Source organism: Gordonibacter sp. 28C (assembly GCF_003339845.1).
Lineage (GTDB): Bacteria > Actinomycetota > Coriobacteriia > Coriobacteriales > Eggerthellaceae > Gordonibacter.
The window spans coordinates 344,611-446,845 of record NZ_PPTR01000002.1; the positions used below are offsets into that span (position 1 = coordinate 344,611).

92 protein-coding genes (1 of these 92 cut by a window edge) are annotated in these 102,235 nt (G+C 65.3%); 28 read left to right on the plus strand and 64 right to left on the minus strand.

What is annotated here, in order from left to right; genetic code table 11:
• Positions 1–1,104: the 3' portion of a hypothetical protein gene (locus C1878_RS03795; protein ID WP_114600366.1), read on the plus strand. 453 nt of this gene lie to the left of the window's left edge; the window shows 1,104 of its 1,557 coding nt (coding positions 454–1,557); the start codon falls outside the window, past its left edge; the stop codon is at positions 1,102–1,104.
• On the opposite strand, the gene C1878_RS03800 is transcribed toward C1878_RS03795, so the two are convergent.
• The 20 genes from C1878_RS03800 to C1878_RS03890 form a co-directional block, all read right to left on the minus strand.
• Positions 1,082–3,217, minus strand: a complete 2,136-nt coding sequence (locus C1878_RS03800; RefSeq protein WP_369833496.1) for an NB-ARC domain-containing protein — start codon at positions 3,215–3,217, stop codon at positions 1,082–1,084. The genes C1878_RS03795 and C1878_RS03800 overlap by 23 nt on opposite strands.
• A 126-nt stretch (positions 3,218–3,343) precedes the next feature.
• On the minus strand, positions 3,344–5,428 hold the full coding sequence (locus C1878_RS03805) for a hypothetical protein (RefSeq protein ID WP_114600368.1): 2,085 nt from the start codon (positions 5,426–5,428) through the stop codon (positions 3,344–3,346).
• 280 nt (positions 5,429–5,708) lie between these two features.
• Positions 5,709–5,873, minus strand: a complete 165-nt coding sequence (locus C1878_RS16710) for a hypothetical protein (protein WP_199519281.1) — start codon at positions 5,871–5,873, stop codon at positions 5,709–5,711.
• 153 nt (positions 5,874–6,026) lie between these two features.
• On the minus strand, positions 6,027–6,236 hold the full coding sequence (locus C1878_RS16425) for a hypothetical protein (protein WP_147272900.1): 210 nt from the start codon (positions 6,234–6,236) through the stop codon (positions 6,027–6,029).
• Between the two features lie 26 nt (positions 6,237–6,262).
• Positions 6,263–7,687: a lipopolysaccharide biosynthesis protein gene (locus C1878_RS03815; protein WP_114600369.1), complete on the minus strand. Its 1,425-nt coding sequence runs from the start codon at positions 7,685–7,687 to the stop codon at positions 6,263–6,265.
• Positions 7,677–8,990, minus strand: coding sequence for an O-antigen ligase (locus C1878_RS03820; protein ID WP_158539710.1), 1,314 nt, complete (start codon positions 8,988–8,990; stop codon positions 7,677–7,679). The genes C1878_RS03815 and C1878_RS03820 overlap by 11 nt, the downstream gene beginning before the upstream one ends.
• A complete protein-coding gene (locus C1878_RS03825; protein ID WP_114600371.1) occupies positions 8,983–9,885 on the minus strand; it encodes an NAD(P)-dependent oxidoreductase in 903 nt (300 codons plus the stop codon). The genes C1878_RS03820 and C1878_RS03825 overlap by 8 nt, the downstream gene beginning before the upstream one ends.
• 7 nt (positions 9,886–9,892) lie before the next feature.
• Positions 9,893–11,086, minus strand: a complete 1,194-nt coding sequence (locus tag C1878_RS03830; RefSeq protein WP_158539711.1) for an acetyl-CoA carboxylase biotin carboxylase subunit family protein — start codon at positions 11,084–11,086, stop codon at positions 9,893–9,895.
• Positions 11,087–11,207: 121 nt separating this feature from the next.
• Entirely contained in the window at positions 11,208–11,999 is a 792-nt protein-coding gene (locus C1878_RS03835; RefSeq protein ID WP_114600373.1) for a sugar transferase, read from the minus strand.
• Between the two features lie 9 nt (positions 12,000–12,008).
• A complete protein-coding gene (locus tag C1878_RS03840) occupies positions 12,009–13,328 on the minus strand; it encodes a phenylacetate--CoA ligase family protein (protein ID WP_114600374.1) in 1,320 nt (439 codons plus the stop codon).
• A 3-nt stretch (positions 13,329–13,331) separates the two neighbouring features.
• On the minus strand, positions 13,332–14,579 hold the full coding sequence (locus C1878_RS03845; protein WP_158539712.1) for an acetyl-CoA carboxylase biotin carboxylase subunit family protein: 1,248 nt from the start codon (positions 14,577–14,579) through the stop codon (positions 13,332–13,334).
• Entirely contained in the window at positions 14,567–15,655 is a 1,089-nt protein-coding gene (locus C1878_RS03850) for a DegT/DnrJ/EryC1/StrS aminotransferase family protein (RefSeq protein ID WP_114600376.1), read from the minus strand. The genes C1878_RS03845 and C1878_RS03850 overlap by 13 nt, the downstream gene beginning before the upstream one ends.
• A gap of 40 nt (positions 15,656–15,695) precedes the next feature.
• Positions 15,696–16,343 (minus strand): hypothetical protein, encoded by a 648-nt coding sequence (locus tag C1878_RS03855; RefSeq protein ID WP_241963598.1) that lies wholly within the window; start codon positions 16,341–16,343, stop codon positions 15,696–15,698.
• Positions 16,344–16,360: 17 nt separating this feature from the next.
• Positions 16,361–17,368, minus strand: coding sequence for a dTDP-glucose 4,6-dehydratase (rfbB, locus tag C1878_RS03860; protein ID WP_114600378.1), 1,008 nt, complete (start codon positions 17,366–17,368; stop codon positions 16,361–16,363).
• A 4-nt stretch (positions 17,369–17,372) separates the two neighbouring features.
• Positions 17,373–18,275 (minus strand): glucose-1-phosphate thymidylyltransferase RfbA, encoded by a 903-nt coding sequence (gene rfbA / locus C1878_RS03865; RefSeq protein WP_114600379.1) that lies wholly within the window; start codon positions 18,273–18,275, stop codon positions 17,373–17,375.
• Positions 18,272–18,874, minus strand: coding sequence for an acyltransferase (locus C1878_RS03870; protein WP_114600380.1), 603 nt, complete (start codon positions 18,872–18,874; stop codon positions 18,272–18,274). Before C1878_RS03870 ends, rfbA begins: the two co-directional genes overlap by 4 nt.
• A gap of 413 nt (positions 18,875–19,287) precedes the next feature.
• Complete coding sequence (loaP, locus tag C1878_RS03875) at positions 19,288–19,827, minus strand: antiterminator LoaP (RefSeq protein WP_114600381.1); 540 nt, start codon at positions 19,825–19,827, stop codon at positions 19,288–19,290.
• 201 nt (positions 19,828–20,028) lie between these two features.
• Positions 20,029–20,619, minus strand: a complete 591-nt coding sequence (locus C1878_RS03880) for a transcription termination/antitermination NusG family protein (protein ID WP_158539714.1) — start codon at positions 20,617–20,619, stop codon at positions 20,029–20,031.
• Between the two features lie 219 nt (positions 20,620–20,838).
• Positions 20,839–21,495 carry a recombinase family protein gene (locus C1878_RS03885; RefSeq protein WP_114600383.1) on the minus strand — a complete coding sequence of 219 codons (657 nt, stop codon included), beginning with the start codon at positions 21,493–21,495 and terminating at the stop codon, positions 20,839–20,841.
• Between the two features lie 278 nt (positions 21,496–21,773).
• Positions 21,774–23,621: a nucleoside-diphosphate sugar epimerase/dehydratase gene (locus tag C1878_RS03890; protein WP_114600384.1), complete on the minus strand. Its 1,848-nt coding sequence runs from the start codon at positions 23,619–23,621 to the stop codon at positions 21,774–21,776.
• 128 nt (positions 23,622–23,749) lie between these two features.
• On the opposite strand from C1878_RS03890, the gene C1878_RS03895 reads away from it, so the two are divergent.
• From C1878_RS03895 to C1878_RS03905, 3 genes are all read left to right on the plus strand, one after another.
• Positions 23,750–25,063: a glutamate-cysteine ligase family protein gene (locus tag C1878_RS03895; RefSeq protein ID WP_114600385.1), complete on the plus strand. Its 1,314-nt coding sequence runs from the start codon at positions 23,750–23,752 to the stop codon at positions 25,061–25,063.
• A gap of 63 nt (positions 25,064–25,126) precedes the next feature.
• Entirely contained in the window at positions 25,127–25,561 is a 435-nt protein-coding gene (locus tag C1878_RS03900) for a peptidylprolyl isomerase (protein WP_114600386.1), read from the plus strand.
• A gap of 137 nt (positions 25,562–25,698) precedes the next feature.
• Entirely contained in the window at positions 25,699–26,127 is a 429-nt protein-coding gene (locus tag C1878_RS03905) for a peptidylprolyl isomerase (protein ID WP_114600387.1), read from the plus strand.
• A 112-nt stretch (positions 26,128–26,239) separates the two neighbouring features.
• Here the strand turns inward: C1878_RS03905 and C1878_RS03910 are convergent, their stop codons facing one another.
• The 11 genes from C1878_RS03910 to C1878_RS03960 form a co-directional block, all read right to left on the minus strand.
• On the minus strand, positions 26,240–26,419 hold the full coding sequence (locus C1878_RS03910; RefSeq protein ID WP_114600388.1) for a hypothetical protein: 180 nt from the start codon (positions 26,417–26,419) through the stop codon (positions 26,240–26,242).
• A gap of 118 nt (positions 26,420–26,537) precedes the next feature.
• Entirely contained in the window at positions 26,538–27,689 is a 1,152-nt protein-coding gene (locus tag C1878_RS03915) for a PucR family transcriptional regulator (protein WP_114600389.1), read from the minus strand.
• 75 nt (positions 27,690–27,764) lie between these two features.
• Positions 27,765–28,532, minus strand: a complete 768-nt coding sequence (locus tag C1878_RS03920; protein WP_114600390.1) for a glutamate synthase — start codon at positions 28,530–28,532, stop codon at positions 27,765–27,767.
• A complete protein-coding gene (locus C1878_RS03925; protein WP_114600391.1) occupies positions 28,529–29,887 on the minus strand; it encodes an NAD(P)/FAD-dependent oxidoreductase in 1,359 nt (452 codons plus the stop codon). The genes C1878_RS03920 and C1878_RS03925 overlap by 4 nt, the downstream gene beginning before the upstream one ends.
• A gap of 1 nt (position 29,888) precedes the next feature.
• Positions 29,889–30,353, minus strand: a complete 465-nt coding sequence (locus C1878_RS03930; RefSeq protein ID WP_114600460.1) for a 4Fe-4S dicluster domain-containing protein — start codon at positions 30,351–30,353, stop codon at positions 29,889–29,891.
• 5 nt (positions 30,354–30,358) lie between these two features.
• The gene (locus tag C1878_RS03935; protein WP_114600392.1) at positions 30,359–31,864 is read right to left on the minus strand and encodes a glutamate synthase-related protein; all 1,506 of its coding nucleotides are present in this window, start codon (positions 31,862–31,864) and stop codon (positions 30,359–30,361) included.
• Between the two features lie 3 nt (positions 31,865–31,867).
• The gene (locus tag C1878_RS03940; protein ID WP_114600393.1) at positions 31,868–33,064 is read right to left on the minus strand and encodes a glutamine amidotransferase family protein; all 1,197 of its coding nucleotides are present in this window, start codon (positions 33,062–33,064) and stop codon (positions 31,868–31,870) included.
• A gap of 346 nt (positions 33,065–33,410) precedes the next feature.
• Positions 33,411–33,638, minus strand: a complete 228-nt coding sequence (locus C1878_RS03945) for a hypothetical protein (protein WP_114600394.1) — start codon at positions 33,636–33,638, stop codon at positions 33,411–33,413.
• Positions 33,639–33,642: 4 nt separating this feature from the next.
• The gene (locus C1878_RS03950) at positions 33,643–34,506 is read right to left on the minus strand and encodes a hypothetical protein (protein ID WP_114600395.1); all 864 of its coding nucleotides are present in this window, start codon (positions 34,504–34,506) and stop codon (positions 33,643–33,645) included.
• A 423-nt stretch (positions 34,507–34,929) separates the two neighbouring features.
• Positions 34,930–35,673, minus strand: coding sequence for a TVP38/TMEM64 family protein (locus C1878_RS03955; RefSeq protein WP_114600396.1), 744 nt, complete (start codon positions 35,671–35,673; stop codon positions 34,930–34,932).
• Positions 35,674–35,970: 297 nt separating this feature from the next.
• Complete coding sequence (locus tag C1878_RS03960; protein ID WP_114600397.1) at positions 35,971–47,247, minus strand: fibronectin type III domain-containing protein; 11,277 nt, start codon at positions 47,245–47,247, stop codon at positions 35,971–35,973.
• A 532-nt stretch (positions 47,248–47,779) separates the two neighbouring features.
• Here C1878_RS03960 and C1878_RS03965 point away from each other — a divergent pair.
• Positions 47,780–48,499, plus strand: coding sequence for a LytTR family DNA-binding domain-containing protein (locus C1878_RS03965; protein ID WP_114600398.1), 720 nt, complete (start codon positions 47,780–47,782; stop codon positions 48,497–48,499).
• Between the two features lie 10 nt (positions 48,500–48,509).
• Complete coding sequence (locus tag C1878_RS03970; RefSeq protein WP_114600399.1) at positions 48,510–49,928, plus strand: sensor histidine kinase; 1,419 nt, start codon at positions 48,510–48,512, stop codon at positions 49,926–49,928.
• 109 nt (positions 49,929–50,037) lie between these two features.
• Here C1878_RS03970 and C1878_RS03975 read toward each other — a convergent pair whose 3' ends face one another.
• Entirely contained in the window at positions 50,038–50,922 is an 885-nt protein-coding gene (locus tag C1878_RS03975) for a methionyl aminopeptidase (protein WP_114600400.1), read from the minus strand.
• Positions 50,923–51,159: 237 nt separating this feature from the next.
• Between C1878_RS03975 and C1878_RS03980 the strand changes: the two genes are divergently transcribed.
• A complete protein-coding gene (locus C1878_RS03980) occupies positions 51,160–51,984 on the plus strand; it encodes a hypothetical protein (RefSeq protein ID WP_114600401.1) in 825 nt (274 codons plus the stop codon).
• Between the two features lie 35 nt (positions 51,985–52,019).
• Here C1878_RS03980 and C1878_RS03985 read toward each other — a convergent pair whose 3' ends face one another.
• From C1878_RS03985 to pheS, 3 genes are all read right to left on the minus strand, one after another.
• Positions 52,020–52,883, minus strand: a complete 864-nt coding sequence (locus C1878_RS03985; RefSeq protein WP_114600402.1) for a DegV family protein — start codon at positions 52,881–52,883, stop codon at positions 52,020–52,022.
• 114 nt (positions 52,884–52,997) lie between these two features.
• Positions 52,998–55,475: a phenylalanine--tRNA ligase subunit beta gene (pheT, locus tag C1878_RS03990; RefSeq protein WP_114600403.1), complete on the minus strand. Its 2,478-nt coding sequence runs from the start codon at positions 55,473–55,475 to the stop codon at positions 52,998–53,000.
• Between the two features lie 290 nt (positions 55,476–55,765).
• Positions 55,766–56,818, minus strand: a complete 1,053-nt coding sequence (pheS, locus tag C1878_RS04000) for a phenylalanine--tRNA ligase subunit alpha (protein ID WP_369833498.1) — start codon at positions 56,816–56,818, stop codon at positions 55,766–55,768.
• Between the two features lie 531 nt (positions 56,819–57,349).
• Between pheS and C1878_RS16430 the strand changes: the two genes are divergently transcribed.
• Positions 57,350–57,562 (plus strand): hypothetical protein, encoded by a 213-nt coding sequence (locus tag C1878_RS16430; RefSeq protein ID WP_147272901.1) that lies wholly within the window; start codon positions 57,350–57,352, stop codon positions 57,560–57,562.
• 50 nt (positions 57,563–57,612) lie between these two features.
• On the opposite strand, the gene C1878_RS04005 is transcribed toward C1878_RS16430, so the two are convergent.
• The 4 genes from C1878_RS04005 to C1878_RS16815 all read right to left on the minus strand — a co-directional run bounded on the left by C1878_RS04005 (position 57,613) and on the right by C1878_RS16815 (position 60,992).
• The gene (locus C1878_RS04005) at positions 57,613–58,809 is read right to left on the minus strand and encodes a hypothetical protein (RefSeq protein WP_114600405.1); all 1,197 of its coding nucleotides are present in this window, start codon (positions 58,807–58,809) and stop codon (positions 57,613–57,615) included.
• A gap of 10 nt (positions 58,810–58,819) precedes the next feature.
• The gene (locus C1878_RS04010) at positions 58,820–59,941 is read right to left on the minus strand and encodes a serine hydrolase (protein ID WP_241963589.1); all 1,122 of its coding nucleotides are present in this window, start codon (positions 59,939–59,941) and stop codon (positions 58,820–58,822) included.
• 194 nt (positions 59,942–60,135) lie between these two features.
• Entirely contained in the window at positions 60,136–60,690 is a 555-nt protein-coding gene (locus C1878_RS04015) for a hypothetical protein (protein ID WP_114600406.1), read from the minus strand.
• Between the two features lie 5 nt (positions 60,691–60,695).
• Positions 60,696–60,992: a helix-turn-helix transcriptional regulator gene (locus C1878_RS16815; protein WP_241963590.1), complete on the minus strand. Its 297-nt coding sequence runs from the start codon at positions 60,990–60,992 to the stop codon at positions 60,696–60,698.
• 511 nt (positions 60,993–61,503) lie between these two features.
• On the opposite strand from C1878_RS16815, the gene C1878_RS04025 reads away from it, so the two are divergent.
• The gene (locus C1878_RS04025; RefSeq protein ID WP_114600407.1) at positions 61,504–62,190 is read left to right on the plus strand and encodes a GNAT family N-acetyltransferase; all 687 of its coding nucleotides are present in this window, start codon (positions 61,504–61,506) and stop codon (positions 62,188–62,190) included.
• Position 62,191: 1 nt separating this feature from the next.
• Complete coding sequence (locus C1878_RS04030) at positions 62,192–63,118, plus strand: YafY family protein (protein WP_114600408.1); 927 nt, start codon at positions 62,192–62,194, stop codon at positions 63,116–63,118.
• Positions 63,119–63,183: 65 nt separating this feature from the next.
• On the opposite strand, the gene C1878_RS04035 is transcribed toward C1878_RS04030, so the two are convergent.
• From C1878_RS04035 to nrfD (C1878_RS04075), 9 genes are all read right to left on the minus strand, one after another.
• Positions 63,184–63,864 carry a molecular chaperone gene (locus C1878_RS04035; RefSeq protein ID WP_114600409.1) on the minus strand — a complete coding sequence of 227 codons (681 nt, stop codon included), beginning with the start codon at positions 63,862–63,864 and terminating at the stop codon, positions 63,184–63,186.
• Positions 63,857–64,303 (minus strand): DUF4405 domain-containing protein, encoded by a 447-nt coding sequence (locus C1878_RS04040; protein ID WP_114600463.1) that lies wholly within the window; start codon positions 64,301–64,303, stop codon positions 63,857–63,859. Before C1878_RS04040 ends, C1878_RS04035 begins: the two co-directional genes overlap by 8 nt.
• Positions 64,304–64,312: 9 nt before the next feature.
• Positions 64,313–64,666 carry a hypothetical protein gene (locus C1878_RS04045; protein WP_114600410.1) on the minus strand — a complete coding sequence of 118 codons (354 nt, stop codon included), beginning with the start codon at positions 64,664–64,666 and terminating at the stop codon, positions 64,313–64,315.
• 60 nt (positions 64,667–64,726) lie between these two features.
• Positions 64,727–65,953: an NrfD/PsrC family molybdoenzyme membrane anchor subunit gene (gene nrfD / locus C1878_RS04050; RefSeq protein ID WP_114600411.1), complete on the minus strand. Its 1,227-nt coding sequence runs from the start codon at positions 65,951–65,953 to the stop codon at positions 64,727–64,729.
• Positions 65,954–65,971: 18 nt separating this feature from the next.
• Positions 65,972–66,592 (minus strand): sulfate reduction electron transfer complex DsrMKJOP subunit DsrO, encoded by a 621-nt coding sequence (dsrO, locus tag C1878_RS04055; protein WP_114600412.1) that lies wholly within the window; start codon positions 66,590–66,592, stop codon positions 65,972–65,974.
• Between the two features lie 9 nt (positions 66,593–66,601).
• Positions 66,602–69,046: a molybdopterin-dependent oxidoreductase gene (locus tag C1878_RS04060; protein ID WP_114600413.1), complete on the minus strand. Its 2,445-nt coding sequence runs from the start codon at positions 69,044–69,046 to the stop codon at positions 66,602–66,604.
• 236 nt (positions 69,047–69,282) lie between these two features.
• Positions 69,283–70,230 (minus strand): slipin family protein, encoded by a 948-nt coding sequence (locus tag C1878_RS04065; RefSeq protein WP_114600414.1) that lies wholly within the window; start codon positions 70,228–70,230, stop codon positions 69,283–69,285.
• Between the two features lie 16 nt (positions 70,231–70,246).
• A complete protein-coding gene (locus C1878_RS04070) occupies positions 70,247–70,645 on the minus strand; it encodes a GntR family transcriptional regulator (protein WP_114600415.1) in 399 nt (132 codons plus the stop codon).
• 43 nt (positions 70,646–70,688) lie between these two features.
• On the minus strand, positions 70,689–71,612 hold the full coding sequence (nrfD, locus tag C1878_RS04075) for an NrfD/PsrC family molybdoenzyme membrane anchor subunit (protein ID WP_158539717.1): 924 nt from the start codon (positions 71,610–71,612) through the stop codon (positions 70,689–70,691).
• Between the two features lie 260 nt (positions 71,613–71,872).
• Between nrfD (C1878_RS04075) and C1878_RS04080 the strand changes: the two genes are divergently transcribed.
• The 4 genes from C1878_RS04080 to C1878_RS04095 all read left to right on the plus strand — a co-directional run bounded on the left by C1878_RS04080 (position 71,873) and on the right by C1878_RS04095 (position 74,754).
• Positions 71,873–72,340 (plus strand): GyrI-like domain-containing protein, encoded by a 468-nt coding sequence (locus tag C1878_RS04080; RefSeq protein ID WP_114600417.1) that lies wholly within the window; start codon positions 71,873–71,875, stop codon positions 72,338–72,340.
• Positions 72,341–72,508: 168 nt separating this feature from the next.
• Positions 72,509–72,982, plus strand: a complete 474-nt coding sequence (locus C1878_RS04085; RefSeq protein WP_114600418.1) for a zinc ribbon domain-containing protein — start codon at positions 72,509–72,511, stop codon at positions 72,980–72,982.
• Positions 72,983–73,138: 156 nt separating this feature from the next.
• Positions 73,139–73,843, plus strand: coding sequence for a GyrI-like domain-containing protein (locus tag C1878_RS04090; RefSeq protein ID WP_114600419.1), 705 nt, complete (start codon positions 73,139–73,141; stop codon positions 73,841–73,843).
• Positions 73,840–74,754 (plus strand): radical SAM protein, encoded by a 915-nt coding sequence (locus C1878_RS04095; RefSeq protein ID WP_241963591.1) that lies wholly within the window; start codon positions 73,840–73,842, stop codon positions 74,752–74,754. The genes C1878_RS04090 and C1878_RS04095 overlap by 4 nt, the downstream gene beginning before the upstream one ends.
• Before the next feature lie 46 nt (positions 74,755–74,800).
• On the opposite strand, the gene C1878_RS04100 is transcribed toward C1878_RS04095, so the two are convergent.
• From C1878_RS04100 to C1878_RS04110, 3 genes are all read right to left on the minus strand, one after another.
• Positions 74,801–75,112 (minus strand): HigA family addiction module antitoxin, encoded by a 312-nt coding sequence (locus C1878_RS04100; RefSeq protein WP_114600421.1) that lies wholly within the window; start codon positions 75,110–75,112, stop codon positions 74,801–74,803.
• Between the two features lie 14 nt (positions 75,113–75,126).
• Positions 75,127–75,405, minus strand: a complete 279-nt coding sequence (locus C1878_RS04105) for a type II toxin-antitoxin system RelE/ParE family toxin (protein WP_114600422.1) — start codon at positions 75,403–75,405, stop codon at positions 75,127–75,129.
• Positions 75,406–75,527: 122 nt separating this feature from the next.
• Complete coding sequence (locus C1878_RS04110) at positions 75,528–76,565, minus strand: proline racemase family protein (protein WP_114600423.1); 1,038 nt, start codon at positions 76,563–76,565, stop codon at positions 75,528–75,530.
• A 191-nt stretch (positions 76,566–76,756) separates the two neighbouring features.
• Between C1878_RS04110 and C1878_RS04115 the strand changes: the two genes are divergently transcribed.
• The 3 genes from C1878_RS04115 (at position 76,757) to C1878_RS04125 (ending at position 78,368) form a co-directional block, all read left to right on the plus strand.
• Positions 76,757–77,194, plus strand: coding sequence for a LytTR family DNA-binding domain-containing protein (locus C1878_RS04115; RefSeq protein ID WP_114600424.1), 438 nt, complete (start codon positions 76,757–76,759; stop codon positions 77,192–77,194).
• A gap of 77 nt (positions 77,195–77,271) precedes the next feature.
• On the plus strand, positions 77,272–77,703 hold the full coding sequence (locus C1878_RS04120) for a hypothetical protein (protein WP_114600425.1): 432 nt from the start codon (positions 77,272–77,274) through the stop codon (positions 77,701–77,703).
• A 155-nt stretch (positions 77,704–77,858) separates the two neighbouring features.
• Entirely contained in the window at positions 77,859–78,368 is a 510-nt protein-coding gene (locus tag C1878_RS04125; protein WP_114600426.1) for a hypothetical protein, read from the plus strand.
• Here the strand turns inward: C1878_RS04125 and C1878_RS04130 are convergent.
• Positions 78,299–78,748, minus strand: a complete 450-nt coding sequence (locus C1878_RS04130; protein ID WP_114600427.1) for a pyridoxamine 5'-phosphate oxidase family protein — start codon at positions 78,746–78,748, stop codon at positions 78,299–78,301. The two genes, C1878_RS04125 and C1878_RS04130, sit on opposite strands and share 70 nt — an antisense overlap.
• Before the next feature lie 451 nt (positions 78,749–79,199).
• Between C1878_RS04130 and rsxC the strand changes: the two genes are divergently transcribed.
• The 9 genes from rsxC (at position 79,200) to C1878_RS04175 (ending at position 86,437) form a co-directional block, all read left to right on the plus strand.
• Positions 79,200–80,522, plus strand: coding sequence for an electron transport complex subunit RsxC (rsxC, locus tag C1878_RS04135; protein WP_114600428.1), 1,323 nt, complete (start codon positions 79,200–79,202; stop codon positions 80,520–80,522).
• Positions 80,523–81,527, plus strand: a complete 1,005-nt coding sequence (locus C1878_RS04140) for an RnfABCDGE type electron transport complex subunit D (RefSeq protein ID WP_114600429.1) — start codon at positions 80,523–80,525, stop codon at positions 81,525–81,527. It begins immediately after the preceding gene.
• Positions 81,524–82,138, plus strand: a complete 615-nt coding sequence (locus C1878_RS04145) for an FMN-binding protein (protein ID WP_114600430.1) — start codon at positions 81,524–81,526, stop codon at positions 82,136–82,138. Before C1878_RS04140 ends, C1878_RS04145 begins: the two co-directional genes overlap by 4 nt.
• The gene (rsxE, locus tag C1878_RS04150; RefSeq protein WP_241963592.1) at positions 82,135–82,845 is read left to right on the plus strand and encodes an electron transport complex subunit RsxE; all 711 of its coding nucleotides are present in this window, start codon (positions 82,135–82,137) and stop codon (positions 82,843–82,845) included. The genes C1878_RS04145 and rsxE overlap by 4 nt, the downstream gene beginning before the upstream one ends.
• Positions 82,845–83,438 carry an electron transport complex protein RnfA gene (locus C1878_RS04155; RefSeq protein WP_114600431.1) on the plus strand — a complete coding sequence of 198 codons (594 nt, stop codon included), beginning with the start codon at positions 82,845–82,847 and terminating at the stop codon, positions 83,436–83,438. Before rsxE ends, C1878_RS04155 begins: the two co-directional genes overlap by 1 nt.
• An 18-nt stretch (positions 83,439–83,456) precedes the next feature.
• Positions 83,457–84,260: an RnfABCDGE type electron transport complex subunit B gene (locus C1878_RS04160; protein ID WP_114600432.1), complete on the plus strand. Its 804-nt coding sequence runs from the start codon at positions 83,457–83,459 to the stop codon at positions 84,258–84,260.
• A 110-nt stretch (positions 84,261–84,370) separates the two neighbouring features.
• Positions 84,371–85,435 (plus strand): FAD:protein FMN transferase, encoded by a 1,065-nt coding sequence (locus C1878_RS04165; RefSeq protein WP_241963593.1) that lies wholly within the window; start codon positions 84,371–84,373, stop codon positions 85,433–85,435.
• A complete protein-coding gene (locus tag C1878_RS04170) occupies positions 85,432–85,860 on the plus strand; it encodes a NusG domain II-containing protein (RefSeq protein WP_114600434.1) in 429 nt (142 codons plus the stop codon). The genes C1878_RS04165 and C1878_RS04170 overlap by 4 nt, the downstream gene beginning before the upstream one ends.
• Positions 85,835–86,437, plus strand: a complete 603-nt coding sequence (locus C1878_RS04175) for a Gx transporter family protein (RefSeq protein ID WP_114600435.1) — start codon at positions 85,835–85,837, stop codon at positions 86,435–86,437. Before C1878_RS04170 ends, C1878_RS04175 begins: the two co-directional genes overlap by 26 nt.
• On the opposite strand, the gene C1878_RS04180 is transcribed toward C1878_RS04175, so the two are convergent.
• From C1878_RS04180 to C1878_RS04200, 5 genes are all read right to left on the minus strand, one after another.
• Positions 86,415–87,833, minus strand: a complete 1,419-nt coding sequence (locus tag C1878_RS04180) for a HAMP domain-containing sensor histidine kinase (RefSeq protein ID WP_114600436.1) — start codon at positions 87,831–87,833, stop codon at positions 86,415–86,417. The genes C1878_RS04175 and C1878_RS04180 overlap by 23 nt on opposite strands.
• Positions 87,821–88,483, minus strand: coding sequence for a response regulator transcription factor (locus C1878_RS04185; RefSeq protein ID WP_114600437.1), 663 nt, complete (start codon positions 88,481–88,483; stop codon positions 87,821–87,823). Before C1878_RS04185 ends, C1878_RS04180 begins: the two co-directional genes overlap by 13 nt.
• An 81-nt stretch (positions 88,484–88,564) precedes the next feature.
• Positions 88,565–89,386: an ABC transporter permease gene (locus C1878_RS04190; protein WP_114600438.1), complete on the minus strand. Its 822-nt coding sequence runs from the start codon at positions 89,384–89,386 to the stop codon at positions 88,565–88,567.
• On the minus strand, positions 89,386–90,198 hold the full coding sequence (locus C1878_RS04195) for a hypothetical protein (RefSeq protein ID WP_241963594.1): 813 nt from the start codon (positions 90,196–90,198) through the stop codon (positions 89,386–89,388). The genes C1878_RS04190 and C1878_RS04195 overlap by 1 nt, the downstream gene beginning before the upstream one ends.
• Complete coding sequence (locus C1878_RS04200) at positions 90,195–90,938, minus strand: lantibiotic protection ABC transporter ATP-binding protein (RefSeq protein ID WP_114600439.1); 744 nt, start codon at positions 90,936–90,938, stop codon at positions 90,195–90,197. Before C1878_RS04200 ends, C1878_RS04195 begins: the two co-directional genes overlap by 4 nt.
• 257 nt (positions 90,939–91,195) lie before the next feature.
• On the opposite strand from C1878_RS04200, the gene C1878_RS04205 reads away from it, so the two are divergent.
• Both C1878_RS04205 and C1878_RS04210 read left to right on the plus strand, forming a co-directional pair.
• Positions 91,196–91,975, plus strand: a complete 780-nt coding sequence (locus C1878_RS04205; RefSeq protein WP_114600440.1) for an SDR family oxidoreductase — start codon at positions 91,196–91,198, stop codon at positions 91,973–91,975.
• 10 nt (positions 91,976–91,985) lie between these two features.
• Positions 91,986–92,333: a hypothetical protein gene (locus C1878_RS04210; protein WP_114600441.1), complete on the plus strand. Its 348-nt coding sequence runs from the start codon at positions 91,986–91,988 to the stop codon at positions 92,331–92,333.
• A 138-nt stretch (positions 92,334–92,471) separates the two neighbouring features.
• On the opposite strand, the gene C1878_RS04215 is transcribed toward C1878_RS04210, so the two are convergent.
• The 7 genes from C1878_RS04215 to C1878_RS04245 form a co-directional block, all read right to left on the minus strand.
• Positions 92,472–93,920: a winged helix-turn-helix domain-containing protein gene (locus tag C1878_RS04215; RefSeq protein WP_114600442.1), complete on the minus strand. Its 1,449-nt coding sequence runs from the start codon at positions 93,918–93,920 to the stop codon at positions 92,472–92,474.
• Positions 93,921–94,342: 422 nt separating this feature from the next.
• Positions 94,343–94,642 (minus strand): CDP-alcohol phosphatidyltransferase, encoded by a 300-nt coding sequence (locus tag C1878_RS04220; protein ID WP_114600443.1) that lies wholly within the window; start codon positions 94,640–94,642, stop codon positions 94,343–94,345.
• Between the two features lie 96 nt (positions 94,643–94,738).
• Entirely contained in the window at positions 94,739–97,426 is a 2,688-nt protein-coding gene (locus C1878_RS04225; protein ID WP_241963595.1) for a homocysteine S-methyltransferase family protein, read from the minus strand.
• A complete protein-coding gene (locus tag C1878_RS04230; protein WP_114600444.1) occupies positions 97,419–98,117 on the minus strand; it encodes a vitamin B12 dependent methionine synthase in 699 nt (232 codons plus the stop codon). The genes C1878_RS04225 and C1878_RS04230 overlap by 8 nt, the downstream gene beginning before the upstream one ends.
• Positions 98,117–99,070 carry a methylenetetrahydrofolate reductase gene (locus tag C1878_RS04235; RefSeq protein WP_114600467.1) on the minus strand — a complete coding sequence of 318 codons (954 nt, stop codon included), beginning with the start codon at positions 99,068–99,070 and terminating at the stop codon, positions 98,117–98,119. The genes C1878_RS04230 and C1878_RS04235 overlap by 1 nt, the downstream gene beginning before the upstream one ends.
• Positions 99,071–99,558: 488 nt before the next feature.
• Positions 99,559–100,395, minus strand: a complete 837-nt coding sequence (locus tag C1878_RS04240) for a tryptophan-rich sensory protein (RefSeq protein WP_114600445.1) — start codon at positions 100,393–100,395, stop codon at positions 99,559–99,561.
• Between the two features lie 365 nt (positions 100,396–100,760).
• On the minus strand, positions 100,761–102,008 hold the full coding sequence (locus tag C1878_RS04245; protein WP_114600446.1) for a U32 family peptidase: 1,248 nt from the start codon (positions 102,006–102,008) through the stop codon (positions 100,761–100,763).
• Positions 102,009–102,235: the final 227 nt, after the last annotated feature.

Genomic DNA, 102,235 nt, shown 5'->3' on the forward strand with positions numbered 1-102,235 from the left:
CCGGTGTTCGACTCAATGCTCCAAGCGCGGCATCGGCGAGACGATTTCCGAAAACCCTTCGGCGCCGAAGGACGGAAGCTGGTCGTGTTCTCTTCCACATGGGGTAAGAACTCGTCCTTTGCGAAACACCCCAATGTGCTCTCCGAGCTCCTGTCGTCGCTCCCCGCGGACGAATACGCCGTTGCGGCGATCCTCCATCCGAACATATGGATGGGCCATGGTCCTTGGCAAGTGAAAACGTGGCTGAGAGACGCTCTCTCCGGCGGACTGAAACTGATCCCGTTCGACGGCGGATGGCAGGCCACCTTGCTCGCCGCCGACTGCCTTGTGGGCGACCATGGATCCGTGTCGACGTATGCAAGCATGCTGGGAATTCCCACCTGCTTGTTGAGCTATCCGAAACAAGAGATGCACGGCGAGTTGAGCATCGTGCAGGCAATGGGAGCAAACGAGATCGTTCAGTCCGTCAGCGAGATCGCCGACTTCGTAAAGGCACTGGACCCGCAGCCATGCGTCAACCCGCACGAGCAGTCGGGCAACGCTTTCTCCCACGTCGACGACGCCCTAGGGAAAGTCGCCGAATTGGCATACGGCTTGATGGGTATCGAGCCTTCGAGCTCGGCCGTACTTCCCTTGCGCCTGGAGCCGCCGCTGCCCTCCGCAGAAAAGCCGAGCTCGTTCTGGGTCGGCTTCGTCCGCGAGCACGACGGCACCTTCAGCGTGAAGAGGACGCCGGCGTCGATAGGCCCCTCGAACATCCGCTCAGATGCAACCCTGCTCGCGGCTTCATCGGGAGAGGCGAACTACCGGCTGCTCCAATCGGCATCCTGCGTGATGCTTGAAAAGCCCGAGGCCGACGGATGGTGGCGCGATGCCAGCCCGTTCGCCCGTTGCGCCTACTGTCAGCAAGACACAACGGGTTGGCTGACGGACAGATGCGGCGCACGGACGTTGTTCGAGGTGCCGGAGCACGCCGATCACGCCACGATTGGGGCGCTGCTCGCGCATTGCCTGGCGCGAGGCGACCTCAACGGAATCTACCGAGTGGCCGAAACCCTTTTCACCGTAAGCGATTCGAAGGTCACCTGCAAAGAGAGTCGATGAAGCGGGCGACGCGCTCGCGTTCCTCATCAAGCCCGATGCTGCCGTAGTAGTCGCGAACGCCCTCGGCCACCGACGCGGCGTCCTCGTCCTTCCCCAGCGCGTGGAGCGATTCGGCGACCGCGAAGAGCGTGCGGTAGGCTCTGCGGTATTCGCCCAACTGCGCGAACAGCTCTGCGGACTCCTTCCCGAACGAGATCGCCTCCTCGTGCTTTCCGGCTAGGGCTAGCGCGAAGCAGAGCTCCTGCGCGCTTTTCGCATACGTATGCTTGTCGCGGTCGCGGTCGACCTCCGCGATCGACCGGCGGGCGGCTTCTTCTGCCTTCCCCGCCTCCGCAAGCTTCCGGTATGTCCGAGAGAGCAGCAGGTCCTGAAGGCAGCACCCACGGCTGTTGCCTCGCGATTCGTTCCCCGCGCGGGCCTCCGAGAACTCGGCGACCGCCTCGCGGCAGCGCCCGAGCTCGTGCAGGCATATTCCGCGGAACTCGTGGAACATGGACAGCACGTCCAGTCTTGACGACCCTTCGTGCTCGGCAAGAGCGGCATCGATGGGCCCGAGCCCTTCGGCAGCTCTTCCGAGCTTTGCCAGCATACCCGATGCCATGACGGCCAGGCGCGAAGCCGCCAACGCGCTTCCTGCCCGGCGCGCCAACCGCGAGCACGCTGAGAACAACTCGTATCCCGCTTGATAGCGGGAGGTGCCGTTGTAGAACGACCAGAGCGCGTCGCCGATGGCCCAGACGTCCCCGTTTGACGCCGGGAGGAAATCCATGATCCGGGGAATGGAATCCAGAAGGGCGCACTCCGATTCGAACACCTCGAACTCCGTCCTGCCCACAAGAAGCTCCCTTACCAGATTGTTCGAGGGAATCCTGTCGTACAGGCGGAGGCGTGCGGGTTTCAGCGAGTGGTCAAGCTCCTGGACGAGCACCCGATAATGGGAGAGAAGCGCGGTGATGGAGCTTGCCTGGGTTCCGTCGAGCGACCCTTCCTCCGCCATCTGGGCTCGCAAGTACGCTCGGATGGCTCGCGGGAGCGAAACCTCGCTCGCAAGGGAAAGCCCTCTGTCGTCCGGAGGCGAATCGAGCGAGACGAACCCGAACCCCAGAAGCTCCCCGACGATGGACCTCGCATCGACAGGGCCGACGCCCCACACGGCCGCAAGCGTGCCGAGAGTGGCCTCGGACGACGACAGCGCGGCGAACGCGCGAATGGCGCTCAAGCACCGCTGATCAAGGGCTCTGCAGCACTCCCTCCACACATCGGCCAACTCGGGGCGGCGGAACACCTCGCTCTCAGTGCACACGAGCCTTCGATGGAGCTCGACCGCCGAGCGGGCTCCCCCTTGCCGCAGGATGTTGGCGCTGGCGCGTATGGCCAGGGGCAGCCCGCAGCAATGCTCCAGCACGGACGCCACGCCCTCAGCCTCGTCGGGCGGAAGAGCCCGCAAGGCCTTTTCTCCAGACATGCCAAACGCCACTCGAGTGAAAAGGTCGAACGCATCGTCCTGATCGAGCTCGCCTAGAGGGATGGTGGTTATATCTGCGTCGAGGGAGCCGATGTCGGTCCTCGAGCTGGTTGCGAGCACGAGCGACGAGGGCGAGTTGGGGATGAACGGCTCGATGTCCGCGTAGCTGGACACGTTCTCCAAGACTACGAGGATGTCTTTGTCGCACGTGAAGCTGCGATATTGGGCCGCCAGATCGGCGGGTCGCGTATGGGACACGGCATCGGGGCCCGCCATCTGCGAGAGCTTGGACCGAAGCGCGTCGGCGACGGGCGACGCTCCGCCCTCTCTCGTGGGACATAAATCGAGGTAGAGTTGCCCGTCCAAGAAGCGGCTCTTCCGCTGCTTGTTTCCCCATGCGCTGACCAGGGCGGATTTTCCGACGCCCGGCATTCCACTGATCACGACCACGTTGGGCGAAGGGAGACGGGACTCGCACGCGTTGTCCAGCAAGCTGCGCTCAAAGTTCCTATCGACGAAGTGCGAGCACGGAGGGGGCAGCTCTTTGGGGACGGTTCCGCTGGCGGGAGCGCGGGCTATGCTCACCTGAAAGACGGGCGAGTTCACGAACAAGCCGACTGCTTCGTTAGATGCGGAGACAACCGCCACTGCCCACCTCGCCTCACGTAAGAGATCTGTTCGAGTGCCGAGCTCAGGCCATGCGGAAACCCGGCGTTGTCGTTTTTTACAGTGTATCGCTTTGGGAGGTGGAAGTGGGAGGTTTGCCGGGGGAAATCATGGGTGATTGGGTGAGGCTAGAGGCTCCTCGACCGCCGGCTCAGCCTCATTGGAATCCGGCTCCTCGCGCTTCCCGCCGTTTCTTGATTTGGCAAGTAAATCCGCCTGCGGCTTCCCCACGAACCATACGAGAAACGCCTCGCACGCCCCTTTCGCCTTGTCTGCGAATTCCTTCACAGCCTTCGCCATCATCGCGTAACTCATGCTCCTAAACGCCGCGAACACGAGCACGTAAGCGGAGAAGATCAGCATCTCGAACGACGCTAGCCCCGCCTCCGTGCCAAAGCCCGAGAAAGCCATCGCCACCAACGAGAGCACTGTTAGGGCCCCTCCAAACACGCTGCCCGCCTTGGTTCTTCCGGGAAAGGCGATCACGAAGGCAAGCAAAACCAAGCCGACAACGCAGAGTGCGCTCACGAACCATCGATCGGGGGCCACCGTCCAAGCGGCGGCGATAAGCAGCAGCCCAGAGCCCAGCATGGCCGCATTCCACGGATGTGCCAGGGAATCGCGCTTCGTCAAGGGGAAGCGCAGGGTGGGATCGATCGGCTCCCCCTCCTCGTCCACCTCCGGCGCGTCCTCAAGACCGTGGGTCTTGCGCACCATGTCGGCCAGCCACCGCACATGCCGCTTGCCGTAGAGGTCGCTCGGCCCCTTGACCACGAAGTGAGCCCATCCCTCCAAGGCCCACGTTGTCCCCACGAAAACGATCCCGAACAGCATCGTCGCCAGGACCACGAGCGCCGCGCTAATTACGAGCGCAGGGAAGGCATGTTCGAGGAGCTGGGGGTAGGCGAAGAAGAATCCAGCGGACATCCTCAAGGGATATCCGAGAGAGACCACGAGCAAAATGACCGGCGAGGGGGCCTCCCTCTTCCGCAGCGCCTCGTAGAGCAAGGCGAGAACGAAGATGGCCGCGAGTGCGACGGCTAGGACGACCGCACGTATATCGGACACGCAGAGAATGATCGCGACAGCCAGCAGCAAACGGTAGACCAACACCCCCGCAGATGCCGCGATGGGGGCAGATCCCATCTCATCCCTGAAGACCGCCAGCCTTCCGCGGTCTTTGTGCTTCGGATTGCGCGAGTCTTCCACGTAACCTCGAATATCGTTCCATTGGTAGCGCGCCTGGTACCCGAGGAGGTCGACAACCGCCAGGAGGATCACCCAGTCGAGCGGCGTCATAGAACTGCTCGCGGACCCAGCCAAAGAGGAGATCTGCATCCCAACCAGAGCTCCCGCAACGACGAACAGGACCTTCATGAGATCCTGAGGACGTGGATAGAGCAGGTACAGCAGCAGACCGGGCAAGCGGGACGAAATCTTCTTGCGGGAAGAATCGTCCTGCTCGGCGGATTGATCGGCCTCTTGGTATTTCCTCAGCGCTTTTTTCTTGGACAGCTCGTACATCTCGGACGTTGTGCTCGTCCCTTTGTACGAGGAGTACACGAAGAACACGATTACTGGCGGAAGGGCAGCCACGGTCACTAGAAAAAGCCACGAAGAGGGCACGCCGTTGCTCATGAAGTAGAATGCGCTGACGAACATGAGGCATGTCGCACCGGCGGCAACCACGGCCAATACGATGCTCGCAAAGTGCATCGCGGTGTACTTGGTTTCGATATGCCCGATGTTGAGCGTGACGATGGGAGAGCTGACTTGGCTCCAGCCGAGATACTCCACGTCAGGACCGAGTTCTTCGGCTAGCCGTCGCTCGAGTTCCACCATGTAGTGATACCTCAAACTCGAGACCATCCCCTTGGAGAGAATGAGGAGGAACGCCGCCGAGAATAAAGCGAGGGTTAGCGCGAAGCACAACAGCATCATGCCTCTGTTTTCCGTCTGCTCGACCGCAACCGAAAACACAATGGCAACGGCGGCAACCACCACGACTATCGTCTGGATGATCTGTGCCATCGAGTCGCGGTCGTCGCTCCTGCAGGATTCCAGCTCCTGAAGGAGGACGTCCACGAGAGAGTTGGGTTTCGCGTCGGGCCTCTCGCTCACTGCTCCCCCTCCAGAGGTCGAGGCGAGCCGTCCGTCTGGCGCACCGGAACGCATCTGTGGCACTTCACCCATGTGTATCCTTCTTTCCCCGATGCGACGGGGCCGTATCTCAACGGCTCCTCAAGAAAAACTACCTCTGTCCGAGCGAACTAGCATCCCTCGAACAAAGTTCCCACAGATGAAAGCTACCGCCCCTGCGCGGCGTACCTCGCCTCGGCGGCGTCCTTGGCGGAGGCCCACCAGCCCTCGTTGGCGCGGTACCACTCCACCGTCTCGGCCAGGCCTGCGAGGAAGTCGGTGCGCTCGGGGCGCCAGCCGAGCTCGCGGCGGATCTTGGAGGGGGTCGATGGCGTTAGCGGCGGTCGTGGCCGGGGCGGTCGGGCACGTGGTCGAAGGCGGAGGGGTCCTCCCCCATGCACTCGAGGATGGCGCGCAGGACGTCCGCGTTGCTGCGCTCCCCGTCGGCGCCGACCAGGTAGGTCTCGCCGATGCGGCCCCTCTCGAGGATCGCCCACACGGCCGAGGAGTGGTCGTCGACGTGGATCCACGCATAGGTTCACCCAAACCCTCGCGACCTGTGCCATGATTAAAATGAGGTGCGAACCCGCCGTCCAATCCAGGTAGGCACGCGATTAGTTATCCCACATCGTAGCTCGCAGCATAGATGCCATTAGCTGGGTATTTCCGTCTTTTTCTGGTGGCGCGGAGATTTGCATCGAAGCGAATAGCCATCCACAAATACGAAGACAAATGCAAGAAAACGCTCGTTCACCTTGCGCATTGCTTCTTTCAGAAAAGGCATATCGTCTCCTTTCGCCTCCATTTCAAACCAATGTCTTTCATGAAGCGCTTTGCAGATCAGAAGTATTTTCTTAGCCAAATCCCCCTGTTGTTTCTAAAACCCATTTATCTTACCTTTCCGACGAGCAAGATTTTGCTCCTGACCTTGAACAGCCATATCGCCCCCAGGCATGCGATCGCCGCGATGAGCGCGTACCGCAGCCAATCAACCTCGCAAGCATATAGCACAAGGGAGACGGGCATGGACGTCAGCCCGACCAAGAGGGGCAGTCCGGAGGTTTTGAGGGAGAACACATCCGGAGAGTCGAACTTTCGCACGATGATCTTGTGGACAAGCACGAGAAGCGCATTGCTGACGATGTTGGCATATCCTACGTACTCGAAGCCGAGAGCCGTTACGAACAGCCAACACAGCGGAAGATTCAGCAAACCGAGCAGAAGCGTGGCTACTCCCCCGGCACGAACGTCTTTGTGGTAGGTCTCAAGGTACACGTATTGGTTCGTGAGCATGCCGAGCAGGCAGTTCGCCATGAAGCTGGGCACCAACCAGATCGTCGGGGCGTACTCTTCGCCTCCCAGGAGCAAGACGAGCTCGGGAGCGAAGAGCGACACGAGCACCGTCAGCACCGCGATACCCCAGATATAGACCTTGAATGTACCCGTCGCTTTGTCGGAGGCGCCCGCCTCAAGGCAGTCATAGAGCCATGGAGCCCACGCATTGTTCAATGCATTGATCAAAATGAGCGCGATCTGGGCAAGAGTCGTGGCGAGGCTGAGGAAGGCCACCTGATCGGCACCGCACGTATGCTGGGTGACGATGCGGCATCCTAGGAGAAGAATCTGTCCCCCCAACGCCGCGATAACCAGCGGAACGCAGAGGGGGATTGCGTACTTCAGGTGCTCAAGGCGAAACCTGCCGCCCGTCTTCCAATACCATAGATAGAATCCGATGCCAAGGACGGCAAAGGGGACGTACTGGCCGACGATCCGGCCCATGAGGGCATCGGGCAGGACGAGCACGAGCGCGACGCTCAATAGAGTCGCGAGCAAGGATGCGCCCAACGACAACCCTGCCGACAGCTTGTAGCGGTACTGGACCCTCTGCAACGTCTGGAACATGGTGAACGCGGGTTGGAACAGCAGGTACAGCACCATTATGTAGAGGTATTGCCTGTCGAGGTCCGTCAACGACTCAGGGACGCCCGGGGCGACGAGCAGGAGCATCGCCAGCAGGAAGGTGAGCCCCATCCCGCTTGTGAGTAGGGTGAATTGGTAATCCTGGAGCTGTTTGCCGTGGATGTCGAGGCGAGCCCTGTTCAGCGTCGCATAACCCTCGAGGCTGAACAGGGAGAGAAGGATCACCTGCCATGCTGCGAAGTTGTTGTAGAGGCCGAACTCCCCCGTAGTCATTATGCGGGTGAAGATCGGGATAGTGATGAATCCCAGGCCCTTCGTCAGGAAGGTTGCGGCCGTATACCAAACTGCCGACCTCCCGGCCGCCTTGGCCTTACCTTCGATGTCAGCAGCCATGGATCTTTCCTTCTGAGGAACGAGTTTTCCTGTTTTTGAGCGACACCAGGTAGACCACCGCAAGAAGAGCCCAGAAGGAATCAGTGTAAAGATAGGAGACCGACACGGCGAGCTTCAAGCTCAAGAGAGTGAACAACAAGATGAGATCCTTGTATTCGGGCGATTCCGCCACGACATAGCCGTGCACAACATAGATGATGAGCAGGCAGAAAACCATCGCGCCGGGTATTGCCCCAAACGTGATCTGCAGCTCGTAAACAATGTTGTGGGGATATCCCCAATAGAAAAGTTGCCCCAGATAATATCGGTCGCCATACAACCCATAACCGAAGAACGGTCCTTCTTCTATCAGCTTGGTGGCAAAGGCATAGATGCTTTCGCGTCCGTTATCATCGGAAAAGGACCCTTGAATGAGCGCATCTATCGATCGAGAACCGATCCCGAGCCTATTCAGCCATTCAGACAGGAAGGCAAGGATGTCTCGATACGCAAATACAAAGAAAATAATCATTAGAAAAGCCACGAGAAACGCGAGAACGTAGGATGTCTTGAATCTGCCCTCGATTCTGCCGTATCGAAAGCCAAATGCCAGAAATGCAACCGCGATAATTCCCAGGGGCGCACGGTTTCCCGCAACAAGAATCATTCCTACGGTGAGAATGGCCAGCGTGATATTCAAGGACTTGCGCACACCCTTGAAAGATAGCAGCATGAACACGATTGCGCAAAACAGCATATCGTACCCAAAGCCAAGGCTGTAGCTTCGATGAACCAATGCACCGGTCTGGATATAGGCCTCCCAATATCCACGCTCAAAAGCAACCGCGAAGCGAACAATCCCATAGGCGAAACATAGCAGAGCAGCCAACTGAAGCCCTTTGAAGATGGTCTCCGGTTTCCTTGTCGCCAAGACGACGGCGAAAGCGTACAGACCGGTCAGCGGATAGAGAACCGAGTCGACGAAGTTGTACTGCCAGCCCTCTTGAAACACCTTTGAAGAATACTCGGGGTGAACGGTTAAGGTGACGGCCAATATCCCCACTATGGTACAAAATAAGAAGGGAAAACCCAGATGCACGGACGCCTCGCCTCGCCTCGCCCTCTCAATCAATGCAAACAAGAGAGGCGCATAGACCACCAATACCGAGAAGATGTCCGCACCAGGCAGGTTCGCCAATCCGAAAACGAACTCCGCAGCTTTCCGGACCGGATCGTTGCAGAAGAACAGAGAGAACGTCCAAAGAAGCAACCCCTCCTCATGCGCCGGGATCGTCTCGTTTTCCGGCGCATGTCTGCTAAGCATCCTCGCGCACCCCTTCAGCCACCGACTTGACGATACGATCAACCGTTTCCGAAAGAGGATACTGCTGGACCCATCCTGTGTCTTGGCTAAAAGCATCGCTGCAACAAGGAGATCTCACGGAAGGGGCGTCCGACTCTCGAACCGTCATTCTGCAAGAAGTCCCGGTCGTGCGCGAAACCGAAGCAATCACGGCTTCGGCTATGCATGTCAACGTATAGCAATCGTCTGAACCGAGCACGTACTCGCGACGCCACATCGCGGAATCCGACCCCATCAGCGTCAGCAAAGCGTTTGCGGCATCTCTGACGTCGAGAAAGCCGAAGCGACTGCCGTTTTCGGCGACCGCTAGATCATCGCCCAGCAAGGCTTTACGCGCCATCTTGTTGACCACGCGCTCGTCGAATCCCGGACCAATCAGGCTCGCCATGCGAATGTTGGTGTGCGGGATATCGGAGCAGTGCGCCCCGAGCATCAGTTCCGAAGCGTATTTGGCCACAGCGTACTTGCTCTCCAGACACAGCGGCGTCTGCTCGTCAGCAGGCTCCACCCTATGCTGGCTGTAGACGCTTTGCGAGGACACGTTCACAACGGCCCTCACATCGGCCTGGGCAGCCCCTGAGAAAAGGCCGTCCAGAAACTTCATGCCAGAGGCCAGGCTTTCCCCATCTGCACCGCGCGGAAAAGCGCAGTTTAAAAGGACGTCCGCATCCCGCATGAGCGTCGGTTCACCAAGCAGGCGGTCGGGTGCCACGAGTGTGATGCCCTCCAGCTCCTCGCTTGCCGCAAGCGAGGGCTTGCTCGAAACGGCGATCACCGTCACGTCTTGCCTGTCCTTCAGCTGCCGCAGTACCTCGGTTCCCAAAAAACCACCGGCGCCAGTGAGGATCACCCTCATGCCATGCCTATTCAATTCCGTAGACCCTTCGAGGATCCATTTTCACGACCATGTCGTTTCCGTTGGAATCGAACGCGTTCACGTGGCCGTTCAGGTATTCGATATCACGAGCCATCTGATCCCGGCTGTCGCAAATCATGACGAACCGTATCATGAGTTGGTGGAGGGTGTCTCCATCCGGAACCGTGGACCCGACAGGATAGCGACTTTCGTATTCTATGACGCTCTTCGTTCTCGCAACCGCGTCCTCTAAGCCCTCTATAGCCCCCACTACTCCGCCCCTTGCGACAAACGAGACGACACCGCAGCACTTGCCGCCCAGATAGGGATCCTCAGCTCCGGGGTCGTAATCCACCTCGACACCGAGGGCGTGATCGACCAGAAGATGCAGATAGTTCACCCCGTTCACTTTATCCAAAAAGCGATACGGAGCCTCGCCCGCGCTCCTCAGCCCTGCTTCGAATATCGCGAACCTCTCGCCGTCGAACAGTCCCTGGATGAAGAGCACCCCTTCCGTCAAGCCTATGCCCTCGCAAAGCCGGGTCATGGCTTCGTCGACCTGCCGTATGTAGTCGTCCAGAAACAAACTCGGAAAGATCCTCCCAACCGGGATGGTCGTGACATCCCCCTGGTGAATTGCAACGGGATATCGATTGTCAACGCACGACAATGTAGCCTTCCCTTTGTGGATCGTGTAGTGAGCGGTGAACTCGTCTCCTTCGACGAATTCCTCCACGATGATGCTTCCCGTCGGGGAAAGGCCGATGTCTTCCGTCGCGCGTTTCTCGAGTTGCTCGGGGTCTTTGCATATGAACACGCCGCTCGAGGAGCTCCCGTCGACCGGCTTCGTCACCACGGGAAATCGAAGGTCCTCCCATGGTATATCCGCCACGGAGTCGCCGATGTAATACGTCCTCGGGCAGGGAACTCCAAATTTTATGCAGAGCTCTCGAAATCCCCCTTTCGTATTGACGGCACGCCATTGATCCTCGGTGAAGTAGAAAGGCATGTCGTACTTTTCGCAGAGCCGACGGGCCTGGTTGAGATTGAAGCCGCTAACCCCCGCGAAGATCCCCGACACGTCGCGTTCTTCCACGAGCCTGCATAGCTCTTCGAAATCCCCCGTAGAAATCGGAAGCGCCTCGTCTGCCTTTTGTTTTGCCTTGGAGCTGGCCACATCGTTCCAGTCGGCCACGATCACGTGTGCTCCACTTTGGCGTGCGTACTCAACCGAGTCATCGGCGGTAATGTTGGATCCAAGGACCAGCAGCGTTTTGCCTTGGAATCGGCGGCTGTTCTTCATAGGAGGAATGGCAACCTTTCTAACGGGATCCGGACAGGATCTTTTCCGCGTATTCAACGGGAACCCCATCCAGGTTGATGGCGGAGCCGTTCTCGTCGTACCCCATGAACGTTCCCCTTTTGGAAGTCGATCGGGCGTTCGCGCTTTTCGAGTCGAGCGCAAACCTGACCAGATTAGCGAACATCCTGCAATCGACCTTGAAACTCACGTTTTCGACGTACCAAACATCGTTGTCGAGCTGCTCCTGCCATGTCCATACATGATCGGGCAATTCCCTCGGAGGGCACTCGAGCCCAGGTCGCACCGCTAACCTCATCCTGTGACGTTTGTTATAGCGTCCGACATATTCGGGAACCAGAGGACGCGGTCCGATTATGCTCATATCCCCCTTGAAAACGCTCCAGAAGTTGAGCAGCTCGTCCAATGAAGTCTTTCGAACAAACTTCCCGAATTTCGTTACCCGATCCTTCGAGGGGAACAGCTCCCCATTTTCGTCGGTGGTGTTGCGCATGTTCCGAAACTTGATGATGGTAAAAAGCTCTGCATTTCGGCCCACGCGCCGTTGCTTGAAAAAGATCGGCCGACCCAGGTCGAAAAACGTAACGACGCCGATGACAAGGTTGACGGGCAAGGTGGCGATGAGCGCGATCCCAGATACGATGATATCCACGGCCCGCTTGCCATATCTAGCGTAGAACGTCGTGCTGGGATGCACGTCCTCGAGCTTGCTGTTAATGGAGGGGAGCCTGTCGGCGGCAAGAGCGTCTGCTATTTCCCAACGTTGGGCTTTTGTCAATTCGTCCCGCAGCATGGAGATACTTTACCGCCCCCTCTTCTCCCACTCCTGCACAACGGGCTTCTTCTTCCCGGAACGCAGGACTGGGATATCGTCCACCATCTCAAACTTTACGTTTGCGTCATCGCCCAATGTTGCAAGCATCTGCTTTCTTATGGCCTCCAAATCCTCACCGTCGCGCAAGCAGAGCCTGAGCGCATAGTCGGTTTCCCCGACCTGCGCGAACTGCCATTGCATAATTTTCGGATAGTTCTTGAGCACGCGAGAGAACACCATCGGCTGAACAGGATCACCTTTCGTGTCGTAGACGATATCCAGGCGGCGCCCAAACAGCTTGCTCATAACCGGCCATTCGCCTTCCCCGTCGGAAAGCACGCAGACATCGCCCGTATCGTAGCGGATCATGGGAAATGCATGGTTGAAGAGATCCGTCACGACGAGGCGGCCCATCTGTCCTCGCTCAACCGGACGATCCTCGTCGAAGTCGAGCACCTCGATGACGTAGCCGGCATGGTTCAAAACGAAATCGGTCGAATCGACTCTTTGGTATCCGAACGTGCCGTTCTCCTCGTTGCCGTAACTGTCGATGATGGGGCAATCCAGATACTCTTCGATAATGGCGCGCGTGCGCTCATCGAGGGTGTCGGATTCGGAGATGATCAGTTTAAGCGTGGAGAGCCTTCTCGGATCGCCTTTGCCGCTGGCAAAGTATTCGGCCAAGGTGCGGTGCCAGCTGGCATACCCCCGTAGAACTTCAATCCTTTCGCGCTCGATGAGCGATATCAGCTCCTCGATGGTGTCGTCGCCCATGTGCTCCACATTGAAGGCGTAGATGTTTTCTTTGAAAGTTTGCCATTTTGATTTGTTCTGCCACTGGGTCCAGACACGGCAGTGACAGAGTTTCTCATGGGACTTGAATCCGTTCAGCTCGTTGAACCACTTGATTTCGGAAATGCGGCGTTGGCGCTTGAGAAAGTCCTGGGGCACCGCGAAGGAAACGCCTGTGGAGCCGCCGGTTTTCTGAAGGTGGACCGGACGTCCATCTTGCCCAGGAATGTCACCCTCCACCACGCAGTGCGCGTCGTAGTGTTCGATAAAGTCGGTTTTGTTGAGAACCGGCCATTGGGAGAGGTCATCCTCCTTGCCGGCGTACTCGCGATAAAATCGGGTATGGGACGAAGCGTAGCTCAGCAGATCGTGCAGCCTTTGGCGCTGGATTCGCCTGCCGGTTTCGTAATTGCCCAGAACAGCCTCAATGTCGTCGAAGCCCTTGCGTACGATTCCTCCTCGTCGCCAGTCATTAAACCAATACGCATGACGCTTGACGAATGCGTTGAAGCCCATAATCTACTTCCTGCCGTCCGTGCTGGAATCAACCATTACCCTTACGTGATTGCTCGTGTTGGCAATGTAATCCTCGAACGATTCTTGTTTTTCAAATTCGAAGAACAGGATACCGAGAGCTTTGTTTGCCCCGTCGAAGTGATGCACGGGAGCACCTGCTTCCTGGTAGACGACCTCCCGGTAACATGCAACCTCCGCTGCAGCGGAGAGTTCATATCCTTCGTATGTCCCGTCTTTCAGCGTGTGAAGCACATGCGTGGCGAAATAAACGTCCTCGGGGTCCCACGAAATGCCACCCGGATCGTCCCCCATGGCGCACATGACGTTGGCGCGCACAAGGTCGATGCCGCTCGCATCGCCCAACTGGACGGGAATCATGTTGCCTCCCGCGCGGCTGCCCAGCTCCAGCACATAAGGCACATCGCCGTCCCCTATGATGACCTCAACGTTCAGCTCGCCGAAGCGAATACCCAGACTGGAGACCAGCAGCTGGAGGGTTTCCTTGACCTTCGAGAGCTGCCCTTCGGAAAGCCCGGACGGAATGGCTTTGCCGACCGGAACCAGACTCGCTTTCGAATCGCGAAGGCAGCGCATCAACCCCCAGAAGCGGATCATGCCGTCGACGACGAAGATATCGCCGCCCACGACATTGGGGAATGCCCGCTCGATGTACTCCTCGGCGATCAGGATTCCGTTGCGGCTATTGGCGCCGGCGTGCTCCAAAGCGGCAGGCATCTGCGTGGGTTCGGTCACCACGCTCACTCCCTTTGACCCCGAGGAGTCGGTGGGCTTCACGACGAGAGGCCACCGGAATCCCTCCACCAAGCACTCCACTTCGGCCGCGCTCGCGCCAGCTTCGAAACTCGCGGCTAAGGGGCAGGGCAATCCGACTTCGTGCAGGTGCCTCCTGAACAAGCTCTTCGTGCTCATGATCTCAACCGCCGCCAACGGGTTTGTGAGCATGCCCAACCGTTCGGCCACATAAGCCGCCGTAGGACTGGCGGGATCGGAGGAGTAGGCTATCACGCCTTCGACCTCCTCCCTCCTGGCCACCTCGAGCACCGCCTCGCGATCCACCGTGCTCACGAGATGGAACGAGTCCGCATAATGCCGCCCGGGATTGTCCTCCAAGTAGTCGCACAATACCGTACGATACCCGCATTTCCTGGCAACCTCGATGGCGACCACCTGCTGCCGGGAGCCCCCCAGCAGAAGCAGCGCCCTTCTTGCGTCCGGAATCAATTCGCGCACTTCCTCACTACGGCGCAGATTCGATCGACGTCGTCCAAGGCTAGATCCGCGTAGATGGGAAGGGCGAGAATACGGTCGCCCGCCCATTTGGCGACGGGCGTTTCGGAAGAGTCGTGCTCGCTTCTATAGCATTCGAAATCGCTGGCGATCGGGTAGAAGTACTTGCGGGCGCCGATGCCCTCTGCGGCCAAGGCTTCGAGCACGTCGTCGCGTGTCGCGCCGAACGCGGAGGGATCGAAGAGGACCGGCATGTAGGCGTAGTTATGCCGGACGTTGGGCTTGGGTTTGCAGAACTGTATGCCGGGGACGCCCTCCAGGTTCGCCCAGTAACGTTCCGCAACCGCCTTGCGCTTCGCTATCTCGACATCGATATGGCGGAGGTTGCAGATGCCCATTGCAGCAGCGAACTCGTTCATCTTCGAGTTTCCTCCAACGTACTCCACGCTTTCGGTGCCAGTGATGCCGAAGTTGCGCCACTGGGCAAGCTTGTCGCACAGCAGGCTGTCAGAATGGGCGATGGCGCCCCCTTCTATGGTGTGGAACACCTTTGTGGCGTGGAAGCTGAACATGGAGGCGTCGCCGAAGCTGCCGACACCGACACCGTCTTTGAGGACGCCGAACGCATGCGCGGCATCGTAGACCACCTTCAAATCGTGCTCACGGACGATGGATCCGATGGCATCGACATCGCAAACGTTGCCGTACACGTGCACGGGGAGGATTGCGCACGTCCTCGGGGTGACCAATGCCTCTATCTTGTCGGGATCGATAGTGAAGTCATCGGGTTTTATGTCGCAGAAAACGGGCTTTAAACCCTTGCGAACGATGGCATGAATGGTGCTGGCGAAGGTGAACGGAGTGGTGATGACCTCGTTCCGGCCGTCCCTTCCGAGCTCCATGGTCTCGAGTATGCACTCCAGGGCGCTGTGGCCGTTGACGAACAGCGTCATGTATTCGACGCCCAAGTACTCCTGGATCATGTCTTCGAGCTGCCTGTGCTTGACACCGCGATTCGTCAGCCAAAGCGTATCCCACAGATCGCGTATCTCGTCGCAGTATTCCTCAAAGGAGGGCATCGAAGGACGCGTGACAAGTATCCTATTCCGCTCGGCCACCTTAGAAACCCACCCTCTCCCATATATCCTCGTGTATGTCCTCTATGCGCCGCAGTTTCCCGTTGTCCAGACACTCCACCTGCTCCCAGCCGTAGCGCCCGCAGCAGTGCTCTGCGGCAGCTTGGCTTTTCCTCAAGTGCTCGACGTCACGCTCGTGGATGTCCATCAACAGACCGTCGCTCTGGCACCGCTGCGCGAGCAGACGCTGGCTCTCCTTCACGGGGAGGTGCAGGTAGAAGACCTTGTCCGGCTTCGGTAGACCAAGCTTCCCGAACTCGAAGTCGAAAAGCCACTCCAGGAAGCCGTCCCATTCCTCGCATGGAAGCTTGCTGCATTGGTGTATCGCGTTGCTCATCACATAGCGGTCCGCAAGGAAGACGTCGCATCTTTCGTAGAGTTTCTTCCACTCGCGCAGATAGCTCGCGAACCGGTCCATCGCGAAAAAGCTGCTGGCACCGTACGCATTGACGGATTTGGGACTTGCCCCGAACGATCCCCCTAAGTACTCCTCGACGAGCACGGCGCTTGTCTGTCCGTAGCGAGGAAAACTCAGGGACACGACGTCGAGGCCGAGCTCCCTCAGACGGCTTTCGAGCAAACGGGTCTGCGTTTCCTTGCCCGATCCATCCAAGCCTTCTATGGCCATCATCTTTGCCACTTGGTCACCTACCGCCCCTGTTCCGCATATTTGGCTTCGGTGGCCTTCTTGACTGGACGCCACCAGGCCTCGTTGTCGCGGTACCATTGAATGGTGGCAGCCAGACCCTCGGCGAAGTTGGTGTGCCGCGGCACCCAGCCAAGCTCGGTGCGGAGTTTCGTCGGATCGATTGCGTAACGGCGATCGTGCCCGGGACGGTCGCGGACCCAGTCGAAAACCTCCTCCGCCATCCCGAAAGCTTTGAGTATCTCGCGAAGCACGGAGATGTTGCTCCTCTCTCCATCCGCGCCGACGAGGTAGGTCTCACCGGGACGTCCTCCGGTGAGGATGGCCCATACTGCGCTGGAGTGGTCCTCTGTGTGGATCCAGTCGCGGACGTTCAGACCGTCACCGTAGAGCTTAGGCCTCGCCCCATCAATGAGGTTGGTGATCTGGCGGGGTATGAACTTCTCGACGTGCTGATAGGGGCCGTAGTTGTTGGAGCAGTTGGAGATTGTTGCGCAGACGCCATAGGTGCGCACCCAGGCGCGCACGAGCATGTCGGAGGCGGCTTTCGTGGAGCTGTACGGCGAGCTCGGGCGATAAGGGGTCTCCTCTGTGAAGCGGGTGGGATCGTCGAGCGCCAGATCGCCGTAGACCTCATCGGTGCTCACATGGTGCAAGCGCCTGCCGTGCCTGCGGCAGGTCTCGAGCAGCTGATAGGTTCCCCCGACGTTGGTTCGAAGGAAGGGCTGAGAGTCGGCAATCGAGTTGTCGTTGTGGCTCTCCGCCGCGAAGTGGACGACGGCATCCACTTCGGGAACGAGCTTTTCCAGCAAACCCTCGTCGCAGACGTCGCCTAAGGCGAACGTCACTCTTTCCTCGGGAAGCCCCGCGATATTTTCTAGATTCCCGGCGTAGGTGAGCTTGTCGAGCACGGTCACATGCGTGTCGGTGTTTTCGACGACCCAACGAACGAAATTGGACCCGATGAATCCAGCACCACCGGTGACGATGATCCTCCCAGGTTCGAACATGGGCTTATTCTCCCGCCTTCGAAACTGCACTGTTGATCACGCGCCGTGCTAGCACGTTGTGCAGATACCGCCCGTAGGAGGACTTTCCGTACTTGACCGCGGCCCTCTCGAGGGAGTCCTCGCCGATCCATCCATGGTTGAAGGCGATTTCCTCGAGGCAAGCGATCTGGATGCCCTGGTTCTCCTCGACGACGCGCACGTACTCCGTGGCGGCGAAGAGGCTTTGGGCGGTGCCCGTGTCGAACCAGGCGCTTTCGCGATGTAGAAGCTTCACGCCCAAGCTCCCATCATTCAAATACATTTGGTTGAGGCTGGTTATCTCCAGTTCACCGCGTGCGGAGGGCTTGACCAGCTTCGCCCACTCGACAGCGCGATTGTCGTAAAAGTAGAGGCCCGTCACGGCGTAGTTGCTCTTGGGCTTCTTGGGCTTCTCCTCGATTGACTCGGCCCTGCCGTCCTCGTCGAACGCGACGATGCCGTAGCGCTCGGGATCCTTGACGTAGTAGCCGAAGATTGTCGCGCCGCGATCTTTCGCCGCGGCATCTCTCAGCTGGGCGGTCAGTCCGCCGCCGTAGAAGATGTTGTCGCCCAGCGTAAGGGCGACCGATTCGCTACCGACGAATTCCTCACCGATGATGAGAGCCTGAGCGAGCCCGTCAGGACTTGATTGAACCCGGTACGAGAGACTCACGCCGAACTGGCTCCCGTCGCCGAGAAGGCGCTCGAAGTTGGGCAGGTCCGTAGGCGTCGAGATGACGAGAATATCCCTGACTCCCGCGAGCATGAGAATGCTCATAGGGTAGTAGATCATGGGTTTGTCGTACACGGGCAGCAGCTGCTTCGATGTGACCGTCGTGAGCGGGTACAGCCTGGTTCCCGTTCCTCCCGCGAGAATGATCCCCTTCATTTTCGACCGGTTCCTTTCCCATTCGCACTCGTTGCATTCGAGGAGTTGAAGAGCTCCCAGGCCTTGCCTACCTCAGCCTCGCTAATGTTTTGATTTCGGGAGACGGTCGGTACGAGCCCCCTCTTCTCTAACGAGAGCCGCTTTGCCGCGCTTTCGGAGAAAACGCCGATCTTCCGAGCAGGAACCCCTGCGTAAATCGAATTCGGTTCCGTGCTCCTCGTCACAACACTTCCAGCGGCGATGATGTTGTTCTCTGCGATTCTTACCCCATACATGACAATTGCCCCGTTGCCGACAAAGCTGTTGTCCATGATTTCGATGCAGCCGATCCTTTCGCCAAACCCCTCCTCGCAAAGAGGGGAGGGGTTAAAAACCCTGTGGATCACGTCGTGAGTCACTAGTTCTACTCCGCGACCGACGACAACGTTGTCATGGATGCTAATTAGCTTTGAGTAAAGCGGAAGCGTATGAGGCTGAAAGACCACGTTGGTGCCGTAGTATGCGAACAGCCCATGTCTGTCCGCATACGCTTTCTTCTTCCTCGACCCGCGTGCCAAGAAAAGGCGTATCGAATGCCACAATCGGCTCATTTTTCCCATTTCACCACTGCTCCCATCGCTTTCACCTCAGTGTTCTGAAATCTGAGGAGCCGCCGCAACCGCAGCCAGTGAGAGCATGATGCCAAACGCGCGCTTGGCGAAGCGGCACGCAGCCCGTCCTTCCAACACGCGACGGAGCCGGCACGGAACCCTCCGCTTCAGCTTCAAGCTCGGGCGCGAGGAACGCTGCATCTGAAGCATCGATCCCCTCGTCCCCGTCCACCGCCATCGCGTTCTCCTCGACGGTCATGCGGCCGCCTTCTCGCGGCGGGGCGTGTGGCTGACTCGATGCACGGCTACCTTGTCCGACTCGACGGACGACTCGACGAAAGGCAAAGCGCTGGAATCAACGCCCCCCCCCCGTCGGCAAGAAACACCGATGCCCGCCGAGAGCGGGCAACAAGGGGGTGTTGTTATTTTTCAGGCCTTCGGCCGACAATCGCCAGTCCTATCTCTACGTCGATGGTTCTTCCGAACATGCTCACTTCGGCGCGGGCGGTTCCTTTGCGGCGGTTGACCTCGGTGATCCAGCCTTCGCGGCCGATCATGGGGCCCTCGGTGACCACCACCTCGTCGCCTTCGATCACCGCCTTCGACAGGTGAATCGTGCGATGCTTCTCGGTGGTGAAGGCGTTGATGAACGCCCTTTCCGACCGATCGAGGGGAACGAACGACTTCTCGCTGCCGAGCATCCGCGTGAACGTGGGAATCCTTACCAAACGGTCGTTCAGCTCGTCCACACGGTTGGTGACGGCTATGACGTAGCCGGGGAACAGGTTGCGCGTGAGGGTGCGGTACTGCCCGTGGAACTTGCGCTCCACCTGGTAGCGCGGCACGAAGCACTCCTTGAGGACGGGCTTTCCATCCCGGGAGAGCTCGCCTGACGCATGCAGGCTGATGAGCTCGCACGCCTTGTCCTCCTGCCCTGACAGAACCTGGATCACGTACCACATGGGAGGCCTCCTCGTTCTCGGGCGGACACGGCTTCGCCATGCGGGCCCTTCGGCCCGCGGCATCGAGAGTATTCATTCCCCTGGTTCCGCTCGGCCCGCCGATGGCACCGCCCGCGCTTCTCAGGATATGTTCGTTGCGGTTTCCCGCCGGGAGCCCAACGCGCTTTCGCCTTGGGCTCCCGGCGGGAAACCGGAGTCGTGCTAGTTCTTCACCGGAACGTTCAGCGCCGCCTGCAGCACGCAGTCGCCGTCTCCCCCCTCGTCGAAACGGAGGTAGGCCATCCGCTTGTGGCGGTTGATCTTGCGCACGCGACTCTCGCAGCCTCGCAGCGGGCCCCGCTCCACGCGCAAGACGCCGCCTTCGATGCGCCCCTCGCTCGCGCGCAGCACGTGCGCGTCGTCGAGCGCCGACTCAAGCCACGTCTGCACCGCAGGCGAGAGCGGTGCGTACGAGCGGTCCCTCCCGCCCACGAGCGACACGGGAAACGACAGCTGTCCGAGAGCCTTCGACAGCGCACGCACGTCGCGCGTGGCCACGAACACGTACTCGCTGAACATGGGGTGGACGACGATGCGCCAAGCGCCTTCGTGCTTCATGTACCGTTCGTATTTGGGAACGAAGCAGTCTTCGACAATATCCGACGCCAAAAGTTGGCGGCACTTGCCGGCCACCGCGTCTTCGCGGCCTTCGGGCACGTGGATGGCGTACCAGCGAAGCGCGCCGTCGCGAGACGGCCCGTTCGAGAGGAACCCCATGGGCAATTCCCTGCGCTGTCCTGCCTCCGTTGCCACCGGCTTCCTCCCTCGCATGCTTCGTGCAAGTTCGGATGCTGCAACTGGCAGAGCGAATCGCCGCCATGCCTGAGCCGCTGTAGCAAACGTAGACTTTTTGACAAAGATGGCCGATAATCTCGATTGAAAGAAAAGAGCAGGTCGGATGCAAGGCCTTGGAAATATGGCAAGCTAGTTATACGTGCGACAAAAAGTCTACGTTTTGGCAACGAAAATTATTCAGACGGCCTTTTCGACTGGCCTTTCGCCGTGAGCTTCTTTTTCTATCCGCGCCCCGTCTTTTTTCATCCATCGATCGAACGTCCTGGTGCACACGCACAGGCGTTTGGCAGCTTCCGCACGTGTGAACTGGCCCGATAGGTACGCGGCTTTGACGGATTGGAACGTGCTGGGCAGCTCGATGGCCGGTCGGCCGAACCGCACGCCGCGCGCTCGGGCCGCCGCAATGCCCTCCGCTTGCCGTTGGCGAATGTTTTCACGCTCCAGTTGTGCAACATAACTGAGGAGCTGCAGAACGACATCGGCCAGGAACACACCCGTAATGCCGTTCTGGTCGTTGCGCGTGTCCAGGAGCGGCATGTCGAGCACCACGACGTGCACCCGCTTCACCTTCGTGAGAATCCGCCATTGCTCGAGTATCTCGTTGTAGTTTCTCCCCAGCCTGTCGATGCTCTTCACCACCATCACGTCGCCGGGTTCGAGCCGCTCGACCAGCCTGCGGTATTCGGGCCGCTCGAAATCCTTGCCGCTCGCCTTGTCTGCGAAGATGCGCTCCGCCGCAACGGGAAAATCAGTCAAGGCGTCTATCTGCCGACTGAGCTTCTGATCCTTCGCCGATACGCGCGCATATCCGTACACGTTGCCTTCTCGCTCCATCGCTCACCCCATCGCTTTCGCCAAAGCGAGCCCTTTTGGGCCGCTTTGCCATCGGCCGTCAAAAGAGGAGCCGACTGGCGCGCGGCCCGTCGGCTTAGGGTTCATTATCGCGAATCGACGCCGTTCGAGCCATGCGAGAGGGATTGGGGCGAGGAGGCGTGTTGGCGCGGGGTGGAAGACGCGGGTACGCTCGCCACACCGATTAGGGGGTGCGGCCGAGCGCGCCGGGCGGGCAGCAGCCCGCCTCTACGGAGGGGATCGCCAGCCGGAGAGCTTCCCTACGCGCAGTTCTTGGTGTGGCGGTAGGTGGGGACGGCTTCCTCGAGGATGCGCACGGCTTCCTCGTCGGTCTTGCCGATGGCCCCCTCCAGCTCGTCGAGCTTGGCGGCCACCTCGTCGTAGCTGATCTCCTGGCCGGTGGATATCATGATGGACTTGTTGTCGGTGGGAAGCGTGCTCTCCTCGTCCATGAGCAGCTCCTCGTACATCTTCTCGCCGTCGCGCAGGCCGGTGAACGTGATCTTCACGTCCACGTCGGGCACGAGGCCCTGCAGCTGGATGAGGCCCTTCGCCAAATCGACGATCTTCACCGGCTCGCCCATGTCGAGGATGAATATCTCGCCGCCGTGCGCCATGCCGCCCGCCTGGATGACCAAGCGCGACGCCTCCGGGATGGTCATGAAGAAGCGCTCGATCTCGGGATGCGTGACCGTGACGGGGCCGCCGGCCGCTATCTGGCGCTGGAACACGGGGATGACGCTGCCGTTCGAACCCAGCACGTTGCCGAACCGCACGGCCGAGAAGATGGTCTTCGACGTGCGGGCGTAGTACTGCATGATCATCTCGCCCATGCGCTTCGTGGCGCCCATGACGCTCGTGGGGTTCACGGCCTTGTCGGTGGAGATGAAGATGAAGCGCGCCGCGCCGTACGCGTCGGCGGCCTTCACCACGTTGAGCGTTCCGAACACGTTGTTGTGGAGCGCCTCGCGCGGGCACGCCTCCATGAGCGGCACGTGCTTGTGGGCCGCGGCGTGGAACACGGCGCCGGGGCGGTACTTCGCGAACACCTCGGCCACGCGGGCCTCGTCGCACACGCTGCCGATCTCGATTACCACGTCGATGTCGTCGTACTCGGACAGCAGCTCGTTGCGCAGCATGTAGGCGTCGTTCTCGTAGATGTCGAACACGACGATGCGCGCGGGCGCCACCTTGCACAGCTGGCGGGCGAGCTCGCTGCCGATGGAGCCGCCGCCGCCCGTGACGAGCACCGTCTCGCCGGCGATGTAGCCCGACACGGCGCGCGTGTTGAGGATGATCTCCTCGCGGCCCAGCAGGTCGGCCACGTCGACGTCGCGCAGCCGCACGTCGCCGATCTCGTCGAGCGACAGCTCGCGGATGTTGGGCAGCGTGCGCAGCTTGCACTCGGTCTTCGTGCATTCCCCGTAGATGCGCTTGCGCTCCTCGAGCGAGGCGGAGGGGATGGCCACGACGATCTGCTCGATGTCGTAGCGCTCCACCAGCTCGACGATGTCGTGGGTGGTTCCCGCCACCTTCACGCCGTGGATGCGGCTGCCGCGCTTGGACGCGTCGTCGTCGGTGGCGACGACGGCCACGCCGGGCATGAGCGGGTCCTTCGACGCCATGCGGCCGATGGCGAGCGAGCCCGTCTCCCCCGCGCCCACGATGAGCGTGCGCGGGCGGTCGCAGGCGCGCTGCGCGGAGACCAGGGCGCGCTTCTTCTGGCGCATGACGCGGAATATGAGGCGTATGCCGCCCATGAAGAATATGAGCAGGAAGCACGAGACGAAGAACACGCGGATGGGCAGGCGCACGTCGATGATCCACAGGAACACGGCGCCGATGAGCGTGGACAGCACCACGGCGAGCATGATCTGGATGGCCTCGTCGACGCTGGCGTACTCCCAGAGGTTGTTGTAGAGCCTGAACAGACCCAGCACGGCCACGTTGATGAGCGCGAGGATGCCCAGCATGAAGTAGATCTCGTTGTTGACGAACACCTCGTCCTCGACGGCGGTGAGCAACGACGCGAGCCAGTAGGCGGCGTACGTCGCTACGATGTCGAGCAGCAAAAGCAGCGCTGTTCTTTTTGTGATATGAGCATCCAAAGGTTGCCCCGTCCCCGAATGGAAAAACGAATGGTGACATTTTGCCGACAAAGCTCGGCAGCCAAAAGGGTATTGTATACAAAGTAACGTAACCTTGCACGGACCAATGCTTTCCAGGAGCTTGCTACATGAATAAAACAGCCGTCGAGGATGTGACCGACGCACCCAAAACCGAATCGGGTTCCCCTGCTGACCAGCCTGCACGGTCGAGCAACGTCGACGCCATCGTCTCGTACTTCGAAAGCGGCATCACGCCCGCCGACGAGCCGGGCGAGCTGGGGATCGAGCTGGAGCACACCCTCGTGCACGACGATATGAGCCCCGTGTCCTACAGCGAGCGCTACGGCGTGGAATGGCTGCTGGGCCGGTTGGAGGCCGACTTCCCCTCCACGACGCGCGACCCCGAGGGCGACCTTCTGGGCGTCGCCCGCCCCGGCGAGGCCGTGACCATCGAGCCAGCGGCTCAGGTGGAACTTTCGGCCGGACCGTACCGGTGCCTCGACGAGGCCCTCGAGACGTTCGAGGCGTTCGAGCGGAAGCTGACCTCGGTGCTGGAGCCGCAAGGCGAGCGCGCGCTCACGGTGGGCTACCACCCCAGCGCCAAGGCGCTGGACCTGGAGCTCATTCCCAAGCGGCGCTACAAGTTCATGAACCTGTACCTGGGCGAGAAGGGGCCGTTCGGGCCGCGCATGATGCGCGGCAGCGCCTCCACGCAGGTGTCGATAGACTACTGGTCGACGGCCGACTGCCTGCGCAAGCTGCGGCTGGCCTTCGCGCTCGTGCCGCTGTTCTCGCTCATGTGCGACAACGCGCCGGTGTTCGAAGGGGAGCCTCGCACCCACGAGCTCGTGCGCACCGAGATATGGCAGCACTGCGACCCCGACCGTTGCGGCCTGGTGCCCGGCGTGATGGATCCGGCGTTCGACCTGCACGGCTATGCGGAGTACATTCTGGACACGCCGGCCATCCTCATACCCTGCCGCAAGGAGCAGTGGTGCTACTCGGAGCGCACGTTCGGCGAGATATACGCCGAGCGAACCATGACGCGCGCCGAGGTGGAGCACGCCGTGTCCATGTTCTTCAACGACGTGCGCCTGAAAACGTACATCGAGATCAGGCCCGCCGACGCGATGCCCGTTCCCTACGTGGTGGCGTACGCCGGCCTGGTGAAGGGGCTGTTCTACAACGCCTCTAACCTCGATGCGCTCGACGAGCTGTTCGCGGGCGTGGACGCGGCCGCCGTGGACGCGGCCAAGGACGCGCTCATGGAGCGGGGCTACGAGGCCGAAGTGTACGGACGCCCCGTGGCCGAGCTGGTCGACGAGATCGTGCGGCTGGCGCGCCGGGGGCTCGCTGAAGACGAGCGGCGCTACCTGGAGCCGCTGGCGCGGCTCGCGGAGCGGCGCGTCACGCTGGCGGATCTGGCGGAACGCGAGGGCTAGGGCGAGGCGGACGGCTTCGGCTTCCGTCCATGACGGCGGCAGACGCGAGACAAGGAGGCTCACGTGGACAACGCGGGCAAGATGGTGAAGGTGGCGTACAAGGGCTTTTTCGACGACGGCGCCGTGTTCATCGACCAGACGGAGCAGCCCATCGAGTTCCCCTGCCTGGACGGGTGGATGCCGCCGGCGTTCATCGAAACCGTGCGCGACATGGAGGTGGGCGAGACGCGGCGGGTGCACGTGGGCGCGAACGAGGCCTACGAGGAGCGCACCGACGAACGCGTCATGGAAGTGGAGCGCGCGAAGATCCCCGCGTCGGTGAAGCTGGTGGTGGGCGAGATGGTGAACCTGGAGGATCCCACGGGGCAGACCTACCCGGCGCGCCTGGTGGAGTTGACCGACGCGAAAGCGGTGTTCGACATGAACCACGAAGCCATAGCCAAGGCGCTCAACTTCGAGATGACGCTGCTGGACGTGTGCGAGCTGCCGCATCGCTGAGAGCGGGCGATGACGCGCGCTTCGGCCTCTCGACGAACTTATGACGACTTGGAGAGGCTTTTCGCCCAAAGGCGAGGGGCCGCACGCCACTGGGGTAGACTGGATCCACTGTTTTTCACATCGAGAGGAGCTCGTTCATGAGCAACGAAGGCAAGAAGGTCAAAGTCCACTACACGGGCACGCTGGACGACGGCACGAAGTTCGACTCGTCGGTCGACCGCGGAGAGCCCATCGAGTTCACCTGCGACGCAGGCCAGATGATCCCCGGCTTCGACGCCGCAGTCAAGGACATGGCCCAGGGCGAGACGAAGAACGTGCACATCCCCGCCGCCGAGGCGTACGGCGAGCGCCGCGAGGACATGGTGCAGAAGGTGCCCGTGGACCAGATCCCCAACGGAGAGCAGCTTCCCGTGGGCCAGACCGTGTACATGCGCGGCCCGGGCGGCCAGTCGTTCCCCGTGTTCGTGGAGTCCATCGAGGACGGCATCGCCACGTTCGACATGAACCACGAGCTGGCCGGCAAGGACCTCAACTTCGAGATCACGCTGGTCGAGGTGGCCGACTAGCACCCAGCGAGGGCTCGCCTTCGTGCAAAACCGAGAGAAAGACGCCTGCGGGCGTCTTTCTTCGTTTGGAGCCCCGTTGCCGATACGGCCCCGTCGCGCCCGCAGCGGGCGCTCACTCGCGCGCGGCGTCCGCGAGGCCGGCGTCGATAAGGGAGCACAGGGCGCTGCTGGCACGCTCCCCTTCGATGCCGAGCGCCTCGAAGCGCTTCGCCAGCTTGAGGCAATAGCTCAGCTCGTGGAGCGGCAGCTCCGCCAAGGCCGCGACGGCCTGTTCGTTGAGCACGTTCTCCATGGGATTCTCCTTCCGTTCGCCTGCCTTGCGCCTCACAGTGTACGGCGCGGGGGCCGGCGGGCCTTTGGAGGGGTGTGAGAATCGGAGCCCCTCCCTTTGTCCGATCGGACAAAGGGAGCTACGCGCCCAGGGCGACGAACGCGAGGAAGCGGGCGAGCTCGCGGTCGGACGCCTCGGGCATGCCGAGCACGTCCCTGGCTTTGCGCAGGCGATAGCGCACGGTGTTCGGATGCTGGCCGAGGCGATCGGCCGCCGCGCGAACGTCCCCGCACGAGGCGGCGAACGCGCGGGCGGTGGCGGCGAGCTCGGCGTCGTTCGCCTCGTCGTAGGCGGCGAGCAGGTTGCAGTAGAGCGCGCACGTGCGGGCGAACAGGCGGTCCTCGCGCGCGGCGATGCGAAACGCCTTGTCGCGCATGTCGGCCCAGAGCACCGTTGCCGCGTTGCGGGACCGGGCCTCGTCGAGGGCCGCGAGAGCCTGGCGGATGGCCAGGTCGCCTTCCGAAAGCGGCGTCTCCTCCCCCATACCGCAGAACACCGGCGCGGCGGCGGACGCGCGGGCGAGCAGGTCGGCCTCCGATTGCGAGCGCGCGCAGGCCGGCGGCTGCGCGTACGACACGAACGCGAGCAGCGCGCCGTGATGGCGGCAGGCGCGCGCGTCCACGACGCTGCCCCAATCACGTCGGAATTCGGCAAGCACGCCGTCGAGCACGCCGAGTGCGGCGTACAGCGAGCATTCGTCGCTCGCTCGCGGGGCGACGGCCAGGCATTGCACGGTCGACCCGGTGAGGCCGGCTATCTCGTAGAGGGCCGCGCGCAGGGCGGAGCCGTCCCGCTCGGCGAGCAGCGCGTCCACCTTGCGCCCCTTGTCGGATTCCTCGCGATCGCGCCGTATGAGGTCGAGCGCCTGGTAGGCGACGACTTCGTGGTAATCGCCCTCGTAGAGGAACAGGGGCACCCCCTGCGCCGTGCTCGCGGCCAGAACGCGATCGCTGACGGGCGGCGCGTACACCGTCTTGACGGCCACGGCGGCCACGCCGCGCGCGAGCATGGCCAGAAGGGCCCGCTCGCAGCGCTCGGGGTCGTCGCGCGCGAAGCCCAGGTTCGAAACGATGAACTCCCCCGGAAGGTAATCGGCGTAGCCCGTCCCGTCGGGCATGCAGTCCATGATGCCGACGTTGGACACGCCCCGCCCGTACCCGCCCGGGCACATCGCGGCGAGGCGCACCTGCTTGAAGGCGGGAAGCGCCACGATGTCCGCCACGGTTATCACGCCTCCCCCTCTCCCGAACGCACGGCTTTCGGCCATGATACGGAGAAACGACGCGGAAGTCGAGGCGCGGAAGCTTTAGTTGGCGTACATGGACGCGTAGGGGCGGGAGGAGGCGGGCTTCAACCGGAAGAAACCCGCGCCCGTCGTGTCGACCGGCGCCTCGAGCTCTCCGGCGAACAGCTCGTTGTAGCGGCCGAGCAGCGTTCGCAGCGTGGCGCGGTCGTTCTCGTCGAGCGGCTCCTGCACGAGCCCGGAGGGAACGTCGTCGTCCGCCAGCTCGTGCTTCAGGTAAATGACGCCGCCGTGCATGCCGGTTGCAAGGTATGCGCCCGGCTTGCCCAGAAGCACGATGACGCCGCCGGCCATGTACTCCCCCAGGAAGCTTCCCGCGTCGCCGCCGACGACGATGGCCGGGCACTTCTGCTCGAACTGCTTCATGTGGATGCCCACGCGCCACCCGCACCCGTCGCGCACGAATATCTGCCCGCCCCGCATGCCGTACCCCGCGGCGTCGCCGCAACGGCCGTGCACCACGATGCATCCGTCGTTCATGGTGTTGCCTATCTGGTCCTGCGCGTTGCCGTACACCTCGATGGACCCGCCGTCCATGTAGCAGGCCATGTCGTTGCCGGGAATGCCGTGGATCTTGAGGGTCTTGCCCGCCGGCATGCCGCAGCCCAGGTAGCGCTGGGCGAACGCCTGCTCGACCTCCACCGTGTCGGCAAGCTCGAACGCCTCGCGCACCACCTCGTTGGCCTCGGTGAAGTGCTCGGTGCCGAGCGACACCGTCACCGCGTTGCCGCTAACCCGCTCGGGCGCGGAAGCCTTGGTCTCCGCCGTCATACCTGCTCCTTCCATCCGCGCGCGTCCCGATCGGCCGGGTAGCACTTGTGCAAACGAGCCCACCGGACGTCGGCGGGGAAATCGAGGTTGAGCGGCGCGTCGGCGAACAGGTCGCCCGTCAGCGAGGACAGCGGGACGCGCTGCTCGATGAGCGCCGTGTATATGCCCGCGTTCGCAGGGCGGTTCAGCAGGATGTAGCCCACGAGCCTGTCGTCCTTCGTCACGAACTTGGCGTACACGGAGCCCTCTGCCACCGTGCGCACGTCGTAGCCGCCCTCCTCGGGCGGGTTGATGACGCCTGCCGTGAGCAGCGATATGTCGAAGAAGTCGACGGCGTTCACCGCAAAGCTGCCCAGGTAGGGCTCCGCATCGTCGGCCCCGGCCATGTGGAGGCCCGCCGCCTTGCCCTGGCGCATGGCGTTGGGCCACAGCGCGAGCGGATGCCGGGAACCGTCCAGCAGGTCGGTCACCTGGGTCACGTCGCCGGCCGCGTACACGTCGGGCAGCGAGGTTTGCAGGTCGGTGCCGCATACGAGGCCGCGCCCCTGCTCGGCGCCCGCGTCGACCGCCAGCTGCGAGTTCGGCCGCACCCCGACCGCCGCTACAACCAGGTCGCAGGGCAGCTCCTCGCCGCTCGTTAGGAGCAGGGAGTCCGCCTTGTCGCCCGCACCCCGGAGCTCGTCGGCGGAGGTGCCGGTCAGGCAGGAGATGCCGCGTTTGTCCAGCAAGTCGAGCAGCACGGCGGCGCCTTGGTCGTCCAGCACGGCAGGCAGGATGCGCGGCGCCAGCTCGAGCACGACGACGTCGTCGACGTGGTGGCTGAGCGCCTCGGCCGCCTTGAGCCCGATGAGGCCGCCGCCGATGACGACGGCGCGGCTCTTGCGCTCTTCGGCATGGGCCCGCTCGGTCGCCGCGAGGGCGGCGTGCCAAACGCCCAAGCCATCGTCGAGGGAGAGGAAGGTGTGCACGTTCTCCTTTCCCTCGAGCCCCTTGATGGGCGGCGTGAACGGGACGCTGCCGGTGGCGACCAGGCACTTCCCGTACGAGACGACGTCGCCGTTCGCCAGCTCCGCCTCGTGCTCGGACGCTCGAAGCGCCACGACCTCGAAGCTCGGGCCGAGCAACGTGTCGATGGCGTTTCGCTCGTAGAAGTCGACGTCCTTGAAGCCCATGCCCTCCTCGGTCGTCTTCCCTTCCAGCAGGTACGAGATGAGCGGCCGTCCGTACACGGCATGGGGTTCGCGGCTGACGACGAGGATGGATCCCTCTTCGTCGCGGGCGCGCAGGTACTCGGCGGCGGTGACGCCCGCGGCCGAGTTTCCGATGATGAGGTAGTCGGTCGTGCGGTTCGCCATGCTAGCAGCCCTCGCTTTCAACGTAGATGAGCGCGCGGTTCGGGCAGGCCGCCACGCAGCTCGGCTCGCCCGGCTGCCCCAGCCCGTCGCCGCAGAGGTCGCACTTGTAGGCGACGCCCTTTTCCACGGCGTCTTCGATGCGCACGCAGCCGAACGGGCACATGCCCACGCACGTGCGGCAGCCCACGCACTTCTCGGGGTTCGACGTCACCACTCCGGTGACCGGGTTTTTCGTCATGGCGCCCGAGATGCAGCCCTCGACGCACTTCGGATCGGCGCAGTGCCGGCAGTTCACCGCCACCGACAACTGCAAGCCGCCTTCCACGCGCACGCGGTTCTGGGGCTCGGGATACTCGACCGTGAAGGCCTTGACCGTGTCCTTGCTTTGGGAATGGAACGTCTTGCAGGCCACCTCGCAGCGCTTGCAGTCGATGCACCATTGCTCGATCGCGTAGATTCGCTTCATGTCCCTCACTCCCCCGCGTGCTTCACGCCGAGTATCTCAAGTTCCTTCTCGTTGAGCCCCACGCCGCGCAGCATGAGGCGGTTGCCCCGCAGGCTGTCGATGGCGTTGATGCCCATGCCGCCCATCATCTCCTGGATCTCGTGGTTCCAGGCACGCACGAGGTTCACCACGCGCTCGGCGCCGATCTCGGGGTTGAGGCGCCGCGTGAGCTCGGGGCGCTGCGTGGCTATGCCCCAGTTGCACTTGCCGCTCGCGCAATCTTGGCATTGGTGGCAGCCAAGGGCGATGAGGGCGGCGCTCGCGCAGTACACGGCGTCGGCGCCCAAGGCCACGGCCCGCACGACGTCCGCCGAGCTGCGGATGGAGCCGGCCGCCACGAGGCTGACGCGGGACCGGATGCCCTCGTCGCGCAGGCGCTGGTCGACCGCCGCCAAGGCGAGCTCCAAGGGAATGCCCACGTTGTCGCGGATGCGCGTCGGGGCGGCGCCGGTGCCGCCCCGGAAGCCGTCGATCACGATGACGTCGGCCCCGGCGCGCGCCATGCCGCTGGCGATGGCGGCGGCGTTGTGGACGGCCGCGATCTTGACGGCGACGGGCTTGGCGTAGCGCGTTGCCTCCTTGAGCGAGAAGATGAGCTGGCGCAGGTCCTCGATGGAGTAGATGTCGTGGTGGGGCGCCGGCGAGATGGCGTCGGTTCCCTGCGGGATCATGCGGGTTTGCGACACCTCCTCGTTGATCTTCTCTCCCGGAAGGTGGCCGCCGATGCCGGGCTTGGCGCCCTGCCCTATCTTGATCTCGATCATGGCACCCGCGTTCAGGTAGCGGACGTCCACGCCGAAGCGGCCGCTGGCCACCTGGACGACGGCGTGCGCGCCGTAGCGCTCGAGGTCCTTGTGCAGACCGCCCTCTCCGGTGTTGAAGTAGGTGCCCAGCTCCTCGGCGGCCATGGCGAGCGACTTCTGAGCGTTGAGCGACACGGATCCGAAGCTCATGGCCGAGAACATAATGGGCACGTCCAACTTGATCTGCGGGGGAAGCGGGGCCACCGCCGTGCAGGCGCTCTCGTCGACCTTGAGCACCTCGGGGCGGCTGCCCAGAAACACGCGCGTTTCCATGGGCTCCCGCAGGGGGTCGATGGACGGGTTCGTGACCTGGCTCGCGTTGAGCAGCAAGTGGTCCCAGTAAATGGGGTAGTGCTGGGGATTGCCCATGGACGACAGCAGCACGGCTCCCGTTTGGGCCTGCTTGGCGATATCCTGCATGGCCTGGAGGGTCCAGTTGTTCGACCCGTTGCCCACTTGGGGCCAACGCGCGATGGCGAGCGCCTGCGTGGGGCACATGACCACGCATCGCTGGCAGTTCACGCACTTCTTGTGGTCCGCCGTGACGCGGCCGAGCTCCTCGTCGACCCGATGGACCTCGTTGGCGCACGAGCGCTCGCACACGCCGCACTGCACGCACTGGTCGCTGTCGCGCAGAACCTTGTAGCGGGGAAGCAGGTAGTCGAGCATGGCTTACACCTCCCTCTTCTCGTTGACGGCCGACACCATGCGCACGGCCGGGACGCAGGATCCGCCCTCGACGGACGGGCTTGCAGCCGCTTTGCGTGCGGCGACCTCGTCCAGCTGCACGACGAACGGCACCCCTCCGTCTATGGAGCGCACGTTCTCGACGTCGGGGCAGACGATCTCGATGGCCGCCTGCTCGGACGCCAGGTACACCATGCTGCCCTTCTCGCCCGCCATGAGCGCGCGCAGCTTCAGGCGGTCGTTCAGCGCGAGCAGCCCCTCGTCGGACCCCAGGATCACCGACATGGGGCCGTTCACGAGCGCGCTGGAGTACACGCATCGAAGCGCCGTCTCGAACGCGGCGCGCTCGGGCTCCATCTTGTCGATGAGGTCCCAAGCGGGCGCGCACATGATGTGCGCGGCCATCTCCTGAGAGAACCCGTGCCGACGCACGAGCAGGTCGAACAGGTACGTGATGACCTCGGTGTCGGTCATGAGGGCGCAGTCGTAGCCGTACTGCTCGACGTAGCGCCGGTTGGCGTCGTAGCTGGAGATTTCGCCGTTGTGCACGATGGACCAGTTCAGCAGCGTGAAGGGATGCGCGCCGCCCCACCAGCCGGGCGTGTTCGTGGGAAAGCGCCCGTGCGCGGTCCATAACCAGGCATGGTAGTCGCGGATACGGTAGAACTCGCCGATGTCCTCGGGGTAGCCCACGCCTTTGAACGCGCCCATGTTCTTGCCCGACGAGGCCACGAACGCGCCGTCGATGTCGGCGTTGATGCGGAACACGTGCTGCATGGTGTACTCGGCCTCGTCGAGGCCGCTCATGTTGAGCTTCACCGGATGGGGCGCGGCGAAGTAGCGCCAGATGTCCGGCGGGTCCTGGATGCCGCGCACGCTTTCGGTGGGTATGCGCTCCTGCTTCTCGCACATGAAGTGCGCGTCGAGGTACGCCTCCGTCTCGGTGCGCGCATCCTTGCTCTCGTACATGATGTGGAACGCGTACAGCTCGGCGTACTCGGGGTAGATGCCGTAGGCGGCGAAACCGCCGCCCAAGCCGTTGCTGCGGTCGTGCATGAGCGCGATCGACTTCAGTATGTCGTCGCCGCCGTGCCGCTGTCCGCTTCGGTCCATGATGCCGGCTATGGCGCATCCGGATGGGATGCGGATCGCACCTTCCCGGAGTTTATCCCGTGGTGGCATGGGTCACTCTCCTCGTCTGCAAGCGCCGCGCCGATCGCGCGGCGGCCCGTCGCCGTTCGCAGCGGAGGCGGTCGACGCGCGCTGCGAGCAGTTGATGCCGTTCATAAGAAATGTGGGGGCTTTGCACCCTCGTCGCAGACTGTCGGGGCGACGCGCGGAGGTCCGAGTCGACGCGCCGTCCGCAGCTGCTGCATTGCAACGAGGTGATCGCCTGCGAAACGCAAGCCCCCTCGAGGCGGCAGACGAGGGTGCAAGGCACCCACATTCTGTGGTGCAACAAGTTTACGGCGCTTATGTTTCGGCCACGTATGTGTCGTGTTTCGACTCTGTTACGAACCCCGTTCGCTCAACCCGCATCCGCGTCGAGCGCATGCAGGGGATCCATCGCCCCTCCCCTCGGCGACGGCAGGCGGCCCTCGCCGCCTCCGAGCAGGATCGCCTCGAAGGCGGCAGGCGACAGCACGACAGCCGCCTCTTCGGCCCCGTCCGCGATGACGACGGGACGGGGGTACCCGCGAACGAGCCGGACGAGCGAGCGAACGCTCCCCGCATGGGCCAGCTGCAAGACATCCATGTCGTCAACCCCTTTCCAGGCGGCGCGCGAGATCGAGCATGTTCCCGTAGAAGGCGTGGCGGGCGTTATGGTTCATCACCGCAACGCGCTGCGAAAGGCTCTTGAGCGCATCGTCGGAAAAGCGGTCGGGGACGCTGAGGCCGTAGTCGACCGACGCCGCGCCGGAGCGGCGGGCGCTCGCGAAGCGAAGGGGCCCTCCCCCTTTGCCGGGACTCGAGCCCACCAGACGCGCGGCCTTCTCGCGCGCCATGCGCGCTTGGACCATGTCGTACTCGAAGCCGAAAAACGTCATCTCCCAGAACGCGCTCGCAAGGGCCAGGTAGCGTTCGCGCGTGCGCCAATCGCCCCCAAGCCACACCTTGCAGCCAAGCGTGTGCTCCCAGGGCGACAGCGCGTAGCTCCGCTCTCCGAAAGCGTCTTCGTCCAACGAGCCCCTCCCGCCCGCCGCCAGAGAACGCAGGCGACGGTCGGCCGCTTTCACCTGCTTGTACGAAGCCGCTTGCCCGCCGGAGGCGTCGAGCAGACGCTTGGCGGCGGCCACGTCGTAGCGCGGGACGAGCGCGGCGCAAAGCCGCCACGCTATCGACGCCTCGCGCGCGTCGAGCACGTACGACTCGCGCGGAGCCAGCACCCATCCCTTGTTCGGCCCCCGCTCGACCCGAAGGGTGCTCATGGCGTCGAGCGACGCGTCGAGACGGCGGCGCATGCGCTTGAGGCGCTTCGCGTCGACGCAGGCGCCGCGGCAAGCGAATTCCTCGAGGATGACCCGCTCCAAAAGGTGCCGGTCGCATGCGTCGAGCGCTTCTTGGAGCGTGGGCAGGTCGCCGGGGCGCAGGCGCGCACGATCCCAAAGGCTCGCGGCGCTCATGACGCCCGCCTTCCAACGCCGCCCGCATCGAAGCACGTGCCGGGTTCCGCAAACGCGCGGGAGGAATGAAGACACCGGCCGTTCGCAGCAGAGAAACCGCACCGGCGGCCGCACACGGCCGACTTCCCACACCCTGCCGACATCGCAAACGCGACCATGGCAAGACACCTCGCTTCCCTTGGGTTCCTGGGCTGAGAGGATCCTGCAAGCGTGGTACGGGCGACGCGGAACACCGTCGCCATCTATGGGCTGCGCCGTCGCCTTCGGCGAAGGGAATGGCAGCGCTTGCACTGGCTCTTTCGTTCGTTGACATTGTAGCATATTATACGAACGTTTGCTTGTGAAATTTGCAAAAATGCAGCGCTCTTTTCACCTTTTCCGTTGTTCGCCCTATCTTCTTTCGCGCGAAACATAGTCTGGATCTCAGCCGTCGCCCCGTCCCGCACCCGAATGGCCGTCGGCATCCCTTCGCGTCTCCTCGCGCCTGCGCATGCGGTAGTACACCGCCGCGCCGGCGACGACGAACGCGGCGATGCCTCCGGCAACGAAGGCGGCCGCACGCCAGTCGCCACCCGCCGCGAGCGACGAGGCCAGCGCCGAGGCGGCTATGGAGGGAAGCCGCCCCGCCGTGGTGATGAGCAGGATGCGCAGCGGCTTGACGCCGGCGAGCGCCGCCGCGTACGTCATGACGTCCTTCGGCGCGACCGGGACGAGGAAGTAGACGAGCAACAGCAGCTCGAAGCGCGGCGAGTCGCCCAATCGCTCGAACCGCTCGAGCCTTCCGGGGGACACGAGCAGCCTGAGCACACGGTCGCCCACCAGGCGCACGACCACGATGATGGCGGCGGTGCCGAACACGCTCCCGGCAAGGTAGACGAGCGCGCCCTCCCAAAAGCCGAACGCGTAACCGGCCGCCAGCTCGAAGGGCTCGGCCGGAATGAACGCAGAGAGCTGCTGCACGACGACGAGGGCGGCGAAGGCGATAGGCGCCACCGGCCCCAAACGGGCTGCCTGCTCCTGCACGCGGCGCCCGTCGGCAAGATAGGCGAGCGCGTCCCGTCCGTAGAGAACCGCCAGCACGGCAACGGCTGCGGCAACGCACGCGACAACCAGGACGAACGCTTTCCGTCGCCCGCGCAGTGCCCCATTGTTTTCGCTTTTCGCCATGCCATGAATTGTCGTACGCCGAAGCGATGCGGGCGTCGGGACGGAGAAACAACTTGGCAACCTCCCGCAAAGGGGCTGTAGCGAAAGCCGCCGAAGCACGCTTAAAAGTTGGCTCCCGCTATAGCGCGAAAGCCTCTGCGAATGTCCCAATTGGGGACTGTCCCCAATTGGGACATCGGGGACGAGCCGGAGGGGGCGCGGGATGCAGATTGTCGCTGGATGGCAGGAGGGAAAGGAACGGCCCGGCACCAGGGAACGGTGCCGGGCCGTTTTGTCCTAATGGGGGACTGTCCCCCATTAGGACATTTTGCGACGGGCGACGAGGGCGACGCAGGCGGCAGCCAGCGCGGCCGCGACGACCGGCACCGGGGCGAGCGGGTCGCCGGTGGGGGCGAGCACCTTGCCGCCGTTGCCGTCGCCGTTGACCGGCGTCGGGGTCGGCGTGGGCGGATTCGGGTTGGGCGTGGGGCCAGGATCGACCGAGGCCACGGTGAACGACGTGGAGGCCGTGCCGTTGGCGAACGTCGCCACCAGCGCGTGCTTGCCCACCGCAAGCTTTGCCAGGTAGTCGGGCGACAGCGTCACCGTCATGCCGTCGTCCGCCAGCGTGTAGTCCGTGCCGAGCACGAGTTTGACGCCGTCAACCGTCACGGACTGGAACTCGTCGCGCGGGGCGTCGATGGTGAACGACAGGCCCGGCTGCCCCGGCTTCCAAGTGCCGTCGGCACCGGCGGTCACCCGATAGGTTTTCAACGCCTGCGTGGTGAAGGAATCGCCGTGCGCCCACTCCGACGCCAGCGGGTCGCCGCCCACGATTGCGACCGACTGCACGCGCCACTCGTAGCGCGTGCCCGGAACCAGCCCTTCCAGCGCATACGCGGGCGTCGACAAGTCGGCAACCTCGGTCCACTCGTCCGTTCCGGCCACCCGGTAGGCAACCGTATACGTGCCGTCGGGCGCGTCGCTGGCCGCCCACGAAAGCGCGGCGTCCCTGAACCCGACTTCGCTCACCGCAAGACCGCTCGGCGCATGGGGCTCCACGCGCACGCGCGCCTGATTGCTGTACACGACCGCCGGCTCCGTCGCCGCAAACGTCTCGATGACCTCAGGCACCTCGTTCGCCCCAAGCGTCTCGTTCGCCTCGGGCGCCGCGGACATCTCAGGCGTCTCAACGACCTCGGCCACCTCAGCCATCTCGGCCGCCGGGGCCGCCTGCCTGGCCACGCAGCGCACGTAGCCGGACGTATTGGCGTCAAGCTTCAAGATCCGACCCGTCGCGTTGGGGATGGTCTCCCACGCGTCCTCGAGGGAATCGAGCGCGCGGTACTGCCATTCATACGAAACGTCCTCGGCATCCCCGCGGTTCGTGAACACCGCGAAACTCGCCTGCTTGTCCGGTGCAACCACCACGTCGGGGGGCCATATGCGCGCGATCTTGAGCGACCCGCCCGACAGCGTGACGAACCCGCTCGACTCGGACCACCCGCTCGTCTGGCCGCCTTGCTCGGCTTGCACCTGCCACTCGTAGGACGTGCCCGACACAAGGCCGTCGACGGAGCAAGTCATGTTCGCAGCATCGATCTGCCCTGCGGGCACCTCGACCCAATCAGTATCTGAAGCACCTTCCTCGCGATACTGGACGTTGAACTCGACCGAATCGGCCGTACCCGGCCCCGCCCACGTCCATGCGAGCGTGGCTGTATCCCTCGTCACTTCTCGCGCGTCAAGGCCGCCTGGCACCATCGGCGAAAGCGCGAGGGACACCTCGTCGCTGTACACCGTCTTCGGCGTGCCGCCTGTCGGCGTCGCGGTGACGGCGCAGCGCAGGGCGTACTTCCCCGCCTCCCAGGTGGCAACCGACAGATGGGTTCTCTCGCCGTTCTCGCCGGGCAGGTCGACCCACGTGGCGCCCACCTTGCTCTGCCACTGGTAGGCCAGCGCCTCGCCCTCGCCGCCGACGATATCCTTCACGAAGAAGTCGGCAACCAGCGCGCTCTCCCCCGCCACGGCCTCCGCGCTCAGCGGTGCCGCGGCAGCGCTCTCAAGCGTGCTGTTCAACGCGGAAGTAGTGAACTTCTCCCCGCTCGCCCATTCGGACGCGAATCCGTCGACGGACACCGCGCACACGCGCCATTCGTACGTCGTGTTGGACGCAAGGCCGTTCAAGGTGTAGGGCGACTCCTTGATACCGCCCACCACCGTCCACTCACTCGTGTCCGCCACCCGGTACGACAGCGAGAAGGTGCCGCCCGTCGGCAGCGTGCCGAGGTACTGCCACGAGAGCGCGGCCTCGTCGCTGCCGTTCACGCTAGCCGACAAGTCGGTGGGAGCATCGAGCAGCGTGCGCACGACCACGCGCACCTCGTCGCTGATCTGCGTTTGCGCATCTCCCGAAACAGGCGTGTACGTCGCCGTGCAACGCACGTAGCCGCTCGTGCCGGCATCAAGCTGCACCTCGCGCGCGTCCTTGCCCTCGATAAGCTCCCACGCGTTATCGTCGCTCGGGTCGGAGTCGAGCGCGCGCCTCTCCCATGTATACGCAAGCGCGTCCTTCACCACCACGCCGTCAAGGTTCGTGGACGCGGTGAGCGTTGCCCGGTCGGTAGGATCGAGCGTCTGGTCGGCCGGCTTCACCGCCACCGCCTCAAGCGTCAGCGGGGGAATCTCCGAAGACGTGGCGAACACGCCCATCGACGACGGAAGCGACCTCACGTCTTTCTTCAATTCATCCCACTTGAACCCGTCTTTCTGCACGGCCTGCACGTACCACTCGTAGGCCGTCTGGGGCTCCAAGCCCTCAAGCGTGTAGGTTTTCGCGCCGTCGCCAACCTCCGCCGCGTACCATTTCTCGGTGCCGGATTCGCGATAGAAAACCTCGAACCGATCGGCCGCCAAAGCCCCGCTGGTCCAATCCCATGCAAGCGAAGCCGTGCTCGACTCGATATTCGATGTCGTCAGATTGGTGGGAGCAGCGGGCGCGAGCGTCAGCGAGACCTCGTTGCTTGTCGTATAGCGCAAATTGTCCACGTGAACCTCGCAGCGATACCTGCTCGTTCCAGCTGCGGTCGCGTCGTCGGCCACGACGTTCAGTGTGGGCGCGTTCGGCGCGTTCGGCACCGTTTTCCACCCCGTGCCGTCGTTGCGCTGCCACGTGTACTCTATTGCCTTCCCGTTGACCGCGGCATCATTGGGTGTGGCCGTGAACGTGATGGTGCGCCCGTTTCCGATGACCGCCGCCGCTGTCGTGGGCGTGACGTCGACCTTCGGCGTGGTGAACGTCGAGCCGTACACCCACTCCGTGTGCGGGCCACCCGCAGCCCAACCTCCCAAGTTATTGCTCAGCGCGGAACGCACGCGCCACTCGTAGGTCGCATCCGCCTCCAGAGAAGACGAAGGCAAGGTGCTCGAAGTCCAGTCGTAATAACTTTGCCACGGCACCTCCACCCACTCGCTTGTGCTAACCTTGCGATAGCTCACGTCAAAGCCGAACACCTTCTTATCATCTCTCGGGCCCCCAGCGCGCGAGTCATCGCAATCCCAACGAAGAATAACGGTGTAGTTGTTGTAAGCGCTACCTCCTATCGATGCGGTAAGACCGGTCGGCGGCAGCGGCTCGACGCGCACGCGCGCCGGGTTGCTGGCCACCGGGTCGCCGGGCACGCCGTCGATAGTCTGCGTCACCTGGCAGCGCACGTAGCGGTTCGCCTTGTTGTTGGTCGGTTTCTGCTCGTCCGGGGAAAGCGTGAGCGTGTCCGAATTTTCGTCGTCGATTGTCGACCAATCCTCGTCGGATATCTTGCGAGGATCATCGGCGAGCTCGCACCACTCCCATACATACGCGAGGGTGTCTTTACTCTCCTTGTCCGCGTTCGTGCGCGCCTCCAGCGTGACCGAATCGGTCGTGCTCAACAGCTTGTCGGACGGCGTCACCTCCACCCAATCGAGCTCCTCGGGCTCTTTCAGCGTGGTGTTGAACGTTTCAACCTCCGACCAAGGCGACGCCACGCCGTTCTGCACGGCCCGCGCGCGCCACTGATAGGTGAGACCCTCGTCTTCCATCGACCCTATCACGTACGCCATGCTCTTGTCGTACGGAAACGTTTCGATTTTCCAATCTGCCGGGGCACCATCTCCTGCGATCTTTTGATAGCTTATCTCGAACTGCACCTCATCCGGCTGGTCGAAGGCGCCGTCCCACGCAAAGTGGAACGTGCCCTCAACTTGCCTTCGATCGGGATTATCGGGGTGAACCCTGTGAAGATCAGTGACGGAAAGATCAGTCGGCGCGACGGGCGTCACCGTCACGACCGCCTCGCCGCTTTCGACCTTCTTCGGCTCGCCGGCATGGTCGCGCGTGGCCGTGACCACGCAGCGGTAGCCGTACTCACCGGCCGTCATATCCTTCGTGGAAACCTCCAGCGTGGCGGCCGTTGCGCCGTTCACGTCAGCCCAGTCGTAGGAACCCTTCTTGCTCTGCCACTGGTGCTCAAGCGTCTCTGCGGCGTCTGCATCGGTGGTCGCCGTGAGCGTGATCGTTCTGCCGGTGTCCACCATGACGCTGGTGGTTCTCGGCGCGACCTCCACCTTCGAGAGCACGATATCGGCCGGCTGCGTGGCGAACGGCGCGGCGTCTGCCCAGTCGGTGTACAGCTCGTCCGCGTCGGCATACGCCAAGGCGCGCACGTGCCATTCGTACACGGTGCCCGGCGTCAGGTCTTTCGCCTCAACCGACGTTTCCGCCGCGCCCGACGTCAGCGCGTTCCACGCCTCGGTGCCGACGGCGCGGTATTCCACCTCGTAGCCGCTCAGCCCCTGGCTCTGGCTCGCCGTCCATGCAAGCGCAGCCGTCGTCTGCGTCGTGTTGCTTGCCGCAAGGTCAGCAGGCAACGTGGGCATGAAGCGCACGCGCGCCTCGTCGCTGAACATCGGGAACCCGGCCAACGGCTCGTTGACAAGCCCGTTGGGGTTGTACGTCACCTTGCAGCGCACGAACCCGTCCACGTTGGTGCCAAGGGTTATGGTGTGGGTATCTTCGCCGGAGATAGTCTCCCATGCGTTCTCATCAGAGCCGATCGGCCGCTTCTGCCATTCATACGTCATTTCCCTTGGTTCGGCTGTGGCATCCACGTTCGTGTACGCCGTGAGCACAGCCTGCCCGTCGTGGTCGAGCGTCTGGTCCACCGGATCCACCACCACGCGCGTGAGCAGGGGGCGCAGCGACTGCGTGACGAACGTCGACGTTGCCGAACGCGCCGCCGAGGGCGCATTCCCGTTCATCACCTGCACGCACCACTCGTAGGTGGTGGCCGGCATGAGGCCGCTCAACGCGTATGCAGGTTCGCGCCCGCTGCTGTCGCTCTGCCAGTCCACGGTTCCCACCTGGCGCCAGAGCACTTCGTAGGACAGCCCGTCGCCTTCGTACAGGGAAGGCGTCCACGCAAGGCTCGCCGCGGTGGCCGTGATGCCGTCAGCCTTGAGGCCCGTGGGGGTCTTCGGCACCGTCATGAAGCTCACCGGTTCGCTGGCCAGGGTTTTCAGCGTCTCGCCGCCCTTGCTGGCCGTTACGACGCAGCGGTAGAAGCACCTGTGCGGCACCACGCTGGAGCCCGTCGCCGTGAAGGCGCGCTTGGCTTGACCATCCATGTTCTCCCACGCGTCGCCCGTGTCGCTTCGCTGCCACTGGTAGGACAGCGCCTCTTCGCTCTGGATGTTGTCCAAGTTCGTCGTCACCGCGTAATCGACGCCCGCAACGTCCTTCACCTCGGACACGCCCCACCGCGGCGTCACCGACACGGCAGTCAGCGCGCTCGTTTCAGCGAGCGTGGTGAACGACTGGCCCATCGCCCAGTCGGAACGCAGCTCGTCGCGCACCACGGCGCGCACGCGCCACGAATACACGGTGTTGGGGGCGAGGCCCTCCACGTCGCACGACGTGCCCTCGCCCACGTTCTCCACACTCACCCAGGCGTCGCTGCCGTCTTCGGGCGGCGTGGGGCCTTCCGCGTACTGCACTTCGTAGGCAGCGGGGCGCACGTCGTTGCCCTCCCAGGACAGGTGGGCCGAGGTCGTGTCCGTTTCGGCCGCAAGCCGCACGGGCGGCTCCACGGCCACGCGCGTGAGCAAAAGCGCTGCGGAGCTGGTCACGCTGGTTTCGTCGCCGCCGTCCTTGCTGGACGCGACGATGCAGCGGTAGCCTATGGCCGTGCCCGCATCGGGCGCCGTGACCGCGAGCTCGTTCGCGTTGGGCGCGCCGTCCACGTCGTACCAGCCCTCGCCGAACGAGTTGTACTGCCAACGGTAGGAAAGCGCCTCCCCCGGCTTGCCGTCCACGTTCGTCTCAACCTTGTACGTCACTTGCGTGCCGGGATCCACCACCTTGTCGTCGGGCGTGGCCGAAACCGTCGCCGTGGCAAGCTCGCTTGCGGGCTTCGTGGTGAACGATGCGTCCACCGCCTGCGACGAGAAGCCGGCTTGCGGCGCGGCCGTCACCTTGACCAGGTACTTCGTGTTCGGAGCCAGCCCCTCCAGCAGACAAGAGCCGTGCTCCGCGTCGCTGTCGAGGGTGACGACGCTCTGCTGCCAGCTGGCGTCGCCGCCCCCCTCGCGCTGGTAGTCCACCGTGAAGCGGCGCACCAAGCCGGCCGGTTCCCACGTGACCTCGGCCGTCGTGGAGCCCTGCGCCGTCGCCTGCACGCTCTGCGGATCTTGCACGTCCACGTACAGATAGGCCGCCCCGCTGATCGTTTCCGCCCGCTGGCCGTCGCGCACATGCGCTGCCACGCAGCGGAACGCCGCGCCCACATCGGCCGCTTCCACATTCTTCACCGCAAGCGTTATTCCGAGCCCATCGGAATAGTTGTAGGCCGAGACTTGATACTTATCCCCAAGCACGACGTCGGTGAATTCCTGCTCGCCCGGCTCCTTGCGCTGCCAACGGTACTCGAGCTCGCCCTGATCGGGTTCGACGGCCACCTTCGCATCGAACGTCGCATCGTTGAACGCATCGGGCTTCTTCGACTTCGGCACCTCCACGAAGACGGGCGGGCGGACCTCCACCGGTTTCGTTTTCCCGTTCGTGTACTGGTATTTGTAGTCGCTCCTCACGCTGCCCGCGAACACGGCGACGGCCACACGGTACTCCGTATCGGGCTTCAGGTTCTCCATCACGTAGTGCAGGTTCCCGTCCCCGTCCACATCGAGATCGCTCGCGTTCAGGCGATATGTGTGGATGCCCACTATGTAGTTGTCCCTTATCAGCTCGCGCTGAACCAAGTACCCGCTGTCGTCGCCCTCGACCCCTTCGACCGCATCCCACGTAACCGGGATGCTGGTGGTGGTGGATTCTCCAAGCGTAACCTTCGTAGGAGCGGACAGCGTGAGCGCCGTCGTCACCGCGTTCGAGCTGCCCGTGACGTGCTCGTCGGGCGTGCCGGCCTTCACGCCCAGCTTCCACTGCCGCCCGTAATCGTCCGACATCACCCGGTAGTCGAAGGTTGCGGTGTGAGTTTGGTCGGCACCGTTGAACGTCATCTCGCTGCCCTCGACGGGCTCCCACGCCTCGTCGCCCTCGCGCCAGGAGTACCACTGCACCTCGGCGCTCTCGAATGATCCGCTGTTCGCCTTGTAGGAGGCCGAAAGCGTGACGGTGTCGGTCAGATCGACCGTATCGGGGTTGGCCGCAGCCGTCCACGTGCCCGCCTCGGGGCTGGGCAGCGTGGTGACCGAGCTGTACGTGGAGGCGATCACGCCGGAGTAGTCCGTGCCCTTGCGGGGGTCGAACGTGGAAACCTTCACCTCCGACGAACTGTTGCTTGCAAGGCCGTCGACCGTCACCGCGTAGCTCGTCTGGCCTTCCTTCGCCTCGACGATCCGCTTTTGGCCGCCTACCTCCACCTGGTACTCGCGCACCAGGCCCTTATCGGGCGCGTCCCAGCATATCGTCGCGCTGTGCGATCCCACGTCCCGCGCGCTCACGTTCTGCGGAGCGGTGGTTTCGTGGACGATGGGGACGGGCGTCGCATACGCCCTTGTCCCCTCAACCTCGCGCGCCGGCTCTCCCTGGTCGTCAAGCTCCCACACTGCGGCGCTCACGCGCACCCATTGCGCTTCTTCGACGTCCCACGGCTGCTTGTCGCTCTTGAAAGAGGCCGGGAACTTCGCTTCGTTGGCCTCGGTGACAGCGAACGTGTCGAACGTGGCAGGGTCGCTCACGTCTTTGCTGAGCTGCCACTCGTAGCGGGCGGCATGCTTGCCGTCGTTGTACTTCGCCCAGCTGTGTTGTACGCTGAGGTAGTCGTTCTTGCCTTCGGCGAGGTAGTACGTGAGATAGTCGTACCGCCACGTAAGCTCCATCGGACCGGTTGTTTTGAAGGTCGTTTCCGACGACGGCCCTTGCAGGCCGTCCACGGAGGCCCACACCTTCACCGTGTAGTCGACCTGGGAATTGAGGGTCGCGTCATAGGTGTTCGCGTACACGTGGTCGGTGCGCGAATATCCGCCACCCGAGCCGTACTCGCTCTCCACCTTCACGTAGTAGCCGTCGTTCGCCAACGTGTTCCCTGCGCCGTCTTCCCACGCCCATGAAAGGCTCAGGTGCGTGTCGTTCGTCACCTTCGGCTCGCCCAGCACCGGCGTGGGAACGTTCACAACCAAGTCTTTCGCCGAGGCGCCGCTCGCCGCATCGGCGGTTGCCGGCGGCGTGGACAGCCTCACCCGGAAGCGCGCGCCGTTGAGCGCCGCCTTGGCGTTCAACGAGGCGTGCATGCGCGCTGCGGTTTTGTCGCCGTTCCACGTCATGCCGCTGCCGTCTTCGGCGTAGTACTCGTCGGGCACGTCGGTCCAGCTCCCGCCGCTGGGCTTGTACTGCCACTGGGCGGTCACCCCGCGCGTGACGGGCTGCGCCCATTGCGCGTCTGCCACCACGTTGAACGTCCCTTCGAGGGGCACCGAGTAGTCGGCGTTGAAGTCGACCGGATTGCCGTCCTTCACCACGGGATCTTTCGTCACTTGCGCCGACGTGATGTCGGTCACCACGCTGTCGGAGTACGGCACCGTGAACTCCACGCGGTACGGCTCGCTTTCGCCCTCGTAGACCAGAGCGTTGACCTTGTTGACCACGTGCGCCACGCACAGCGTGTAGGTCTGCCCTTCTCGCAGGGTTTGGTTCTCCATCGTGAAGGGGAAGTCCTCGTAGTATCCCTTATCCGTGACGATGTTGTCGGGGCCTCCCTCTATCCACGCCGTATGGGCATAGCGGTACTTGTACGCTCCCATGAGCTCGACGATATCGCTGAGCTCCACGTTGATATCGTAGCTGTGCGTGCCCAAAACCTTGTCGGCAGCGGTGTCGTCCAACGGATTGATGGAGGTTATCCGCGCCGTGGTCACCGGAATATCCAGCACGATGTTGGCCGAAGTGGTGGCGATGAAGCCTTCGTAATCCGAGTCTCGGTACTCGATCCTGAAGCGATACTCGAGAGCCGCCTGGTCGGGATAATCGACGTCGATGGTGCACGAGGTTTTGTTGCGCCCGGCGTACTTCACGTCCACCCAAGTGCCGGCCACCTTCTTCTGCAGCATCGCGTCGAAATAGTCGTAGTTCGACGTTTTGTAATTCGTGGCGAAACTGAACGTGGCCTCGCGAGCCTCGCGAGGGGCGTCGGCTGCGGCGGAAACGACGCAGTCTTCGGGCTGCGAGGTGATCACGAACGCAGACAGCCTTGGCGTGCCCCATTGCGCGTACAGCGTGAGCTTGCGGTCGGAAGGTGCATCGAGCACGGTGTTCTCGTCAACCCAGAAGGATTCGGTGTTGGTTGCATCATCGTAGGCAGTGACCCAGCCGAGGAAGGCGCGGCCGCCGTTCTCCACCGTCTGACCGTTTGTGCAAACGGGCAGCGCGCCGAGGGGCTCGCCTTCCATAACCGTCTTGGTGGCCGGCGCTGCCGGCTGCATCCTGCATTGTTTCTGGTCGCTGGGCGCGTTCAGGTCGAACTCGACGGTGTAGGAGTTGGGCACGCAGTAGGCGTAGAACACGTGATCGTCGCCGCCGTAGATGCGGTCGTAGATGTCGTTCTCGTCCGCCTTGTACTCTGCGGGCGGTGTATCCCAGGTGCCGGCCGTGGGAGCTTCGGTCGTCCAGTAGACGAACCGGTAGCCTTCGGGCGCTTCCATGGTGGGCATACTGTCTGGAACCGTGTTCCAATAGCACTCGCTCTGCGTCGATTCGCCGTTCAGGGGCATCACCCACGTCAAGGTGATCTTCTTGCCGGTGGCCACGCCCCTGAGCATCGGAAAATCGTACTCGGGATACTTCAAGCAGGTATGGTGGCTACCACCTGCGTATACGTCATAATCCATATCCGAAGCCACGTCGGTCATGAATTCGTACCGGTATCTGAAGGTTCCGTTGAGATCGCTGCTGGCGTGGCTTTCATCCTGCACACTGCCGGTCAAGGTGAAGCACTTGGAAAGGGGCGACGAGACGTTGAGGCCGCCGAAGATGCCGCCGCTGTTCGCAGCAGCCGCAGCCTCGATCTGACCCGTGCTGTAGCATGCCGTGGTGGCGGGGAGGGCGACGTTCGGTCCGTCAAGGAGGCCCACCACGCCGCCGGCATGGCTGGTGCTTCCGCTGACGGTGACGGCTCCTTGGTTGAAGCAGTAGCCGAGATCGTACCCTTGGCTCTCCTCGACGTACATATACCCTACCACGCCGCCGGCACTGCAGGCGCCCCGTGTGTTGAGCGCCGTGATGGCGCCGTTGTTGGAGCAGCGCTGCAAGGTGCAGGGGACCGAGGGGCTCGTCGTTTTGATGTAGCCCACGATGCCGCCGGCAAAGCCGCTGTTGTCGCCCGCGCCGCCGTCGGCAGAGATATCGCCGAAGTTCGCGCAGCCCTCGATGACGAGGCTGCCTTCTCCGTGGTCGTAGTACTTGCCGATGAAGCCGCCCGCGGCATCGTCGCCAGCCACGGATGCTTGGTTCGTGCAATCGCGGATTTCGAGCCAACGGTCGTGCCTGGCGCCTTTTTCGTCTTGGCCGACTGCCTCGAACAGCGTGGCGGCGCGGCTGGTGCCGCCGCCGTGCTGGTTCGCGTTCTGCACCTGGCCTATGATGTTGAGGTTCTTGATAACGGTGGGGCCGCCCGCGTCGCTCGGCTTGCCGCCCGTGACGAACAGGGCGCCGCCATTCTTGCCCGTGATCTGGAGCTCCATGAGATGGCCGTTGCCGTCGAACTCGGCCACTTTCAGGTTGTTGTGGCTCATTTTGCCGATGACGTCGTCGGTGACAACGCCGCCGTGGCCCTCGGTGAGGTCGGCCATGAGGCGGGCGTGCTGGTTGTACTCATCTTCATCGGGCAGGGGGTTCAGCATATCCCTGCACCACGCGATGAGGTCGTCGGTGTTGTAGATGAGCACGGGGTCGTCGGCGGTGCCCTTGCCTTGCAGCCCGGCCGCGTAGGCGGGCGCGGGAGCCGCAAGGCCGGCGAGCGCCAGCACCGCCGCCAACAGGCCCGTTGCCACCAGCGCTGCGAGCGCCGCTTGCTTGCTTCCGTGTTCACGCTTGCATATCTGACCCATACCGCACCTCGTTCTCGCAGGAAAGCACAACTCAAAGGAAAGTTTACCGAGGTGCGAGAGCGAAAACCGCTTTCTGGCACGAAACGAGACGATGTGGCACGAAAGCAGGGCGCCCACGCCGCCAGCGGCGAGGCAGCGAGAATGCGCCCCAGAGGGCAAACGGCGAGCAGCAAGGAGCGTGCAGGCAACCCTTCGAATTGCATGCTGCCCATGCGATGCGGATCGCATTTTCGCCTGAAAACGCGCTTCAGCGCACGAGGCGTGTTTTTCGGGCGAAAACGTCCCAATCGCAGACTGTCCCCATTGGGGGCAGTCGTTGCATTATACTGTCCGCCAGACGGTCACCCACATGAAGGCGTTTCCCCGCCTTCGCGCAGGCTGGCACGAAACACGGTATTCTGGCACGAAAACATCCGTCGACCTTCGACGATACCGCCAAAATGGAAAGGAGGCTCGAATGACGCCCCGCACAAGCGATGCGCGCCGTCCAGGCGAGCCCTTCCCTGCCGGCCTGTACCGTAGAAAGAGACCGATGAGAATCGCCATCGTCGACGATTGCGCCCGTGACGCCGAAACCCTCGAGCAGACGCTGCGTTCCCATTTGGAGAAGCGCGGGCGCACCTGCGAGATCGACCGCTTCAGCAGCGGCGAAGAGCTGTTCGAGACCCCCGACACGCTCGCCTTCGATCTCGTGTTCCTAGACGTGTACCTGGACGGGGCCAATGGCATCGAGGTGGCCGAGCAGCTGCGGCGAGAGAACTACCCCGGCCTCATCATCTTCACCACCATATCGAGCGAGCACGCCGTGGACGGCTTCCGCGTGCGCGCGTTCCACTACCTGACCAAGCCCTTCTCGCCTGGCGACATCGCCGCCGCCCTCGACGAGGCCATCGCGCGCCTGGCCGGCGACGAGACCGTGCTGCGCGTGCACGACGGCGCCACGGCGGTGAACGTGCCGCTGTCGCAGGTGCGGTCCATCACCGCCGACGGGCACTACCTGAACCTCAGCACCGTGAACGGGCCGCTGCGCTGGCGCCAATCATTCAGCCGGCTCGCGGACATGGTGACCCCCTATCCGCAGCTGTTCGTCTGCAACCGCGGCATCATGGTGAACCTCGCCCACGCCGACGACCTCACCGACGACGGCTGCTTCCTCATGGACGACGGCACGAAACTGCCCGTGCGCCAATCGTCGCGCACCGAAGCGCGCAGCCGCTACTTCGACTACCTGTTCTCGAACGCGCGAAGATAGGCAGGCGGGCATGTCGGGAAGCGTCGCGGAAGGCATCTTGTGGTACGTCGTGCGCAACACGCCCACGTTCCTGTCGATGTTCTTCCTCATGCTGCTTGCCGTGCGCGGACGGCTGCGCTTCTCGCTGAAAACCACCGTGGGCATCGCGCTGGGCATCGTGGTTGCCAGCAGCCTTGTCTCCGGTGTGGGCGTGGTGCTTTTCGCCGACGAGGCGGGCACGTGGGCCACCATCCCCCTGTTGGCCGTCTCTCTCGCCTCGCTTGCGGCGCTCACGCGACTGTCCTGGGGCAAGCGCCTGTTCGTGTTCTTCAGCGCCATAACGGCCGCATCCATCGCCATCCTCGTCTACGACGTGCTGCTGCGCACCGTGGCGCTCGAGTGGAGCTTCGGAGCGCGGCGCGTGCTCGACGCAGCCGTGTGTTCGCTGGGACCGCTGGCGCTGGCGCCGCTGTTTGCGCGCACGATACGCTGGGGTGTCGAGCAAATCGACGACCGCACGTTCTGGCGTCGCCTGGCCGCGCTTCCGGCGGCGTTCTTCATCACGGCGAACGCGCTGTACGCGCTGGCCTACGCGGTGGAGTTTGTCTCGACGTGGGCGAACGGTCTCTACGCGCTGACCGTGGCCGTGCTGGGCTTTCTGCTGGCGGCGTCGTACCTCGTGCTGTTCTCGGCGTTGCGCACCACCCGCGAGAACGCGCGGTTGCGCGAGGCGGCGCAGCTGGAAGGCATGCAGCACGTGCGCTACGAAAGCCTTCAGCGCACGCTGCGCGACACGGCGAAGGCGCGCCACGACTTCCGACACCAGCTGCTGGTCATCCGCTCGTTCGCCGAAGAGAACGACGCAGAGGGCCTACGCGCGTTCCTTGACGAGCAGGGAGCGATCGGCGCGGAAGGAGAGCGGCCCGCCTACGCGTCGAACTTCGCTGTGGACGCCGTGGCGGCTCACTTCGCCGAACGGGCGCGTGCGTGCGGTGCCGAGACGTCGTTCGCGCTCGCGTTGCCCGAGCGCCTGTCGCTGCCCGAAGCCGACTTCTGCATGGCGCTGGCCAACCTGCTGGAGAACGCCGTGGAAGCCTGCGAGCGCGTGGCGGGCGCGGGGAATGCGCCGCAACTGCTCCTGTGCGTGGAGGCCCGGGTGGTCGCTGGCGGATCCGTGCTGGTGTCGGTGCGCAACAGCTGCACGGACGCCGACGCCCGCTCGCTCGCAACCGCTGCGCCGGACGGCGTGCTGGCGAATGCGGCGCGCTCGACCAAGCACGCCGGAGAGGGCATCGGCCTGGCGTCGGTATCGGCGCTTGCGCACCGCTATCGCGGCGAAGTGCGCGCGCAGGCCGAGGACGGAGTCGCCGAGATCCAGCTGCTGCTGCGGCCGGAGCGGACGCAGTGCGCGGCTGCTACCGCGACCACCTGTTCTCGCGCGCAAAGGTAAGCGCCGGGCGCTCACGGCCCGTCAGAACACGCATTGTCTCCCCAAAGGCGCGGTTTTGCTGCGAAAAACGCGTCTTTGGGGAGACAATGCGAGCCCGTTGCGGCGGAGCCTACCAGGACAGCAGCTCGTAGCCGTCCTCGGTCACGACCAGCTGCACTTCCCATTGGGCGGTGTCGCTGCCGTCGGCGGTGCGCACGGTCCAGCCGTTCGGGTCGCTCATGTCGATCTCCTGCTTGCCGGCGTTCACCATGGGCTCGATGGTGAACACGAGGCCCGGCACCAGCACCATGCCCGTGCCAGGATCCGACACGTGGCTCACGAACGGGTCCTCGTGGAAGTCGAGGCCGATGCCGTGGCCGCCGAACTCGCGCACCACCGAGAAGCCGCACGCGTTCGCATGCGCTTTCACCGCCGCGCCCACGTCGCCGAGCAGCCCCCAGGGCTTCACGGCTGCGAGCCCGGCCTCCAGAGCTTTCTTCGTCTCGTCCACCAGGCGCTGGCGTTCCGGCGACACCGCGCCGATGCAGAACATGCGCGAAGAGTCGGAGTAATAGCCGTCCAGAATGGTGGAGCAGTCCACGTTCACGATGTCGCCCTCTTGCAGCACGTCGTCCTCGGAGGGGATGCCGTGGCACACCACCTCGTTCAGGGAGGTGCATACGCTCTTCGGGTAGCCTTCGTAGTTGAGGTCGGCCGGGATGCCGCCGTGCTCCACCGTGTAGTCGTGCACCCAGCGGTCCACCTCCTCGGTGGTCACGCCGGGCCCGATGCGCTCGGCCACGTGGTCGAGCACGCCGATGTTGATGGCCGCGCTGCGCTTGATGCCCTCGATGTCGGCCGCGCTCTTCAACAGCGCGCGTTCGGGCACTTCGAAGCCCTGCTCGTACAGGCCCTGCAGCCGTTCGTCGAAGTCCAGGTGGCATTTTTTGTACTTGCGCCCGCTGCCGCACCAACACGCGTCGTTGCGCCCGGGCTGTTCCTCACCGTCGTACATGCTGATTCCTTTCGCTCGCGGCCATTGTACCGCTTGTTAGACGGAGCGAACAGGCAGAAGGGCGCGATCCGCCGTTTCCGCAGCCGCTTGGAAGGATGAACGTACGAAAACCCGACAATTCAGCCGGCGAAATCGTGTTACTGATAATGGCCGGGCTGTCGCGCGGCTTCGCCTTGGCGGACGGTCGCACCGACCGCGCGAAGGCGCCGTGAAGCCCCCGTCGAAAGGAAGCGCCCCATGCCGCAGCAACCTCGTTTCGCCCCGATCGCCTGGTGCGTCGTGCTCGCTTTCGCCTGCGCAGCGATTGCGGGGTGCGGCGCCGCCCCTCGGGAAAGCGGCGGCGCGGACGGCTCCATCTCGCCCGAACCCTTCGGCGGGCAGGTGCGCGACCGCGAAGACGCGCACCGTGAAACCGAGGGAGACCGAGGCAAGGCCGTTGCGCAGCCCGCATACGGCGTCGACCCCGCTTCGATCGCCTCCGCCTACGACCTTGGCACCATCCTCTCGCTCGACCCTGCGGAGGTCCCCGCAACCCTGGAGCGCCTCGGGTTCGAATACGAGATGGGCGTTCCCACCGGGGCTTGGAAAAGCGTGTCCGCCGACACGCCGCTTTCGCCCGTCGGCTCGACCACGCGCCTGCACACGAGCGTCGGCGGAGGCGAGACCACACCCGACCTCATGCTCGAGGGAAGGCGCCCCCAGGCGATCAGCATGAGCGTGACGGCTCCGCTCGCAAGCGAGGACGAGGCGGAGGCCGTTTGCGCTTCGCTGTTGGAAGCGGCCGGCTGCGAGAACGAGTTGTCGCGCACGGTCGTGGACAACTACCGGTTCGACCGGCACGAGGTTACGCGCATCGGAACCTGCCCCGAAGGGGGCGCCGGCGTGCTGTGGCGGCTGGACGTTTGGAGCCAGCGGCTGGAAGGCGAGTCCTCCTCGTACAGCTCCACCACGTACTCGCTCGCCTTCTACACGCGCGACGGCGTGCTGAGCTCGGGGGATACGAGCCTGATGGAGGCCATCGGCATATACGAGCCGGCGACGGCCGCATCCGCGCAGGGCTGACGCGCAAGGTTGACGCGCGGGGCCGGCAGCCCGCCCTACGCGAACTGGCGCTTCGAGCAGCCGATGCCCAGGGCGCCGGGGCCCACGTGGCAGGCGATGCTCAGGGGCAGGCGGTCGACGTACACGTCGGGCGTGCCGAAATGGGCGCGCACCTCGTCGGCGAACGCCTGGGCGTCCTCGTCCCGGTTCGTGTGCGCCACGTAGAGGTGCACGTCGGCCGCCTCGCCGAAGCGCTTGCCGATGTCGGCCGCAAGGGCCTTGATCATGGTGCGCTTCGCCGCTTTGAACGTCTTGGCCACCGTGAACGCATCGAGCTTCTCGCCTTGTATCTGCAGCACCGGCTTGATCTTGAGCACCGAGCCGACAGTCGCCGCAGCCGGGGTGATGCGGCCGCTCTTGCGCAGATGGGACATCGTGTCCACCATCAGGTATATGCTGGCGTCCAGCTTCGTGCTCTCCAGAAGCGCGCAGGTTTGAACCGCCGACTTGCCCTCGTCTATCCAGCGCAGCGCGTCGAGCACCGCCTCGCGCTGCGTGACCGAGATGCGCTGGTTGTCCACCACGTGCACGCGCCCTCCGCAATGCTCGGCCACTTGGCGCGCCGTCTCGCACGATCCCGAAAGGCCGCTCGACATGGGGATGTAGACGATCTCGTCGTGCGTCTCGAGCAGCTCCTTCCAACGCCTGCCCAAATCGACGATGGACGGTTGAGACGTGACGATGTCGGCGCCCTCCGTCTGGCGCGCGTAAAAGCGCTCGGCGTCCAGGTTCACGCCCTCGAAGCACTCCTCGCCGTCCACGACGAAGGGCATGGGGACGACGAACACGCCCAACCGATCGGCCTCTTCCTGCATGATGCCGCTGTTGGTGTCCGTGACGACCGCGACGTTCTTCCCCACCTGAGCCACCCCTTCAAACAATGAGCGACGGGGCTCCCCGTCGCTCGATGCGGGCGAGCGGCCCCCCGGCCGCAACGCCCGTTTCTCGCATGTCGATCCATTATGGTGGATTACCTAGCCGCGCACCTCGGCGCCGGTGGCCCCGCACACCTTTTTCACCAAGCGCTCATGAGCCTTGTCCACCTCGTCGCTCGTGAGCGTGCGGTCGGCCGCGCGGTACGTGAGGGCGTAGGCCATCGACTTCTTGCCCGCGCCCACGCGCTTCTCGTCGCGGTAGACGTCGAACAGACGCGCGTCCTCCAGCAGCTTGCCGCCCGCCGAGCTCATGCACTGCACGAGCTTCTCGTGGGAAACGCCCTCGTCCACCACGAAGGCCACGTCCATGGACACGGCCGGGAACGCCGGGACGTCCACGTAGTCGCGCGCGGGGCGCGCCGCCTTCGCGAGCGCCTCCACGTCCAGCTCGAACGCCACTACGGGCGCTGCGGCCTCGAAGGCGTCCACGGCCAGCGGGTGCAGCTCGCCCACCCAGCCGAGCACGGTGCCGCCGGAGAGCACCTCGGCCGCGCGCCCAGGCTGCAGGTGCGGGGCCTCATCGGCGGCGAGCGCCTTGAAGCGCAGCTTCGGCAGCGCCAGCTCGCGCGCCAGGCTCTCGATCACGCCCTTGCCGTCGAAGAAGTCGAACGCGGCGGGACGGTCGTTCCAGCCCGCGTCGCGCATGGCGCCCGCGAGCACGCCCGCCAAGCGGCGGCGCTCCTTGGGCTGCTTGCGGCCCTCGTGCGCGAAGAACACCATGCCCATCTCGTAGAGCTGGACGTTCTTCACGCCGCGGCTCTGGTTGTAGGCCACGCTGCGCAGGAGGCCCGGCACGATGCTCTGGCGCATGACGGATTGGTCGGCGTTCAACGGGTTGATGAGCTCCACCGGCTCGCCCAGGCCCTCGGGCGCCATGCGCAGGCGGTCGAGGTCGCCCGGCTCGGCAAACGAGTAGGTCATGGTCTCGTTGAGGCCGCTCGCGCGCATGACGTCGTTGACCGTGTCCAGCACGTGCTCCAGGTGCGAGCGGGTGCCCACGCGGCCGGGACCGCCGGGCAGCGTGGACGGGATGCGGTCCATGCCCCACAGGCGCAGCACTTCCTCGTACAGGTCGATCTCGCGCTCGAGGTCGGGGCGGAACGTGGGGGCCGTCACGGCCAGCACGTCGGCGTCTCCCGCCGGATCTTCGCTCACCGCGCAGCCGAGGCGCGCCAGGATGTCGACGATGTCGGCGCGCGGGATGTCGGCGCCCATCATGGCGCAGAAACGCGGAATGCGGAAGCGCAGGTCGCAAGGTGTGGAGGATGCCGGCCACTCGTCCACGACGCCCTCGTCGTTGCCGGCGGCGGCGCACACCGTGCCGCCGGCCACCTCCACCATGAGCGCGGCGGCCGCAGCCGAGCGCTCCGCGATGCCGTGGTCGTCCACGCCGCGCTCGTAGCGCATGGAGCTCTCGCTGAACAGGCCCAGGTTGCGGCTCGTGCGGCTCGTGCGGCCGGCCTCGAACGTGGCGGCCTCCAAGAGGATGTCCACCGTCTCGTCCGTGACCTCGGTGTCCAGCCCGCCCATGACGCCCGCGAGCGCCACCGCGCCCAGCTCCGGCGTGGATATCACCGTCATGTCGGACGTGAGTTCGCGGTCCTCGCCGTCGAGCGTCGTCAGGCGCTCGCCGTCTTGCGCCGCGCGCACCACGATGTGCGCGAGGCCGTCGGCGTTCTTCAGTTTGGCCAGGTCGAACGCGTGCAGCGGCTGGCCGAACAGGAACAGGATGTAGTTCGTCACGTCCACGATGTTGTTGATGGAGCGCTGGCCGATGGCCGCCAGGCGCTCGACCATCCAATCGGGGCTCGGGCCCACCTTGCATCCGCGGATGACGCGCGCCGTGTAGCGCGGGCAGCGCACCGCGTCGTCGATGGTGATCTTCACCTGCTCGTCCACGGGCGCCGCGGCGGCGTCCAGCTCCAGCTTCGCCGCCATGTCCGCAAGCGGGCTTTCGTAGTCGGTGCGGTACATGGCGCCCACCTCGCGCGCCATGCCCACCATGGAGAGGCAATCGGGGCGGTTCGGCGTGATCTCCAGGTCGAGCACCGTGTCGGACAGCTTCAGGTAGTCGGCGATGGGCATGCCCACCGGCGCGTCCTCGGGCAGGACCATAATGCCGGAGTGGTCGCCGGAGAGCCCCAGCTCGCGGCCGGAGCAGCACATGCCGCTGCTGGCCACGCCGCGCAGCTTCGACTTCTTGATCTTGAAGTCGCCGGGCAGCACCGCGCCCACGCAGGCCACCGGCACCTTGATGCCGGCCGCGATGTTCGGCGCGCCGCACACGATCTGCACCGGCTCACCCGCGCCCACGTCCACACCTACCACGTGCATGTGGTCGCTGTCGGGATGCTGCTCGCACGTTTCCACGAATCCCACGACCACGCCGTCGAGCGCCGCGCCGGTCTTCTCCACCGCCTCCACGCCCGTGCCCGTCAGATCGAGCCGGTCGCAGAACGCCTTCGTGTCCGCCGGCACGTCCACATACTCAGAGAGCCATTTGAGTGATACTTTCATCGTTCGCTTCCTATCCGTTCACGTTTTCCGGCTCCGCCGGAACGGACGATCAGGAGATCGCCCCTACGAGGTCTTTCCTCTCAACAAGCGCTTGCCCGCCTGAACGCCCCAAGGCCGGCAGACCCGCTTGCCCCTCTAACGACAGCGCCTGCAGCAGCGCAGATCGTGCGAAGGGGCGCTCGGCGGTGCCCACCAAGCGAGTTCCGCACGAGCCGAAACGCCCAGCGGGCGTTTCGTGCGAGCAGGACTGCCCGAGCGACTGGGCATCGCCGAGCGCCCCGCCAGAAACCTCAGAATTGCCTGAGGAAGCGCATGTCGCCTTCTAGCAGCATGCGCAGATCGGGCACGTTGTACTTCAGGCAGGCGATGCGCTCCACCCCCATGCCGAACGCGAAGCCGGAGTACTTCTCCGGGTCGATGCCCGACATGGACAGCACGTTCGGATCCACCATGCCGCAGCCGAGGATCTCCAGCCAACCGGTGCCCTTGCACATGCGGCAGCCCTCGCCGTGGCAGATGCCGCAGCTCACGTCCACCTCGGCCGACGGCTCCGTGAACGGGAAGTAGTGCGCGCGGAAACGCGTTTTGCGTTCCTCGCCGAACACCTGCTTGCACAGGTAGTCGAGCGTGCCCTTTAGGTCGCCGAACGTGATGCCCTCGTCCACCACCAGACCCTCGATCTGGTGGAACTGCGGAAGGTGGCTGGGATCGGCCACGTCGCGGCGGTACACCTTGCCCGGCGCGATGACGTAGATGGGCAGCTCCCGGTCCTCCATCGCGTGCACCTGCACGCCCGAGGTCTGGGTGCGCAGCAGCACGTCGGACTCGCCGCGCACGCTGGACGCTTCGCCGGAGCGGTCGACCACGTAGAACGTGTCGGCCAAGCTGCGGCTGGGGTGGTCGGCCGGGGCGTTCAGGGCCTCGAAGTTGTAGTAGTCGGTCTCCACCTCGGGGCCGTGAGCCACCGTGTAGCCCAAGCCGAGGAATATCTCGGACACCTCGTCGGTGATGGCGTTGATGAGGTGGCGCGTGCCCATCTGCTGGGCGCGGCCCGGCAGCGTCACGTCCACGGCGGCCGCGTCGATGGCGGCGGCCAGCTCGGCGGCGTCGAGGGCCGCCTTGCGCGCGGCCAGCGCCTCTTCCACGGCGACGCGCACCTCGTTCACCGTCTTGCCCACCTGGGCGCGTTCCTCCTTGGCCACCTGGCCCATGCTGCGCAGATGCCCCGTCAGCGTGCCCGCCTTGCCCAGCACCCCGATGCGCACCTGCTCGAGCGCGGCCGTGTCGGCCGCCTGCGCTATCCGGGCGAGCGTCTGCTCGCGCAGCGCCGCCACCTCGTCCACGATACCCATGTCCTCGCGCTTCCTTTCCGTCTCTTCCCCGCGCCGCCCCCAGCGAGCGCACATGAAAAAGAGCCTTCTCTCGCCCTGGTTCGTAAAGGGATTGCTCCCCGATCCAAGGACGAGAGAAGGCTCTCGCGGTACCACCTCGGTTGACATGCCGTCGCTGCGCGCCCGCCCGCCTTGCAGCGGCTCGGAACGCGCGGCCTTTCGGCCGTCCGCTCTTGCGCTCTGTGACGGGAGCTCCCGTCGCGCCCTACTGCACGTCTTGCCGCCCCGCTGCCGCCGGGCCGCATCCGCGTTCAAACGCGCTGCTCGGAAGGGAATCGCCGCGCTGGTCGCCCGGGTGCTTTCAGCCGGTGGCACCCGTCTCTGGTGACGACCGCGCCGCACGGCGCTGTCTTCGTCATCGCATGTAACGATGCAGTATAGCGCATTCGCGGGCGCCGTGCGTGAAATTCCACAAGCAAGGGGGTTGCGAGAGCGGGAGGGAGAGGGCGAGCGAGAGTCGGCGCGGCGGCGGAAGCCCCTGATTTGGCACAAAAACCGAGTTCAGGGAATCCTCAACAGGGTGCGGAACGCTTCCGCGTCAAGCTCGGAAATTGCGACCTGCGGTTTTCTTTCGAATGCCCGACAAAGGGCACCGGAATGGGTCTCGAATATTCCCTAAACTCGGTTTTTGTGCCGTATTGCGGCATGTTCGACACCGAGCCGGGCGTAAACCAGTTCGAGGCGCGCGGCGCCTAACCGCAACCGAGCGCCACGCGCCCAATGAGGCAAGAGCGCGACGTGCCCGTCTACAGGAACCGGTAGCTCACCGTGCGCAGTCCCCAGTCGTTGCACGACGAGAAGCCGAAGGCCTTCCACACGCCGGGCTGCAGGTCGAGCGATCGGCTGCCGCCGCCCATGTAGCCGCAGTCGTTCACGGTGGCGAGCACGGTCATGCCGTTGTAGGATATCTCGACGGTTCGGCCGTAATACTGCCAATACCGCGGCCACGCCATGGGCACGGCAACGCCCATGGACCAATCGTCGCACACGGCGCCGGTGGCCGTGGTGCCGGGGTTGGGCGTGTAGGGGTCGGTGGAGCCGCCGTAGGCGGAGGCGACACCCGTCGACCAGCCTATCCCGGGGTCAGGCGTAGGCTCCGGGTCGGGCGACGGAGAAGGGGTCGGGTCGGGCTCGACCTGCTGCACCTGGTCGCCCGGACGCGTGGTGTTGGTGTTCGACTCCTCCACGGCCACCGGCCCGCTCACCCCGCCCTGGGCCTCCGCCTCCTCGGCCTTCCGCTGAAGCTCCTCGATGACGGAGGCGTATTCGTCTTGCGCGCCCTGCAGCTGGGACGACGCCGCCGTCACCGTCTGCTCGGCCTCCGCCTTCTTCTCCTCGAGCCCAGTGAGCCTCTTCTCCTGCTCGTCCTTCTGCGCGTTCAGGTCCGCCACGAGCGCGTCGAAGCGCTCGGAGCGCTCTTTCTGCGCCGCGATCTCGTCGGACTGGTACCGCGCCACGGCGGAGAGGTAGAACAGGTTGCGCACGAACTCGTCGAAGTCCTGGGATTCCAGCAGCACCGTCAAGAGCGACGGCACGGAGCCGCCGCGATATTCGTAGGCGGCCGCCTTGCCGAGGGCGCTGCGCCCTTCGATGAGCGCCTGCTGAGCCTCCATGGCCTGGGCGGCCGTCTCGTCGATGCGCTGCTGCAGGTCGGCGATCTCCTGCTCGAGCGTCGCGTGGTCGGCCGCTATGCCCTGCATCTGCGACTCGGCTCCGTCGAGCGCGCCCTGCGCCTCTTCCACGGCCCGTTGGGCCTCGGCCGCCGCGGCGTCGTCGGGGGCGTCTTCGGCCCAGGAAGCCTGCGGGCCCAACCCGCAGACGAGGGTCGCCGCGAGAAGGCAGCTCAGAATCGTGCGGGCCGCCGTTCGGCCGGGCTCTCGCACGCGAGCCGATGCTTCTGCGCGTTCGAGGTCTCGTGCGATCGTGTGCGTTTTCGGTTCCATGAAGGATTCCTTAGGCCGCGAGCAGCCGGTCGTGCGCCTCGTCGAGCGCTGCGATCAGGTTCGTGATGAGCGGTTCGTTGTCGGTGAAGTACTCGTCGTCGTAATCGGCGTCGGACATGACGGCCATGAGGTAGTCGCCGGATGCGACCTTCACGATGCCCGCATCGTTGAGCGCGCCCATATCGTACCACGGGGTGTCGATCTCGTAGCCCGCCTTCGCGAGCACCTGATGGTCGGCCCCGAGCGTCCGGCGGATGAACGAGGTGCCCGTTTGCGCGAACAGCTCCTCGCACAGGGGCGCCTGCCCGACGCCGTCCCTGAGGTACCCACCCACGCCCAGCCACAGCTTGGCCAGGTCGCGCGGCGTGAAATACGGATACCACTCGCCCTCCCACGCCCCTGCGTCAACGCCGGCGGCGGCGGCCCATTCGTCGAAACCGGAGCCGTAGTCGTCGCGCAGAAGCGCGTAGCCCGTGTTGTCGGAATACACGATGGTGTTGGCGAGCACGGTCTGCAGATCGTAGACGCTCACGTCGTCGTCGGCCATGATGCCCGTGCCGTCCATGACGATGTCCTCGAACACCTCGTCGGTCAAGGACGCCTGTCCCTCGTCGACAAGGCCCTGCGCCACGTAGGTGACGAACGGTGCCTTGATGGTGCTGGCCGAGAAGCATTCGAAGTCGGCGTTGCAGCCCAAGCCCCTCTGGGTGGCGAAATCGTAGACGACGAAGCCGGCCTCGTATCCGGCCTCGCGGAAGGCGTCGAGCGCCGCCGCGACGGCGGGCGCCTCGGACGCGTCCACCGTGCGCTGGGATCCCGTCGCGTCGAACAGGTTGATGTCGCCCGAGCCGGAAGCGGCGTCGAGCGCCGTGGGGGCCACGGCCGTCGCGGGGGCGTTGGGCGCCGGTGCGGCAGGGGCTTCGGCGCCCTCCGTCGCGGGCGCGTCGTCGACCGCCGCGTCCAGCGACGAGACGGGCTCCTCGGGGCGGTCGGCGGTGGAACCCAGCGCGCTGGCGATCCCGAAGAACGCGACGACGCCGCACAGGACGGGCACGGCGACCTTCGGCCAAACCGGCAGATGCCGCACCTGCCGGCGCAGACTCCGCATGCTCGCTTTCAAGTCGATCGCCACGCCGTTTCGTTCCCTTCCGTCGCATTCCCGTGTCGCAGCCCGAGCGCAACACGCCGCCCTGGCGGCGGCGCGTTCGAAGTTTTTCTGGTTCGAGTATTCCGTAACGACCGGGCAACGGCAAGACGGCGCGCGCGAACAACACAACAGCGCCACGGTCTGACCGCAACGCATCGTGCGCGACGAAGGAGGGGCCGTCAGTCGTCGTCGAGGTCTTTCTCCAGCTTCGCAAGACGACGTTTCGCCAGGTGGTGATAGGCAAGCAGCACGAGGAACACCAAGAAGCCGGCTTGCAGCCCCATGAAAACGCCGATGACCGCGTCGTCGAGCGGGCGCATGCGATCGAAACCGAGCAGCTGGCACTGGGCGACGAAGCGCACCGCGGCGGTGAGCACGCCGACCGCCAGCCCCGCCAAAGCCGCACCGTTGAGGCAAGCACCTGTCGAAGACTCGCTCGGCCCGTCGAAATCGTCGATCCCCGTAAGCCCCCGGCGGTACAGCAAGAACGCGATGACGAGGAAGGCCGCGAAAAACAGCACGCGCACGAAGGGGTCGACGTACTCGTGCGCGTGCGCGCTGTCGACCAGCCCGTACACCCATTCCACCTGGGACTTCCAGTAACCGTAGTATTGGTAGACCATGAGCCCGACGGCCAGGATCCAGAACCCCACCTTGTAAATGCGGTCCGTCTCGGCCCGCACGCGCTCGTCCACCGGGCCGCCGAATGCTCGCAGGCTCTTCGTAAAACGCATGGCCCTCACCCCTCTTCCCAGAACAGGTCGTCGAGCGTTTTCCCCAACGCATGGCATATGGACAGGCACAGCTTGAGCGTGGGGTTGTAGCCGCCCGCCTCGATAAGGCCGACGGTCTGCCGCGTCGCCCCCACGATGGCGGCCAGCTCGGCTTGGGACAGGCCCGCTTCGACGCGCGCCACCTTCATGCGCAGGTTCTTGCCCGTGGCGGCCGAGGTTGCCGCCACGGCCGCTCCCGCGTCCGCCGCAGCACCGGCCGTTCGCCCCATGCCGCCGGAAGCCCCCCACGATGCTGCCTCCACCTCAACCACCCTTTCCGCAAGTATGCAAGTTCTTTGGCAAAATATACGATTTATCTAACATTATGTCAAATATATATTGCATTTGGCACGCATAGGCAAGTTGAGACGGCAGCACCGTGCGATCCCCGCCGGATCTTCGTTCTTGGGCGGCACACGAGCGCGGGGTTGCGTTCGCAGACGATGTCGCAAGCGCGCCCCCGAAGTCACGATATTCACCGCTGTGAAGCGATTTCGACGCCTTGGAAAGCCTTCAGCGGTTCACCGGACGTCAACCCCGCGCGCCGCGCGGACATTTTCCCAGGTCGTGAAATGCGGGTGCGGCGATTATTGCGTCGCCGAGCTTCACAGCGGTGAATATTGTGACTTCGAGCGCCGTTCGCGTGCATGGTGCAAGCTCCTCGCCAAGGGTCGGCGAACGCACGCTCGTGGTAGTATGTGGCTGCGCGGATTGGCCGCAGCGCGCACAGCCCGCACGACCCGCCTTCCCGCCTCGAAACGAAAGGATCGACCGATGGACTTCCCTCCACGCGCAGCTTGCGCGAGCGTTCGCCTTGCGACGCGCGACGATGCGGAAGCCCTGCGCGCGGTGTACGCGCCGTACGTCGAGACGCCCGTCACTTTCGACACTGCGGCGCCCTCCCCTGCGGAGTTCGCCGCCCGCATGGACAACGCGATGCCCACCCACCCGTGCCTCGTCCTCGAACAGGACGGGCGCGTCGTCGGGTTCGCGTACGCGCACGCCCAGGCAAGCCGAGCGGCTTATCGATGGAACGCGGAGTTGTCGGTGTATCTCGAGCAAGGCGCAACGGGCCGCGGCTGGGGACGCGTGCTGTACGACGCGCTGCTGAAGCTGCTGCGCGCGCAGGGCGTGAAAAGCGCCTACGGCCTGGTAACCGTGCCGAACGCGGCAAGCGAACGCCTGCACGAGGGCTTCGGGTTCCAACGTTGCTGGGTGCAGCCGCACGCCGGCTGGAAGACGGGTTCGTGGCACGACGTGGCCTGGTACGTGAAGGAGCTCGCCCCCTTCGACGACGACCCGGCAGATCCCGTCCCGTTCGACGAACTCGCCCGCACGCGCGCCGACCTGGTGCAGCAGGTCCTCGCAGACGCGAACGCCGCGCTCGGGCACCGGGTTGACAACGAGGGCGATCGCAACGCAGCCGCAGCGAACCCGGCCTTCGCAGAGAGGCGCCCTTAACATGCAGCCCCAACGCCTTTTCGAGATCGTCTACCTGCTCATGGACCGCGGCACCGCCACCACGGGCGAGCTGGCACGCAAACTGGAGGTGTCCGAGCGCACGGTGCGCCGCGACGTGGACGCGCTGTCGGCCGCGGGCGTGCCGGTGTACATGACGCGCGGCAAGGGCGGCGGCGTGCACCTCATGGACGGCTATGTGCTGGACCGCTCGGTGCTGAGCGAGCGCGAGCAGGACGACATCATGGCCGCGCTCTCCGCGCTCAACCGCACCGGAGCCTCCGACGAGGCGAGCGACGAGACGGCCGCACGGCTGGGACGCCTGTTCCAGCGCGAGAACGCGGACTGGCTGGACATGGACTTCTCGTTCTGGGGCGCGCCGCCGAACTACCGCGCCGCGTTCGACACCATTCGCGACGCCGTCATCGGCCGGCATCCGCTGTCGTTCGCGTACTTCGACGCCGCCGGCAACCGCACCGAGCGCACGGTGGAGCCCGCCCAGCTCATGTTCAAGGAATCGTCGTGGTATTTGCGCGCGTGGTGCCGCGAGCGAGACGCATGGCGCCTGTTCAAGCTGTTCCGCATCGATTGGGAGACGTTGGAGACGCTGCCGGAAACGTTTCAGGCGCACGAGCTGCCCGCGCTCGACGAGGGCGGGCACATGAGGGGCGCCGACCGGCTGGTCATGCGATTCGCCGCGCAGGCGGAGTCCCGCGTCCGGGAGGAGTTCGCGCCCGAGACGATCGAGCGCGAGGCCGACGGCAGCTGGCTCGTGACCCTTGCGTGCCACATCACCGAGCGCACGCAATACTATCTGCTGTCGTTCGGGCCCCTGCTGGAAGTGATCGAGCCGCCCGACGTGCGTCGCTGGCTGCAAGAACAGGCCGAGGCCGTCGCGCGCATCTATTCCCAAGCAACCCGGCCGACATAAGGCGAGCGCGCCCGAACGAGCTGCCGCTTTCCAGTCTCGCCCCCTCCGGAATCAAACACGAACCGCTACCCGAGCACCGCTTCGAGCAATTCCGCGGCCGCACGGTAGAACGGCTCGCGGGACTCGGCGGCGACCCCCTGCGCGAAACGAGGCATCCATGTGCGCGCGTGATCTTCGAGGAAGCGGTCGTGCGCGCCGGCCCAACCGCCGTCAGGAGCTTCCACTCCTTCGGGGGCCTGCGCCATGCCGCCCGCGAGCATGCAGAGCCACTGCAGGAACTCCAGCTCGGTGGCCGCGTGGTCCAAAGGCTCGTTCGTGCCCTCGGGGCGCCCCAGGCCGCAGGAGCGCATGAAGCGCTCCACCTCCATGGAGTGCGGGTTCACGAACAGAAGTGCCTGCACCCCGTCGTCGGCCGCGCGCCACACGCCCTCGAAGGGCGGCACGAGGGGCTCGGGCGCGCCCACGAACAGGCGCGTGGCCTCGACGCGCAGCGCGTGCAAAAGCTCTTCGACTCCGCGTCCGTCAACATGCCCCAATTGGGCGCTGTCCCCCATGGGGACGCCCAACGCCTCTGCGACCTCGGTCGCCGCATCGGCCCACTCGCCGCCGGCCACGGCCTCGGCGAGGGTTCGATCGGGATAGCGGAACGAGAGCGCCAGCAGCTCGTAGGCGGCGGCGCGGACCTGCCACGCCGAGGCCTCGCTCGGCTTCGGCGCTTCGCCCGCCTTGCGCACCGTATCATTCATCGTGCGTGTCCCTCCCCTTCTTGATCAAGCCGATAATCCACTTCCCATGCACGACCACGTGCAAAAGCAACAGCGCCAAGAGCACCTTGGCCGCGATGGAGTGCAACGGGTCCCAGAAGAAGTACCCTTCGGCGTACAGCCCCATCGCCGGCAGCACCGCGCCCGAAACGCACAGGCCCGACACCGTGACCACGGCAAACGCCATGAGGATCAACGCGTCGAGCACGAGGTTGCCGCGCGCGCCCCAAGAGGCGCATCTGAACCCGGAAACCGCCGAGCCGACCCAGTCGACATGCGCGACGCAATGAACCAGGAACACCAGAAGGAGGCCGAGCCCCAGCCATTCGTGAGCGCCGATCCCCGTGAGGGCGGGATTGGCGACGACCAGGTACACGGCCAGCGCGACCGCGTCGATCGCAAGATTCTTCCTTACCTCCACGGCAACCACCTAGAGCTTTCTCACCAGGAGCACAAGGCCCACCACAAGGGCCACCGGCGCGAGTATCCACAGGTTCAGGCTCGCGTCGCTCGGCTGGTAATAGCGCGTGGCGAGCGTGTCCCACCCGTGGCAGTCGACGCTCGAGCACGTCGACTTCGGACAGGCCATCTCGTGCACGCCGTCGGGCTCGGGCACGTCGTCGAAGCCGTGGCACGCGCCCGAAGCGCAGCGGGTGGCCGGACACGCGGAGTCGGCCCGGATCGGCTGCGGGGCGCCCACCGAAGGGTCGGCGAGCAGGCCCGCACCGAACACGGCGGCTCCCGCCAGGGCGAACGCCAGCAACGTTATGACAGTCTTTCGCATGCTCGCAACCTTCTATCGGGCGGGAGGCGGCCGGCGGAACCGAACGCCTCCGCAGACCGTTTAATGCGAACGCTCAGTGGGCTTGAGGGGCAGGTACTTGAAGCCCAGCAGCAGAAGCAGCACCCCGAGGCCGAACACGCCCAGCACCACGCCGAACTCGATGGGAGTGGGCCAGTACACCATGCCTTGGTAGGCGCTTGCCAACGTACCGGAGGTGTCCGTCACCGTGTACGACGTCATGGCTCCCGGATAGTCGAGGTTCGGCAGCTGGAACCCGCCCACGAGCAGCTGCACGCGCTTGCAGAAGATGCCCGCGATGGCCAGGAGCGCGCCGACGACGATCAGCGGGTTGGTGCGCAGCCTGGGAACGAAGGCGATGACGGCCGTGATGGCGCACCCGACGACCTCGATCCAGAAGAACGGGGCGAGCGGCCCGGCTACGAGCATGTTCACCACCTCGGTTCCCGACCCGCCCGGGAAGGCGGAGGTGAGCAGGTCGCAGGCGAAGAAGTACAGGTCGACGCACACGAACGCGCCCAGCAGCTTCACCATCTTGACCACGTTCTCCTGGGCGAGCTCCATGTACCCGGCGCGGCGCAGGGCGATGATGACGACGAGCACCAGCGCCACGCCGCACACGAGCGCCGAGGACACGAACCACGGGGCCAGAAGCGCCGTGTGCCAGAACTCGTGGGCCTGCTGCAAGCCGAAGATCCAGGCCGTCACCGAGTGCACGAGCACGGCGGTGACGAGCGCGATGACCGAGATCACGCGCAGGGCCTTCTCGGATCCCTTGCCGTTTTCGAAGCGGACGGTCGCCCACAGGTAGACGATCGACAGGATGAGGTACGTGGACAACACGATGATGTCCCACATGAGGGGCGACCCCAGGTTGGAGTAGGCGAACAGCTCCCAGAGGCGCAGCGGCTGCCCCAGGTCGATGACCACGAACCCGATGGCGAGCACCGTGCAGCAGATGGAAGTCCACACGGCCACCTTGCTGATGCCGCCGAACCCCTTCATGCCGAAGGCGCGCGGCACCGACGAGATGATGAGGCCGCCGGCCGACAGGCCCACGAGGAACATGAAGCTGGTGATGTAGAGCCCCCACGAGTCGAGGTTGCGCATGCCGGTCTGCACGAGGCCGCCGGAGAGCTGCACGCCCCATAGCACGAGGCCGATCACGGTCACGACGGCAGCAACGATGATGCCGATGTTGATTCCCCTACCTCCGAATTTGGCAGCAGGAGCCTTGGCGGCTTGCGCCGCCTGAGCGTTCTCAGACATGTTGTTCTCCTTTTCTGCTTAGACGAGATAGTGAACGGAGGGGTTGGTGCCCATTTCGGGGAGGAGCTGCATGCTCTCGCGATCACGGACGAGCTTCGACACCTCCGAGTCGGGATCGTCGAAATCGCCGAAGAAACGGGCGCGGCCCGCGCAGGCCTCAACGCATTTCGGCTTCTGCCCCTTCGCGATGCGGCCGACGCAGAGCGTGCACTTCTCGACCGTGTGCTTCTGGTGCGCGGGGCTCTCCTCCTCGCCGATGCTGAAGCCTACGGCGAACTTCGGCTCCTCCCAGTTGAACGAGCGTACGCCCGTGTAGGGGCAGGCCGACATGCACATGCGGCAGCCGATGCACTTGTCGTAGTCCTGGCGCACGATGCCGGTGTCCTTGTCCTTGAACGTGGCCCCCACCGGGCACACCTTCACGCAAGCGGGGTTCGCACAATGCTGGCAGGCGACGGGGAGATGGTGGATCTCCGCGTTCGGATAGCTGCCGCGAGCCGTGTCAATCTGCTCGCCTCCGACGGTGAGGACGCGGTTCCACCACGTGCCGGCCGGCAGGTTGTTGGCAAGCTTGCAGGCCGTCGAGCACGTCTGGCAGCCCATGCACTTCTTCAGATCGATAACCATTCCATACTGCATGATTCACTCCTAACCGACTTTTTCGACTTCGCACAAGCAGTCGAACCATGCGGGTCCGGGGATAGCCTGATCGACGTAAGCAGCGCTGAGGTCGGAGTAGTGGCCTTCGATGAACTGATCGTCCTGCCATCCGTGGTCGATGACGACCATGCCGGGGCAGATGCCGGGGTTCAGGTACGCCTTGATGACGACGTAGCCGCGGTCGTTGTGCAGCTTGACGACGTCGCCGTCCTCGATCCCGCGCTCCTTCGCATCGGCGTCGTTGATCTTGATGTAGGGCTCGGACTCGAGCTCGAGCAGGGAATCGACGTAGGTGAACTGCGTGTGGACCTTGAACTTGGAGCGCTCGGACGTGAAGATGAGCGGGTACTTCCGAATCAAGTCGTTCTCGTACCACGCCTCGCGCGGCGGGAACCAGTACGGAAGGGCGCGGTACTCCTTGTCCCACTCGAAGCCCGCGTCGAACTTCGGCTTGGCGTCCTCGATATAGAACTCGGAGCGGCCGGTCGTCGTGTAGAACTTCTCGTCTCCGTAGACGTAGTCTTCCCGGAAGGCGTAGATGCGGCCCTCCTTCTGCAGGCGCTCCCACGTGATCCCGTAGCTGCGGGCCTTGTCGTTGTCGACGGACTGCGCCAGGAAGTCGTCGATCGAGAGCTCGAACTTGTCGCCGAGGCCCATGCCCTTCGCGAGCAGCGCCGCGATGTCGAAATCGCTCTTCGCCTCGAACTGGGGCTCGATCGCCTTCTCCATCAGGCGCAGGTAGGGGTTGGCGTTCGGACGGGCGATGTCGCGCGCCTCCCACATGTACGTGGCCGGCAAGACGATGTCGGAATAGCGGCACGTCTCGCTCATCCACACGTCGACCGTGACCACCAGGTCGAGCTTGTCGAATATCTCGAGCCACTTCTTGCGCTCGGGGTAGTTGCCGATGACGTTGTGCACGTACAGGAAAAGGCTCTTCACCTGGTTCTGGAACTCGCCGATGCCGCCGTCTTCCAGCACGTCGTAGAGGTACGCGCCCGCAAGCTGGGGGCTCTTCTTGCCGTCTTTGGGGGTTCCCCAGGCGGTCGTGTTCAAGCCTTGGGCGATGGGCATGGACATGTCGCATACGGAGAAGCCGGTGCCGAGCTTCGTCATCTGCCCAGAGATGTCCAGCAGCGTGAGCATGTTGATGTAGCCGGTGATACCGTTCGAGTAGTGGTCGATGCCGAAGCCCGTGAGGATGGACGAAGGGCCGTCCATGAGCTCGGCGGCAAGCCACTCGATGGTCTCCAGGGGGATGTCCGTCTTCTCGACGATGTCGTCCAGGTCGAATTCGTCCAAGCGCTCGAGCAAGAGGCTGTACGCCGTGGTGACGCGATGCCCTTCGACCTCGAACGTTCCCTCGATAACGGGATCGGACACCTGGTCGAGCTCGCCCGCGACGCCCTCGGAGCTGTAGACAAGGATCTTGTCCTCCTTCGACCCCGCCTCGGCCTTGCCGAGATCGCTCAGGCGCAGGTACTTGCCGTCGGACTCCTTCACGAGGAACGGCGCCACCGTCTTGTTGCGCAGGTTGTCCTCGTCCTGGAGCCCGTCGCGCAGGATGATCTTGGACATGCCGATGGCCAGCAAGCCGTCGGTGCCCGGACGAATGGGGATGAACTTGTCGGCCTTGCCCGCCGTCGTCGTGAAGTTCGGATCGATCACGTACAGCTTCGCGCCGTTGAGCTGCGCTTCCGAAATGAAGTGGTACGCGATGATCGCGGACTCGCTGGGGTTGCAGCCCCAACAGAATATCTTCTTGGCGAACTTGAGGTTCCTGAACTCGTTGCCCGTCGAGCAGAACGCGTCGTAGCCGATGTGGTCCCACGTCGAGTTGACGCCGTTGGCATCGTAGTTGTTCAGGAAGTTCGTCGCGCCCATGTAGGCCCGAAGGCGGTCGTACGACGCCATGGTGGCCGTGAAGGAGCCCGAGCCCTTGGCGAACACAACGCTCGCGTCGCCGTACTCCTTCTGGTAGCTCTTCCACTTCGTGCAGATCTCGTCGATGGCCTCGTCCCAGCTGATGCGCTCGAACTCGCCCGAGCCGCGCTCGCCGACGCGCCGCAGGGGGTACTGGATGCGCTCGGGAGAGTAGCAGCGCTCGATGTTCGTGTACCCACGCAGGCACACCGCATGGTAGTCCGGCTGATCCTCGCTGACGAAGTTCTGCAGATCGACCACTTTGCCGTCTTCCACGAAAACGTCCATGGGGCACGCGAAGCCGTGGCAGTTGCCCATGCAGGTGGTCGGCACCTTTTTCCTCGCAGAGCCGGAATTGCCGCCGTCCTCGGCTCCGAAAGCCCGATCGGGCGAAAGGGCCGCAAGGGACGAGCAGATGCCCGATGCGGCGACCGCGCCGGTCACTACCCCGGTCGTTTTGAGAAAGCTTCTACGAGTGAGCCCGCCTTGCGAACTATCCGTTCCCGACATTTCTCCTCCTCAGATTCTGTCGGAATATCCCCTCGATGACTTCCGGCCGCATACGCAGACGCCTTGCGGCCGAAAAGCCGATTCTTCAGGATACCCCTCCTACACCTTGAGAGAATTGGCCAAATCTCCACTGGCTGCACAATACCAAGTTATCCTAGGATAAGCAAGACTTGTCCTAGGATAACTTGATATTGTATTATTCTTTTTTAAAGATAGATCATCGATACGCCGGAAGGTCACTTCTCCAAAATCTTACCAACGTCATCAGGGAAAACATCGCCGAAGCCCTCGGCGAACGAGCTGGGGACCACCACGGTACCGCCGGTGTCGCGCACGCTTTCGTACAGCAGGTGCATGCGCCTGATCTTCAGGGCGTTGTCGTTGTCGTCGTAAGCCTCCCCCACTTCCTTCGCCATCTCGGAGATGGTCTGCTCGGCCTCCATGAGGATGATGCGGGCCTTCTTGCGCTGCTCGGCCTGAGCCTCGAGCGACATCGCCTCCTGAAGCGACTCGGGCACCACAATGTCCCTGATCTCCACCGACAGGACCGAGATGCCCCACTGCGATGTCTTCTCGTCCAGCACTTGGGTGAGCTCCTTGTCCAACTGGTTGCGGCGGATGGTGATCTCGGCCACGCTCGAGCGCCCGATGGCATCGCGCAGGGCGGTTTGCGCGGCCAGCTGCACGGCCAGGCTGTAGTTGCTGATCTCCATGCACGCCTTCTCGGCGTCCCACACCATCCAGTACAGCACGGCGTCGATGTCGAGGGGGATGAGATCGGCCGTCAACGTCTCCTTCGCGCCGAACGGCACCGACCGCATGCGCATGTCGACGCTCAGGGAGCAATGCTCCACGATGGGAAGCGTGAACACCAGGCCCGGTCCGGAGACGCGGTTGAGCTTGCCGAACCGCAGCACGACGAACTTCTCCCACTGCTGGGCGATGTGCATCGTGGAGATGGCGAGCCACCCGACAACCAGGGCCACGGCAACGCTCACCGCGTCGAGCGTTCCGCCGACAAGCCACCACAGGCCCAGCACCAACCCGAACGCGATCGCGAACAGCGCTATCGAGAAAATCAGCGCGCCCGCCTTCGAGGCCGTCCGGTCGGTTTCGAGCACTTGGGTCTCGGCAACGACGCCATGGCGGTTCTGCTTCTGCGCGTTCGCCTTGTCGTTTCTCATGCTTTCCCTCTTTCGCTCAGTCCTTGCCACCGCTTCGTTCCTTCTCCATCTCGCGCATCTTCTTCTTGATGCGCTTGTTCACGTCGTCGAACGACAGCCCCATGGCAAGGCAGGCGTCGACGCAGTCTTCGATGAGCGTGTCGACCGACTCGAACTTCTCGCTCTTCTCTTCCTCTATCTCGCGCACGATGGCGCCCCGCCCGGGCTTCGAGTCGATGTAGCCCTCGTCCACCAGGCTGATGTACGCCTTGTTGACCGTGTTGAAGTTGATGGATATCTCCGCCGCCAGGCCGCGCACGGTCGGCAGCTTCTCGCCGGGCTTGAAGTATCCGGTCGTGATCAGGTACACCATGCGGTTGCGCAGCTGCAGCCAGATGGGCAGATCGCTTTCTTTGTCTACTTCGAACCAAGCCACGTCGCTCTGCCGCGTCCCTCCGGTAACGTATCGATGAGTTGCCTCATTGTATCCCAAGCGCCGCCATGACGGACGCCGCGATATCCACGGCCATGCCCGCCTCCGAGACGCACCAGCGCAGGAAAAACCCTCCCACCAGCACGAACGCCCCCGCCGCCACGGCGGGGCGCACGGCCGCTTTGCGGTTGAGAACCTCGCAGGCCAGCGGGGCAACGAGCCCGAGCGCCACCACGAGCCCGAGGAACGGCGCGGCCAGGTCGCCCTGCACGAGCCTCTCGGCCGACGCCTGGGCGGTCCCGCCTCCCAGATAGGCCGTGCCCGCGAACAACGCGAGCACGACGATCTCGCATGCGATGGCTGCGGCGTCGACCTTTCGCAGGCGGTCCAGCGTCGCCGCGAACCCCTCGCCCGCACCGGTCAGGACGACCGCGCAGATGAGCAACGCGATGCCGGTGGAGAGCGCCGACGCGACGAACAGGACGGGCAGCCAGGGCGATGCCCACAGCGGCACCGACGGCATGCTCGAGAGGAACAGCCCCGTGTACACCATCACCACGAAGGCGGCCACCGCGAGCAGGGGCCGAACGGCCAGCATGAACGCCCTCGGCAGGGCTGCGCAGCCGAACGCCCAAACGAACAGGGGCACGGCAGCCAGCGCGATGAGGACGAGCAGCGCGAAGGCGCCGACCGTGATAAAGGAGAGCGTGGGTTGGAAGATAAGCGCGAGCGCCCGCTCGCCGCGCCCGAGATCGAGGAACAGGCAGACCATGCCGATGGCGACGGCGGCGATTCCCGCCACGTAGACGGGCCCGAAGAACCGGCGGTACGCCTCCTTCGGAGCGTAGCGCCCGCCGCAATCGGCGACGACCGCCTGGGGGGACAGGCATTCGAGAACGGCGGATACGAGCAGGAGCCCGGCGCCCGCGCCGCCCAGGAACAAGTACCAAACCGTCAGATCCCCCAGCATCTCCCACCCCCTCTTCGCCCGCTCGTCCGCACGCCCCCTGAGGCCGCGCGGCCCGCAACCCAGCACAGCCATTCTAGGCGATGCGGCAAGAATAGCAAAGCGCAACCGAAACCTTGCGGCTTTCGTCCGATGCCCGTCGACAACGCACGATAAGATTTGAGGGAAAAGTTGTAGAACTTTCCGCATAACCGGACACGCCCTGTCCGGTTACGTTCGGTATCGTGTCCTTCGTCAACGCAACCTAACGAGAGGACCCAACCATGAGCTACGAAATCGTCGAGCTCCCCGCCCGCACCGTCGTCGGACCCACCGTGCGCGCCTCCAACAACTCGCCGGAGGAAGGCGCCGTCATCGGCCAGCTCTGGCAGCGCTTCATGGGCGAGGGCATGGACCGTTCCATTCCCGGCACGCGCGTCGAGCCGTACGGATGCTTCGCGCTGTACTACGGCTACGACATGGGCGACATGAGCTACGAGCTGCTGGTGGGCTGCGAGACCGACGCCGCCGCGCCCGAGGGCATGCGGTCCCAGGACATCGCCGCAGGCCGTTACGCGAAGTTCGCCATTCGGGGCGGCGACTGCGTTGCCAGCGTCCAGAAAATCTGGGAGGACATCTGGGCCGACGAAGAGCTCACGGCGCAGCGCGCGTTCACGGTGGACTTCGAGGCCTACCTGCCGGGCGAGGACATGTCCTGCGCCGACATCGACGTGTTCGTGGCGCTGAAGTAACTTGCCTTCCCGCCGGCCGGCGACGCGCGCTCGACGGACCCGAAGCGCATGTCGCCGGCCGCTCTTCGGCGGAACCCCGAACGAGGCAACCGACGGTTGCTTGACGGAACCGGGAGCGCATGGTTCCATGGTGGGAGGTTTCGAACCATCCCCGAAAAAGGAGCCAGCATGGCGATCAAAGACACGCTCATCTCGATCAGGGAGCAGAACGGCCTCACGCAAAGCGAGATGGCCGAGCGCCTGTTCGTCACGCGGCAAGCGGTGTCGCGTTGGGAGTGCGGCGATACGCAGCCGGGCATCGACACGCTCAAGCTCATCGCCACCACGTTCCACGTGCCCATCGAGGCGCTGCTGGAGCTGCCGATGCAGAGCGTGTGCCAAAGCTGCGGCATGCCGCTGTCGGACCCCGGCCTGCTGGGCACCGAGGCCGACGGCTCTCCGAGCGAGCAGCACTGCAAGTGGTGCTATGCGGACGGCGGGTACCTAGGGGCCTGCACCATGGAGGACATGGTGAACATATGCGTGGAGAACATGACGAAGACCGAGGCGCCGTTCACCGAAGCCGAGGCACGCGCTTACATGGAGACGCTGCTGCCCCAGCTCGACCGCTGGAAAGGCGCGGCGCCGACCGAGGCGCGGTAGGCCGGAGCGCGCGGAGCTCTCTGAGGACCGTTCCGAGAGCGCGATCGAAACGCCTTTCGTAGGGACGGGGCCTATCCCGCTCTTGCGAGCGACCGCCAAGTGCACGAACCTCTGCGATTGCGCGTAGCCCAACCGCAGCGAGAACAGGAGCAAACCATGGCCGGAGCGTTCGACTTCAAGAAAGAATACCGGGACCTCTACCTGCCGAAGGAGAAACCGGCGCTCGTGGACGTGCCGTCCATGAGCTTCGTCGCCGTGGCCGGGGAGGGCAACCCGAACGAGGAGAACGGCGCCTACGCCGAGGCGCTCGCGCTGCAGTACGCCGTCTCGTACACCATCAAGATGGCGAAGATGGGCCCATGGCAGCCGGACGGCTACTTCGACTACGTCGTGCCGCCGCTGGAGGGCCTTTGGTGGACCGCCGAGGGCGGGTTCGACGGGCGGAGCATCCTCGACAAAGACAAGCTGAACTGGGTTTCCTTGATCCGCCTGCCGGAGTTCGTCACGCCCGACGTTCATCGATGGGCGCTCGAGCAGGTGGCGGCCAAGAAGCCCGAGCTCGACGCGGGGCGGGCGCGTTTCCTGACGTTCGCCGAAGGGCCGTGCGCGCAGATTCTGCACAAGGGCCCGTACGACGACGAACCCGCGACCGTCGAGGAGCTCGAGACGTTCATCGGCGCAAACAGGCTGGCCGGCGACATCGCCGACCCGGAAAGCGCCGAAGCCCTGCTGGGCGCGCTCGACGCCGGCGGCGGCGTGCCGTCGGTGCGGCTGCACCATGAGATCTACCTGGGCGACCCGCGCCGCACGAAGCCGGAGAACCTGAAAACCGTCATCCGCCATCCCGTGAGATCTGCGTGAGCGCAGGCGCAACCGCGCCCTGCCCCACCGTGCGGGCGCGCTCCATCCTGCAGAAGGTGCGCCATCACGGCGACGAGTGGTTCGGCATCGACTACAACATGAACCTGTACCGCGGCTGCTGCCACGGTTGCATCTACTGCGACAGCCGAAGCGAGTGCTACCGCGTGGACGACTTCGACCGCGTGCGCGTGAAGTTCGACGCGCTGGCCATCCTGCGCCGCGAGCTGCGCAGCCGCCGCGTGCGCGGCGTGGTGGGCGTGGGCGCCATGTCCGACACGTACAACCCCTTCGAGCGCGACCTGCAGGTGACGCGCGGCGCGTTGGAGCTGCTGGCGGAACACGGCTTCGGCGTGTCGGTGGACACGAAGAGCACGCTGGTCGCACGCGACGTCGACCTGCTGCGCGCCATCGGCGGCGCAGGCGGCGCCATAGCCAAGCTCACCGTCACCACCGCCGACGACGATCTGGCGCGCCTCGTCGAGCCGCATGCGCCCGCGCCTTCCGAGCGCTTCGCGGCGCTGGCCGAGCTCGCCGAGGCCGGCGTGTTCTGCGGCGTGCTGTTCACGCCCACGCTGCCGTGGGTGACCGACGACGACGCCACCGTGCGCGGCGTGGTGGAAGGCGCGGCCGCGGCGGGCGCGCGGTTCGTCTACCACATGACGGGCGTGACCATGCGCGACCGCCAACGCGACCACTTCCTCGAGCGCATCGCCGCGGTCGACCCCGCCTTGCCCGACCGCTATCGGCGCACGTTCGGCGACCGCTACTTCTGCAACAGCCCGCGCGCGGCCGAGAACCGCGCCCTGTTCCGCGCCCTCTGCAAGGAGCACGGCCTGCTCTGGCGCATGCCCGACATCATAGCCGCCTACAAGCCCGTCCAAACCCTGGGCTCGCAGGGCAGCCTGTTCTAGCGAAAGGGGCGAACGAGGCCCGCCCCGCGTGCGCGCCGTGCCCGTCTCACGCGGCCGTGCCGCTCCAAGGCTTTATCTTCTCCAACTCGTCCGACAACTCCCGGAGGGCTATCTCGGTATCGTATGCGACTTGCGCGCGCAACCAATACCCGTTCGAGAGGCCGAAGAACTTGCACAGCCGAAGATCGGTATCGGCCGTTATCGCGCGCTTTCCGGCCACGATCTGGCCGATGCGTCCCGCAGGAACACCAACCTCCTTAGCCAACCGATACTGGGTGATGTTCATCGGCTCCAGAAACTCTTCCTTCAACAGCTCCCCCGGCGAGATGGGGACAACCGCGTACTCTATTCTTCCCATTATCCAAAACCTCCTTAATGGTAATCGACTATCTCAACGTCTTGAGCGCCTGCCGTCGTCCAGCGAAAGCATAGCCTGAACTGGTCGTTTATACGAATACTGTAACAGCCGTCGCGATCCCCCTTCAACGCCTCAAGCCTATTGCCAGGAGGGACGCGCAAATCATCCAGCGTCAGCGCGATTTCTAACTGGCGTAGCTTGCGGCGCGCCACGCGCTCGAACGACACGAACCGTTTGACGCGAATTCCCTTCGCGAGCTTTTCAGCATCTTGGTCTTTAAAGGAAACGATCATGAAGAAATAGTAACGCTATACGTTAATAACGTCAAGCGTTACTATTTCTTCGGAACTAAAGCGTTGACTCGCCAGGTGCGCCGGACGCAGGCGAAAAGAGAACGGGAGATGCTGGAGAGCCGCTACCGCTCCAACAGGAAGCCGTGGCCGAGCGGGTCGGCGGCGTCCACGAGGCAGGTCCCCACCCCGGTGAGGAACGCCGATCCCGTGATGCGCGGGACCACGGCGGGGACGCCCCCCACCGTCGTTTCCCGTTCCACGGAGCCCGTGAAGCGCGTGCCCATGAAGCTCTCGCAGACCACCGGATCCCCGCACCGGATGTCGCCGCGGCGGTAGAGCGCGGCCAGCTTGGCGCTCAAGCCCGTGCCGCACGGCGAACGGTCGACCTGCCCGGCACCGAACACCACCACATGGCGCAACGCCGCCGCAACGGGGTCGGGGGCGGGTCCGTAGAACTCCACCAGGTCGACGGTGTCGATGTCGAGCGTCGGGTGCTCCACGCAAATCGTGCGGTTCACGGCCTCCCTCACGCGCGATCCGAGCTGCGCGTAGGCGGACGCCGTCGCAGGCCCGATCTCGCCGAGGCCCAAAGACGCCGCGTCCACGAGCGCGAAGAAGCTGCCGCCGAAGGCGACGGTCAGCGGAACGGCGCGGCCGTCCACGTCCACCGTCGCATCGTCGCAGTAGACGAACGAGGGCACGTTCTCGAACGAGACGGACTCGACCTTTCCGCCGCGCACCTGCGCCGTGGTGCGCACGAGCCCGGCGGGCGCCTCGAGCACGACCTCGTTCTCGCCCTCGCACGCCTCGACGATCCCGGTTTCGAGCACGGCCGCCGCCACGGCCATGGTGCCGTGGCCGCACATGTTCAGGTAGCCGCCCGTATCCATGAACACGACGCCGACCTGGGCCTCGGGGTCGACCGGCTCGCAGAGGAACGCCCCGAACATGTCGTGGTGGCCGCGCGGCTCCAGCATGAGGACGCGTCGAAGGCCGTCGCAGTGCTCCTCCATCCAACGGCGCTTCTCGATCATCGTGGCGCCTTGCGGCTCGGGAAAGCCTCCCACGGCGATACGGCAGGGCTCGCCCGCCGCATGCGCGTCCACCACCCGCACCGCCGCCTCGAAGCGATCGAAGTCCACCTTCGCCGTCAGATCCATGCCCGCACCTTCCGTCGTTTGCCCTGACGATCCGAGCATAGCACAACAACGGAAACGGAGCCCACGCGGAGCCTTTCTGCAACTTGCACGTCGCTGGATGCAGGTGGGCCCGAGCGGCCTTGTACGGGCAACGCGATTTCGGCATACTGACGGCGTTGGCCAACCGTACACCACCGACCAGAAGGCGCATCATGAACGTGACCATCACCGAGAACCCCGCGCTTGAAGACATCGAGGTTTCCGTCGCGTGCCCGCGCATCGACGACCGCGTGCAACGCATCGTGGCGTCGCTGGGCGCGCTCGACCGCAAGCTCGTCGGATCGCGCGAGGGGGCCGTTCACCGCATCGACCTCGACGCCGTGTGCTATGCGGAAACCGTGGACGGCAAGACGTTCCTTTACACGAGCGAAACCGTGTACGAAACGCCGATGCGCCTGTACGAGCTTGAAGACAGGTTGGCCGGAACGGAATTCGTGCGCGCGTCGAAGCAGATGATCGTGAACTTCGACCACGTGACCTCCATCCGGCCGGCCCTGAATGCGCGGCTGCAGCTCATGCTGGACAACGGCGAGGCCGTGATCGTGTCGCGCCAATACGCGTCCGCCATCAAACGCAAGCTGGGACTGTAGACGCGGCCGCAAGCCGCACCGCCCGCTCGCCACCCGCAATCGGCATTGCCCGATCGACGTTCGCCAAGGAGTTCGCCATGAAGAAGATAATCGCCCAAACCGCCGCCGCCGCCTGCATCATGTTCACCGTGATGATGGCATGGTTCTTGGGGATGGGATACCTGTTCGCCGGCCCCAGCTACGGCCTCAACCTCACCGCCAGCCTGTACGGCGCGGCGCTCGGCATGGCCGTGCTCCAAGCCTTCTGGTTCACGGAGGCGGTGTTCAAGAAGCTGGCCTATCCCGCGCGCATCGCCGGCTTCGGAGCGTGCCTGCTGCCGGTGCTCGCCCTGTGCGCCTGGCTGGGTCCGTGGATCCCCGCGGACATGCCCGAGGCGTGGGCTTCCTTCGTCGTGATCTATCTGGTCATCCTCGCGGGGATGACCATCGGCTACACCGTGTACTTCAAGAAGACGGCCGGCGGCTACGATCAGGCCCTCGCCCGCTACCGCGAGCAAAGCAAGCGCTGAGCGGAACCACACGGAACGAAGAGGCTGAGAACATGCCGCCCGCCCCTAGGGCAGACGACCTCGTCCATCCATCGTTGAAAATCACCTGAAGGGGCATTCGGCATGTGGGACGCGGGCGTCCCCCCCTGCCGAATGCGCGCAGAAAGGAAATCCCCATGAAAGAGAAACTCGCCTTCGGCGCGAAGGTCACGGCCGCGCACGTCCTCACGTACCTGGCGTGCGGCATGCTGGCCATGGTCCTGTTCGACTACCAAAGCTCGGTCGCCGCCATCGGCATGCGCGGCACCGACGACCTCGTGGTGAGAATGGCGCCGCTGTTCCAGATCGCGCGCGGCGCGCTGTTCGCCTTCGTGCTGTGGCTGCTGCGGCCCGCGTTCATGAACCGCAGGCACGGCTGGCTCGTCGTATGGGCGACCGTCGCCATCGTGGGCATCTTCAACACGCCGGCCACCTCGCCCGGCTCCATCGAGGCGCTCATCTACCTCGACCCCGCCGGCGAGCCGCTCAACACGAGCATCGGCGGCACGTTGGAGATCCTCCTGCAAACGCTGCTGTTCAGCGTTGCGTCTGCCTGGTGGGTCAAGCGCCCGGCGCGTCACGCCTCGGCAGCCGGCACGTCCGCAGCCTCCGGCACCGCGAAGTCCTCGGAGCCGAAGTTGCGATAGTAGCGGCCCGTCTCGGCCGTGAAGCGCAGTACGCAGTAGTCGGGGTCGGTCACGCCTTGCGGGTAGTACGTCGTGTCCCCCTCCTGCCAGATCAGCTCCTTGGCCCACGCGTCCTCCAGCACCTCCATCGTGCCCTTGAGCATGACGCCGCGGAAGAACCGCCGGTCCATGAAGTAAATGCACGCCTGCGGGTGGGCGCGGTAGTGGCGCACCCGCAGGGACGAGGTGTTCGTGGTGAAGTAGAACGTGCGCAGACCCTCGCGCCGCCGAGGCGGGAGCATGGCTTTGATCTCGGGGCAGCCGTCCTCGTCCACCGACCCGACGAACGACGTGTTCTGGTGGTCTATCAGATTGCCGATCGTTTGCTCGACGTCGCGCATGGCCTTTCCGCCTCTCGGTTGTGGAGTCGATGCGGTGAGTATACCATATGCGGTCTTTGTTGAAGAGTATTTTAAGAACTAATGTTCCCTCTTTTGAGAGGTGCCTGGAAAGCATCTGCGAGCAGGATCCTCGCGGCTCGGGAGCCGCTGCCGAACTTCGCTCGGGAACCGATGCCGAACGATGCGCGGAGCAGAACCGCTCGCGCACGGAATACGTCGCCGACGCCCTGCCGCCCACCGGCGGTTTTGGCACAAACGCTTCTGAAGTGCGCCTTTGGCGTCAGGCGTCGAGCCCACTTGCCGAACACCGCTGGCGCAGATGAACCCCCGTCTTTAGGATAAGGTCACTCCGCGAGCCTCGCGCTCCGTCCACCCGCGCGCTCCACCTGCTCGACGCGCCCAGACTGCGGAGAGACCTGTCAGCACGAGCACTTCGGGGGAGTGATACGCCATGACCATAGCCTCTCGGTTCCGTCGCGCCCGCGGCGCCGCCGTGCCCCATCGCAAGAACACGGCAGAGCTCGCGACCATCGACATGCCCGTTCCCCGCGAAATCGTGCTGCCCATGCAGCAGCACATCGGAGCGCTCTGCGAACCCGTGGTGAAGAAGGGCGACCACGTGGACGTGGGCAGCCTCGTGGGCCATGCGCCGCGCGGCCTGTCAGCCGACATCTTCTCCGGCGTGTCCGGCACGGTGAAGGCCATCGAGCCCGTGTACTACTCGTCGGGCAAGACCGACACCACGGTGGTCATCGAATCCGACGGCGCTCAAACCGTGGCCGACACGGTGGCACCGCCCGAAGTCGTCGACCGCGCATCGTTTCTCGCCGCGATCAAAAGGAGCGGCCTGGTGGGCTTGGGCGGCGCGGGCTTCCCCACCGACATCAAGCTCGCCCCGCCGAACCTCGAAGAGATCGACCTGTACGTGGTGAACGGCACGGAATGCGAACCGTACCTGTCCACCGACTACCGCGAGATGATGGAGAACGCCGACGACGTGCTGTTCGGCATCCGCGAGACGTGCCGGCACCTGGACATTCCGAACGGGATGATCTGCATCGAGAGCAACAAGCCCCGGGCCATCGAGCATTTGCGCACGCTCACGAAAGACGACCCCGCCATCGAGGTGAAGTCGCTGCCGAGCCGCTACCCGCAAGGCGCCGAGAACGTGCTCGTGTACAACGCCACGGGCCGCGTCGTGCCGCGCGGCAAGCGCCAGACCGACGTGGGCGTCATGCTGAACAACGTCACCACCATGGCCTCCATCGGCCGGTTCCTGAAAACGGGCATGCCGCTGGTGAAGCGCCGCTTCACCGTGTCGGGCGACGCCGTGGAGCGCCCGTGCAACGTGCAGATCGTCATCGGCACGCGCCTGCGCGACGTCATGGACTTCGTAGGGCTGGCGAAGGAGCCGCGCAAGGTGGTTTTGGGCGGCCCCATGATGGGCAACGCCCAGATCGACCTGGACTATCCGGTGATCCGCCAGAACAACGGCGTTCTCGTGCTCAGCGAGGAGGGCATGGAGCAGCCCAAGACCACGCCCTGCATCCGCTGCGGCCGCTGCACGAACTCGTGCCCCATGCGCCTGTCGCCCGTGGCCATCAGGAAGGCCTACGCCACGCAGGACGTCGAGCGGCTCGACGAGCTCATGGCCGATCTGTGCATGGGGTGCGGCACCTGCTCGTTCGTGTGCCCCGCCAAGCAGCCGCTCGCCCAGACGAGCAAGCTCGCGCGCGACTTCATGCGCGTCGAGATGGCGAAAAGGAGGAACTAGATGGAGCATGAGGACAACGTCTCCCGCGTCCGCCCGCTCGTCCTCTCGACGGCGCCGCACGTGTTCGACGGGATATCGACGCAGAAGATCATGCTGAACGTGCTCATAGCGCTCGTGCCCACGCTCGCAGCCTCGGCCGTCATCTTCGGCTGGCGCGCCCTGCTCGTGACGGCCGCGACCACCATCGCCTGCGTGCTGTTCGAATACCTGTGGTGCCGGCTGCGCAAGACCGCCCAGACCGTGGGCGATCTGTCGGCCGTGGTCACGGGCCTGCTGTTGGCGTTCAACTTGCCGTCCACCATACCGCTGTACATGGCGGTGATCGGCGCGTTCGTGGCCATCGTGGTGGTGAAGGAGCTGTTCGGCGGCATCGGACGCAACTTCGCGAACCCGGCCATCGTGGCCCGCATCGTGCTGTCCGTGTCGTTCACGGCCGCCATGACGAACTACGCCGCGCCGCAGATCGCCAGCTTCGCGCCCGGCGCGGCCGGCGTCGACGCCGTCACCTCGGCCACGCCGCTCGCGCCCTCGGCGCCCGCGCTGCCCTTCGTCGATTTGCTGCTGGGCGTGCACGGCGGCGTGCTGGGCGAGACGTGCGGCCTGGCCATCCTGCTGGGGCTCGCGTGGCTGTTGGCCACGCGCACCATCACGTTCACCATTCCGGGCGTCTACGTGGGCACCGTCGTGGTCATGAGCCTGCTCACCGGCCACGACGTGGCCACGCAGGTGTTCTCGGGCGGCCTGCTCTTGGGCGCCGTGTTCATGGCGACCGACTACGTGGGCTCGCCCACCACGTTCAAGGGCCAGGTGGTCTTCGGCATCGGGCTCGGCCTCATCACCTGCCTCATACGCTTCTGGGGCAACATGAACGAGGGCGTGGCCTACTCCATCCTGCTCATGAACCTGGTGGTGCCCTACATCGAGGCGCTCACCGGGGCAACGCCCCTGGGCGGCCAGAAGAGGAAGCTGTTCGGCAAGAAGAAGGCGGAAGGGGGCAACGAATGACGGAAGCGAACGCAAGCGCCCGCGCGCAAGAGCGCGGCGGAAGCCCCGGCCTGTGGCAGGGCGTCGTCAAGCCCGTCGTGGTCATCGTGGTCATCTGCGCCATCGTGGGCTTTCTGCTGGGGGCCGTGGACAACCTCACGCTGCCCACCATCGCGGCCAACCGCGAGGCGAAGGCCTGGGCCACGTACTCCGCCCTCATCCCCGAGGCGGACGACTTCACCGAGCTGCCCTGCGACACGCCCGGCGTCACGGCGTTCATGGAGGCCGACGGCAACCGGGGCTTCGCCGTGACCGCGCAGTCGAAGGGCTACTCGAGCCAGGTTCCCATGGCGCTCGCCTTCGACGGCGAGGGCACCATCGCGAACGTCATCGGCATGGAGAACGGCGAGACGCCCGGCTTGGGCACGAAGGTCGCGCTGCCCTCGTTCACCGACCAGTTCGTAGGGCGCGCGGCCGAGCCGATGACCCTCGACGACATCGACGCCATCACCGGCGCCACCATCTCGTCGAAGGCCGCGCTCGCCGCCGTCAACGAGGCCGTCGAGGCCTACCGGGCCACGACGGGCGGCACCGCGAGCGCCGCCGCCTCGACGGAGAAGGGAGCAGCATGATGGCAGCCACCCCCAACAAGCCCGCGGCGCTCTCCGTGTTCAGCAAGGGGCTGCTCGTCGAGAACCCCACGCTGCGCCAAATGCTGGGCCTGTGCCCCACGCTCGCCGTGACCACGGCGGTCACGAACGGCATCGGCATGGGCGTGGCCACCACGTTCGTGCTCGTGTGCTCCGGCATCGTCGTGTCGCTGCTGCGCAACGCCATACCGTCGAACATGCGCCTGCCCGCCTTCATCACCGTCATCGCCGGGTTCGTGACCATCGTCATGATGCTGGTGGAGGCCTACTTTCCCGACCTGAACGCGGCGCTGGGCATCTACCTGCCGCTCATCGTGGTGAACTGCATCGTGCTCGGGCGCGCCGAGGTGTTCGCCTCGAAGCACCCCGCGCGCGACGCCGCGTTGGACGGCTTGGGCATGGGCGTGGGTTTCACCATCACGCTCGTGCTCATGTCGGCTGTCCGCGAGGTGCTGGGCGCAGGCACGCTGCTGGGCTTTCAGGTGCTGCCCGACTTCATAACGCCCATGAACGTGTTCGTCATGCCCCCGGGCGGCTTCGCCGTGCTCGGCGTGCTCATCGCCGCATCCGTGGCGTTGGAGATGCGCCGCCGCAAGCGCGCGGGCGAGCCGGAGGACGACGCCGTGGCAACCCAGGAGGACATCTGCGCCGCGTGCCAGATCTGCGATGCGAAGGAGCGTGAGGCGTGATGGCCGAGTACGCGGCGATCCTGTTCAGCATGATCCTGGTGAACAACTACGTGCTGGTGAAGTTCCTGGGCATCTGCCCGTTTCTGGGCGTGTCGAAGAAGCTCGACTCCGCGGTCGGCATGGGCTGCGCCGTGACGGTGGTCATGCTGCTGGCCACGGCCGTGACCTGGCCCCTGCAGCAGCTCCTGAACGCGCTGGGGCTGGGCTATCTGCAGACCATCGCGTTCATCCTCGTCATCGCCGTGCTCGTGCAGATGCTCGAGATCGTGGTGAAGCGCTTCCTGCCGCCGCTGCACGAGGCGCTGGGCGTGTACCTGCCGCTCATCACCACGAACTGCGCCGTGCTGGGCGTGACCATCCTGTCCGTGGACGAGGGGTACGACTACCCCGAGGCGCTCGTGTGCGCGCTCGGCGCGGGCCTGGGCTTTTTGCTGGCCATGGTGCTGTTCAGCGGCGTGCGCCGCCGCGTGGAGGAGGCCGACCCGCCCAAGGCGTTCAAGGGCATGCCCATCACGCTCGTGTCGGCCGCGCTCGTGTCGCTCAGCTTCATGTGCTTCGCGGGCGTCGCCGACAACCTGTTCGGCGTTCTGTAGGAAAGGGGGCGCTGGATCATGGACACCATCGTCTGGACCGTCCTGCTCATGGCGGCCGTGGGCCTCGTGGGCTCGGTGCTGCTGTCGATCGTCTCGAAGAAGCTCGCCATCGGCGAGGACGAGCGGCTCGCGTACCTGGTGAGCATCCTGCCCGGCGTCAACTGCGGCTCGTGCGGGTTCGCCGGCTGCGAGCAGTACGCCAAGGCCCTGCTCGACGGCACGCCGCCCAACGCCTGCACGGCCGGAGGCGTGCGCGTGGCCGAGGAGCTGGCGGCGTTTCTGGGCGTCGAGCCCACGGGCGTCGTGCAGCGCGAGGCCTTCGTGGCATGCAAGGGCACCGACGACCACCTCGACCCGCACCTGGAGTTCCAGGGCGTGCCCAGCTGCCGCGTGTTCAACACGCTGTTCTTCACGAGCCTGTCGTGCCCGTTCGGCTGCCTGGGCTTCGGCGACTGCGCCGAGGCGTGCGCGTTCGACGCCATCCGCGTGGAGAACGGCGTGGCGCGCATCGACACGGCCGCCTGCACGGGCTGCGGCGCCTGCGCCGAGATATGCCCGCGCCACATCATCAAGCTGGTGAGCCAGAACGAGGCGCCGGCCACGGCCGTGGTCACGTGCCGGAACACCATGGCCGGCAGGCGCACGCGCGAGGTGTGCGGCGCCGGCTGCATCGGTTGCATGAAGTGCGTGAAGACCTGCGCGTTCGAAGCTGTTGCCGTGGAGAACGGGTGCGCGCGCGTGGACCCGGCGAAATGCACCGGCTGCGGCGCCTGCGCCGAGGCGTGCCCGACGGGAGCTATCAGTCAGCTGGTGTTCAGATGATCGCACGCGGGCGACAGAGGGGGGCCTTCCGTTTTCCTGAGCGGAGGTCGAAGGCCGGAGTCGAAGGATCTCCGACCGCGAAAAGCCGCCCACGGCGAGCGGCCGAGACCGTGCTCGCCTGCTCGTTGGCCCTGCTCGTTCTCGCGTGCGCCGGATGCGCGGACGGAGCCGGCGGCGAGGGCGCTTCGGCTTCCGCAACGGCGACCCGCTCGTTCACGTCCATGGCCACCGGCATGACCCTGACCGTCCACGCTTCCAGCCAGCAGGCGGCAGACGACGCGGCCAAGGCGTGCGAAGACCGTGTGGAAGAGCTCGACAGGCTGCTGTCGCCCACCGGCGACTCAAGCCAGATCGCCCTTTTGAACGACGCGAGCGGCACCGCGACCCTCGTGACGGACGACCTGCTGCCCCTTTTCGAAACGGCGCGCTTCGTGGCGCAGGAGACGGACGGCGCGTTCGATCCCACGATCTTCCCTCTGACGAGCGCCTGGGGCTTCACCGACGGCAACCACCGCGTGCCGTCCGACGACGAGCTGGCGGCGCTGCTGCCCCGCGTCGGCTTCGAGCGCCTGCACGTGGACGCGTCCGCGGGCACCGTCGTCCTCGAGAACGGCGCCCAGGTGGACGTGGGCGGCGTGGCCAAAGGCTTCGCAGCCGACGAGCTGCGGGCGCTCCTGGCCGAACGCGGCGTGACGTCGGCGTTGCTCGATCTGGGCGGCAACGTGACGGCATTGGGAGCGAAGCCGGACGGCTCGCCTTGGAGAGTGGGCGTGGCGGATCCCGCGGCCCCCGACCGGTTGACGGGCACGCTCGAGCTGGTCGACGCCACGGCATCGACCTCGGGCACCTACCAGCGCTTCTTCGTCGACGGCGACGGAGCGAGGCGCCACCACCTGATAGACCCTGCCACCGGCTATCCCGCCGAATCCGGCCTCGCCTCCGTGACGGTGGTGGACACGTGCGGCGCCCGCTGCGACGCGCTTTCGACGGCGCTCTTCGTGATGGGCCTCGACCGCGCGCTCGACGTTTGGCGCGCGGGCGCCGAGGACGAAGGCAACGCGTTCGAGGCGGTGTTCGTGGACGACGGCGGCAACGCGTTCGTGACGGAAGGGCTCGCCTCCGCGTTCTCGCCGAGCGCGGACTTCGCCGACCGGGTGACGGAGGTGCGGCGATGAGCCCGCAAGCGACGGGAGCCGCGGGCAAGGCGCGCGCACGGCGGGTCGAGATCCTGTTCGCGCTCGCCGTGGCCGCGACGGCCCTCGTGCTGTTCGCCTGCGCGCAGGCGGCGGGAGCCGCGCAGGACGACGCGCACGCCGTGGCGACCGTCGCCCGCAACGGCATCGTCCTGGAAACCATCGACCTCGCCGAGGTAAGCGAGCCGTACACGCTGCGGTTCGAGGACGAGAGCGGTGCGAACGTGGTGGCGGTCGAACCGGGGCGCATCCGCGTGGTCGAGGCCGACTGTCCCGACAAGGTGTGCGTGAACGCGGGCTGGATCGACGCCCCTGGCAAACCCATCGCCTGCGTGCCCCACGGGATCACCATCGTCGTCGAGCGCGAAGGGGGCGGTGCCGATGGCATCGACGCCCTCGCGCGGTAGCGGTGCGGGCGGCTCCACCGTGCGCGTGTGCCGCTGCGCGCTCTTGGCCGCGTTGGCGCTCGCGCTCGCGGCCCTCGAATCGCTGCTGCCGCTGCCCATGCCGGTGCCCGGCATGAAGCTGGGCATCGCCAACGTGGTGACGGTGGTTGCGGCGTACTGGCTGGGACCCGCCTGCGCCGCCGTGGTCTTCCTCGTGCGCGTCGTCTTGGCGGCGTTCCTCACCGGCCAGCTTTCCACGCTGCCGTTCAGCCTGGTGGGAGGCGGGCTCGCGCTGATCGTCACCGTCGCGTTCGTCCGCCTCGCCTCGCCCGACCGGGTGCGGCTCTGCTCCATGGCGGCCGCCGTCGCCCACAACGTCGGCCAGGTGGGCGTGGCCGTGGCCCTGACCGCCACGCCCCAGATAGCCCTGTACCTGCCGGTGCTGCTCGTGGCGGGCCTCGTCACCGGATTCCTCACGGGCACGGTGGCCGCCGCGCTGCTCGAGCGCGTTCCGGCGGCGTATCGCCTCGCCTCGCGCGGCCCGCGCGCCTCCCGAGCCTCTTGCGAGCAGCCGATCAGCCGCGAGGCACTTCGATAACGCAGCGCGCGCCGCCCGTCTCCCCGTTCGACAGCTCGAAGGTCCCGTCGTGCGCGGCGGCCACGTCGTCCACGATGGAGAGGCCCAGCCCGAAATGGCCGCTCGCCGCGTTGCGGTCGGGCGAGCCGGTGTAGAAGCGCTCCTTGCCGTGCTCGAGTGCGCCCGCCGAGAAGCCGGGCCCCTCGTCCTCCACCGCGATGCGCACCGCGCCGCCGGCCTCCGAGAAGCTCACGGCCACCCGCGACCCTGCGGGGGCGTGCTCGGCGGCGTTGTCCACGAGGTTCGCCGCCGCGCGCGCCAGCTGCGCGCGATCGACCCGCAGCGTCCCGCCGAGCGCGCACGAGAAGTCGAGCGTCAGCCCGTGCGCGTCGCACAGCTGGCGCGCCTGCCGCTCAACCTCCGCAGCCAGATCCGCAATGTCCACGTCGCCGAGCCGCACGCCCGCCGCGCCCGTCTGGGAAGCCTCCACCAAAAGCCGCACGTAGCCGTCCATGCGCCCAATGCTGTCGGACAGCTCCGCCGCGCACGTCGCCTGCTCCTCGTCAAGCGGGGTTTCGGCCAGCAAATCGGCGTTCCAGCGCGCAACGGCCAGGGGCGTTTTCAGATCGTGCGCGAGCGCCGTAACCTGCCGCCGCCGCGCCTCGTCGGCGGCCCAGCGAGCATGCAGCGACTCGTCCAGCGCCCCGCGCATGCGCTCCATGGCCGCCAGCACCTCGTTCATCTCGCGAACGTTCGTGGAACCCACTGCGAAGTCCAGGTCTTGCCGCTCGATATGGGCGGCGGCGTCCGCCAACGGCCGCATCTTGCGCGCGATCACGTGCGAGGCCCGCACGGCGATAAGCGCGATGGCGGCAACCAACAGCACGATCAGCAACGCGCCCATCAGCGTCTGAGGGTTGGGAAGCGCGTCGCGCGCGTCGCGCGACGCGAAGTCGGGCAGGTAGTCGTACTGCAGCGCGCACGTGCCGCCTCCGGGCAGCGCGACCGTATCCTGAACGACGGCGCCGCCCAACCCGTCGTAGCGCACGACCGACACCCCTTCGAGCGCCGCCGCGCGCGCCTTCTCCCGGCCCTGCTCGTCCATGTCCGACGACACGACCGCGCCCGCTTCGTCGAGCACGATCCAGCGATAGCTCGAGGGCAGATCCTGCGGCTGGATGTCCCCGGCGGCAAGCTCTGCCGTCACTTCCGGCAGATGCTCTTCGGCGTGGTTGGCCGCGTAGACGACGCCGGACTGCACCAGCACCATGAACCCCGCGAACACCGCCATGGACAGCAGCACGATGGCGGCCAGCACGTAAACGAAGTAGCGCGCGATAACAAGGGCCAGCAGCATGCCGCCCTTGCGCGGCGCGCCGCCCGAAAAGTCCGCGCGCACGTTGCTTAGAGTCTCCATTTGTACCCCACGCCCCACACGGTGTCGATGGGGTTGACCCCGTGCACCTTGAACTTCGAGCGGATGCTGCTCACGTGCGCGGTGATGGTTTCCGCGCTGGCCGTGGAATCCCAGCCCGACACCTCCTCCAGCAGCGCCTCCTTGGAGAACACCTGACCGCGACGGCGCGCCAGATGCTCGCAGAGGGCGTACTCGGTGGGCGTGAGACGCACGGGCGCGCCGTCCACCTCGACCTGCATGGCCGTCAAATCGATGCGCGCCCGCCCGAACTCCAGCGAACTGTGGCGTTCGCGCTTCTCGCGCCGCAGGTGGGCCGCCACCTTCGCACGCAGCTCCGCCGCGCCGCAGGGCTTGCGAAGGTAGTCGTCGGCACCCATGCCCAAGCCCTCCACGGCGTCGCCCTCCTCGGTTTTGGCCGTGAGGAACAGGATGGGGCAATCGACCCGCCCGCGGATGCGCCGCACGAGCTCGAACCCGTCAAGCCCGGGCATCATCACGTCGGTTATCATCAGGTCGAAGCGGGAGAGGTCCAAGTCGAGGACGCGCGCCGCGTCGGTCACGCCCGTGACCGTGTGGCCGTCGCGCTCGAGCACGCGAGCGAGCGTGTCCACGATGGCCCTCTCGTCGTCAACCAGTAAAAGACGCGCCATGGCATTCTTCCCTTCCGCATCGAATCGGAAACGTCGGGCGAGCCGCTTCGCTCGCACGTCCCCCATTGTACCTTTCGCCTGTCATTCGCCTCCGCGGCGCTTGTCCTCGAAGCGGTTCGCGCGCGCCAGCAGCACCGCAACCAGCGCGGTCGTCCCGACGGCGCACGCGGCCCCGATGCGCGCGAGCGCCGCCGCGAGCGCCTCGACCGCCTGCGGACCGAACCCGAGCGGCACGGCGACGGCCGCCTCCACCGCCAGCGACGCGAGGCGCGACGGCCACGCGAAGGGAACGAACATGGCCGCCTCGAGGCCGAAGGCTCCGCTCAGCGATCCGGTGACCAACCCGTTCGCCAACCCTCCCATCGAGGCCAGCGCCACCACCAACCCGAGCGCGCCCACGCCGATGGAGGCGTTGCGGCCGAACCGCATCGCGATCCAGAGCGAGACCGCGTACAGAAGCGCGCTGCCCGCCGCGATGCCCGCCGCCGCCGCGATGCAGGCGGCGAGAGGCGGAACGTCCCGCCCCGCCGCAGCGAGCAGGGCGAAGAACAGCAGCGTCGCGACAAGAGCCGCCGCGAACCCCAGCGCCAGCAGCACCGTGCCCTTGGCCGCCAGCGCCACGCGGCGCGAGGGGACCCCCAGCAGGTTGGCCCCGTCGCCCGCATCGCGCTCGACGTCCACCGCGAGACCGCAGGATATCCCCACGACCAGCGGCGCGCCCGCTCCGAGCAGCTGGAAGAACGCGTCGGCGCCCAAGAGGCTGTCCCACGCCGCGTTCGAGAAGTACAGCCCCGCGCACCCGCCCAGAGCGATCGCCAACGCCAGATGCATCGGAACGAGGGGCGAGCGGCGCATGCGCACGGCCTCCGAGCGCAGCGCCCGCGCGAACGTCATCCTCGCCATCACCGCGCCTCCCTCTTCGAGTACCACTTCGCACCGAGCGTCGCGAGCACGGCGAACAACGCGACCGCGACGGCGAGCCCCAGAACGGCTTCCCAACCGAACGTCCCCAGCGGGTCCCCCGCCTCGAGCGGAACGCCCGAGGGCGCCACGCCCACCAGCGGCGACACCGCGCAGAGCGTTGCCGCCGGCGGAAAGAGAAACCATACCGGGCTCGTCCACAGGGCGATGCCCATCCCCAGCTGGATCACGGCGGGCACCGCGATGCCCGCCAGCGTGCCGAACCGGACGGTGAGGGCGAGGCCCGCCGGAACCATCCAGGCGCTGCCCGCCACGAGAAGCACCGATGCGCCCAGCCCCGCCGCGGCCGAGGGCACTACGCCGCCCAGCAGTCCCGTCACGACGCTCGCGACGAGCACGACCAGGTTCGCGCCGAGCGCGAGGGCGAGCGCGTAGGCAACCTTCGCCCACCAAGTGCTCGCGGGCGGCAGCGGCAAACCGAGCACCGGCCGCAGCTTCTGGCGCGCGTCGATGTTGGCGATGGACGCGGTGGCGAGCGCAAGGGCGATGGGCATCATGAGCGCGTACCAGTAGTTCCAACCGTACGTGGAGAACGCGCCGATCGCGCCTCCGCCGCCCACGCCCCCGGCCAGCATGCCCATGAGGCAGAACGGCAGCGGGGCGATAAGCGCGATCTTGCGGGGTGCGGCATGGCGCCCCTTCAGCACCTCCGCCTTGAACGCGGGGGCGAAGCCGGCCTTCCGGCGCTCGCCGGCGTCGGGCGCCGCAACGCCCCGCACGGGTTCCGCCGTCATCGCCGCACCCCTTCCGCCATCGTTTCGCGACGCTCCCGAGCGACGCTGCGGCACACGTCCATGAACAGCCGCTCGAGGTCGATGCCGGGCTCGAGCGGACCCTCGTGGGCAAGCCGGCCTTCGACGATGATGCCCACGTGGTCGGCCGTGTGCGACACCTCGGCCAGGATGTGGCTCGACACGATCACCGTGATGCCCCGGCCGGGCAGCGAGCGTATGAGCCCTCGCAGCTCCTCGATGCCGATGGGGTCGAGCCCGTTGGCCGGCTCGTCCAGAATGAGCAAGCGCGGGTTGTCGAGCAGCGCCAGCGCGATGCCCAGGCGCTGTTTCATGCCCAAGGAGAACTGCCCCGCGCGCTTCTTCCCCGTCGAGGCGAGATCGACCGTTTCGAGCACCTGGTCGATGCGCGCCTCGGGGATGCCCAGCAGCGTCGTGCGCACGCGCAGGTTCTCGCGCGCGGTGAGGTTGGGATACAGCGGCGGGTTCTCGATAAGCGATCCGATGCGGTACAAATCGTCGCGTTGCCACGGGCGGCCCGCGAACAGGATGTCCCCCTCCGTCGGGCGCAGCATCCCCGCCACCATCTTGAGCATGGTGGACTTGCCCGCCCCGTTGGGGCCGAGCAGGCCGTACACCGCGCCCTCGGGCACGTGCAGCGACACGCGGTCGACCGCGGCCTGCGCGCTCGCGCCGCGCCCGAAGCGCTTGACGAGGTTCCTCGTTTCCAGCAGGTGGCTCATGCGTTTTCCTTTCGCTCGTCTTCTGTTCTCCATCCACGATAGAAGGCGTTTCTCAAGGATTCCTCAAGGCGGGCGAAAAGGAGATCCGACCGCTTGCCGACACCGTTCCGCCGCGCATGACGGTTCCCCCACCGCTGACCTTCCCGTACGCGCAGGGAGGGCCGTGCATGCTATGATTTATCCAGTAATAGTAACGTGTATCAATAAGTTTGCCGGCTGCGGGAACGGACCGGCACCCCGCACGGAAGGAAGGACGCATGGGCATTTACGTCATCACCGGCGCGTCGAGCGGCATCGGAGCGAAGACGGCCGAGATCCTGCGCGAACGCGGCCACGAAGTGGTCAACATCGACCTCAAGGACGGCGACATCGAAGCCAACCTCGCCACGAAGGAGGGCCGCGCCGGCGCCATCGCCGAGCTGCACGAGCGCTACCCCGAGGGCATCGACGCCATGATCTGCAACGCGGGCGTGTCGGGCGGCAAGGTGCCCATCTCGCTCATCATCTCGCTCAACTACTTCGGCGCCACCGAGATGGCGCGCGGCGTGTTCGACCTGCTGGAGAAGAAGGGCGGCAGCTGCGTGGTCACGTCGTCGAACTCCATCGCCCAGGGCGCGGCCCGCATGGACGTGGCCGGCATGCTGAACAACCAGGCCGACGAGGACCGCATCGTCGAGCTGGTGAAGGACGTTGACCCCGCCATCGGCCACGTGTACTACGCGTCGACGAAGTACGCGCTCGCCCGCTGGGTGCGGCGCATGAGCCCCGACTGGGGTTCGCGCGGCGTGCGCCTGAACGCCATCGCGCCCGGCAACGTGCGCACGGCCATGACGGCCAACATGCTGCCCGAGCAGCGCGCCGCCATGGAGGCCATCCCCGTGCCCACGCACTTCGGCGAGGAGCCGCTCATGGATCCCATCGAGATAGCGAACGCCATGGCGTTCGTCGCCTCCCCCGAGGCCAGCGGCCTGAACGGCGTGGTGCTGTTCGTGGACGGCGGCACCGACGCCCTGCTCAATTCCGAGAAAGTATACTAGGAGGCGCCCCATGGTCATCAACGATTTCGTCACCGCGATGCAGAGCAAGGACCACAAGGCGCTTGCGGCGTGCTTCACCGAGGAGTGTCGGCTCTTCGATTACTGCCCGTCGGTCGTGAAGCGCGAGAACTCGTTTCTGTTCGGCCGCAACGCCATAGAGATGTTCTTCCACAACAAGTTCACGTTCGGAGGCTTCGCCATGCGCGACCCGCGCGTGATGAACGAGCGCACCGTGAACTTCTACGCCGATTACAACGGCACCATCATCCACGCCCTCGCGCAGATCGAGAACTGCAACGACGGCGCGTGCAGCCTGGACGACAGCCTCATCCAAGAGCTGGTGATCCGCCCCGCGTAGCAAGCGTGCTCAAAGAAGGGAAAGGGCCGTGGCGGAGATCCGCCACGGCCCTTTTTTCGTAGCGTAAAGGCTCTGCCCTTGCCGCTCAACAGGCAACGTTTCTTCAGGTAGACGGGGCCGATCGAGAAGAAGCGAGCGTCAGGGATTGCATCTCGAGCAAGGTTCGTAGCCCTGCGCGATAGCGTCGGAAATCGAAATGGGAATCTTGCTTTTCTTAAGGTACTGGCATCCGTTCGCGTGGTACTTGCCGCCGGTGTTCGTTACGTACACGGTATAGCCGCTGTCGTCGTCCGCAGAGGCTGCGGCCGCCGCGTTGGCTTCGGCCGCCGCCGCTGCAGCCGCCTCGTCTTCCGCTGCTTTGGCCGCTGCAGCTTCTTCCGCCGCCTTTTTCTGCACTGCCGCCTCTTTTGCCATCTGAGCGGCCCGCATGGCCTCGTCATCGAGCTTGAGCGTCACGCTCACCGTATGGTCGCGTTTGCCATCGAAGGAATAACTAGGATTCGAAGCCTTGAAGAAGGTGTCCCCAACGACCAGCGACGAACTGGCCACGGTGAAGGTGTAGGATCCGGAAGGGCACGCTAGCGCGTACGTTTTGCCCAAGGCCGCTTCGCGCGTTTCGTTCACCGGCGTTCCATCACCCTGCTTGCCCGTGACGACGATCTTCACCGAAGAGGGCAACGTTGCCTCGGCATCGCCCTCAACCTTGAAGCTTAAAACGCCTTCCGCCTTCTCAGCCGCCTGCTCGATGGCTTGGCCCGATTTGGCGTCAGGCGGATTTTGACCAGCCGAATGGCCCCCACCTGCCGACATGCCCCCAATGGCAATAATCGCACCGAGCGCGATCGCGCACCCGCCAAGGATCGCGGTTGCCTTGGGAGCAACGGGTTTCGCCGTGCCCTTGGAATCGCGCCAGCGCAGAGCCAAAGCAGCAATGCCGCAGAGCATTCCTGGTGCGGCGAGCACGAAGGTGAAACAGAGCACGAGTCCCGCGACTGCCAAGAGAATCGGCAATTTGGACGGATTCCCTGCGGTCGAGGTTTTTCGAGCACTGCTTGGCACGGTGCTCCGCTTTGCGTTTTTTTCGCCCGAGTCCCGGTCCGCAGTTTTGAAAGCAGCCGCAGAGCCCTTACCCGCGGGGGCAGTTCCCGAGGCGCGCTCCGATTCCTTTGTCGAGGGGTTTTCCGGGACATCTCTCGGATCCTTGGCGTCGGGGTCGATTGAGACGCTATTCGGCTCCTTGGAGCGAATAGCGTCCGGCAGCGCGTCCCGAACCGATTTGGCGGATGAATCGGCCCGGTCCATCTCCGAAGGACAAAGCTTAACCTTGCCATGGTGGGGATATTCAATAAGCTTGTTCTTGTGCAGTTCCGTACGGGCCTTTTCGAACCTGTTCGCGAACAGCGTGGTTTTGCTTCCCGCCACGCAATAGCGTTTCTGCTTCGACGACAGCGACAGGTGCCGGGCCACTTCCTGCTCCAACGACTCTACCGATCGTTGCCGGCCGCTCGACAAAACCGAAAGCACCGATTCCTTGATCGTCTCGACGTCAGGAATGCTGTCTTTGATTGATGGCGTTTCGTCTTCCATTCACCGCTCCCCTTGCGCTAAAGCCGGCCGAAAGCCACCGCGGCATAACTCGGCCATGAACCGCGTTCTTTTGGTAAACCTATGTTTTTCAATCAATTTATTCTATCAGAGAAGATGGGAGGAAAGCCGTGAATATAAATGCTATCTGGGAAAACGTCGATTTTGAATCTCGTATTGGGCTTCCGTTTTGCGCGCAATGTCCAGACGTCACGAACACCTTCGGCACGAAGACGAAAAGCGTCGCAGGCGAAAGGTCTAGTCGCCGGCGGGGGATCCCTCGACTACGCGCCACGCGCTCCACTCAGGATGACAGAATGCGGCCATGCTGACGCAGGCCGCCGTAAAGGACGTTCGGTCTTTGCGCGCGCTTGGCAGATCGGCAAAACGAAGGACGGCCGCTCGCGCGGCCGTCCCGTCTTTCGTTATTCGGTTTTCTCCGAGGCGTAGAACACGGCTTCGTCGAACACGTTCTCGATCGACTTGCCGTCCATGAAGGGAAGCCCCATGAACTCGCTCAACGTGGGCACCAGCTCGCTTGCGTCCACGTAGTGGCCCTTGTCGTTGAACTGGGCCGTGTCTTGCGCGCGCCAGTAGCGGTCGTTCACGTCGGTAAGGTAGTACGTTGCGCCGCCGACTTCCATGTACACCGAATGATTGGCATGCAGGTAGTTCGGCAGCTCGTCGAACGACACGTCGAGCGCCTCCGCCGATTTGACTCCCATAGCGGACCCCTTTCCTCGGGAATAAGCCTTGGCACACATCATAGCAAGAACTTCCGCAGGTTGCACCTGCAAAAGCGCCCGGTTTCAGATTCGGTTTCAGATTGCCGGGTGCGCGGCGAAGAACCGCTCTGCGATGCGCGCGGCCTCGGCGGCGTTCTTGCCGTAATAGTCCGCTCCAATCTGCTCCGCGTACTCGGGCGTGAGCACGGCGCCGCCCACGAACACGGACACGCCGGGCGCCTGCTCGTGCAGAAGCTCGATGGTGCGCTCCATGGCCTTCACCGTGGTGGTCATGAGCGCCGAGAGCCCCACCAGGCGGATACCCTGTTCGCGCACGACGTCCACCACCCGCTCGGGCGCCACGTCGCGGCCGAGGTCGACTACGCGGTAGCCGTAGTTCTCCAGGAGCATCTTCACGATGTTCTTGCCTATGTCGTGGATGTCGCCCTGCACGGTGGCCAGCACGATGGCCTTGCCGTCGTCGGCGGCGGCGCCCTCCCCCACGTGCGCACGCACCACGTCGAAGCCGGCCTTGACGGCCTCCGCCGACGCCATGAGCTGCGGCAGGAAGAACTCCCCGCGCTCGAAGCGGGCGCCCACGACGTCGAGCACGGGGATGAACACGCCGTCGATGACGGCGAGCGCGTCGTGCCCTTCGAGCAAACGCTCGGTCGCGGCGGCCATGGGACCCTTGCGCCCCGTGAGGATGAGCCGCTCCATGGCGCGCACCTCGTCGATGGCGTCGGCCAGGGCGGCCGGGATGGGAATGGCGTCCGCAGGAGCGGCGGGCGCGGGCGACGGCGCGGCGTCCTGCGGCCCCGTCGCAACCCCAGCGGCGGCAAGGGCACCCGCCGCGTACGGGTCGGGCGCGTCCGCGTACCGCTCGACGTAGGCGGCGGCCCCGCGGTCGCTGCCGTTCAGCACCTGCCAGGCGGCCAGGGTGTCGCGGTAGCGGTCGGAAAGCGGGTTCAAGATGGGCAGGTCGAGCCCTGCCCCGAGCGCCGCCGCCAGGAACGTCGCGTTCATGAGGCCGCGCTGCGGCAGGCCGAAGCTCACGTTCGACACGCCCAGCACCGTGCGCACGCCCAGACGCTCCTTCACCAGGCTCACGGCGCGCAGGATCTCGCGCGCCTCGTCCTGGTTCGTGGCCGCCGCCATGACCAGGCAGTCGATGGCCACGTCGCAGCGCGGGATGCCGCGGGCTTCCGCGGCCGCCACGATGCGCTCGGCCACGGCCAGGCGCCCCTCCGCCGTGGGCGGGATGCCGCCCTCGTCGAGCGTCAGGCCCACTACCGCGCAGCCGTACCTCTTCACGATGGGCAGCACGGCGTCCAGGTTCTCGCGCTTGCCGTTCACGGAGTTCACGAGCGGCTTGCCGGCGTAGCCTCGCACGGCCGCCTCGACGGCAGCCGGGTCGCTGGAATCGACCTGCAAGGGCGCCGTCACCGTGGCCTGCAGGCGCTCCACCGCAGCCGCGAGCACGACGGGCTCGTCCAGCTCCGGCAGCCCCACGTTCACGTCGAGAACGCGCGCGCCGGCCTCCTGCTGCGCCACGGCCTCCCCCACCAGGTAGTCGTAGTCGCCCGCGCGCAACGCCGCCTTCAGCTTCGGCTTGCCCGTGGGGTTGATGCGCTCGCCCACGCACGCCACGTCGGCCGACCCAGCCTCCAGCACCACGGCCTCCTGCGCGCTTGTCACCGCGAACGCGCGCGGGAGCTCGCGCGGAGCCGGAGCGCGGCCCGCCACGAGGGCGGCCAGCTCCCGGGTGAACGCCGGCGTCGTGCCGCAGCAGCCGCCCACCACGCTCGCGCCCGCGTCCACGATGCGCGCCATCACGGCGGCGAACTCGGCGGGCTCCACGTCGTAGTGGGTGCGGCCGTCCACGATGTGCGGCAGGCCGGCGTTGGGACGCACGACCACGGGGCAGCGGGCGAAGCGCAGAAGCTCGTGCGCCACCGGCTCCAGCTCCGCGGGCCCCAGCGAGCAGTTCACGCCCACCACGTGCGCGCCCAACGCCGAGAGCGTGGCCGCGGCCACGGCAGGCGACGTGCCGAGAAACGTGCGGCCGTCCTCGCCGAACGTCATGGACGCGAAGATGGGCAGGTCGGAGCAGTCCTTCGCCGCCAGCACGGCCGCCTTGGCCTCGCGCAGGTCGGTCATCGTCTCGATGAGCACGATGTCGCAGCCCGCGTCGACCACCGCCCGCACCTGCTCGGCGAACACCTCGTACGCGTCCTCGAACGAGAGCGTGCCCAACGGCTCCAGCAGCACCCCGACGGGCCCCAGGCCGCCCGCCACGTAGCGGGCGCCGGCGGCACGGGCGTTGGCGGCGGCGGCGCGGTACACGTCCGCCACGGTCGCACGGCCTTCCAGCTTGTGCGCGTTGGCGCTGAACGTGTTCGTGGTGATCATCTCGGCACCGGCGCGCACGTAGCCGGCGTGGATGTCGGCGATGGCGTCGGGATCGCTGAAGTTCAGCAGGTCGGGCAGCTCGCCGTGCGCCGTGAGGCCCCGCTCCTGCAGCAGCGTGCCCATGGCCCCGTCCTGCACGAGGAAGTCCCGCCCGCGCAGCACGCGCTCCAAGTGCTCGTCGGCGATGCGCAGGCCGGCGAGCGGGTCGGGCATTCCGCCGAACAGGCTGCCGTTCTGAGCGCAGGAGCGCGACGCGGCGAACTCCTTGTCATCCTGAGCGCAGGCGCGCAGCGCCGGAGTCGAAGGATCCCCTGCGGCGCCAGCGTGCCCGGACGCAGGAACGTCGTTCGCGAAATCGAGAGTCTCATCCATGGCAGGTCCTTCCCTGTGATCTGAGCGGGCAGCTTTCGGCCAACCCGCACGAGGCGCACGTCGAGCGCGCCGAGCCGGCAGGCGGCTCGCCCGCGAACAGGCCCACGACGGCCGTCACGCTCTTCGCGGGCACGAGCAGGTTGGCGGAGGTGACGGAAAGCCCGATGCGGCGCGGCGCGTCGAGCGCCGCGAGGAACGCGGGCTGCACGGCGAGCGGCAAGTCGCCGAAACCGGGGCTGAAGCGGAAGTTCGCGCGCAGGCCGCGGGCGGCGGCATCCGAGACGATGCGCGCCTCCTCGGCGTCGGCGGCCGCCTCCACGAGGGCCGACGCGGCGGCGTCGTACAGCAGGGCGTCGGTGGGGCTCGTCGCCGCGCGCAGGCGCAGCGCGCGCTCGCTCTCGGCGCCCAGCGTGCAGGCCATGAGCGCCGCCTCGCACGCCCCGTCCAGATGGCGCGCGATGTCGCGACCCTCCAACACGAGCCCGCATCCGGCCAGCGTCACGCGGTCGGCATCGGAACGCACGGGATCGACGGGGAACACGGCGTGGACGCAGCGCGCTCGCAGGTCGCGCTCGCACGCGGCGACGGCCTCGTCGAAGCGCCGCTCGAGGTCGGCGTCCATGTCCTGCCCCTCGTAGCCCAGGTAGCGCAGGGCCTCGGCGCGGTCGACGCGCAACCCCTCCGCGTCCATCAGGCGCGTCCGCCGGACGCCTCGGCGCCCGCTTCGCCCCTCGCCGCGCGCCCCGGCCCGCCGGAAGAGGGCTGCCGCCAAGAGGCCCGCAGCGCCGACGTGCAGGCGCGGGCGATATCGGGCTGGTTCATCGTGTAGACGTGCAGCCCGTCCGCGCCGCTCTCCTGCAAGTCCACCAGCTGGGAGCACGCGTACTCGATGCCCGCCGCGCGCAGCGACGCGGGATCGTCCTCGTACTTGGCCAGCAGCTTGATGATGGGCGACGGCAGCGAGGCCCCGCACATGAACACCATGCGCTGTATCTGCGCCTTCCCCAGAAACGGCATGACGCCGCACGCGATGGGCGCGTCGATGCCGGCAGCGTCGGCCGCGTCGCGAAAGCGGTAGTAGTACGCGTTGTCGAAGAAGAGCTGCGTGACGAAGAAGCACGCGCCCGCATCCTGCTTCTGCCTGAGATGCGCGACGGACGCCTTGAAGTCCGTGCATTCGATATGCCCTTCGGGGTACGCCGCCGCGCCGACGCAGAACCCCTCGTCTGCCAACCGCATGACCAGGTCCTTCGCGAAACGGAACGGTTCGCCTTCTGACGGCGCCGCGCCCGGCACCCGGTCGCCGCGCAGCGCGAGCACGCTCGCGATGCCCTTGCGCTTCAGGTCGTCGATGGCGTGGGAGATGGACTCCTCCGTGGCGCCCAGGCACGTGAGGTGCGCAACGGTGGGGATGTCGAAGTCGTCGTGGATCATGGCGGCCACCTCGGCCGTGGCCTGCTTGTTGCCGCTGCCGCCGGCCGAGTACGTCACGCTCACGAAGTCGGGCAGGAGGTCGGCCAGCTCGGCCGCCACCTCGTGAGCCGCCTCGAGCGTGAGGTCGCCTTTCGGTGGGAAGATCTCGAAGGACACCGGCTGGCGGCCCGCCGCCTTGGCGGTTTCGTATATGTAGGACACGCTTCTCATGAGGGTCATTATACGGAAGCGCACCGTCGAAGCAAGGCGGACGCGAAAGAACGCCTCCGCCCGCTCCGTTGCCCGCGCCTTGACGCCGCTTGCACCCAACGCGAAAACGCCCGCTCTCCCCTTCGACCGCCGGCAAGACATTTCGCCTTGCGCAGCGCGGCGGCCGTCGCGTTCCTCCCCTTTTCTCGGCACAGTTTTCACCGATTCTCTGCATACCTACGGCCCTGCGAAGCCCTTCGAACCTCTTGCGAATCGCACGAGCTGGGGAAACGGGCCGTGCAGGCGAGCTGCACCGGACCACAGGGGCGTTTTCGGCTTTGAATTTGCAGAGAATCTGTCATTACTGTGCCGAACGAGTCCGACAGAGGCATCGGGCGGACTCGTTCCGAGGCGCGTCGCGGAAGGTGTCCGCGACGCGCAACCGTCCCAGGCTACAGAGCTTTCACGGGTTTTTGGAAACCGCTTCCAGTCGCCAAGGCAAATGGAACCTACCGTCGCACTGCGGCCCGCAACCGTGCCGTAGGCACGAACGTCAGCACGGCACCGATTATGGTGAGGATGAACACGATCGACGCCGTGAGCCACGACGCCTCGGACACGTGCACGCCCACGCCGATAAGCGCCCACAGGAACACGAGCGGAAACGCCACGTCGTCGTACGTCTTCCGCATGATGTAGCCGAGCGCCAGCACGCCGGCCGTGAGCGCGATCGCCGACAGCCCGTTGAGAAACGCGATGCCGCCGTCGAGCGCGCGCGTGATGAGGATGGCCATGTTCGCCAGAGCGGCCACCGTGACCCACGCCGTGTAGAGGGAGATGGGAACCCAACCCGAAGCCGAGGTCGCCGTGCGGCGCACGTTCAGATAGAAGGCGGCCAGCACGGCCCATTCGGCCAGGATGACGACGAACGACACCGCCACCGCATCCAGATGCCACAGGGTCAGCCACAGCACGTTGAGCGCGCTCGAGGCGATGAACAGGACCGACGCGGTGCTAAAGCGACGCGGGCGCGACGGCGCGCTGCGCGTGTACGCCACGAGCCAGAAGATGAGCGCCACGTAGATGACCGACCAGATGGAGAACACGTAGCCGGCCGGCGTGAACCAGGTGAACACGCCGTAGGCGATGTCGGCCGACGTCACGCCGCCCAGCTGTCCGCCTTCAACGACAGCGTTGCCCAGGATCATGAGCGCGTAGACGACCCACAGGGTCACGGTCTCGGCCGTCAGGTAGCCGCCGCGCTCCAGTTTGCGACCGGCTTTCGTGCCGCGGGCGCGCTGCACGACGCCCGGAGCGGCCGTTGCATGATAGGCATGGTTGGGCATGATGCACCTCGCTTTCCTTAAGGGCGCCGGGCGCCCTCGATGTGTTGGTGCAGCCCAGTGTAGCGCGCGCCGCAGCGGAAAGCCGTTACGGCCACGTGGCAGCTGCTCATCGCTTCGGCGCAGATAAAGGGCACGACGCTCAACGATGACAAAAGCACCTTGCCGATCGGAGTCGGGGTCCGGATCTGGGCCGGGGTGGGGCTTGGACGAAAGGCACCCCGTAGGGGCGATCTCCTGATCGCCCGTTCCGGCGCAGCCGGAAAAGCAACCGGAAGCCGCGTTCTCGCGCTCCGCGCGAGCGGGCGCTCTGGAGAGCGCCCCTACGAAAAACATCGGTTGCCCGCAAGGAACCCCGAAAGGTCGGGTCAGTCCCGCCTGATGCGCAGGTAGTCGCCCGGTTCGAGCGGCGCGTCGACGGCGAACGAGTACGCTTCGGCCGAGCGGTTCGCCACCGCGACGGGGACGGGCGCGGGACGCGGGTCGTCCGCATCGGGCGCGGGCAGCCACGCCAGGTCGCGCACCCTCGCGCGCAAGACCGCCCGGCCGGGCACGAGCGCCTCCAGCTCGTCGCCCTCGCGAAAGCGGTTGCGGCACACGGCCTCCACGCGCCAGACGCCCTCCCCCGCCGGCTCGCAGGCGCGCACGTCGGCCGCATGCAGACAGGCGCTGGTGTAGCCGTCGCGCTCGGGCGACTGGTCGGCGCGCCCGAAGTAGAAGCCGGTGGAATACGGCCGGTGCGACACGCATTCGAGCTCGGCGGCGGCTTCGGCCGGATCGGCCCCGTCGAGCGCACGGCGGTACGCGTGCACCACCGTGGCCACGTAGAACGCCTTCTTGTTGCGGCCCTCGATCTTGAACGAGGACACGCCGGCGGCGGCCAGGTCGTCCAGATGCTCCACCATGTTGAGGTCCCGGGCGTTCATGACGTACGTGCCGCGCACGTCTTCCTCGATCGGGTAGAACTCGCCAGGACGCTGCTCCTCCACCAGCGCGTAGCTCCAGCGGCACGGCTGCGCGCAGTGCCCCTTGTTGCCCGACCGGTCGGCCATGGCCGCGCTCAAAAGGCAGCGGCCCGACACGGCCATGCACATGGCGCCGTGCACGAACGCCTCGATCTCCAGCTCGCGCGGCGCATCGGCGCGCAGGCGCGCGATATCGGCCACGCTCATCTCGCGGGCGCACACCACGCGGCTCGCTCCCAGCTCGTGCCACACGCGCGCCGCTTCGGCGTTGCACACGCCGGCCTGCGTGCTCGCATGCAGCGCCACGCCGGGCGCGTGTCGGCGTGCGAGCGAGAGCGCGCCCAAGTCGCTCACGATGAACGCGTCGGCGCCTGCGGCGGCGAGCGCCTCCAGATACGCGGGGAGCGCCGCGAGGTCGTCGGCGTCCATAAGCGTGTTGAGAGCCGCGTACACCCGCACCCCGGCCGCGTGCGCGAACGCGACGGCGTCGGGAATGTCCGCCAGCGCGAAGTTGGAGGCCCGCTGCCGCATGCCGAACCGGTCGGCCGCCAGGTACACCGCGTCCGCCCCGTAGCGCACGGCGGCCTCAAGCTGCGGCCGCCCGCCCGCAGGAGCGAGGAGTTCGGGAAGATATGTCGGTTGATTTCGCATGCGCCGTATTGTAGCGCACCGGCGCGATGCCGGCGCCGACGGGTTGCCGGCATGCAGGACGCGCGCCGCCGGCGCCTGTCAAGATCGTCAGCGCGGCACGCCCATTACAGTTAGACCCAGCTCTTGCTGGGTCTAACTCTTTCCTTTGATCCCCTGTGCGGATTACGATGGGAGTTGACCCTGCGGGGTTGCTGGCCGACCAGCCCCGGATGGCCCTTCGCCCTTGC

Bases quoted from the DNA above. Each gene is read 5' to 3' on its own strand.
- C1878_RS03805 (WP_114600368.1), bottom strand. From the start codon at position 5,428: ATGGGTGAAGTGCCACAGATGCGTTCCGGTGCGCCAGACGGACGGCTC.
- C1878_RS03815 (WP_114600369.1), bottom strand. From the start codon at position 7,687: ATGGCTGCTGACATCGAAGGTAAGGCCAAGGCGGCCGGGAGGTCGGCA.
- C1878_RS03820 (WP_158539710.1), bottom strand. From the start codon at position 8,990: ATGCTTAGCAGACATGCGCCGGAAAACGAGACGATCCCGGCGCATGAG.
- C1878_RS03825 (WP_114600371.1), bottom strand. From the start codon at position 9,885: ATGAGGGTGATCCTCACTGGCGCCGGTGGTTTTTTGGGAACCGAGGTA.
- C1878_RS03835 (WP_114600373.1), bottom strand. From the start codon at position 11,999: ATGCTGCGGGACGAATTGACAAAAGCCCAACGTTGGGAAATAGCAGAC.
- C1878_RS03840 (WP_114600374.1), bottom strand. From the start codon at position 13,328: ATGGGCTTCAACGCATTCGTCAAGCGTCATGCGTATTGGTTTAATGAC.
- C1878_RS03850 (WP_114600376.1), bottom strand. From the start codon at position 15,655: ATGCCCTCCTTTGAGGAATACTGCGACGAGATACGCGATCTGTGGGAT.
- C1878_RS03855 (WP_241963598.1), bottom strand. From the start codon at position 16,343: ATGATGGCCATAGAAGGCTTGGATGGATCGGGCAAGGAAACGCAGACC.
- rfbB (WP_114600378.1), bottom strand. From the start codon at position 17,368: ATGTTCGAACCTGGGAGGATCATCGTCACCGGTGGTGCTGGATTCATC.
- rfbA (WP_114600379.1), bottom strand. From the start codon at position 18,275: ATGAAGGGGATCATTCTCGCGGGAGGAACGGGAACCAGGCTGTACCCG.
- C1878_RS03870 (WP_114600380.1), bottom strand. From the start codon at position 18,874: ATGGGAAAAATGAGCCGATTGTGGCATTCGATACGCCTTTTCTTGGCA.
- loaP (WP_114600381.1), bottom strand. From the start codon at position 19,827: ATGTGGTACGTGATCCAGGTTCTGTCAGGGCAGGAGGACAAGGCGTGC.
- C1878_RS03885 (WP_114600383.1), bottom strand. From the start codon at position 21,495: ATGGAGCGAGAAGGCAACGTGTACGGATATGCGCGCGTATCGGCGAAG.
- C1878_RS03895 (WP_114600385.1), top strand. From the start codon at position 23,750: ATGAATAAAACAGCCGTCGAGGATGTGACCGACGCACCCAAAACCGAA.
- C1878_RS03905 (WP_114600387.1), top strand. From the start codon at position 25,699: ATGAGCAACGAAGGCAAGAAGGTCAAAGTCCACTACACGGGCACGCTG.
- C1878_RS03910 (WP_114600388.1), bottom strand. From the start codon at position 26,419: ATGGAGAACGTGCTCAACGAACAGGCCGTCGCGGCCTTGGCGGAGCTG.
- C1878_RS03920 (WP_114600390.1), bottom strand. From the start codon at position 28,532: ATGACGGCGGAGACCAAGGCTTCCGCGCCCGAGCGGGTTAGCGGCAAC.
- C1878_RS03925 (WP_114600391.1), bottom strand. From the start codon at position 29,887: ATGGCGAACCGCACGACCGACTACCTCATCATCGGAAACTCGGCCGCG.
- C1878_RS03930 (WP_114600460.1), bottom strand. From the start codon at position 30,353: ATGAAGCGAATCTACGCGATCGAGCAATGGTGCATCGACTGCAAGCGC.
- C1878_RS03935 (WP_114600392.1), bottom strand. From the start codon at position 31,864: ATGCTCGACTACCTGCTTCCCCGCTACAAGGTTCTGCGCGACAGCGAC.
- C1878_RS03940 (WP_114600393.1), bottom strand. From the start codon at position 33,064: ATGCCACCACGGGATAAACTCCGGGAAGGTGCGATCCGCATCCCATCC.
- C1878_RS03945 (WP_114600394.1), bottom strand. From the start codon at position 33,638: ATGGATGTCTTGCAGCTGGCCCATGCGGGGAGCGTTCGCTCGCTCGTC.
- C1878_RS03950 (WP_114600395.1), bottom strand. From the start codon at position 34,506: ATGAGCGCCGCGAGCCTTTGGGATCGTGCGCGCCTGCGCCCCGGCGAC.
- C1878_RS03955 (WP_114600396.1), bottom strand. From the start codon at position 35,673: ATGGCGAAAAGCGAAAACAATGGGGCACTGCGCGGGCGACGGAAAGCG.
- C1878_RS03960 (WP_114600397.1), bottom strand. From the start codon at position 47,247: ATGGGTCAGATATGCAAGCGTGAACACGGAAGCAAGCAAGCGGCGCTC.
- C1878_RS03965 (WP_114600398.1), top strand. From the start codon at position 47,780: ATGAGAATCGCCATCGTCGACGATTGCGCCCGTGACGCCGAAACCCTC.
- C1878_RS03970 (WP_114600399.1), top strand. From the start codon at position 48,510: ATGTCGGGAAGCGTCGCGGAAGGCATCTTGTGGTACGTCGTGCGCAAC.
- C1878_RS03975 (WP_114600400.1), bottom strand. From the start codon at position 50,922: ATGTACGACGGTGAGGAACAGCCCGGGCGCAACGACGCGTGTTGGTGC.
- C1878_RS03980 (WP_114600401.1), top strand. From the start codon at position 51,160: ATGCCGCAGCAACCTCGTTTCGCCCCGATCGCCTGGTGCGTCGTGCTC.
- pheT (WP_114600403.1), bottom strand. From the start codon at position 55,475: ATGAAAGTATCACTCAAATGGCTCTCTGAGTATGTGGACGTGCCGGCG.
- C1878_RS04005 (WP_114600405.1), bottom strand. From the start codon at position 58,809: ATGGAACCGAAAACGCACACGATCGCACGAGACCTCGAACGCGCAGAA.
- C1878_RS04015 (WP_114600406.1), bottom strand. From the start codon at position 60,690: ATGCGTTTTACGAAGAGCCTGCGAGCATTCGGCGGCCCGGTGGACGAG.
- C1878_RS04025 (WP_114600407.1), top strand. From the start codon at position 61,504: ATGGACTTCCCTCCACGCGCAGCTTGCGCGAGCGTTCGCCTTGCGACG.
- C1878_RS04030 (WP_114600408.1), top strand. From the start codon at position 62,192: ATGCAGCCCCAACGCCTTTTCGAGATCGTCTACCTGCTCATGGACCGC.
- C1878_RS04035 (WP_114600409.1), bottom strand. From the start codon at position 63,864: ATGAATGATACGGTGCGCAAGGCGGGCGAAGCGCCGAAGCCGAGCGAG.
- C1878_RS04045 (WP_114600410.1), bottom strand. From the start codon at position 64,666: ATGCGAAAGACTGTCATAACGTTGCTGGCGTTCGCCCTGGCGGGAGCC.
- nrfD (WP_114600411.1), bottom strand. From the start codon at position 65,953: ATGTCTGAGAACGCTCAGGCGGCGCAAGCCGCCAAGGCTCCTGCTGCC.
- dsrO (WP_114600412.1), bottom strand. From the start codon at position 66,592: ATGCAGTATGGAATGGTTATCGATCTGAAGAAGTGCATGGGCTGCCAG.
- C1878_RS04060 (WP_114600413.1), bottom strand. From the start codon at position 69,046: ATGTCGGGAACGGATAGTTCGCAAGGCGGGCTCACTCGTAGAAGCTTT.
- C1878_RS04065 (WP_114600414.1), bottom strand. From the start codon at position 70,230: ATGAGAAACGACAAGGCGAACGCGCAGAAGCAGAACCGCCATGGCGTC.
- nrfD (WP_158539717.1), bottom strand. From the start codon at position 71,612: ATGCTGGGGGATCTGACGGTTTGGTACTTGTTCCTGGGCGGCGCGGGC.
- C1878_RS04080 (WP_114600417.1), top strand. From the start codon at position 71,873: ATGAGCTACGAAATCGTCGAGCTCCCCGCCCGCACCGTCGTCGGACCC.
- C1878_RS04085 (WP_114600418.1), top strand. From the start codon at position 72,509: ATGGCGATCAAAGACACGCTCATCTCGATCAGGGAGCAGAACGGCCTC.
- C1878_RS04090 (WP_114600419.1), top strand. From the start codon at position 73,139: ATGGCCGGAGCGTTCGACTTCAAGAAAGAATACCGGGACCTCTACCTG.
- C1878_RS04100 (WP_114600421.1), bottom strand. From the start codon at position 75,112: ATGGGAAGAATAGAGTACGCGGTTGTCCCCATCTCGCCGGGGGAGCTG.
- C1878_RS04105 (WP_114600422.1), bottom strand. From the start codon at position 75,405: ATGATCGTTTCCTTTAAAGACCAAGATGCTGAAAAGCTCGCGAAGGGA.
- C1878_RS04110 (WP_114600423.1), bottom strand. From the start codon at position 76,565: ATGGATCTGACGGCGAAGGTGGACTTCGATCGCTTCGAGGCGGCGGTG.
- C1878_RS04115 (WP_114600424.1), top strand. From the start codon at position 76,757: ATGAACGTGACCATCACCGAGAACCCCGCGCTTGAAGACATCGAGGTT.
- C1878_RS04120 (WP_114600425.1), top strand. From the start codon at position 77,272: ATGAAGAAGATAATCGCCCAAACCGCCGCCGCCGCCTGCATCATGTTC.
- C1878_RS04125 (WP_114600426.1), top strand. From the start codon at position 77,859: ATGAAAGAGAAACTCGCCTTCGGCGCGAAGGTCACGGCCGCGCACGTC.
- C1878_RS04130 (WP_114600427.1), bottom strand. From the start codon at position 78,748: ATGCGCGACGTCGAGCAAACGATCGGCAATCTGATAGACCACCAGAAC.
- rsxC (WP_114600428.1), top strand. From the start codon at position 79,200: ATGACCATAGCCTCTCGGTTCCGTCGCGCCCGCGGCGCCGCCGTGCCC.
- C1878_RS04140 (WP_114600429.1), top strand. From the start codon at position 80,523: ATGGAGCATGAGGACAACGTCTCCCGCGTCCGCCCGCTCGTCCTCTCG.
- C1878_RS04145 (WP_114600430.1), top strand. From the start codon at position 81,524: ATGACGGAAGCGAACGCAAGCGCCCGCGCGCAAGAGCGCGGCGGAAGC.
- rsxE (WP_241963592.1), top strand. From the start codon at position 82,135: ATGATGGCAGCCACCCCCAACAAGCCCGCGGCGCTCTCCGTGTTCAGC.
- C1878_RS04155 (WP_114600431.1), top strand. From the start codon at position 82,845: ATGGCCGAGTACGCGGCGATCCTGTTCAGCATGATCCTGGTGAACAAC.
- C1878_RS04160 (WP_114600432.1), top strand. From the start codon at position 83,457: ATGGACACCATCGTCTGGACCGTCCTGCTCATGGCGGCCGTGGGCCTC.
- C1878_RS04170 (WP_114600434.1), top strand. From the start codon at position 85,432: ATGAGCCCGCAAGCGACGGGAGCCGCGGGCAAGGCGCGCGCACGGCGG.
- C1878_RS04175 (WP_114600435.1), top strand. From the start codon at position 85,835: ATGGCATCGACGCCCTCGCGCGGTAGCGGTGCGGGCGGCTCCACCGTG.
- C1878_RS04180 (WP_114600436.1), bottom strand. From the start codon at position 87,833: ATGGAGACTCTAAGCAACGTGCGCGCGGACTTTTCGGGCGGCGCGCCG.
- C1878_RS04185 (WP_114600437.1), bottom strand. From the start codon at position 88,483: ATGGCGCGTCTTTTACTGGTTGACGACGAGAGGGCCATCGTGGACACG.
- C1878_RS04190 (WP_114600438.1), bottom strand. From the start codon at position 89,386: ATGGCGAGGATGACGTTCGCGCGGGCGCTGCGCTCGGAGGCCGTGCGC.
- C1878_RS04195 (WP_241963594.1), bottom strand. From the start codon at position 90,198: ATGACGGCGGAACCCGTGCGGGGCGTTGCGGCGCCCGACGCCGGCGAG.
- C1878_RS04200 (WP_114600439.1), bottom strand. From the start codon at position 90,938: ATGAGCCACCTGCTGGAAACGAGGAACCTCGTCAAGCGCTTCGGGCGC.
- C1878_RS04205 (WP_114600440.1), top strand. From the start codon at position 91,196: ATGGGCATTTACGTCATCACCGGCGCGTCGAGCGGCATCGGAGCGAAG.
- C1878_RS04210 (WP_114600441.1), top strand. From the start codon at position 91,986: ATGGTCATCAACGATTTCGTCACCGCGATGCAGAGCAAGGACCACAAG.
- C1878_RS04215 (WP_114600442.1), bottom strand. From the start codon at position 93,920: ATGGAAGACGAAACGCCATCAATCAAAGACAGCATTCCTGACGTCGAG.
- C1878_RS04220 (WP_114600443.1), bottom strand. From the start codon at position 94,642: ATGGGAGTCAAATCGGCGGAGGCGCTCGACGTGTCGTTCGACGAGCTG.
- C1878_RS04225 (WP_241963595.1), bottom strand. From the start codon at position 97,426: ATGGATGAGACTCTCGATTTCGCGAACGACGTTCCTGCGTCCGGGCAC.
- C1878_RS04230 (WP_114600444.1), bottom strand. From the start codon at position 98,117: ATGGACGCGGAGGGGTTGCGCGTCGACCGCGCCGAGGCCCTGCGCTAC.
- C1878_RS04235 (WP_114600467.1), bottom strand. From the start codon at position 99,070: ATGAGAAGCGTGTCCTACATATACGAAACCGCCAAGGCGGCGGGCCGC.
- C1878_RS04240 (WP_114600445.1), bottom strand. From the start codon at position 100,395: ATGCCCAACCATGCCTATCATGCAACGGCCGCTCCGGGCGTCGTGCAG.
- C1878_RS04245 (WP_114600446.1), bottom strand. From the start codon at position 102,008: ATGCGAAATCAACCGACATATCTTCCCGAACTCCTCGCTCCTGCGGGC.